Origin of the sequence: Sphingomonas sp. JC676, assembly GCF_014489075.1 — a bacterium.
Taxonomy (GTDB): domain Bacteria; phylum Pseudomonadota; class Alphaproteobacteria; order Sphingomonadales; family Sphingomonadaceae; genus Sphingomonas.
This window is the reverse complement of sequence record NZ_JACTGR010000001.1, coordinates 228,383-341,824: the sequence shown is the minus strand read 5'-3', so window position 1 is coordinate 341,824 and position 113,442 is coordinate 228,383. Positions and strand designations below refer to the sequence as shown.

108 protein-coding genes, 3 tRNA genes and 1 pseudogene (2 of these 112 only partly in view) are annotated in these 113,442 nt (G+C 66.3%); 52 read left to right on the top strand and 60 right to left on the bottom strand.

The window, feature by feature from the left end; genetic code table 11:
• From IAG41_RS01620 to IAG41_RS01600, 5 genes are all read right to left on the bottom strand, one after another.
• A protein-coding gene (locus tag IAG41_RS01620) for an efflux RND transporter permease subunit (protein ID WP_187726834.1) crosses the window boundary here: on the bottom strand, window positions 1-2,380 show its 5' portion. It extends 806 nt beyond the left edge of the window; the window shows 2,380 of its 3,186 coding nt (coding positions 1-2,380); the start codon lies at window positions 2,378-2,380; the stop codon falls past the left edge of the window.
• A 101-nt stretch (window positions 2,381-2,481) separates the two neighbouring features.
• Window positions 2,482-3,741, bottom strand: coding sequence for an efflux RND transporter periplasmic adaptor subunit (locus tag IAG41_RS01615; protein ID WP_187726833.1), 1,260 nt, complete (start codon window positions 3,739-3,741; stop codon window positions 2,482-2,484).
• Window positions 3,719-4,138, bottom strand: a complete 420-nt coding sequence (locus IAG41_RS01610; RefSeq protein WP_187726832.1) for a hypothetical protein — start codon at window positions 4,136-4,138, stop codon at window positions 3,719-3,721. The genes IAG41_RS01615 and IAG41_RS01610 overlap by 23 nt, the downstream gene beginning before the upstream one ends.
• A gap of 475 nt (window positions 4,139-4,613) precedes the next feature.
• Entirely contained in the window at window positions 4,614-5,225 is a 612-nt protein-coding gene (locus tag IAG41_RS01605; RefSeq protein WP_187726831.1) for a TetR/AcrR family transcriptional regulator, read from the bottom strand.
• A gap of 271 nt (window positions 5,226-5,496) precedes the next feature.
• Window positions 5,497-6,327: an alpha/beta fold hydrolase gene (locus IAG41_RS01600; RefSeq protein WP_187727823.1), complete on the bottom strand. Its 831-nt coding sequence runs from the start codon at window positions 6,325-6,327 to the stop codon at window positions 5,497-5,499.
• A gap of 424 nt (window positions 6,328-6,751) precedes the next feature.
• Here IAG41_RS01600 and IAG41_RS01595 point away from each other — a divergent pair, with 424 nt between their 5' ends.
• From IAG41_RS01595 to IAG41_RS01580, 4 genes are all read left to right on the top strand, one after another.
• Window positions 6,752-7,462 carry a response regulator transcription factor gene (locus tag IAG41_RS01595; protein WP_187726830.1) on the top strand — a complete coding sequence of 237 codons (711 nt, stop codon included), beginning with the start codon at window positions 6,752-6,754 and terminating at the stop codon, window positions 7,460-7,462.
• Window positions 7,459-8,772: an ATP-binding protein gene (locus IAG41_RS01590; RefSeq protein ID WP_262408420.1), complete on the top strand. Its 1,314-nt coding sequence runs from the start codon at window positions 7,459-7,461 to the stop codon at window positions 8,770-8,772. The genes IAG41_RS01595 and IAG41_RS01590 overlap by 4 nt, the downstream gene beginning before the upstream one ends.
• Before the next feature lie 111 nt (window positions 8,773-8,883).
• Window positions 8,884-9,582 (top strand): carbonic anhydrase, encoded by a 699-nt coding sequence (locus tag IAG41_RS01585; RefSeq protein WP_187726829.1) that lies wholly within the window; start codon window positions 8,884-8,886, stop codon window positions 9,580-9,582.
• Window positions 9,579-11,093: a SulP family inorganic anion transporter gene (locus IAG41_RS01580; RefSeq protein ID WP_187726828.1), complete on the top strand. Its 1,515-nt coding sequence runs from the start codon at window positions 9,579-9,581 to the stop codon at window positions 11,091-11,093. Before IAG41_RS01585 ends, IAG41_RS01580 begins: the two co-directional genes overlap by 4 nt.
• Window positions 11,094-11,338: 245 nt before the next feature.
• Here IAG41_RS01580 and IAG41_RS01575 read toward each other — a convergent pair whose 3' ends face one another.
• The 6 genes from IAG41_RS01575 to IAG41_RS01550 all read right to left on the bottom strand — a co-directional run bounded on the left by IAG41_RS01575 (window position 11,339) and on the right by IAG41_RS01550 (window position 14,779).
• Window positions 11,339-11,881 (bottom strand): hypothetical protein, encoded by a 543-nt coding sequence (locus IAG41_RS01575; protein ID WP_187726827.1) that lies wholly within the window; start codon window positions 11,879-11,881, stop codon window positions 11,339-11,341.
• Between the two features lie 506 nt (window positions 11,882-12,387).
• Window positions 12,388-12,464: transfer RNA gene (locus tag IAG41_RS01570), tRNA-Arg, on the bottom strand.
• Between the two features lie 34 nt (window positions 12,465-12,498).
• A complete protein-coding gene (locus tag IAG41_RS01565; RefSeq protein ID WP_187726826.1) occupies window positions 12,499-12,927 on the bottom strand; it encodes a DUF1178 family protein in 429 nt (142 codons plus the stop codon).
• On the bottom strand, window positions 12,924-13,748 hold the full coding sequence (locus tag IAG41_RS01560) for a carbon-nitrogen hydrolase family protein (protein ID WP_187726825.1): 825 nt from the start codon (window positions 13,746-13,748) through the stop codon (window positions 12,924-12,926). Before IAG41_RS01560 ends, IAG41_RS01565 begins: the two co-directional genes overlap by 4 nt.
• Window positions 13,745-14,002 (bottom strand): glutaredoxin 3, encoded by a 258-nt coding sequence (gene grxC / locus IAG41_RS01555; RefSeq protein ID WP_187726824.1) that lies wholly within the window; start codon window positions 14,000-14,002, stop codon window positions 13,745-13,747. The genes IAG41_RS01560 and grxC overlap by 4 nt, the downstream gene beginning before the upstream one ends.
• Window positions 14,003-14,047: 45 nt before the next feature.
• Entirely contained in the window at window positions 14,048-14,779 is a 732-nt protein-coding gene (locus IAG41_RS01550; RefSeq protein ID WP_187727821.1) for a ComF family protein, read from the bottom strand.
• Here IAG41_RS01550 and IAG41_RS01545 point away from each other — a divergent pair.
• Entirely contained in the window at window positions 14,774-15,661 is an 888-nt protein-coding gene (locus tag IAG41_RS01545; protein WP_187726823.1) for a class I SAM-dependent methyltransferase, read from the top strand. The two genes, IAG41_RS01550 and IAG41_RS01545, sit on opposite strands and share 6 nt — an antisense overlap.
• Here IAG41_RS01545 and IAG41_RS01540 read toward each other — a convergent pair.
• Entirely contained in the window at window positions 15,658-16,068 is a 411-nt protein-coding gene (locus IAG41_RS01540) for a (deoxy)nucleoside triphosphate pyrophosphohydrolase (protein WP_187726822.1), read from the bottom strand. The two genes, IAG41_RS01545 and IAG41_RS01540, sit on opposite strands and share 4 nt — an antisense overlap.
• A 55-nt stretch (window positions 16,069-16,123) precedes the next feature.
• Between IAG41_RS01540 and IAG41_RS01535 the strand changes: the two genes are divergently transcribed.
• The 4 genes from IAG41_RS01535 to IAG41_RS01520 all read left to right on the top strand — a co-directional run bounded on the left by IAG41_RS01535 (window position 16,124) and on the right by IAG41_RS01520 (window position 17,096).
• Window positions 16,124-16,306, top strand: coding sequence for a Flp family type IVb pilin (locus IAG41_RS01535; protein ID WP_187726821.1), 183 nt, complete (start codon window positions 16,124-16,126; stop codon window positions 16,304-16,306).
• 133 nt (window positions 16,307-16,439) lie between these two features.
• A complete protein-coding gene (locus tag IAG41_RS01530) occupies window positions 16,440-16,607 on the top strand; it encodes a Flp family type IVb pilin (RefSeq protein ID WP_187726820.1) in 168 nt (55 codons plus the stop codon).
• A 75-nt stretch (window positions 16,608-16,682) separates the two neighbouring features.
• On the top strand, window positions 16,683-16,853 hold the full coding sequence (locus IAG41_RS01525; protein ID WP_187726819.1) for a Flp family type IVb pilin: 171 nt from the start codon (window positions 16,683-16,685) through the stop codon (window positions 16,851-16,853).
• Between the two features lie 72 nt (window positions 16,854-16,925).
• Window positions 16,926-17,096: a Flp family type IVb pilin gene (locus tag IAG41_RS01520; protein ID WP_187726818.1), complete on the top strand. Its 171-nt coding sequence runs from the start codon at window positions 16,926-16,928 to the stop codon at window positions 17,094-17,096.
• 120 nt (window positions 17,097-17,216) lie between these two features.
• Here the strand turns inward: IAG41_RS01520 and IAG41_RS01515 are convergent, their stop codons facing one another.
• Window positions 17,217-17,552, bottom strand: coding sequence for a hypothetical protein (locus IAG41_RS01515; RefSeq protein WP_262408419.1), 336 nt, complete (start codon window positions 17,550-17,552; stop codon window positions 17,217-17,219).
• Window positions 17,553-17,750: 198 nt separating this feature from the next.
• Between IAG41_RS01515 and IAG41_RS01510 the strand changes: the two genes are divergently transcribed.
• Entirely contained in the window at window positions 17,751-18,413 is a 663-nt protein-coding gene (locus tag IAG41_RS01510; protein ID WP_187726817.1) for an HAD-IA family hydrolase, read from the top strand.
• 9 nt (window positions 18,414-18,422) lie between these two features.
• On the opposite strand, the gene IAG41_RS01505 is transcribed toward IAG41_RS01510, so the two are convergent.
• From IAG41_RS01505 to IAG41_RS01490, 4 genes are read right to left on the bottom strand one after another with little or no spacing between them, the layout of a single operon-like run.
• A complete protein-coding gene (locus tag IAG41_RS01505; RefSeq protein WP_187726816.1) occupies window positions 18,423-19,370 on the bottom strand; it encodes an acetyl-CoA carboxylase carboxyltransferase subunit alpha in 948 nt (315 codons plus the stop codon).
• An 11-nt stretch (window positions 19,371-19,381) separates the two neighbouring features.
• On the bottom strand, window positions 19,382-20,329 hold the full coding sequence (locus tag IAG41_RS01500) for a tyrosine-type recombinase/integrase (protein ID WP_262408418.1): 948 nt from the start codon (window positions 20,327-20,329) through the stop codon (window positions 19,382-19,384).
• The gene (locus tag IAG41_RS01495; RefSeq protein WP_262408417.1) at window positions 20,326-22,116 is read right to left on the bottom strand and encodes a hypothetical protein; all 1,791 of its coding nucleotides are present in this window, start codon (window positions 22,114-22,116) and stop codon (window positions 20,326-20,328) included. Before IAG41_RS01495 ends, IAG41_RS01500 begins: the two co-directional genes overlap by 4 nt.
• Complete coding sequence (locus IAG41_RS01490) at window positions 22,097-22,234, bottom strand: hypothetical protein (RefSeq protein ID WP_187726815.1); 138 nt, start codon at window positions 22,232-22,234, stop codon at window positions 22,097-22,099. The genes IAG41_RS01495 and IAG41_RS01490 overlap by 20 nt, the downstream gene beginning before the upstream one ends.
• A 74-nt stretch (window positions 22,235-22,308) precedes the next feature.
• Between IAG41_RS01490 and IAG41_RS01485 the strand changes: the two genes are divergently transcribed.
• Both IAG41_RS01485 and aroB read left to right on the top strand, forming a co-directional pair.
• Window positions 22,309-22,848 (top strand): shikimate kinase, encoded by a 540-nt coding sequence (locus IAG41_RS01485; RefSeq protein WP_187726814.1) that lies wholly within the window; start codon window positions 22,309-22,311, stop codon window positions 22,846-22,848.
• Window positions 22,845-23,942, top strand: a complete 1,098-nt coding sequence (aroB, locus tag IAG41_RS01480) for a 3-dehydroquinate synthase (RefSeq protein ID WP_187726813.1) — start codon at window positions 22,845-22,847, stop codon at window positions 23,940-23,942. Before IAG41_RS01485 ends, aroB begins: the two co-directional genes overlap by 4 nt.
• Window positions 23,943-23,949: 7 nt before the next feature.
• On the opposite strand, the gene IAG41_RS01475 is transcribed toward aroB, so the two are convergent.
• Window positions 23,950-24,621, bottom strand: coding sequence for a TonB family protein (locus IAG41_RS01475; RefSeq protein WP_187726812.1), 672 nt, complete (start codon window positions 24,619-24,621; stop codon window positions 23,950-23,952).
• Window positions 24,622-24,731: 110 nt separating this feature from the next.
• Between IAG41_RS01475 and IAG41_RS01470 the strand changes: the two genes are divergently transcribed.
• Window positions 24,732-26,606, top strand: a complete 1,875-nt coding sequence (locus IAG41_RS01470; protein ID WP_187726811.1) for a M1 family metallopeptidase — start codon at window positions 24,732-24,734, stop codon at window positions 26,604-26,606.
• A gap of 1 nt (window position 26,607) precedes the next feature.
• Here the strand turns inward: IAG41_RS01470 and IAG41_RS01465 are convergent, their stop codons facing one another.
• The 7 genes from IAG41_RS01465 to IAG41_RS01435 form a co-directional block, all read right to left on the bottom strand.
• Window positions 26,608-26,925, bottom strand: coding sequence for a hypothetical protein (locus tag IAG41_RS01465; RefSeq protein WP_187726810.1), 318 nt, complete (start codon window positions 26,923-26,925; stop codon window positions 26,608-26,610).
• Window positions 26,926-27,005: 80 nt separating this feature from the next.
• Window positions 27,006-28,256 (bottom strand): tyrosinase family protein, encoded by a 1,251-nt coding sequence (locus tag IAG41_RS01460; protein WP_187726809.1) that lies wholly within the window; start codon window positions 28,254-28,256, stop codon window positions 27,006-27,008.
• A 335-nt stretch (window positions 28,257-28,591) separates the two neighbouring features.
• A complete protein-coding gene (locus IAG41_RS01455) occupies window positions 28,592-28,924 on the bottom strand; it encodes a DUF423 domain-containing protein (RefSeq protein WP_187726808.1) in 333 nt (110 codons plus the stop codon).
• Window positions 28,924-29,304 carry a diacylglycerol kinase gene (locus IAG41_RS01450; protein ID WP_222950454.1) on the bottom strand — a complete coding sequence of 127 codons (381 nt, stop codon included), beginning with the start codon at window positions 29,302-29,304 and terminating at the stop codon, window positions 28,924-28,926. The genes IAG41_RS01455 and IAG41_RS01450 overlap by 1 nt, the downstream gene beginning before the upstream one ends.
• Window positions 29,301-31,091: a cation:proton antiporter gene (locus IAG41_RS01445; RefSeq protein WP_187726807.1), complete on the bottom strand. Its 1,791-nt coding sequence runs from the start codon at window positions 31,089-31,091 to the stop codon at window positions 29,301-29,303. Before IAG41_RS01445 ends, IAG41_RS01450 begins: the two co-directional genes overlap by 4 nt.
• Complete coding sequence (locus IAG41_RS01440; protein ID WP_187726806.1) at window positions 31,091-31,516, bottom strand: iron-sulfur cluster assembly scaffold protein; 426 nt, start codon at window positions 31,514-31,516, stop codon at window positions 31,091-31,093. The genes IAG41_RS01445 and IAG41_RS01440 overlap by 1 nt, the downstream gene beginning before the upstream one ends.
• Before the next feature lie 40 nt (window positions 31,517-31,556).
• The gene (locus tag IAG41_RS01435) at window positions 31,557-32,132 is read right to left on the bottom strand and encodes a CvpA family protein (RefSeq protein WP_187726805.1); all 576 of its coding nucleotides are present in this window, start codon (window positions 32,130-32,132) and stop codon (window positions 31,557-31,559) included.
• 191 nt (window positions 32,133-32,323) lie between these two features.
• Here IAG41_RS01435 and IAG41_RS01430 point away from each other — a divergent pair, with 191 nt between their 5' ends.
• Window positions 32,324-33,097, top strand: a complete 774-nt coding sequence (locus IAG41_RS01430; RefSeq protein ID WP_187727816.1) for a sulfite exporter TauE/SafE family protein — start codon at window positions 32,324-32,326, stop codon at window positions 33,095-33,097.
• 11 nt (window positions 33,098-33,108) lie between these two features.
• Here IAG41_RS01430 and radA read toward each other — a convergent pair whose 3' ends face one another.
• Window positions 33,109-34,479, bottom strand: a complete 1,371-nt coding sequence (gene radA, locus IAG41_RS01425) for a DNA repair protein RadA (protein WP_187726804.1) — start codon at window positions 34,477-34,479, stop codon at window positions 33,109-33,111.
• Window positions 34,480-34,574: 95 nt separating this feature from the next.
• On the opposite strand from radA, the gene IAG41_RS01420 reads away from it, so the two are divergent.
• From IAG41_RS01420 to IAG41_RS01410, 3 genes are all read left to right on the top strand, one after another.
• A complete protein-coding gene (locus tag IAG41_RS01420; protein WP_187726803.1) occupies window positions 34,575-35,729 on the top strand; it encodes a glycosyltransferase family 4 protein in 1,155 nt (384 codons plus the stop codon).
• 167 nt (window positions 35,730-35,896) lie between these two features.
• Window positions 35,897-36,544, top strand: coding sequence for a PEP-CTERM sorting domain-containing protein (locus tag IAG41_RS01415; protein WP_187726802.1), 648 nt, complete (start codon window positions 35,897-35,899; stop codon window positions 36,542-36,544).
• Window positions 36,545-37,044: 500 nt separating this feature from the next.
• Window positions 37,045-37,698 carry an OmpW/AlkL family protein gene (locus tag IAG41_RS01410; protein WP_187726801.1) on the top strand — a complete coding sequence of 218 codons (654 nt, stop codon included), beginning with the start codon at window positions 37,045-37,047 and terminating at the stop codon, window positions 37,696-37,698.
• Between the two features lie 30 nt (window positions 37,699-37,728).
• On the opposite strand, the gene IAG41_RS01405 is transcribed toward IAG41_RS01410, so the two are convergent.
• Window positions 37,729-38,052 (bottom strand): DUF2218 domain-containing protein, encoded by a 324-nt coding sequence (locus tag IAG41_RS01405; RefSeq protein WP_187726800.1) that lies wholly within the window; start codon window positions 38,050-38,052, stop codon window positions 37,729-37,731.
• A 76-nt stretch (window positions 38,053-38,128) separates the two neighbouring features.
• Entirely contained in the window at window positions 38,129-38,713 is a 585-nt protein-coding gene (locus tag IAG41_RS01400) for a PadR family transcriptional regulator (RefSeq protein WP_187726799.1), read from the bottom strand.
• Window positions 38,714-38,829: 116 nt separating this feature from the next.
• Between IAG41_RS01400 and IAG41_RS01395 the strand changes: the two genes are divergently transcribed.
• The 6 genes from IAG41_RS01395 to IAG41_RS01370 all read left to right on the top strand — a co-directional run bounded on the left by IAG41_RS01395 (window position 38,830) and on the right by IAG41_RS01370 (window position 43,757).
• A complete protein-coding gene (locus tag IAG41_RS01395) occupies window positions 38,830-40,149 on the top strand; it encodes a replication-associated recombination protein A (RefSeq protein WP_187726798.1) in 1,320 nt (439 codons plus the stop codon).
• On the top strand, window positions 40,142-40,501 hold the full coding sequence (locus tag IAG41_RS01390) for an MmcQ/YjbR family DNA-binding protein (protein WP_187726797.1): 360 nt from the start codon (window positions 40,142-40,144) through the stop codon (window positions 40,499-40,501). The genes IAG41_RS01395 and IAG41_RS01390 overlap by 8 nt, the downstream gene beginning before the upstream one ends.
• Window positions 40,498-41,364 carry a hypothetical protein gene (locus IAG41_RS01385; protein WP_187726796.1) on the top strand — a complete coding sequence of 289 codons (867 nt, stop codon included), beginning with the start codon at window positions 40,498-40,500 and terminating at the stop codon, window positions 41,362-41,364. Before IAG41_RS01390 ends, IAG41_RS01385 begins: the two co-directional genes overlap by 4 nt.
• A 17-nt stretch (window positions 41,365-41,381) precedes the next feature.
• A tRNA-Thr gene (locus IAG41_RS01380) sits at window positions 41,382-41,457 on the top strand.
• Between the two features lie 114 nt (window positions 41,458-41,571).
• Window positions 41,572-43,503: a TIR domain-containing protein gene (locus IAG41_RS01375; RefSeq protein WP_187726795.1), complete on the top strand. Its 1,932-nt coding sequence runs from the start codon at window positions 41,572-41,574 to the stop codon at window positions 43,501-43,503.
• Window positions 43,504-43,595: 92 nt separating this feature from the next.
• On the top strand, window positions 43,596-43,757 hold the full coding sequence (locus IAG41_RS01370) for a hypothetical protein (protein WP_222950453.1): 162 nt from the start codon (window positions 43,596-43,598) through the stop codon (window positions 43,755-43,757).
• Here IAG41_RS01370 and IAG41_RS01365 read toward each other — a convergent pair.
• Window positions 43,754-44,620 carry a S1 family serine peptidase gene (locus IAG41_RS01365; protein ID WP_187726793.1) on the bottom strand — a complete coding sequence of 289 codons (867 nt, stop codon included), beginning with the start codon at window positions 44,618-44,620 and terminating at the stop codon, window positions 43,754-43,756. The genes IAG41_RS01370 and IAG41_RS01365 overlap by 4 nt on opposite strands.
• A 256-nt stretch (window positions 44,621-44,876) precedes the next feature.
• Here IAG41_RS01365 and IAG41_RS01360 point away from each other — a divergent pair, with 256 nt between their 5' ends.
• Window positions 44,877-46,679: a hypothetical protein gene (locus IAG41_RS01360; RefSeq protein ID WP_187726792.1), complete on the top strand. Its 1,803-nt coding sequence runs from the start codon at window positions 44,877-44,879 to the stop codon at window positions 46,677-46,679.
• Window positions 46,680-46,688: 9 nt separating this feature from the next.
• On the opposite strand, the gene IAG41_RS01355 is transcribed toward IAG41_RS01360, so the two are convergent.
• From IAG41_RS01355 to IAG41_RS01310, 10 genes are all read right to left on the bottom strand, one after another.
• On the bottom strand, window positions 46,689-48,038 hold the full coding sequence (locus IAG41_RS01355; RefSeq protein WP_187726791.1) for a pectate lyase: 1,350 nt from the start codon (window positions 48,036-48,038) through the stop codon (window positions 46,689-46,691).
• Between the two features lie 75 nt (window positions 48,039-48,113).
• Window positions 48,114-51,464 carry a TonB-dependent receptor domain-containing protein gene (locus IAG41_RS01350; RefSeq protein WP_187726790.1) on the bottom strand — a complete coding sequence of 1,117 codons (3,351 nt, stop codon included), beginning with the start codon at window positions 51,462-51,464 and terminating at the stop codon, window positions 48,114-48,116.
• Window positions 51,465-51,973: 509 nt separating this feature from the next.
• Entirely contained in the window at window positions 51,974-53,005 is a 1,032-nt protein-coding gene (locus tag IAG41_RS01345) for a LacI family DNA-binding transcriptional regulator (protein WP_187726789.1), read from the bottom strand.
• 79 nt (window positions 53,006-53,084) lie between these two features.
• Entirely contained in the window at window positions 53,085-54,656 is a 1,572-nt protein-coding gene (locus IAG41_RS01340; RefSeq protein ID WP_187726788.1) for a carboxylesterase/lipase family protein, read from the bottom strand.
• Entirely contained in the window at window positions 54,643-55,647 is a 1,005-nt protein-coding gene (locus IAG41_RS01335) for a sugar kinase (protein WP_187726787.1), read from the bottom strand. The genes IAG41_RS01340 and IAG41_RS01335 overlap by 14 nt, the downstream gene beginning before the upstream one ends.
• Entirely contained in the window at window positions 55,644-56,396 is a 753-nt protein-coding gene (gene kduD, locus IAG41_RS01330; protein ID WP_187726786.1) for a 2-dehydro-3-deoxy-D-gluconate 5-dehydrogenase KduD, read from the bottom strand. The genes IAG41_RS01335 and kduD overlap by 4 nt, the downstream gene beginning before the upstream one ends.
• Before the next feature lie 5 nt (window positions 56,397-56,401).
• Window positions 56,402-57,244: a 5-dehydro-4-deoxy-D-glucuronate isomerase gene (kduI, locus tag IAG41_RS01325; protein WP_187726785.1), complete on the bottom strand. Its 843-nt coding sequence runs from the start codon at window positions 57,242-57,244 to the stop codon at window positions 56,402-56,404.
• Window positions 57,245-57,272: 28 nt separating this feature from the next.
• Window positions 57,273-58,721 (bottom strand): glucuronate isomerase, encoded by a 1,449-nt coding sequence (gene uxaC, locus IAG41_RS01320; protein WP_187726784.1) that lies wholly within the window; start codon window positions 58,719-58,721, stop codon window positions 57,273-57,275.
• 13 nt (window positions 58,722-58,734) lie between these two features.
• A complete protein-coding gene (locus tag IAG41_RS01315; RefSeq protein WP_187726783.1) occupies window positions 58,735-60,045 on the bottom strand; it encodes an MFS transporter in 1,311 nt (436 codons plus the stop codon).
• Between the two features lie 28 nt (window positions 60,046-60,073).
• Entirely contained in the window at window positions 60,074-60,880 is an 807-nt protein-coding gene (locus IAG41_RS01310) for a 2-keto-4-pentenoate hydratase (RefSeq protein ID WP_187727815.1), read from the bottom strand.
• Window positions 60,881-61,359: 479 nt separating this feature from the next.
• On the opposite strand from IAG41_RS01310, the gene IAG41_RS01305 reads away from it, so the two are divergent.
• Complete coding sequence (locus IAG41_RS01305) at window positions 61,360-64,323, top strand: TonB-dependent receptor (RefSeq protein WP_262408415.1); 2,964 nt, start codon at window positions 61,360-61,362, stop codon at window positions 64,321-64,323.
• A gap of 51 nt (window positions 64,324-64,374) precedes the next feature.
• On the opposite strand, the gene IAG41_RS01300 is transcribed toward IAG41_RS01305, so the two are convergent.
• Window positions 64,375-65,799 carry a glycoside hydrolase family 28 protein gene (locus IAG41_RS01300; protein WP_187726782.1) on the bottom strand — a complete coding sequence of 475 codons (1,425 nt, stop codon included), beginning with the start codon at window positions 65,797-65,799 and terminating at the stop codon, window positions 64,375-64,377.
• A gap of 191 nt (window positions 65,800-65,990) precedes the next feature.
• Here IAG41_RS01300 and IAG41_RS01295 point away from each other — a divergent pair, with 191 nt between their 5' ends.
• Entirely contained in the window at window positions 65,991-66,305 is a 315-nt protein-coding gene (locus IAG41_RS01295; RefSeq protein ID WP_187726781.1) for a PEPxxWA-CTERM sorting domain-containing protein, read from the top strand.
• Here the strand turns inward: IAG41_RS01295 and IAG41_RS01290 are convergent.
• The 3 genes from IAG41_RS01290 to IAG41_RS01280 are packed head-to-tail and all read right to left on the bottom strand — an operon-like array spanning window position 66,295 to window position 69,543.
• A complete protein-coding gene (locus IAG41_RS01290; protein ID WP_187726780.1) occupies window positions 66,295-67,314 on the bottom strand; it encodes a polysaccharide pyruvyl transferase family protein in 1,020 nt (339 codons plus the stop codon). The two genes, IAG41_RS01295 and IAG41_RS01290, sit on opposite strands and share 11 nt — an antisense overlap.
• Window positions 67,311-68,792: an oligosaccharide flippase family protein gene (locus tag IAG41_RS01285; protein WP_187726779.1), complete on the bottom strand. Its 1,482-nt coding sequence runs from the start codon at window positions 68,790-68,792 to the stop codon at window positions 67,311-67,313. The genes IAG41_RS01290 and IAG41_RS01285 overlap by 4 nt, the downstream gene beginning before the upstream one ends.
• The gene (locus IAG41_RS01280) at window positions 68,782-69,543 is read right to left on the bottom strand and encodes a glycosyltransferase family 25 protein (RefSeq protein WP_316251063.1); all 762 of its coding nucleotides are present in this window, start codon (window positions 69,541-69,543) and stop codon (window positions 68,782-68,784) included. Before IAG41_RS01280 ends, IAG41_RS01285 begins: the two co-directional genes overlap by 11 nt.
• Window positions 69,544-69,765: 222 nt before the next feature.
• Between IAG41_RS01280 and IAG41_RS01275 the strand changes: the two genes are divergently transcribed.
• The 4 genes from IAG41_RS01275 to IAG41_RS01260 are packed head-to-tail and all read left to right on the top strand — an operon-like array spanning window position 69,766 to window position 73,812.
• Window positions 69,766-70,635, top strand: a complete 870-nt coding sequence (locus IAG41_RS01275) for a glycosyltransferase (protein ID WP_187726778.1) — start codon at window positions 69,766-69,768, stop codon at window positions 70,633-70,635.
• Window positions 70,635-71,600, top strand: coding sequence for a glycosyltransferase family 2 protein (locus IAG41_RS01270; RefSeq protein WP_187726777.1), 966 nt, complete (start codon window positions 70,635-70,637; stop codon window positions 71,598-71,600). Before IAG41_RS01275 ends, IAG41_RS01270 begins: the two co-directional genes overlap by 1 nt.
• Window positions 71,597-72,517 (top strand): endonuclease/exonuclease/phosphatase family protein, encoded by a 921-nt coding sequence (locus IAG41_RS01265; protein ID WP_187726776.1) that lies wholly within the window; start codon window positions 71,597-71,599, stop codon window positions 72,515-72,517. The genes IAG41_RS01270 and IAG41_RS01265 overlap by 4 nt, the downstream gene beginning before the upstream one ends.
• Complete coding sequence (locus IAG41_RS01260) at window positions 72,514-73,812, top strand: outer membrane beta-barrel protein (protein WP_187726775.1); 1,299 nt, start codon at window positions 72,514-72,516, stop codon at window positions 73,810-73,812. The genes IAG41_RS01265 and IAG41_RS01260 overlap by 4 nt, the downstream gene beginning before the upstream one ends.
• A gap of 12 nt (window positions 73,813-73,824) precedes the next feature.
• On the opposite strand, the gene IAG41_RS01255 is transcribed toward IAG41_RS01260, so the two are convergent.
• Genes IAG41_RS01255 through IAG41_RS01245 form a run of 3 tightly spaced genes read right to left on the bottom strand, consistent with a single transcriptional unit; the run spans window position 73,825 to window position 76,318 of the window.
• Window positions 73,825-74,562: a serine acetyltransferase gene (locus IAG41_RS01255; RefSeq protein WP_187726774.1), complete on the bottom strand. Its 738-nt coding sequence runs from the start codon at window positions 74,560-74,562 to the stop codon at window positions 73,825-73,827.
• Entirely contained in the window at window positions 74,562-75,125 is a 564-nt protein-coding gene (locus IAG41_RS01250; protein WP_187726773.1) for a polysaccharide biosynthesis/export family protein, read from the bottom strand. The genes IAG41_RS01255 and IAG41_RS01250 overlap by 1 nt, the downstream gene beginning before the upstream one ends.
• Window positions 75,122-76,318 (bottom strand): glycosyltransferase, encoded by a 1,197-nt coding sequence (locus tag IAG41_RS01245; RefSeq protein WP_187726772.1) that lies wholly within the window; start codon window positions 76,316-76,318, stop codon window positions 75,122-75,124. The genes IAG41_RS01250 and IAG41_RS01245 overlap by 4 nt, the downstream gene beginning before the upstream one ends.
• A 256-nt stretch (window positions 76,319-76,574) precedes the next feature.
• Between IAG41_RS01245 and IAG41_RS01240 the strand changes: the two genes are divergently transcribed.
• Window positions 76,575-77,726, top strand: a complete 1,152-nt coding sequence (locus IAG41_RS01240) for an acyltransferase family protein (RefSeq protein WP_187726771.1) — start codon at window positions 76,575-76,577, stop codon at window positions 77,724-77,726.
• A 26-nt stretch (window positions 77,727-77,752) separates the two neighbouring features.
• On the opposite strand, the gene IAG41_RS01235 is transcribed toward IAG41_RS01240, so the two are convergent.
• Entirely contained in the window at window positions 77,753-79,255 is a 1,503-nt protein-coding gene (locus tag IAG41_RS01235; RefSeq protein ID WP_187726770.1) for a hypothetical protein, read from the bottom strand.
• 160 nt (window positions 79,256-79,415) lie between these two features.
• Between IAG41_RS01235 and IAG41_RS01230 the strand changes: the two genes are divergently transcribed.
• Complete coding sequence (locus IAG41_RS01230) at window positions 79,416-79,700, top strand: hypothetical protein (RefSeq protein WP_187726769.1); 285 nt, start codon at window positions 79,416-79,418, stop codon at window positions 79,698-79,700.
• Here IAG41_RS01230 and IAG41_RS01225 read toward each other — a convergent pair.
• Together IAG41_RS01225 and IAG41_RS01220 are read right to left on the bottom strand one after the other, a co-directional pair.
• The gene (locus tag IAG41_RS01225) at window positions 79,697-80,857 is read right to left on the bottom strand and encodes a glycosyltransferase family 4 protein (RefSeq protein WP_187726768.1); all 1,161 of its coding nucleotides are present in this window, start codon (window positions 80,855-80,857) and stop codon (window positions 79,697-79,699) included. The two genes, IAG41_RS01230 and IAG41_RS01225, sit on opposite strands and share 4 nt — an antisense overlap.
• Window positions 80,858-81,026: 169 nt before the next feature.
• On the bottom strand, window positions 81,027-82,379 hold the full coding sequence (locus tag IAG41_RS01220; RefSeq protein WP_187727812.1) for a UDP-glucose dehydrogenase family protein: 1,353 nt from the start codon (window positions 82,377-82,379) through the stop codon (window positions 81,027-81,029).
• A gap of 317 nt (window positions 82,380-82,696) precedes the next feature.
• On the opposite strand from IAG41_RS01220, the gene IAG41_RS01215 reads away from it, so the two are divergent.
• The 5 genes from IAG41_RS01215 to IAG41_RS01195 all read left to right on the top strand — a co-directional run bounded on the left by IAG41_RS01215 (window position 82,697) and on the right by IAG41_RS01195 (window position 89,682).
• Window positions 82,697-84,007, top strand: coding sequence for an aldehyde dehydrogenase family protein (locus IAG41_RS01215; RefSeq protein WP_187726767.1), 1,311 nt, complete (start codon window positions 82,697-82,699; stop codon window positions 84,005-84,007).
• A gap of 87 nt (window positions 84,008-84,094) precedes the next feature.
• Window positions 84,095-85,036, top strand: coding sequence for a hypothetical protein (locus IAG41_RS01210; protein ID WP_187726766.1), 942 nt, complete (start codon window positions 84,095-84,097; stop codon window positions 85,034-85,036).
• A gap of 229 nt (window positions 85,037-85,265) precedes the next feature.
• Window positions 85,266-86,123: a UTP--glucose-1-phosphate uridylyltransferase gene (locus IAG41_RS01205; protein ID WP_187726765.1), complete on the top strand. Its 858-nt coding sequence runs from the start codon at window positions 85,266-85,268 to the stop codon at window positions 86,121-86,123.
• Between the two features lie 4 nt (window positions 86,124-86,127).
• A complete protein-coding gene (locus IAG41_RS01200) occupies window positions 86,128-88,299 on the top strand; it encodes a GumC family protein (RefSeq protein WP_187726764.1) in 2,172 nt (723 codons plus the stop codon).
• 9 nt (window positions 88,300-88,308) lie between these two features.
• Window positions 88,309-89,682 carry an O-antigen ligase family protein gene (locus IAG41_RS01195; protein WP_187726763.1) on the top strand — a complete coding sequence of 458 codons (1,374 nt, stop codon included), beginning with the start codon at window positions 88,309-88,311 and terminating at the stop codon, window positions 89,680-89,682.
• Here the strand turns inward: IAG41_RS01195 and IAG41_RS01190 are convergent.
• From IAG41_RS01190 to IAG41_RS01180, 3 genes are all read right to left on the bottom strand, one after another.
• On the bottom strand, window positions 89,663-90,889 hold the full coding sequence (locus IAG41_RS01190; protein ID WP_187726762.1) for an NAD(P)/FAD-dependent oxidoreductase: 1,227 nt from the start codon (window positions 90,887-90,889) through the stop codon (window positions 89,663-89,665). The two genes, IAG41_RS01195 and IAG41_RS01190, sit on opposite strands and share 20 nt — an antisense overlap.
• Window positions 90,890-90,931: 42 nt before the next feature.
• Window positions 90,932-91,016, bottom strand: a tRNA-Leu gene (locus tag IAG41_RS01185).
• A gap of 198 nt (window positions 91,017-91,214) precedes the next feature.
• The gene (locus IAG41_RS01180; RefSeq protein WP_187726761.1) at window positions 91,215-92,723 is read right to left on the bottom strand and encodes a YifB family Mg chelatase-like AAA ATPase; all 1,509 of its coding nucleotides are present in this window, start codon (window positions 92,721-92,723) and stop codon (window positions 91,215-91,217) included.
• A 132-nt stretch (window positions 92,724-92,855) separates the two neighbouring features.
• On the opposite strand from IAG41_RS01180, the gene IAG41_RS01175 reads away from it, so the two are divergent.
• From IAG41_RS01175 to IAG41_RS01130, 10 genes and pseudogenes are all read left to right on the top strand, one after another.
• The gene (locus IAG41_RS01175; protein WP_187726760.1) at window positions 92,856-93,185 is read left to right on the top strand and encodes a hypothetical protein; all 330 of its coding nucleotides are present in this window, start codon (window positions 92,856-92,858) and stop codon (window positions 93,183-93,185) included.
• Between the two features lie 87 nt (window positions 93,186-93,272).
• A complete protein-coding gene (gene rpmH, locus IAG41_RS01170) occupies window positions 93,273-93,407 on the top strand; it encodes a 50S ribosomal protein L34 (RefSeq protein WP_187727811.1) in 135 nt (44 codons plus the stop codon).
• A gap of 29 nt (window positions 93,408-93,436) precedes the next feature.
• Window positions 93,437-93,745 (top strand): annotated as a pseudogene (gene rnpA / locus IAG41_RS01165) (ribonuclease P protein component); the annotation flags it as partial.
• Entirely contained in the window at window positions 93,742-93,954 is a 213-nt protein-coding gene (yidD, locus tag IAG41_RS01160) for a membrane protein insertion efficiency factor YidD (protein ID WP_187726759.1), read from the top strand. The pseudogene rnpA and the gene yidD, both read left to right, overlap by 4 nt.
• 22 nt (window positions 93,955-93,976) lie before the next feature.
• Window positions 93,977-95,701 carry a membrane protein insertase YidC gene (yidC, locus tag IAG41_RS01155; RefSeq protein ID WP_187726758.1) on the top strand — a complete coding sequence of 575 codons (1,725 nt, stop codon included), beginning with the start codon at window positions 93,977-93,979 and terminating at the stop codon, window positions 95,699-95,701.
• Window positions 95,698-96,336, top strand: coding sequence for a ribosome biogenesis GTP-binding protein YihA/YsxC (gene yihA, locus IAG41_RS01150; protein WP_316251062.1), 639 nt, complete (start codon window positions 95,698-95,700; stop codon window positions 96,334-96,336). Before yidC ends, yihA begins: the two co-directional genes overlap by 4 nt.
• 65 nt (window positions 96,337-96,401) lie before the next feature.
• A complete protein-coding gene (locus tag IAG41_RS01145; protein WP_187726756.1) occupies window positions 96,402-97,544 on the top strand; it encodes an acyltransferase family protein in 1,143 nt (380 codons plus the stop codon).
• 11 nt (window positions 97,545-97,555) lie between these two features.
• The gene (locus IAG41_RS01140; protein WP_316251061.1) at window positions 97,556-97,885 is read left to right on the top strand and encodes a gamma-glutamylcyclotransferase family protein; all 330 of its coding nucleotides are present in this window, start codon (window positions 97,556-97,558) and stop codon (window positions 97,883-97,885) included.
• Window positions 97,886-97,946: 61 nt separating this feature from the next.
• The gene (locus IAG41_RS01135; RefSeq protein ID WP_187726754.1) at window positions 97,947-99,548 is read left to right on the top strand and encodes a methyl-accepting chemotaxis protein; all 1,602 of its coding nucleotides are present in this window, start codon (window positions 97,947-97,949) and stop codon (window positions 99,546-99,548) included.
• A 40-nt stretch (window positions 99,549-99,588) separates the two neighbouring features.
• Entirely contained in the window at window positions 99,589-100,251 is a 663-nt protein-coding gene (locus tag IAG41_RS01130; protein ID WP_187726753.1) for a glutathione S-transferase family protein, read from the top strand.
• 115 nt (window positions 100,252-100,366) lie between these two features.
• Here the strand turns inward: IAG41_RS01130 and IAG41_RS01125 are convergent, their stop codons facing one another.
• Entirely contained in the window at window positions 100,367-100,813 is a 447-nt protein-coding gene (locus IAG41_RS01125; RefSeq protein ID WP_187726752.1) for a cupin domain-containing protein, read from the bottom strand.
• On the opposite strand from IAG41_RS01125, the gene dapE reads away from it, so the two are divergent.
• Entirely contained in the window at window positions 100,813-101,973 is a 1,161-nt protein-coding gene (gene dapE, locus IAG41_RS01120; protein WP_187726751.1) for a succinyl-diaminopimelate desuccinylase, read from the top strand. The genes IAG41_RS01125 and dapE overlap by 1 nt on opposite strands.
• On the opposite strand, the gene IAG41_RS01115 is transcribed toward dapE, so the two are convergent.
• From IAG41_RS01115 to IAG41_RS01100, 4 genes are all read right to left on the bottom strand, one after another.
• Entirely contained in the window at window positions 101,954-103,630 is a 1,677-nt protein-coding gene (locus tag IAG41_RS01115; RefSeq protein WP_187726750.1) for a putative bifunctional diguanylate cyclase/phosphodiesterase, read from the bottom strand. The genes dapE and IAG41_RS01115 overlap by 20 nt on opposite strands.
• A gap of 72 nt (window positions 103,631-103,702) precedes the next feature.
• Window positions 103,703-104,305, bottom strand: coding sequence for a Smr/MutS family protein (locus tag IAG41_RS01110; RefSeq protein ID WP_187726749.1), 603 nt, complete (start codon window positions 104,303-104,305; stop codon window positions 103,703-103,705).
• Window positions 104,302-105,630, bottom strand: a complete 1,329-nt coding sequence (locus tag IAG41_RS01105) for a murein transglycosylase A (protein WP_410468055.1) — start codon at window positions 105,628-105,630, stop codon at window positions 104,302-104,304. The genes IAG41_RS01110 and IAG41_RS01105 overlap by 4 nt, the downstream gene beginning before the upstream one ends.
• Window positions 105,631-105,638: 8 nt before the next feature.
• Window positions 105,639-106,283 (bottom strand): Tim44/TimA family putative adaptor protein, encoded by a 645-nt coding sequence (locus tag IAG41_RS01100; RefSeq protein ID WP_187726747.1) that lies wholly within the window; start codon window positions 106,281-106,283, stop codon window positions 105,639-105,641.
• Between the two features lie 164 nt (window positions 106,284-106,447).
• Between IAG41_RS01100 and secB the strand changes: the two genes are divergently transcribed.
• The 4 genes from secB (at window position 106,448) to IAG41_RS01080 (ending at window position 110,560) form a co-directional block, all read left to right on the top strand.
• Entirely contained in the window at window positions 106,448-106,951 is a 504-nt protein-coding gene (secB, locus tag IAG41_RS01095; protein ID WP_187726746.1) for a protein-export chaperone SecB, read from the top strand.
• A gap of 67 nt (window positions 106,952-107,018) precedes the next feature.
• The gene (gene murJ, locus IAG41_RS01090) at window positions 107,019-108,587 is read left to right on the top strand and encodes a murein biosynthesis integral membrane protein MurJ (RefSeq protein WP_187726745.1); all 1,569 of its coding nucleotides are present in this window, start codon (window positions 107,019-107,021) and stop codon (window positions 108,585-108,587) included.
• A gap of 106 nt (window positions 108,588-108,693) precedes the next feature.
• Window positions 108,694-109,683 carry a tryptophan--tRNA ligase gene (gene trpS, locus IAG41_RS01085; protein WP_187726744.1) on the top strand — a complete coding sequence of 330 codons (990 nt, stop codon included), beginning with the start codon at window positions 108,694-108,696 and terminating at the stop codon, window positions 109,681-109,683.
• 55 nt (window positions 109,684-109,738) lie between these two features.
• Window positions 109,739-110,560 carry a ThuA domain-containing protein gene (locus IAG41_RS01080; protein WP_187726743.1) on the top strand — a complete coding sequence of 274 codons (822 nt, stop codon included), beginning with the start codon at window positions 109,739-109,741 and terminating at the stop codon, window positions 110,558-110,560.
• A 103-nt stretch (window positions 110,561-110,663) separates the two neighbouring features.
• Here the strand turns inward: IAG41_RS01080 and dnaA are convergent, their stop codons facing one another.
• The 3 genes from dnaA to mutM all read right to left on the bottom strand — a co-directional run.
• The gene (gene dnaA, locus IAG41_RS01075) at window positions 110,664-111,998 is read right to left on the bottom strand and encodes a chromosomal replication initiator protein DnaA (protein WP_222950451.1); all 1,335 of its coding nucleotides are present in this window, start codon (window positions 111,996-111,998) and stop codon (window positions 110,664-110,666) included.
• Window positions 111,999-112,454: 456 nt separating this feature from the next.
• The gene (rpsT, locus tag IAG41_RS01070) at window positions 112,455-112,718 is read right to left on the bottom strand and encodes a 30S ribosomal protein S20 (RefSeq protein WP_187726741.1); all 264 of its coding nucleotides are present in this window, start codon (window positions 112,716-112,718) and stop codon (window positions 112,455-112,457) included.
• 98 nt (window positions 112,719-112,816) lie between these two features.
• On the bottom strand, window positions 112,817-113,442 hold the 3' portion of the coding sequence (gene mutM, locus IAG41_RS01065; RefSeq protein ID WP_187726740.1) for a bifunctional DNA-formamidopyrimidine glycosylase/DNA-(apurinic or apyrimidinic site) lyase. The gene runs 184 nt beyond the window's last position; 626 of the gene's 810 nt are visible here — the last part of the coding sequence; its start codon lies off the right edge, out of view; its stop codon occupies window positions 112,817-112,819.

The following is a 113,442-nucleotide window of genomic DNA, read 5'->3' as shown; positions in this document are numbered from 1 at the left end:
TGGCGATGTCGGCTTCGTTCAGGCGGAACGCCGGATCGGCCTGGGCGGTCACGTGATAGGTGCGGCCGAGCAGGTTGAAGTCGTTCACATAGGACGAGCCGAGATAGACGCTAAGCGCTTCGAACACGCGCTCGGGCGGCACGCCGAGCAGATCGGCCTTGGCCCGATCGATATCGGCGAAGATGCGCGGCGTCGCGGTGTTGTAGAAGGTATAGATCTGCTGCAGGCCCTTGGTCTGGTTCGCCTGGCCGATCAGGCCATATGCGACCTTGCCCAGATCCTCATAGCCATGGCCGCCGCGATCCTCGATCATCAGGCGATAGCCGCCGGCCGAACCGATGCCCTGGATGAGCGGCGGCGGCACCATCAGCAGCAGCGCCTCGTTGATGTCGGCGGTGCGCTTGCGTGCTTCGGCCATGATGCTCTGCAGCGTCACGCCCAGCTTCTTGCGCTCCTCGAAGGATTGCAGCGGCACATAGGCGGCGGCCGAATTGGGTGCGAGCGTCTGCGACGGGCCGTCGAAGCCGGCGAGCATCACCGAACCCTTCACGCCCGGGATGGGCAGCAGGCGCTGCACGACCTTGCGCATCACCTCATCGGTGCGTTCGAGCGACGAGCCCGGCGGCAGCTGGATGACCGTGAGGAAATAGCCCTGGTCCTGCGCCGGGATGAAGCCGGTGGGCGTCGCCCAGAGCAGGCCGACCGTCGCGGCGATCAGGCCGACATAGGCGACCATCATCCGCTTCGGCCGCGTTACCAGCGTGTGGGTGAGCCGGGCATAGCCATTGCTTGTCCGCTCGAAGCCGCGGTTGAAGACGTCCCCGGCCCGGCGCAGCGCGCGGAATACAGGGTTCGACGGATGATCCTTGTCGTGCGCACGCAGCAGGATCGCGGCGAGCGCGGGCGACAGGGTCAGCGACAGGATGAGCGAGATCACCGTCGCGGTCGAGATCGTCACCGCGAACTGCTTGTAGAAGGCGCCCGACAGCCCGTTGAGGAACAGGGTCGGCAGGAACACCGCGCAGAGCACGAGCACGATTGCGACCAGCGCCGTGGACACTTCGTCCATCGACTTGCGCGCCGCCTCAAGTGGAGACAGTCCGTGCTCCAGGTTGCGTTCGACATTCTCGACGACGACGATCGCGTCGTCGACGACCACGCCGATCGCCAGCACCAGGCCGAACAGCGAAAGGTTGTTGAGCGAATAGCCGATCATCGCCAGCACCGCGAAGGTGCCGATCAGCGACACGGGGATCGCAACCACCGGGATGATCGCCGCGCGCCATTTCTGGAGGAAGACGATGATCACGAGGACGACGAGAAGGATCGCTTCGCCCAGCGTGTGATAGACCGCGTCGATCGACTGGGCGATGAACTCGGTCGGGTTGTAGATGACCTTATATTCCAAGCCCTTGGGGAAGATCTTGGACATTTCCTTCATTTCGTGCTCGACGGCCTGGGCCGCTGCGAGCGCGTTCGAGCCCGGGCGCTGGAACACGGCGAGAATCACCGTCGGGTCGCCCGAGAGATAGGTGTTGGAATTATAGTCGGCGGCACCCAGCTCGACCCGGCCCACGTCGGACACGCGCACCTGGCGCCCATCGGCATCGGTCCGGATGATGACATCGGCGAACTGGCTGGGATCCTTCAACCGGCCCTGAGTCTCGATGTTGAGCTGGAAGGCCTGGCCGGTCGAGCCCGATCCGGGCTGGCCGAGCGAGCCCGCGGCGACCTGCACGTTCTGCGCGCGGAGCGCCGCGACGATCTCGCCCGCGGTCAGGTTGAGCGCTGCGGCGCGGGCCGGATCGATCCAGACCCGCATCGCATAGTCGCGGCTGCCGAACAGGCGAACGTCGCCCACGCCGTCGATACGCGCAAGGCGATCGCGGACCTGGGTCAGCGCATAGTTCGAGATATAGCCGCGATCGAGCGACTTGTCGGGCGAGATAAGGTTGACGACCAGCAGGAAGTCCGGCGACGTCTTGCGCGTAACCACGCCGGCGCGCTGCACATCCTCGGGCAGGCGCGGGATCGCGACCGCAACGCGGTTCTGGACCAGAACCTGCGCGGCATCGAGATTGGTGCCCTGCTTGAAGGTCACGGTGATCGTGACGAGGCCATCGCCGGTCGATTGCGACGACATGTAGAGCATGTCGTCGACGCCGTTGATTTCCTGTTCGATCGGCGCGGCAACCGTCTCGGCGACCGTTTCGGCCGACGCGCCAGGATAGGCCGCGGTGACCGTGACGGTCGGCGGAACGATGTCCGGATATTGCGATATCGGCAGCGTGACATAGGCAATCGCGCCGAGAATCGTGATGATCACTGCGATCACGGCCGCGAAGATCGGGCGCGTGATGAAGAAGCGTGAGAGGCGCATGGCCGTCTCCTCGTTAAAGGGGCTTCGAGAAGGCCGCTCGTCTGCGAGCAGCTAGGAGAGGTTCCTGCCGCCGAGCCTGGGGTTACTCGGCGGCAGGTCGATCAGCGGGCGAAAGTCGCCTCGCCCGTGACCGGAGCTGAAATCGTCGGTGTCGCGGCAGATGTTACGGGTGCGATCTTGCCGGATTTGACCTGCACCTTGCTGCCCGGGGGCGACATCTGCGCGCCGGCGAGCACCACGCGATCCTGCGGGGTCAGGCCGGAGCGGATGATCCGCAGGCCGTCGACCACCGGGCCCAGCACTACCGGCTTGGGGGCCAATGTGCCGTCGGGCGTGACGGTCATCACCAGCTTGCGCGCCTGGTCGGTCGCGATCGCCGAGTCGGGCACCATCAGCGCCTGTGCCGTTCCGCCGGCCGAGAGCCGCATGTTGCCGAACATGCCGGGGGTCAGGAACAACCCCGGATTAGTCAGCACCGCGCGGCCGCGGATCGTGCCCGACTTGGGATCGAGCCCGTTGTCGGTAAAGTCGATCCGGCCCTTCCAGCGATAATCGGTCTCGTCCTGCAGGCGGATCTCGACCGGGCTTTCCGTCGCACCGGCCTCACGCGCACGCTTGGCCTTGAGGAACAGCGCTTCCGAACCGTCGAAGGTGAAGTAGATCGGATCGAGTGCGTTGATCGTGGTCAGCAGCGAACCACCCTGCCCCTCGCCCGCCGCGACCAGGTTGCCGGCATCGACCTTGCGGTCCGAGATCCGGCCAGCGATCGGGGCGCGAACCTGGGTGAACTCGACGTCCAACGCCCGGCTGCGGACCCGCGCCTGCGCCGCGGCGACCGAGGCACCGCCGGCACGGACGCGCGCCTGGAGCCGCTCGACGTCGCTCTTCGACACTGCCTCGACCGAAACCAGACGCTCGGCGCGGCTAAGATCGGACTGCGCTAGCGCCAGGTCGCTCTGCGCGCTGGCCAGGCCGGCGCGGGCTTCGGCGAGCGCTGCGGTGAACGGGCGCGGATCGATCGTGAAGAGCAATTGGCCCTTCTGGACGATCGCGCCGTCGGTGAAGTGGATCGCCGTCACCGCACCCGAGACGCGCGGACGCACCTCGACCGAGCGGCTCGGCTCGAACCGGCCGACATAGTCGTCCCATTCGTTGATCTGGCGCACCAGCGGCGAGGCGACCGTCACGGTCGGCGGCGGCGGTGCGGCGATCGCGGGTGCGCCGCGGCTGTTGAGGCCCACGCCGCCCGCGACCAGCGCGATCGGCAGTGCGACCAGGCTTACCTTATGCCAGGTCTTGAGTCGCTTCTTGGCGCGCTGTGCGTCGGCGTCTTCGGACTCAATATGCGTAACCATGTTCATGTCGTGTCCCCTGATTCAGGGCCGCGCGGCCGCGGCTGATGCTGGCAAGCAGCGTTTCGAGTTGGTCGGCGGTGTAACCCGCCTCCTGGAAGGCGCGGATCTCGAACTGCGGCAGGCGGAAACCCTTGTGCCAGGCGAGCACCGAGATGCGCCGCAGCGCTTCGAGCTTGGAATCGGCGAGACGCGGGTTGGGCCGCTCGCCACCGAAGAGAACCCCCAGGGCGATCGCCATCCGGCTCGGCTTCTCGAGCGTCGAGAGCCGGTCATGCTGAGCGATCGCCACGACCTGCCATTCCAGCGCGGTAAGGCCGGTGGCGGTCTTGGGCTGCGTGACGGTGAAGTCGCGCGGCATGGCGATCAAGGTGCCCTGCATTTCGGCGAGGTTCAGATAGGCCATGGTTCGTCTCCTATGTCGGACCGGCCGGGCAAAGCCCTTCCCTGGCCGTGCGACCCCATGGCCGCCGGCTTGCCGGTCTTGCTGTCCTGTGATGCGTCAGGCGCGGCTCACCCTAAATCGTGCGTGCCGGCTTTCCGCCCATACATGCGTATGACCTACCTACCCACGGGACCATTTGTCCCGAAGCCAGTCATCCGCTCCTGTACTATTCGGGGTGTTTACCGCCCCCGTCGGTTCAGGGACTCGCCCTGCTTCGTTGCTCTGCAAGCTGGCGCATCGCCGCTTCCCTCATCGCCGATCCATCACCCCAGCGGCGTCGGATCATTTCCATACTGACTGGTATAGAAGTCGTGCTGCGTCGCGTCAAGAGGCTTTCTATACTGGCCGGTATTTTTTGTCCATATTCTGTTAATGGACCGGACAAGTTTTTGTTGGGCAACGCGACGAGTGCGACGAAAATGCGCCCAATCGCCCTTTAGCGCGTCGGCCAGACCGCGAGGCTGGTGTTCACCAGCCGCTCGAGATCGGAGCAGGTCGCCCCCGATCCGCCCTGCACGGCGATGCCCTGCATGATCGCCAGCAGATAATTGGCGAGTCCCTCGGGCTCGATATTGTCGGGCAGGTCGCCATCCGTCTTGGCGCGCTCGAATCGCTCTACCAGCGCGCGCAGTGATGAGGCGCGCCGCGAGATCACTTCGCTGCGGATACATTCGGCTTCGGCGCCGCACGCCACCGAGCTGATCACGCCCAGGCATCCCTTGGGATCCCATTCGTCAGTCTGCATCGCATAGGCGCCGCGCAGCAGCCGCTCGGCGACGCCGCGCGCGGTCGGCGCTTCCAGCGCCCGGCTCATATAATCGAGCTTCTCGCTCTCATAGAGATCGAGCGCCTTGCGGAACAAGGCTTCCTTGTTGCCGAACGCGGCATAGAGACTCGGCCGGGTGATCCCCATCGCTTCGGTGAGGTCGGTCAGCGAGGCGCCTTCATAGCCCTTGCTCCAGAACACGCGCAGCGCAGCCGTCAGCGCCTCGTCCATGTCGAACTCGCGGGGCCGGCCTTTGGTGGGGGAACAGAATGCGGTTTTCATAATGATCGGTACATAAGATGGCTTGACGAAAAAGTCCAATGCCATGTGGAGCTTGCGCCCTCCAACGAGCGCATCGACACATTTTTCCTACCCGAAATGCAACTGCAATCAGCCCCGAACCGGAAGTACCGTACGGGCGGGCGGCCCGATATATTTGCAATCGCTTCGATATTTGCCGGAGCCGGAAAAACGATAACCGGTGGAGGCGTACCTCCACCGGTTCGTCGTGACAGGGCCGGAGGGGGGTGCCGCCCTGTCTATCGGTGCTGGCTCAGCTCTTGATGAAGGCAAGCAGGTCGGGGTTGATGATGTCCGGATGGGTCCCGTGCATGCCGTGGGGGAAGCCCTCGTAGCTCTTCAGCGTCCCGTGCTTCAGCAGCTTGGCCGAGAGCGGGCCCGCATCGGCATAGGGCACGATCTGGTCGTCGGTGCCGTGCATGACGAGCACCGGAACGTCGATCTTTTTCAGGTCATCGGTGAAGTCGGTCTCGGAGAACGCTTTGATGCCGTCGTAATGGGCGATGGCACCGCCGATCATGCCCTGGCGCCACCAATTGTCGATCAGGCCCTGCGAGATCTTCGCGCCCGGGCGGTTGAAGCCGTAGAACGGGCCGGTCGGCAGATCGATGTAGAATTGCGCGCGATTGGCCGCGAGCGCCGCGCGCAGGCCGTCGAACACCGAGATGTCGAGGCCGCCCGGATTGGCTGCCGTCTTGAGCATGAGCGGCGGCACCGCGCTGACCAGCACTGCTTTGGCGACACGGCCGGGCTTGGCGCGCGCGACATAGTGCGCGACTTCGCCGCCACCGGTCGAATGCCCGATATGCACCGCGCCCTTCAGGTCGAGCGCATCGGTCACCGCAGCGGTATCGGCGGCGTAATGGTCCATGTCGTGACCCGACCAAACCTGAGTCGAACGACCATGGCCGCGGCGGTCATGCGCGATCACCCGATAGCCCTTCGACAGGAAGAACAGCATCTGGTTGTCCCAGTCGTCGGCGCTCAGCGGCCAGCCGTGATGGAACACGATCGGCTTGGCGTCCTTGGGACCCCAGTCCTTGTAGAAGATCTCGACGCCGTCGGTTGTCTTGACCGTACCCATGTTACGTTCTCCTGCGATTGTCCCGGCGAATGCCGGAAAGGCGGTGGGGATGGTTGCCAGGCCGGCAATTGCCGTCGCACCCGCGATGAACTCGCGCCGGTTGGCGCCCTGGAAGATGGTGAGGCCCTGTTCGCGCATTGCTTTCGCCCTCTATCGTTGTGGATGCGACTATCGGCTTGACCGTCCTCAGGTGAAATCCCGCGAGCGGGTTATCCACCCACCCTTTCGGATTAATGTGTGCGCGCTTCGGCCATGCTACACCATGCTGTCGGAGGGCATCGACTGGGCGCTGGGCTGTACTGGCACCCGAAAACGCGGCTTTCGTGACAAAGTATTGCTGCACCGCCGCAAATGCTCGCGCCGCGTTGACCGCCCGCCGGAGGGAACCTACCTCCACCCCCGCATGTATTTGACCGAACCTCCGATGATCCAGCCTTCCATCGTCCTGGTCGAAGACGACCCCGCGCTCCGCACCCTCACCACGCGCGCGTTGCAGGAGCACGGCTATACCGTGCGCCCCGCCTCGTCCGCGCCCGAGATGTGGCTCGCGCTCGAGCAGGGCCCGACCGATCTCGTCCTGCTCGACATCATGCTGCCCGGCACCAGCGGCATCGATCTGTGCCGCGCGATCCGCCAGAAGAGCGAGGTGCCAATCATCTTCGTCTCGGCCAAGGGCAGCGAGACCGATCGCGTCGTCGGGCTCGAGCTCGGCGCCGACGATTATATCGCCAAGCCGTTCGGCACGCGCGAGCTCGTCGCCCGCGTCCGCGCCGTGCTCCGCCGCGGCGGCGCCGAGCGCCAGCCGAGCGAGCGCCCGCGCGGCACGCTCCAGTTCGACGGCTGGACCGTCGTCCTGCCCCGCCGCGAACTGCTCTCCCCCACCGGGGCGGTGATCGAGCTGACCGGCGCCGAATTCGATCTGCTGGTGGCGCTGTGCGACCATGCCGGCCGCGTCATCGCCCGCGAACGGCTGATCGAGCTTTCGCGCACCCGGCTGGGCGACAGTTCGGACCGTAGCGTCGACGTCCTGGTCAGCCGTCTGCGCCGCAAGCTCTCCAATGGCGGCAAGGCGGCGCCGATCATCACGGTGCGCGGCGTCGGCTATATGCTCAACGTGCCGGTCACGCGCGATTGAGCGGTCTCTTCCGTGCGCCGCTCGGGCTGATCGGCCGGATCTTCGCGATCCTGCTGCTCACCATCCTGATCGAGTTCGCGGTCAGCACCGTCCTCTACGAGCGCGCCAGCCACTTCTCGGTCCGTGACGACGAGGCGCGACGCCTCGCCGAGCATCTCGTCATCTCGCGCAAGATCATGGCCGAGCAGCCGATCGAGCACAGGCCCGCCATGGCCGGTGAGCTCACCACCGATCGCTACGAGGTGCATTGGAAGGCCGCCCAGCCCCAGCTCCCCCCGATCGCGCCGTCGCTCGACCATATCTACCACCAGGTCGTCACCTGGGAGCCGCAGCTGGCGTCCACCGATCTGCGCCTGCGGCTCACATCGCCCGGGCGCCAGGCGGCGATCGTCGGCGGGCTGCGCCTGCCCGATCGCAGCTGGCTCTATTTCCGCACGCGCGAGCCGGTGCAGCAGCTCAACCTCGCAACCGAACGCGTCCTGCTCGCGCTGATCCCGGCGATGGGCCTGATCCTGATCGGCGGCCTGATGGTCCGCCAGATGCTGCTCCCCCTGCGCCGTCTCGCCGTCGCCGCCGATCATGTCGGCAGCGAGAATGCGGAGGAAGTGCCCGAGGCCGGGCCGGCCGAAGTCCGCCGCGTCGTCCACGCCTTCAACCGGATGCAGGGGCGCATCCGCCGCCTGATCGCGGATCGCACCCAGGCGCTCGCCGCCGTCGGCCACGACATGCGCACGCCCCTCGCCCGCCTGCGCCTGCGCGCCGATGCCATTGCCGATCCTGCGCTCCGCGCCGCGGTCGAGGCCGATGTCGCGGAGATGGAGGCGATGATCGCCTCGGTCCTCGCCTATCTCGGCGGCGAGGGCGATATCGAGAAGCCCGTCCCCGCCGATCTCGCCGTGCTCTGCGCCACCTTGTGCGACGAGCGCGCCGATCTCGGCGATTCGGTAGAATATGACGGCCCTCGCCACCTCGAGATGACGGTCCGCCCGATGGCGATGAAACGCGCGGTCGTGAACCTGGTCGAGAATGCGCTCCACCATGCCGAACATGTCTGCGTCCGCCTGATCGAGGAGGAGAAGCGCGTGCTGATCCGCGTCGAGGATGACGGCCCTGGCATCCCCGAGGAGTCGATGGAGCTGGTGCTCCAGCCCTTCGTCCGACTCGACTCCGCGCGGACGCGCGACACCGTCGGTTTCGGCCTCGGCCTCCCGATCGTCGCCCGCGTCGCGGAAGCCGAAGGCGGCGCGCTCACCCTTTCCAACCGCCCCGAGGGCGGTCTCCGCGCCGAAATCGCCCTGCCGCGCGGCTGAGCGCTCGCAATCATTCCTTACAAACCTGCTGCACTGCGGCAAAATCGCACCCCTAATTTGCTCGTCTAGGCCCCGCGCGTACTCGCGGTGCCGGACAAGGAGCAATTCCCGGTGAACGAACTCATTGGTCGCGTATTCCGCTTCGAAAAGCAGGTCTTCCAGGGCCAGAGCGCCCTTTACGGCAAGCTCGCCGCAGACGGGCAGAGCCCCAAGGCACTGATCATCTCTTGCGCCGATTCGCGTGTCGTGCCCGAGCACATCATGCAGGCCGCTCCGGGCGACCTGTTCGTCTGCCGTAACGCCGGCAACATCGTGCCTCCCTATTCGACCGCAAACGGCGGCGTCACCTCGACGGTGGAATATGCCGTGATGGCCTTGGGCATCCGCGACATCATCGTGTGCGGCCATTCGGACTGCGGCGCGATGAAGGGCCTGGCAGGCGACCCCGCCAAGCTCGCTTCGATGCCGAACGTGGCCGCCTGGCTGCGGCACGGCGTCGCCGCGCGCCAGGTGGTCGATGAGAGCTATCCCGAGCAGGACGAGAATGCACGAATCCGCTCGATCAGCCTTGAGAATGTCGTCGCCCAGCTCGCCCATCTGCGCACGCACCCGTCGGTCGCGGCAGGCATCGCGCGCGGCGAGATCGCCCTGCACGGCTGGTTCGTCGATATCGGCTTGGGCACCATGCTCGGCCTCGACGGCGTGACGGGGCGTTTCATGCCGATCCGCGAGGATCGTCCGCTTCCGGTCGCGCTTCCCGCCGGCCAGCGCCTCGCGACCGATTTCGAGCTTCTGGAGGCGGCGGAATGAGCCTCGCCAGCCTTCTCCCCTCCCCCAAGGTGATCGGACGCGACTTCACCGCGTCGATCGTCGTCTTCCTCGTCGCGATGCCGCTCTGCATGGGCATCGCCGTCGCCTCGGGCATGCCCCCCGAAAAGGGCTTGGTGACCGGCATCATCGGCGGCATCGTCGTCGGCGCGCTCGCAGGCTCGCCGCTCCAGGTCAGCGGCCCCGCCGCGGGCCTGGCGGTCATCGTGTTCGAGCTCGTCCGCGCCCAAGGCCTGTCGGCGCTGGGGCCGATTCTGATCCTCGCCGGGCTGATCCAGCTTGTCGCCGGCATCGCCCGGGTCGGCGGCTGGTTCCGCGCGATCTCGCCCGCCGTGGTCCACGGCATGCTCGCCGGCATCGGCATATTGATCGTCGTCGGCCAGTTCCACGTCCTGTTCGACGCCAAGCCGCTCCCCAGCGGCCTGGAGAATCTCGCCGCCATGCCCGGCCGCCTGCTCGGCATCTCGCCGACCAGCATCGCCGCGGCCGAAACCGCCTTGTTCATCGGCCTGCTCACCATCGGCGTGATGCTGGGCTGGGAGAAGTTCCGCCCGCAATCGCTTCGCCTCGTCCCCGGCGCGCTGCTCGGTGTCGTCTCAGCAACGCTCGTTGCCTGGAGCCTCGGCCTGAGCGTCGCCCATGTCGACGTGCCCGAATCGATCGCCTCGGCGATCACACTGCCGGGCGCCGACATGTTCGCCCGCTGGCTCGATCCTGCCGTGATCGGCGCCGCCATCGCCATCGCCTTCATCGCCAGCGCCGAGACCCTGCTCTCGGCCGCCGCGGTCGACCGCATGCACGACGGCGTGCGCACCAACTACAACAAGGAGCTCCGTGCCCAGGGCATCGGCAATCTGCTGTGCGGCGCGGTCGGCGCGCTGCCGATGACCGGCGTCATCGTCCGCAGCTCGGCCAACGTCCAGGCGGGCGCCACCACCCGTCTCTCGGCGATCCTCCACGGCGTCTGGATCCTCGGCTTCGTCGCTTTGCTGCCCTGGCTGTTGCGCGAGATCCCGATGGCCGCGCTCGGCGCGGTGCTCGTCGTCACCGGCTGGCGGCTGGTCAACATCCACCACGCCACCCACCTGTTCAAACATTACGGGCTGCTCCCCGCCGCGATCTGGGCAGTGACTCTGGTGCTGGTGGTGGCCGAGGACCTGCTCACCGGCGTGCTGGTCGGCATGGCATTGTCGCTCCTTGAGCTGATCCCCAATCTCAAGCGTCTGCGCCTCAAGGTCGATCATCCTACCGACGATGCGGTCCACACGATCCGCCTCGTCGGCACAGCAACCTTCGTCACTTTGCCCAAATTGTCGGACACGCTGGAGGCGGCCCCGCACGGCGCGCCCGTCCGTCTCGAAGTATCACGTCTGGCGTCGATCGATCACAGCTGCGCAGAGCTCATGAAGGACTGGGTCCAGCGCCGCCGCGCGGCAGGCAATGACGTCGAATTCAGCGGTGCCACCGGCAAGGTCGCGGCGCTGGCTGCCTGAGGCAACATTTCCTTACAGAGCCGCAACGCTGCGGCAGAGGCAACCGTCTAGAAAATTCCCAGTCCCGACCGATCGTCCCTTGCCGCGAATTGAGAAGCGCAGCGCCTGGGGGGCGACGGTCGGGACACCCTGTGCCGCCGGCACTCCCCCCGCCCGCGGCATCTTAAGCCACTGGACCTAAACTAAAGGCGCGGGATCTTCCGATCCCGCGCCTTCTTTACGTTGCACGCTTACAGTCGCTGGGCTCAGGCAAAGGCCTGGCCGCTCGCCCGCCGTCGCCGGGCCGCGCGGAGCACGCCGCCCGCAGCGCCGAAGCCGCCGATCATCATTGCCCAGGCCGAAGCCTCGGGCACGGCCGAAGCCGGCGAGACGGTGATGTTCGATGCGTGCCAGATCTTCCCGCCGCCGGTCGAATAGCCGAAACTATCGATGTTCGGATTGGTCGAAACATTCTTCAGGAAGAAGCCGAACCCAGCAGTTGCCGGGCTCAACGTATAGCTGCCGAAGCCGATATTGTTGCCCACGGTCAGCATGTCGTTCATCTTGTTGAACGAAAACAGCGCCGTACCGGCATAGGGGGCGTTGAAGCCGGTGAGGGTCACCGGCGCCGGCGGCGTCAGGAACGCGCCGCTGTTATAGGTGAACTCGAAAATGCCCTTCACCGTGCCGATCGGCGCGCCGCCTTCGAATCCCGATGCGACGATCTGGAGCTTCTTGGTGACGATCTGCGCGTTCGCCTGGGTTGCAGTGCCCGCCAGCAATGCGGCGGCGACCATAAGATACTTCATTGTGTCGTCCCTCAAATGCGGGGTCCCCACCCCTTGATTGGTCAAGCCTTCGATGACGGGCGCACAAGCAGCATCGTTCCGGAAACCGCGCCTCAACGGTCCGGAGGATGCGGGATCGCCGCCGCCCGATCAGAAGGTGAAGGCGCCTTTAAGCAGGTCCGGAATCGTGTCGCGGGCGTTTCGACCGGCCGGCGACGAAAGCGGACTCTGGCGCGACGAAGCTACGCCCCCCAGCCGTCACCCCGGGCTTGTGCCGGGGTCCACTCGTCCGCGAACGAGCCGTTAGCGCCTTGGGCGTCTCGCCAAGTTGCGCAGTGGCCCCGGCACAAGGCCGGGGTGACGGTGAGGGGAATGGCCGCTGACCACCAATCTCGGACGTTCGCGGTGCCGACCGCCTAAACGACCGCTAACGACCCACTTTCGGACATTCCGGCTACCCGCAGAATCCCGCCAAATGCCCAAAATACGAATAAGTTATTGAGATAAAGCAATTTTACTCGCGATTATGGTGACCCGGAGAGGATTCGAACCTCCGACCTCTCGATTAGGAATCGCTTGCTCTATCCTGCTGAGCTACCGGGCCACGCGGCTGCTGGTACCCAGCGTGGCGCGCGGAATCAATTGCAAGCCTCGGGCGGGACGATCGGCACGAGCAAAGGTGCCACCGGCACGCCTTCTTCGACCAGTTCCCTGGCTTCGTCCGCGGTGGCCTGGCCGTGGATCTGCGCCTGCGGTGCGTCCCCCAGATGCATCGCCCGCGCCGTGTCGGCAAAGGCGGTGCCCACCCATTGCGACTTTTCGAGCATCTTCGACTGGATCTCGGCCACCGCGGCCATTGCCGCCTTCAGCGCCGCGGGCGCGATCGCGGGCGACTGGTTGCCTTTCGCCCCCACGTTCGGCGCCATCACCGCCTTGGCCACATCGCCATCGCCGCACATCGGGCACTGGATCATCCCGCCAGCGCGCTGCGCCTCATAGGCATCGCTCGATCCGAACCACGCCTCGAACACATGGCCGGTACCGCATTTGAGATCGAAGACGATCACAAGATTTCTGCCGCGGGAATCGCGCGGCGATGCTTGAGCACCGGCACCCGCGCCCGCGCCGCCTCGACACGTGCCTGGTCGATCTCGGCAAAGCCCAGCCCGGTGGGCTCGCCCATGTCGAGCAGCACTTCGCCCCAGGGATCGACGACCAGCGAATGGCCATAGGTCGCGCGTCCGTCCTCGTGCTGGCCGGTCTGCGCCGCCGAGATCACGAACGCCGCCGCCTCGATCGCCCGCGCGCGCTGGAGCACATGCCAGTGCGCGGTGCCGGTCGGGCGGGTGAACGCCGCCGGCATCGTCAGGATCGTCGCACCCGCGTCGCTCAGCGTGCGGAACAGGTCCGGGAAGCGCAGATCGTAGCAGATCGCCAGTCCGAGCACCCCCAGCGGCGTCTGCACCGTCACCGCACGCTCGCCCGCGGTATAGCTGTTCGATTCGCGCCAGCTCTCGCCCGTCGGCAGATCGACATCGAACAGATGCATCTTGTCATAGGTCGCGCGGATCGCGCCGCCGTCATCGATCACATAGCCGCGATTGGCGAGCTTGCCGTCGTCGCGCAGCACCGCAAGGCTGCCGATATGCACCCAGATCCCGTGCCCGGCCGCCGCCGCGCGCACCGCGGCGAGCACCCGGTCGTCCTCCTCGCGCATCAGCGAGCCCGCGGCGCGGTTGCGGTCGCCATCGAGCAGCCCCGACATTTCCGGCGTGAACAGCATCGCCGCCCCGCCCGCCTTGGCCTCGGCCACACCCGCCACCAGCGTGCGCGCATTGGCGGCGGGATCGATCCCGCTGGTCATCTGGAGGAGGGCGGCGCGGGTCATGCGGCGAGCAATTCGTCCAGCCCGCCGCGCCGGTCGAGCGCCGCGAGGTCGTCCGATCCGCCGATATGCTGCCCGTCGATGAAGATCTGCGGCACCGTGGTGCGGCCGTTGGCGCGCTGGATCATCTCCTGGCGCTTGGGTCCGCCCATCGTGATGTCGAATTCCTCATAGGCCACGCTTTTGCTGTCGAGGAGATGCTTGGCGCGGCTGCAATAGGGACAGAACGCCTTGGTGTAGATTTCGATTTTAGCCATATCCTCCTCGACTTGTGGTGCGCCCATGCCGCTGTCAACCCGGGGCTAGTCCAGCGCCTCATCCCCAAGAACGCGCGCCCAGCATAGAAGGATCACCGAAGCCGCGCCGCCGCGCTTGAGCACCCGCGCGCAGGCCTCTCCCGTCGCGCCGCTGGTATGGACATCGTCGACCAGCACCACGGTCCTGCCTTTCAGCCTGTCCTTCGCCCCCGGCGCCAGTGCGAACGCCCCCGCGACCGCCTTGGCCCGCCCGCGCGCGTCCAGCCCCCGCAGCACCGGCGTCGCCTTCACGCGCCGCAGCAGTTCGGCATCGGCGGGCACGCCGCTCGCTCTGGACAATCCCTGCGCGATCAGCGCCGCCTGGTTGAAGCCGCGCGACCAGATCCGCCAGCGATGCAGCGGCACCGGCACCAGCAGATCGGCGTTTGTAGGCATCATCCTCGTCATCGCCCGCGCCATCGTCTCGGCGCATGCCAGTCGTCCCGAATATTTGAGCTTGAGCGCTACGCCGCGCGCGACATCGCCATAGGCCACCGCTGCGCGCACCCCGTCATGCACCGGGGGATGCTCCATGCACTGGACGCAGACGGCATCCGAGCCGCGGTCATAGTCGAACGGCGCATGGCATTTCGCGCACCAAGGCGGCCCCAGGAAGCGCAGACTCCCCCAGCACGCCACGCAGAAGCGGTGATCGGCCCCGGTGATCGTGCCGCACCCGGGACAGCGCGGCGGCAGCGCGAGATCGGCGAGCCGGGCAAGGGGTGCGAGCGCATGCATCGCCACCTTGTCCCCAATGCCGCGCCGCTGCACAAGCGCGCCGTGCCCGACCCCGATTCTCCGTCCGAGATCTTTGACCGCGCGCTTCGCCGCAAGCGCCGCGACCGCGCCGCCCGCGACTATGAGAGCTTCGTCCGCGATCATATGCTCGAGGGCATCTACGAACGGCTGGAAGGCGTGAAACGCGATTTCCGCGACGTGCTCGATCTCGGCAGCTTCGACGGCGTCTTCACCCTGCCCGGAGCGACCATCACCCGGCTCGAAGCCGGCACCGCCTTCGCCGCCGCCTCGGGCGCGATCCATGCCGACGAGGATCGCTATCCCTTGCCGGAAGCCAGCTTCGACCTGGTCGTGTCGATCGGCGTGCTCGATTCGATCAACGACGTCCCCGGCGTCCTCGCCCTCGCCCGCCGCGCGCTGCGCCCCGACGGCCTGTTCCTCGGCGCGTTTCTCGGCGCCGGCACGCTCGCGACGCTGCGCGCCGCCTTCCTCGCCGCCGAAGCCGATCGCCCCGCCGCGCGCTTCCATCCCCAGATCGACGTCCGCTCGGCCGGCGACCTGCTCAGCCGCGCCGGCTTCGCGCTGCCGGTCGCCGATGTCGAGACATTGGCAGTGCGCTATGCCGGCCTGCCCAACCTGATCCGCGACCTGCGCGGCATGGCCGCGACCAACCTGCTCCCCGGTGCCCGCCCGCTCACCCGCGCCACGCTGATCGCCGCCGCCCAGCAATTCGCCGAGCGCGCCGATCCCGACGGCCGTACCCCCGAGCGTTTCGAGATCGTCTATCTCACCGGCTGGGCGCCCGATCCCTCGCAGCCCAAGCCAGCCCGCCGCGGCAGCGCCACCGCCTCGCTCGCCGAAGCGCTCAAGCCCAAGTCCTAGACCAGCTTCTCGAGCAGCCCGATCAGCGGCTCGTCCGCCGGCGGCATCGCCAGCCCGCGCAGTTCAGCCGGCCGCAGCCATTGCAGCGCGGTCGCGTGCCGCGCCTCGGGCTCGCCCCGCCATTCGCACGCGAGATAGAGCAGCAGCAACAGGTGCCGGGCGCCCAGCCCTTCACTCGCGAAGATGGCCGGCGTCAGCGCGCCGCGCGCCAGCTCGACGCCCAGTTCCTCGCCGATCTCGCGGATCAGTGCCGCTTCAGGCAGTTCGCCGGGCTCGATCTTGCCGCCCGGGAATTCCCACAGGCCAGCCATCGGCTTGCCCTCGGGCCGTTGCTGGACCAGCACACGCCCTTCGCCGTCGATCAGCGCGACGGCGACAACGAGTAAAAGCGGGGAATCGCTAAGCACTCCGTAATCTCTTTCCTAATATGAAGGCATGTGTCCTGCAGGAGATGAGGCGTCGATGCGAGCCCCGATCCGTTTTTTCCGCACGCTGATCAGCGATCAGCGCGGCGCAACCGTGATCGAGTACGGGCTGATCCTGGCGCTGATCGTGCTCGCGCTGATGAGCGCGCTGATCGCGTTGGCCGGCGTCACCACGGACATGTGGATCAATGTCAGCGACAAGGTCCAGTCCGCACATTGATATCCATAACGTAATCGTAACGTATCGGTTTAGGCGTTTCTTTACTTCCCCTCCTTAGTGTCAGCGATGCCGATCTGGAGAATTCCGGGGTTGGCCGGTGAATGAAGCAATTTCTGGGACGATGGAGACCGGTATGAAGAAGATTCGCAACTTCCTTAAGAATTCCAAGGGCGCCACCGCGATCGAGTACGGCCTGATCGCCGCTCTGATCGCCGTCGCCGCCATCGCAGCGATGCAGGGTCTGGGCAACCAGCTCAACAAGACCTTCGGCAACGTGACGTCGAACATGAAGGCTTCGTAAGCTTTCAAACCTAAGTGACGAAAACGGGGCGGTGGACTTCGGTCTGCCGCCCTTTTTCTTTCGAAGGATACCGATATGGTTAGAAAGTTTCTGACGATGCTGCGCGACACCCGCGCTGCGACCGCAATCGAATATGGCCTGATCGCCGCGCTGATCGCCGTGGCCGCGATCGCCGCGATGCAGGGTCTGGGCAATCAGCTGACGAAGACGTTCACCAACGTGTCGTCGAACATGAAGGCCACCTAAGCCTTTATCAACCGAGTTTGAAAAGGGGTGGCGAGACACGAGTTTCGCCACCCCTTTTTTAAGGAACAAAAAATGGCTCGCAAGTTGTTGACGTTGCTCCGTCAGACGCGCGCGGCGACCGCGATCGAATATGGCCTGATTGCCGCGTTGATTGCCGTCGCCGCCATCGCCGCGATGCAGGGTCTGGGCAATCAGCTCAAAAAGACCTTCACCAACGTGTCGTCGAACATGAAGGCCACCTAAGCCTTTATCGGCTGAAATTCAGAGGGCGGCGGAACTCCGGTTCCGCCGCCCTTTCTATTGCTCAAGCCTTAAGGAGCCAGCGAGCGGCCTGCCCTCAGGCAGGCCATAGCCTGCGGCTTCTTACTTCTCGTCCTTCAGCCCCACACATTGCTTCCAGGCGCCGCCAATCGTGCCGAACGCCTTGCGATATTCGATACGGCTCCCGTCGCCGTCCTTGTAAACCGTGAAAGCGAGAGAAACCGCTCCATACCCATTCTTGAGCAGGACGGTCTTCGATCCGTCATCGCGATCCAATGGCGAAGTGTTGTTCTTGTTCGCCAGACAAAAAGCTACTTCGTTCTGGCTTTTGGCCGAATGGAACACTTCGGTAGGCTCCTTGGCGAGCACCTTCTGCGTCGATGCACAGCCCGCAAGCGCCTGCCCTGCCAATAAAACGAGAATTACCCCCTTCTTCATTCGACTTCCCCCTTCGATGCTTGGTGCATCCGCCTGCAACAAATCAGGGTCGGGTAATCGTGTCAACGCGCGCCGAAGCTAGATTCCAGGGGCTTATCGTCCAATATTGCGACGCCGGAACGCCCGCTCCGCCGGCCTTCTCTTCCTCAGGCCGTGGCGGGATTGTTCGCCGTCCGCGCCGGCCCTAAGCGGAGGCCGATGCCCGTACCTTTCGCAGAGCGCCGCTTCGCCGCCTTCCTGTTCGACATGGATGGGACGATCCTGAGTTCGATCGCCGCCGCCGAGCGCGTCTGGACCGCCTGGGCACTGCGCCACGGCCTCGATGTCGAAACCTTCCTGCCGACGATCCACGGCGTTCAGGCTGTGCAGACGATTCGCAGCCTCGCGCTGCCCGGTATCGACCCCGACACCGAAGCCGCCGCGCTGACCCTGGCCGAGATGGCCGACATGGACGGCGTCGATGCGATCGCCGGCGCCGCCGCCTTTCTCGGCGCGCTGCCCGCCGATCGCTGGGCGATCGTCACCTCGGCGCCGCGCTTGCTCGCGCTGCGCCGGATCGAGGCGGCTGGCCTCCCGACGCCCCATGTTCTGGTAACCGCGGAAGACGTCGCCCATGGCAAGCCCGCGCCGGACTGCTTCCTGCTTGCCGCCAGGCAACTTGGTCAGCCGATCGCAGATTGTCTGGTGTTCGAAGACTCGCCCGCCGGAATCGCCGCTGCGGAGGCTGCGGGCGCCAGCGTGGTCGTCGTCACCGCGACGCACCACAAGCCGCTCGAAACGCCGCATCCGCGCATCGCCGACTATGCCGGGCTCGGCATTGACGCTTCAAACGCCGAAGCGTTGCTGCTCAGTCAGCGGTAACGGGAGGGCTCAGGCCCGGCCCATCGCCAGGAACTTCGCCCGCCGTGCCTGGCGCAGCGATTCGGGCGACAGCCCCTTCAGCGCGTCCAGCGACTCCGCGATTGCATCGCCCAGCGCCTGCACCGCCACGCCCGGTGCGCGATGCGCCCCGCCCAACGGCTCAGGGACGATCCGATCGATCACGCCCAGTTCCTTCAGATGCTGCGCGGTCACCTTCATCGCCTCGGCGGCGTCGGCGGCCTTGTCGGCGGTGCGCCACAGGATCGAGGCGCAGCCCTCGGGCGAGATCACCGAATAGACCGCATGCTCCATCATCAGCACGGTATTGCCCGCCGCCAGCGCCACCGCGCCGCCCGAACCGCCCTCGCCCAGGATCGCCGCGACCAAGGGCACGCCCAAATTGAGGCACTGCTCGGTCGAGCGCGCGATCGCCTCGGCCTGGCCGCGCTCCTCGGCCTGAACGCCCGGGAACGCGCCCGACGTGTCAACCAGGGTGATCACCGGCAGCCCGAACCGGTCGGCGAGCTGCATCAGTCGGATCGCCTTGCGATATCCTTCCGGCTTGCCCATCCCGAAATTATGCTTGAGCCGGCTCGCAGTATCGTCGCCCTTCTCATGGCCGATCACCATCACCCGGCGTCCGCGGAAGCGCCCAAGCCCGCCGATGATCGCGGCGTCGTCGGCAAATGCGCGGTCGCCGCCCAGCGGCATGAAGTCTTCGATCAGCCCGGCGACATAATGCTTGAAATGCGGCCGCTCCGGGTGGCGCGCCACCTGGGTCTTTTGCCACGGCGTCAGCCGGGCATAGGTGTCGAGCAGCAGCTTGTCGGACTTGGCCTGGAGCGGTCCGATCTCCGCGTCGATATTCACTTCGCCGCCCTCGGCGGTGTTGCGCAGCTCGTCGATCCGGCTCTGCAGCTCGGCGATCGGCTTCTCGAAATCGAGGAAGGTCGTCATGGGGCTGCGGGCTACGCCGGGCCGCGCTTCACGTCAACGAGCGCCTCACCCAGAGGATGTCTCGCATTGACCAGCTCGACCAGCCTTTTGCTGTCGACATGAGTGTAGATCTCCGTCGTCGCGATGTCCGCATGGCCCAGCATCGCCTGCAGAGCACGCAGGTCCGCGCCGCCTTCGAGCAGGTGCGTGGCGAAGGCATGGCGCAGCACGTGCGGGCTCACCCGGTCGGGCGGAATCCCCGCCTCGGCGGCGAGCGCGCGGATCAGCTGATAGAGTCGCACCCGCGAGAGGTGTTTCTTGCCCGAGGGGAACAGCCAGGCCCGGTCCGCCGCGACATGGTCGCGCCACACTGCCACCGCCGCCCGGGCGCGGTCGGATATCGGCACCAGCCGCTCGCGCCCGCCCTTGCCCTTCAGGATCAGATAAGGCCGGTCGGGATGGATGGCGTTGCGCGGCAGCGATACCAGTTCGGTCGCGCGCAGCCCGGAACCATAGAGCAGTTCGACCAAAGCGAGCAGCCGCAGGTCGCGCGGATCGGGCGGCACCCGTGCCTGTCGCTCGGCGATCGCCGCGAACAATTGGTCGACATCGCCGGTGCTCAACACCTTGGGTAGCGCCCGTGCCGTCCCCGGCCGTGGCAGCGCGCCGCCCGGATCGTCGCTCCGGAAGCCTTCATCGGCCAGGAACGCGAAGAACCGTCGCAAGGCCGCCGATTTGCGCGCCACCGTCGATCGCGCCAGCGCCAGCCATTCGCCGCCCAGCCGTTCGAGCGCGTCGGCATCTGCCTCGCCCAGCCTGCCGCCCAGCGTCTCGGACGCGATCCTGAGGTCGGCCTCATAGGCTGCGATCGTATTGGCCGCGGCACCCGCCTCAGCCTGCATCATCTCGAGAAAGCGCTCGATCAGCGCGCGATCATCGGCCCCGGCGGCCCCAGGCGGAAAATCAACGGACTCGGTCAAGCCGTCCGCGTGACCGCCTCGATGGCGATCATCCGCGCATAATTGCCCATCCCCGCCGCGCGCATCGCCGCGACGATGTGGAATAGCGCCTCGGGCGTCACATAGTCCCAGTTGGGCGCCTGCATCCCCACAGCGGCGAGCAAGGCGACCGTGCCGGGCTCGCCCCGCCGCCCTGCCGCGTCGATCGCGCGCGTCCAGGCATTGGCGCCGCCGATCCGCACATCCACCGCCTGCGCGCCACTCTGGGCATCGGCGGCTTTCAGCCGGCCCAGCCCCGCCAGCCCGGCGAGCAGCATCTGTGCCTTGCGCGGCGTCGCTGCGCCCCGATAGGTGTCGAAATCGCCGATCGAGACCGGGCTCGTCGCCTGGTCCGCCAGCGCGAGCAGCGCCCAGCCTTCGCTGCCGGGCTTCACCATGCCGCGCCATTCCATCGCCGGGCCGTCATAGCCGGCTGACAGCATCGACGCGATCAGCCGCTCGGGGGTGGCGACATTGTTGTTCGCGGGGATCCACGATGCCGCGCGCGCGGTCAGGATCAGCCGCGCATATTGGGTGCGCGGCGTATTGGCCTGGTCCCACAGCGCCTGGATCGCCTTGACCCGTCCGCCGGCATCGCCATCGGTATAGGCGGTGCGCAGATCGCGCGCGATGCCGGCCTCGGGGCCGGGCGCATCGCTGTCCGCGTCGATATCGCCATAGAGATCGACCAGCCCGGCATTGGAGAAGACCCCCGACGTCGCCGCCAGTTCGGCCGCCTGCGCACGCGCCGCCGGCGCGACCGAAGGTGACAATGCCTGCCAATAGCGGACCTGCGGCCCCGCCGTCGCATAGAGTTCGGACGGCACCTCGACGCCCGTCGCCGTCGCCAGTCCCCAGCGCCACGCTGTCAGCTGGGTGACGCCTGCCCATTCGATCGTAACCGCGCGGCGGCCCTGCGCCCCGGTGCCGAGCACTTTCTCGGCGAGCAGATTGTCGATGTCGCTCGGGCTGGTCCCCTGGCGCGCCGCGCTCAGCAATTGTCCCGCCTCGGTCGGCTTGCCGGCCAGGCCCATGCACATCGCCTGGGCGAGCGCCCAGCTGCGCTGGTGGATAATCCCCGCCGCATCGTCCGCGAGCGGGCAGAAGGCGCCGGGATCGCCCGTCGCCAGCCCCGCCTGCATCGCCACCAGATAGAGCAGGGTCGTGTAATTGTCGGTGTCGACATCGTTGACCACGGCGCGCGCCGCGGTCGCCTCGCCCATCCGCAGCAACACCCAGGCACGCTCGGCGGCGAAGTCCGCGCCGTTGATGTTCGCCGGCGTGTCGAGCGGCGACATCAGCGCACGGCGCAGCACGATCGACGCCCAGCGCGACGCCACCGGCGCGTCGAGACGCCGCAACAAGGTCTTGAGCACCCGTCCGTCGCTCGCCCCGAACGCATTCGCCGGAAACCCAGCATTGCCCGAGGCGAACGCGCCGACCCGCGCCAGCGAGTGCTTGGCATAATCGGGCAGTTCATATTGCGAGAGGTCGATCGGCTCGGCGGCCGCTTCCTGCGCATTGCCCAGAGCGGCTGCGTTGCCCAGCGCCAGATAGTCGGGCAGCGGCTCGGCCGCGATCGGCGGCGGGGTCACGCCATCGGCCGGCCGCGAGGGCGCGGGGCTCGGAGCGGGCGTCGCGGGCTGGTCGAATCCCGGCGGCAGCAGCGATTCGGGCGAATCCTGCTGGCCCACCGCCGGCACCGCGACGCCGGCGAGCAACAATGCCGTCAGTGCGAGCCGCGAGGCTCTAGCGCGTGAGATTTTCAAGCGGGACCACCTTCTCCACGCGGACCGGTTCCTTCTCGGTGCTGCGCCCGGCAAGCAGGAACACGCCTCCCACCAGCACGACTATGACGACGATCAACGCAACGAGCGAACGGGACATGATATGGTCCGTGGAAGAGTGACTGCGCGGGCCTTTTGCCCGAGACCCGACCACGCTGTATAGCCCCCCGCACAATGTTACAAATGCATGCGAGCGCAAGTGGCTGGACGGGCAAGCCGATTGTCCTGATCGGACTGATGGGGGCGGGGAAGTCCACCGTTGGCCGCCGCCTCGCGCATCGCATGGATCTTCCCTTCGTCGATGCCGATACCGAGATCGAGACCGCGGCGGGCATGACGATCGCCGATATCTTCGAGCGTTTCGGCGAACCGCACTTCCGCGACGGCGAACGGAGAGTCATCGCCCGGCTGATCGACGGTACGCCCAAGGTGATCGCCACCGGCGGCGGCGCCTTCCTCAACGAAGCGACCCGCGCACTGATCCTCGACCATGCCATCGCGGTGTGGCTCGATGCCGAACCCGCAGTGCTCGCCGAGCGCGTCCGCAAGCGCGACACCCGTCCGTTGCTGCGCGGCAAGGATCCCGAAGCGGTGCTCGCCGAGCTCGCCCGCATCCGCAATCCCTTCTATGCGCTTGCGCCGATCCGCGTCGTCAGCATAGCAGCGCCGCACGACGCTACCGTCGATGCGATCCTGAAGGCCATTCACCCGTGACAATCGTCCCCGTCGCGCTCGGCGCGCGCAGCTATGACGTCCGCATCGAGGCCAGGCTGCTCGCCCGCGCCGGCGAGCATCTCGCTCCGCTGGCTAAAGGCCGCCGCTTCGTCATCGTCACCGACGAGAATCTCCGCCCCCATCTCGCCACGCTCCAGGCGGGCCTCGGCATCGAGAGCGAGGCGATCATCCTGCCCCCCGGCGAAGCCACCAAGAGCTGGGCGCAGCTCGAATCGCTCACCGACCGGCTGCTGGATCTCGGCGTCGAGCGCAGCGACCATGTCATCGCCTTGGGCGGCGGCGTGATCGGCGATCTGGTCGGCTTCGCGACCTCGATCCTCAAGCGCGGCTGCAACTTCGTCCAGGTGCCCACCACCCTGCTCGCCCAGGTCGACAGCTCGGTCGGCGGCAAGACCGCGATCAACAGCCGCGCCGGCAAGAATCTGGTCGGCGCCTTCCACCAGCCCGCGCTCGTCCTGATCGACCCGCAGGTGCTCGACACGCTCCCGGCCCGGGAGCTCCGCGCCGGCTATGCCGAGGTGGTCAAATACGGCCTGATCGACGATTTCGCCTTCTTCGAGTGGTGCGAGGCAGAAGCCACCGCGCTCCTCGCCGGCGACCCCAAGGCCCGCGAAACCGCCATCGCCCATTCGGTCGCCGCCAAGGCCCGCATCGTCGCGGAGGACGAACGCGAGACCACCGGCAAGCGCGCTTTGCTCAATCTCGGCCACACCTTCGGCCATGCGCTTGAGGCCGAGACCGGCTTCTCCTCGAAGCTCCTCCACGGCGAAGGCGTCGCAGCCGGCATGGCGCTCGCCTTCGCTTACTCCGCGCGACTGGGCCTCTGCCCCGGACAGGACGCGACCCGCGTCGCAACCCATCTCCGCGCCATCGGCCTCCCCGACGGCCTCGCGGCCGCCGGCATCACCGCCACCGGCGCGCGCCTGGTCGAGCATATGCTTCACGACAAGAAGATGGCCGCCGGCACTCTCCCCTTCCTGCTCGCCAAGGGCATCGGGCAGACCTTCCTCGACAAGACCGTCGACCTCGCGGACGTCGCCGCCTTCCTCGACGCCCAGCCCCGTCCCGCCTGAAGGCCGTTCAGGGGCCTATGTCGGGCTTCGGGCAATATTTGATGTTGGAATTGCTGCAATAGCGCCAGGCGACATTGAACCAGCCGGCGGTCCGCTTGGGGCGGCCATCGGGTCCCAGTGCCACCAGAAATGCAGCCCGCCTGAGGATCAGTGGACAAACCGCGTCTGCCAGCACGCTCGTCGTGTTCGAGCGTGTGATCGCGCAATTCTCGGCGCGGCCGAACGTGTTGATCTCGAAGCTGACGCGAACCTTGCCGTCCATCATCTGGTGCGATGCCGCGGCGGGGTAATCGGCATAGGTCACCCATAGCGGCCTCCCGACGGGTATCGCACCACCGAACTGGCTGTTGTCGGTCTTGTGGTTCCAGCGCACGACAAAGGCATAGTCGGAGGCGACTGCCACGCCCCTCTCGACTCGTGGCGGGAAATATCCGCGCTGGGCGACCAGCGCACAGCTCGCGCGCTTGAGCGGTCCGAGCGGGCCGCCAGGAGCCGCCGAACAGCGCAACTCGCCGGTTGGGCTCACCTGGACCTTGATCGGCACCTCGCCTTCCAGCCCCTGGGCTAGCGCATCGGCGGGATAAAGCTCGCGCCCCGCATCGATCGGCAGCGGCTCCGGTGTATCGCCTGCCACCGGCAGCATCGTCGCAGCCGCAAATATCAGACCATAGTGTGGCATCGCATCCCCCGAAACCGATCCTAGATCGGCGCGCCGTTCGAGGGAAGCGGACGCCGCGAAGATGGGCGGCGCCAGTTGCCGTTCAGCCGCGATCGGCTTAGCAACCCGCCATGCGTATCCTCCTCCCGGCCCTTGCCGCGCTCATGACCACCACTTCCGCCATTGCCCAGACCGCGCCCGTCGCCCCGATTCTTACCGCTCCTGAAGCGAAGGATGTCTGGACCCACGCCCAACCCGAAGTCGCCCGCGTCACCCATGTCGCGCTCGACCTCAAGGCCGACTTCGCGAGCAAGACCGTCTCCGGCACCGCGACGCTCGACGTGCTGGCAGCCAAGGGCGCCAAGGAGATCATACTCGATGTCGACGACATCGACGTGGAGAGCGTCACCTGCCCCAAGGGCAAGCCGCTCACCTTCACCGTGGGCCCGCGCGACGCTGACATCGGCTCGGCGCTGACCGTCCGGCTCGACGGCAATGACCGCATCGTCATCCGCTACAGGACCAAGCCCGGCGCCTCCGCGCTGCAATGGCTCGCGCCCGAGCTTACTGCCGGCAAGGCCAAGCCGTACCTTTTCAGCCAGGGCCAGCCGATCAACAACCGCAGCTGGATCCCGACGCAGGACAGTCCCGGCATCCGCCAGACCTGGTCGGCGGCGATCACCGTGCCTTCCGATCTCGTCGCGGTGATGAGCGGCGAGCGGATCGACGGCGCCAAGGGCACGCCTGCCGGCGCCGGCTGGCAGACCTTCCACTTCAAGATGGACAAGCCCGTCCCGCCCTATCTCATCGCGATGGCCGTCGGCGATCTCGCCTTCAAGGCCACCGGGGCCCGCTCGGGCGTGTGGACCGAGCCGTCACAGCTCGATGCCGCGGCGCACGAGGTCGGCGATGTCGAGAAGATGATCGACGCCGCCCAGGCGCTCTACGGCCCCTATCGCTGGGGCCGCTACGACATGCTCGTCCTGCCGCCCAGCTTCCCGTTCGGCGGCATGGAAAACCCCACCCTCACCTTCCTCACCCCCACCATCGTCACCGGCGATCGCTCGAACACCGATGTCGTCGCGCACGAGCTGGCGCATAGCTGGTCGGGCAACCTCGTCACCAACGCGACCTGGTCGGACTCGTGGCTCAACGAGGGCTTCACCACCTATTTCGAGAACCGCATCATGGAGGCGGTCTACGGTCCCGATCGCGCCGCCATCTATGCCGATCTCGACTGGGACGGCCTGAACAAGGACATCCGCGAGGCCGGCGGCCAGGACGCCCCCACCACCCGCCTCCACGGCGATCCCGGCGCCACCGCCGGCCAGCTCGACTATTTCAAGGGCTCGACCTTCCTGCGCACGATCGAGCACGCGGTCGGCCGCGCCAAGTGGGACGCCTATCTCAAATCCTATTTCGATCGCCACGCCTTCCAGCCCCAAACCAGCGCGGGCTTCCTGGCGGACCTGCGCAAGAACCTGATCAAGGGCGACAAGGCGCTCGAGGCGAAGCTTCAGCTCGATCGCTGGGTCTATCAGCCGGGCCTTCCCGACAATGCCGTCCATATCAGCTCGGCCACGCTCGCCGCGGTTGACGCCAAGCTCGCCGCAGTCAAGGCGGGCGGCCCGATCTCCGCCGTCCAGCCCCAGGGCTGGAGCACCCAGCAATGGCTGCGCTTCCTGAACGGCCTCCCCCGCCAGCAGACGCCCGCGCGCCTCAAGGAACTCGACGAGACCCTCGGCCTGTCCGCCTCCGCCAACGCCTATGTCCGCTCGGCCTGGGCCGAGCTGGCGATCGCCAACCGCTACGACCCCGCGCTCCCTTCGATCCGCGCTTTTGCCACCAGCGTCGGCCGGGGCCTGCTCATCTATCCGGTCTATCGCGGGCTGATGGCACAGGGCGACTGGGGCAAGCCGATCGCGCGCCAGCTCTTCGAGCAGGCCAAGGCGGGGTACCACCCGACCATCGCGGCGGGCGTCGCGAAGCTCGTCGCAGGAGAGTGATCTAGCGCGCGACCCGCAACTCGATGGACGCGGGCGTGTCGCCGGCCGCTTCCCCGAGACGGACGCGCAACCGGCGCGTGTCGCCCGGCACGCGCAGCGCAAAGCGAGCGGGCTGGTCAGGCGGGTAGAGCGCGAGCCGCGCGATCGGCTCGCCGCCGCCCTCCGGCGCGACGATCAGCGTCACCGGCTTTCGCGCGACATTGTCGATGTGCGTGATCTCCAGATAGACCACCGTCCGCTCCCCCGGCGGCACCTCCACCAGTGCCTCACGGACGCCCGGCGCGAGGCGCTGCACGGCCCCGGCACGCTCCTGGCGCATCGCCATCTCATTGCCTCCTCCCGGTCCCGTGCACGCCTGGAGCACCGCCATGGCGCATGCGAGACCCGGAGACGCCACTCTCATTTCAACGGCTGCGGCTTTGGCATGCGCGGGATCAGCACCGGCGTCACCGCACCAATCGACAAGGGGGGTATCTGTGCCGCGGCAAGCCGAGGCTTGCCCGCATTCGGCACCGTCACCAGCGTGATCGGCACATTGCCGTCGCCTTGGATCCGGCCTTCCGCCCGCAGGCGCGCAAGGGTCGGCGAGACATCGACGAGGAAGGTCGACCCCACGCCCTCGTGATGTCCCTGGTCGGCGAAGAAGGCGAAAGCGCCCGCATAATAAGGTGAATCGGGCGACGGATCCGTGCCTTCCGGCAGCCCGACGAACACGCGGACATAGAAATTCTCGTCCACCGGCTGCTTCACATCGTCGAGCCGCAGCAAGACGCGTTGCGGCGATTTTTCGTCAAAGCCGATCCGCGCGGCCTCCGCCGCAAGCGACAGCTGGACTCGGGGTGCTCGCGCGCCGCCCAGTTGCACCTCTTGCGCCGCCGGCGGGAACGCCCGCGTCGTCTGGAGCCGAACCCTCGCGCCCTGCTGGAGAAACTTCTTGAGCACCGCCTCGTCGACCTTGGTCGCGAGCTTGGGACAAGCGTGCGGTGCCTCGAAGCGATACGAGATCAGCGGCGCCAGGATCATCGCGCCGACATTATACTCGATCGGAGCGCCATTCTCGTCGCAGAACTGCCCGCTGATCTGCATCCCGGTATAGACGGGGTCGTTCGAGTTGGCGTTGCCGCGGCTGTTCCATTCGAGCCACAGATAATCGAGAATGTTGTGGTGGAGCCAGAAGATCGGGTCGAGCGGCGACATGTAGCTCGCCATCGTTCCGCCCACGAAGCTGCCGTGAATATAGTTGTGCGGTCCCCCTTCCAGCCGCCCCGTGCTCCCGCCCGCGCCGCGCAATGCGGTGGCGAAGCCGCTCGCAAACAGCTCGAAATCGGTTTCGTTCAGGATCGCGGCGATGTTGGCCGGTCCCACGATGCTGGCGTCCGCCTGGTCGCTCGGACCGATCCAACGCGGGGAATGGTTGAGCGGGCTCCCCGCCTGCCAGAACGGCGCGGGGATCGCCCGGTTGCACGACCAGTTCCAGTAAGGCAGCGCGAAGTCTGCCACGCCGGTGAGCTTGCGGATGATCCGCTCGAACGAGAGCAGATATCCCCGATGCCATGGCAGGAAAAACCAGTTGCCGTGCGGGCAGAAATTCTGGTGGATGGATGCCTGCTTGTTCCAATTGCGCGCATCGCCTGCGGGCAGTGCCTGCATCAGGCTTACGCCGTCGCGATACGCCTGCAAGATCGGGTCGTTGGGTCCCAGGGTAGAAACATCGCGCCGTACTGGCCTGTTTTCTATTTTCTTCTTTAACCATTCACACCCGCCCAACGAAACATACATTGCGATGCTGGTGCCACCTGTAAGGATTTCGCGCCTGCTGATGTACATGAGAATCCGCTCCACTGTCGCGACTCGCACGATCGTAGGTTTATTTTCCCACTTCTCTCTGACTACTGCAACAATGCGCAACCATTCTGGTTGCTTACTTACGGGCGCGGGGAATTCCCAAGTGACGTGCCGCGCGAGTCAGGCTCCCGCTCGGTCGCTCATTTCCGAGTTGCGTGCCATGCCAGCCACAGCCAGCCCGCGATCAGCGCCGCGCCGCCCAGCGGGGTCACCGCGCCCAGCCAGCGCGGACATCCCAGCGCCATCAGGTACAGCGTCCCGGCGAACAACGCGCCGCCGACGAGGAACAGCCAGGCCGGCCCCTTCGCTTCCATCCGCACCGCGACCAAAGCCGCCACGGCATGGACGAGCTGGTAATGCCCACCGGTCTTCAGCCACTCGACTGCCTCGCCGCTCGCGCCATGCGCGCCGAACGCGCCTGCCGCTACCGCCAAAGCGCCCGAAAGCGCCGCGAGGATCGTCACTAGCCGCATTAATATACTCCGATCTCGCCTAGGAACGCTGGCCCCGCATCCACCACCATCGCCACGCCGACCAGCAGCGAGGCGAAGCTCATCACCAGCACCGCGCCGGCCAGCATGTCCTTGGCGAGCCCGATCGAAGGATGGATCTCCGGATGCAGCCGGTCGATCACCGCTTCCACCGCCGAATTGACCAGTTCGAGCGCCAGCACCATCGCGCAGCAGAGCGCGATCGCCGCCCACCACACCGACGCCGGGCGCAGCACCAGAAGCGCCGCCAGCGCCAGCCCCGCGAGCCGCACCTGTGCGCGGAAGCTCGCCTCGCCGTGCCAGCACGCGCGGATCCCTGTCACCGCGAAGCCCATCCGCACCCGGAAGGGCCGATTCTTCACTTCGGTTTCCGGCCTGCCAACGCCGCGGCATCCTCCAATGCTTCCTGCCTGAAGATGCGGTCGCGCGCGGCGTAAAGGTCGCCCGTATCCTCCTGGGCCCGGAGGCGGGCGGAATCGCGGCGGCGATATTCGTTCTCGGTCTTGTCGACCTCGGTGCTGTCGACACCCACCGCTTCCATCGCCAGCCGTGCCATCACGATCGCGCTTTCCAGCATCTCGCGGACAATGCCCGCCACCGGCGCGCCCTTCATCTTGATCACCGATCGCCGGTCATAGGCGCGCACGAAGATCGTCGCCTGGGGAAAGGTGTGGTGGATCGCCTCGATCGCCTCGGTATCGAGCTTGTTGCCGTCCTGGCAGAACAGCAGCAGCTCGGCATCGGCGGCGCCGGCCTGGCGCAATATGTCGGTGCGCGTGCCGTCGCCATAATAGACCTTCATGCCGAAATCGCCGGCGGTCTCGATCATCTCGACATCGGTATCCACCAGCGTCACCGAAATGCCCTGCCCGATTAGCATCTGCGCCACCGTCTGGCCGAACCGGCCATAGCCGACGACGACCGCGTTGCTCCCCTCCTGCTGCGGCGCCTCCAGGTGATCACTGCTCCGCTCGGGTTCGGCGCGCAGTTTCTTGGTCGCCATCATCAGGAACGGCGTGGTCGCCATCGACAGCGTCACGATCGCGCCGAACAGGCTCGCCGCGCGGCCTTCGATTAGCATCGCATTCTGCGCCTGGGCGAACAGCACGAAGCCGAACTCACCGCCCTGGCTCAGCAGTACGCCCAGCGCGAAGGCCCCGCGCAGCTTGGCGCCGAACAGCATCGCCATCCCCATGATCAGCGCCGCCTTGATAACGATCAACGCAAACGCCATCCCGGCGACGAACAGCGGGTTCGCGGCGATCGCGTGCAGGTCGAGCGTCATCCCCACTGCGAGGAAGAACAGTCCGAGCAGAATCGAGCGGAACGGGTCGACGTCCGCCTCCAGCTCGTGCCGATAGGGCGAATCCGCCAACATCACGCCCGCAATGAACGCCCCCAACGCCGCGGAAAGGCCGAGCGCCTCCATCAGCGCCGCGCTGGCGATCACCGCGAACAGCCCGGCGAACACGAACATCTCGCGCTCGCCGAGATTGCCGATCAGCCGGAACAGCGGGCTGAGCAGGAAGCGCCCGGCGAGCACCAGCCCCAGGATCGCCGCGACGGTGTAGAGCGCCAGCATCCATCCCGGCGGGCCGCCCATGTCTGCCGGGTTGCGCGAGAGCGCCGCGACGATCGTGATCAGCGGCACGATCGACAGATCCTGGAACAGCAGGATCGCGAAGGCACGCTCGCCGAATGGAGTACGCAGCCGCCCCGCCGATTGCAGCAGCGGCAGCACCTGCGCGGTGGAGGACAAAGCCAGCGGCAGGCCGAGCGCCAGCGCTGCGCCCACCGTCGACTGCGTCGCCAGCCACACCAGCCCCGCCAGCGCCAGCCCGCACAGCGATACCTGCATCAGGCCGAGTCCGAATATGTCGCGCCGCATCCGCCACAGGCGGCTCGGGCTCAGCTCGAGCCCGACCAGGAACAGCAGCAGCGCAATGCCGAGCTCGGCAAAGCCCATCTTGGCCTCGGCCCCGCCGACCAGTCCGAGCACCTGCGGCCCCACCACCGCGCCCGCGACCAGGAAACCCAGCGTCTGGCCCAGTCCGAGCCGTCGAAACAGCAGCACGAAGACGAGCGCGAAGCCCAGCATCGGCACGGCATCTCTCAGCAGCGAGAGTCCGCCATCGCCATGCGCCTCCATCAGCGCGCTCCCGCTTCGGCAGCGGCCTCGGCCGCCGCCTCGAACGCCAGCCGGATCGAGGGATGCCGCGCGCGGTGCGGCAGCGCGGGAATGAAGATGTCGAGCCCGGGCCATTCGGGCGGCGCCGCGCGTTCGCCGGCCAGCCATGCGGTCAGCTGGTTGCGCGCGGTCGCCAGTTCCTCGGCGGTCCGCCCCACGGCGTGCGCCGCCATCAGCGACGCCGAAGCCTGGCCCAGCGCGCACGCCCGCACCAGCATCCCGACGCCGGAGACGTGTCCGTCCACCATGTCGATATCGACTGTCACCCGGCTCCCGCACACCGGCGAGCGTTTCTCGGATGTCGCTGCAGGATCCGGCAGCCGGTCCTGGAACGGAATCGAAGCGGCCAGCCGCAGGATTTGCGTGTTGTAGAGCGGCGCATTCATCCTTCCCGACTTAAGGGAGCGAGCGCCGAGATGCGAGGGGCTAAGTGCCCTGCATCGAATTAGCATGGCTGCTCTTGTTGCCGGTGTCGTCGGCCGGCTTTTCCCCGCCGAACACCGGTTCGCCCTTGCGCCGCCGGTCGACGAAGTCGGCGATCCCCGCGCTGGTCGCGTCGAGCATCGGATAGGTCACCGACTTGGTGATCCAGTCGGGCCGCTGCGAAGGGCCGCCGCCCACCGTGTCGAACACCAGGACGAGCAGCAGGAACGCGATGCTCGCCAGGATCAGCCCCTTGAGTGCCCCGAAGCCCAGCCCCAGCGCGCGGTCGATCGGGCCGAGGAAGCTGTCGCGCATCCGCGATCCTAGGTCGTTGGCGAGCAGCCGCCCGGCGAAATAGGTCACCCCGCCCAGCATCGCGAAGGCGAGCACCGCGCCGCCCTGCGTCGTGCCCACGATCCCGGACAGGAATTGGGCCACCGGCGTGTGGAAGAATTTGAGCGCCACGACGACCAGGATCCAGGCGAGCAGCGCCAGCACCTCGGTCACGAACCCGCGCAGAAAGCCCAATATGGCCGCGCCGCCGATCACGATCAGCACGATGATGTCCAGCCCGGTCAATCCATGTCCTCCCCGCGCTCACATACCATCTCATCCACTTGGCGAAAGCCGCGATTTCCGTCTCGCACGCGGGTCGGAGGCTATCCGCGCCTATTCTTCTGCATGTGCCCCCAGAAGTTTCCGTTTGTTGTTCAGGGCGCGCCTTCGGATCAAGTTCGCGCCCCTGGCGAAGAGAGGCGATCCATGTGAGCATCCTCAGTCCGATATATTCGCTCGCCGGGTTCGCCGTCGGCACGCTGGTCGGGCTCACCGGTGTCGGTGGCGGATCGCTGATGACGCCGCTGCTGGTCCTCGCCTTCAACTTTCATCCGGCAACCGCGGTGGGAACCGATCTGCTCTACGCCTCCGCGACCAAGACCGTGGGCACCGCCGTCCACGGCTTCAGCGGCACCGTCGACTGGAAGGTGGTGCGGCGCCTGGCGACAGGAAGCGTGCCCGCCGCGGCGCTGACACTCCTGCTCCTCTCCTTTTCGGGCCAGCGGCTCGAGGGCGCCACCCACCTGATCACGATCGCCCTGGGGATCGCGCTGATCCTGACTGCAGTCTCGATGACATTCCGGGCCCGCATCGTCGCCCGCTTCGCCGGCCGTTTCGAAGCGGTCTCGCCGCTGCGTGTGGCACGCCTGACGATCGTTTTGGGCGCCATTCTAGGCGTCCTGGTCTCGCTTTCGTCGGTCGGCGCCGGCGCGATCGGCATGACCGCGCTGCTCGTCCTCTATCCCAAGCTCCCGACCAACCGCCTCGTCGGCTCCGACATCGCGCACGCAGTGCCGCTGACCTTCGTGGCGGGCGCGGCGCACTGGTTCATGGGATCGGTCGATGTCGGACTGCTGCTTTCGCTCCTGCTGGGCTCGATCCCCGGCATCATCCTCGGCAGCCTGATCGCGACCCGCGTCTCCGATCGCGCCCTGCAGCCGATCCTCGCGGTGACGCTGGCGATCGTCGGCGGCAAGCTGTTGTTCTAGGACCGTCGCCGCTACCGCCCGAGCAGATGGTCCACGAACGCACCCAGCGTCTTGAACCCGGCGATCTCCAGCCCGCCTTTGTCCTTGGCCTGGGTCACCGGCGCCAGCGCCCGCGCGAAGCCCAGCTTGCCCGCCTCGCGGCACCGCAAGGCCCCATGCGCCACCGGCCGCACCTCGCCCGATAGCGCGATCTCGCCGAACGCCACCGCATCCGCCGGCATCGGCCGCTCGGCCAGCGCCGACACCAAAGCCGCCGCCACCGCCAGGTCGGCCGCCGGATCCTGCACCCGGTATCCGCCGGCGATGTTCAGATAGACCTCGCACGACGAGAAGCTCAGCCCGCACCGCGCCTCGAGCACCGCCAGCACCATCGACAGCCGCGCCGAATCCCAGCCCACCACCGCGCGCCTCGGCGTCGCCCCGCTCGCCAGCCGCACGGTCAGCGCCTGCACCTCGACCAGCACCGGCCGCGTCCCCTCCAGCGCGGGGAATACGATCGTGCCCGTAACGCTCTCGTCGCGCTGCGTGAGGAACAGCGAGGAGGGGTTGGCAACCTCCGAAAGCCCCTCGGTCTCCATCGCGAACACGCCGATCTCGTCGGTCCCGCCAAAGCGGTTCTTCACCGCCCGCAGGATGCGATATTGGTGGCTGCGCTCGCCCTCGAACGCCAGCACGGTATCGACCATATGCTCAAGCACGCGCGGCCCGGCGATGCTGCCGTCCTTGGTGACGTGCCCGACCAGCACCACCGCCGTGCCGCGCTCCTTGGCGAAGCGGATCAGCTCGCCTGCGCTCGCGCGCACCTGGCTCACCGTCCCCGGCGCGCCCTCGATCAGGTCCGAATGCATCGTCTGGATGGAGTCGATCACCAGCAATGCCGGCGGCGCACCTTCTCCCAGCGTGGTCAGGATATCGCGCACCGAAGTCGCCGCGGCGAGCTGCACCGGCGCGCTCCCCAGCCCCAGCCGTCGCGCGCGTAATCTGACCTGGTCCGCAGCCTCCTCGCCCGAGACATAGGCAACCTGAAGCCCGCGCGAGGCGATCTTCGCCGCCGCCTGGAGCAGCAGGGTCGACTTGCCGATCCCCGGATCGCCGCCGATCAGCGTCGCGGACCCTTCGACGAACCCGCCGCCCAGCGCCCGGTCGAGCTCGGCGATCCCGGTCGCCATCCGCTCGGGCAGCGCGATGTCGCTGTTGAGCCCGCTGAGCACGATCGCCCGCCCGCCCGACTGGAGATTGTGCCGCGCCTGGAACGGCGTCACGACCCCGCCGGCATCCTCGACCAAAGTGTTCCAGTCCCCGCAATCGGCGCACTGCCCTGCCCATTTGGACGATACCGACCCGCAGGCCTGGCAGACATAACGCTTCTGGGGTTTCGCCATGCGCGCGGTGATAGCGCGAGAACAGGAAGGGAACAACCCCGATCCGGACCCCCAAAGGTTGCTCCACCTCCCCCTGACCGCTATCGCCGCGGCCAATGCAACCGTCCGACCTTCGCGTCGCCCTCTTCAGCGGCAATTACAACTATGTTCGCGACGGCGCGAACCAGGCGCTGAATCTGCTCGTCGATTATCTGCTGCGCCAGGGCGTGCAGGTCCGCGTCTATTCGCCGACCACCAGCACGCCGGCGTTCGAGCCCATGGGCGACTTGGTCAGCGTGCCTGCGCTTCCTGTCCCGGGCGGTCGCGCCGAATATAAGTTCGCGGTCAATCTGCCCGCGGTGATCCGCCGGGACCTGGAGGCCTTCGCCCCCAACCTCGTCCATGTCTCGGCGCCCGAAATACTCGGTCATCGCGCCGTCGCCTGGGCGCGCAAGCGCGACATCGCCACGGTAGCCTCGCTCCACACCCGGTTCGAGACCTATCCGCGCTATTATCATCTCGGCTTTCTCGAGCCGCTGGTGATCAAGGGCCTCACCCGCTTCTACAATCGCGTCGACCAGGTCGTGACCCCCGGCAACTCCACCGCCGAGATCATCCAGTCCTGGGGCGTGACGACGCCGGTCCGCATCTGGTCGCGCGGCGTCAACCATGACCGCTTCAATCCCCAGATGCGCAGCAACGAATGGCGTCGTTCGCTCGGCATCGACGATGAGGAGTTCGCGATCGGCTTTCTCGGCCGGCTCGTGCTGGAAAAGGGCCTCGATATCTTCGCCGACGTCTGCAACGCGCTCACCGCGCGCGGCGTGCCGCACCGCGTGCTCGTGATCGGCGACGGCCCGGCGCGCGGCTGGTTCGCCGATCGCGTGCCCGAAGCGGCGTTCGCCGGCTTCCAGCGCGGCGAGGCGCTGGGCCAGGCCGTCGCTTCGATGGACGTGCTGTTCAATCCGTCGGTCACCGAGACGTTCGGCAACGTCACGCTGGAGGCGATGGCCTGCGGCGTCCCTGTCGTCGCCGCTAATGCCACCGGCGCGATGGACCTGGTCGAGGACGGCGTGAACGGATTTCTCGTCCCGCCGCGCGACGTGAATGCCTATGCCGATGCGATCGCCCGCCTCGTCCAGGATCCGGGCCTGCGCAAGTCGGCCGGCGCCGCGGGGCACGCCAAGGCCCGGGCGTATAAATGGGACGTGATCAACCAGGCCGTGCTCGACACCTATCTCGAAGTGATGGCGCGCCGCGGCGCCCACTGAGATCCTCCCCAAAAAACGCGTTAACCAGTTTTGAACCTCGCCCTCCCGCCGCGTCACTAACGTTGCGGGTGTCCTGGCAGCGGTCATCCCCCTTTCTCGCTGTCGGGCCACCTGTTGCGGCGTCGCTCGGGGTGACGCCGCGCATCGCAACCCGACGGGAGACACACATGCGTAAGATACTCTACACGCTGACGCTTGCCCCCCTTGCCCTCGCCGCATCGCCCGCCGTCGCCCAGACGGCCAGCGTGACCGACGCAACCGGTGATTTCCTGGCCACCTATGCCGGACCGCACGCAGCCGATCTCGATGTCACCAGCTTCTCGGTCAGTTACGATTCCGTCGCCCAACTCTTCACGCTTGGTGCAACCTTCGCCGGAGCGATCCATGCCGAAACCGGCGGTACCTACATCATCGGTGTCAACACCGGCACCGGAACGATCCATCCCTTCGCTGCGCTGGGCCAGCCCAACGTCCTCTTCAACCAGGCGATCGCCGTCCGCGAGGACGGCACCGGAAACATCGGTGCCACGCCGCTCAATCCCAGCTGGATCGCGATCGCCGGCAATATCCTGACGGTGAAGGTGCCGCTTTCGCTGCTGCCGAGCACCGGCTTCGTGCCAGGGCAATATGGCTTCAACCTGTGGCCGCGCCTGGGCACCGGCAACAACAACCAGATCAGCGATTTCGCACCTGAGAACGCGACGCTGGCGGCTGGCGTGCCCGAGCCAGCGAGTTGGGGCCTGCTCATTCTCGGCATCGGCGCCGGCGGTGCGATGCTGCGCCGGCGCCGCAGTACCCGGGTCGCCTTCGGTTAACCCCCCAGGCACCGCCGCACCTCGGCCTTGTCCCCAAGGAGAGGGCGGCGGATGCCGGTGGGCCGGGCGGTGCAGAGCAAGAGCTGGCCGTCCGGTCCACCCCCCCCCCCCGCGCTGCACCCAAGCCTGACATTCGACATGCGAACTCCCCTCCCTGCTTGCAGGGAGGGAAATCAATGTCGTCCCGTTCCGGCGTGCATGCGCGTCCTCGCGCAAGGAAATGCACTGAATTGCACAGGATCGCGCAAGCGGCCGCACATCCGTCCTAACGCTCGCGCGGATGCCCAAGGCAAAACCGTCGCGAGGTTCGGCTGCCGTCGAACCCGTTTCCCGATGGGCCTCGCAGCGGGCCGCATCGGGATACGGAGGTGAACGTCGCGATGGGCGCTTGTGCAGGAATTGTCGCGAACCCCTTGGCGGCCGACGATCCGGCATCGCTCAGCATGGCGTATCCGGAAGCCTGAGCGATGCGATCGAGCCGACCGCGTTTTATATGTGCCATGCTGGTGTTCGGCGTGCTGGGCCTGTCCCCGGCAGCGGCGCAATCGGTTTCCGAACCGGGACCGAACGAGCGCGCGGACGACGACACGGGCCCCTATGTCCATGTCGGGCCCGGCGCGCTCATCTTCGATGGGAACGCCCAGGTCAAAAGCAGCGGCGCGTTGCTCCCCGGCGCAACGGTAAGCGTCGATTCGAACGTCACGGTCATCACCGAGTTCGGCTATCGCTGGCGGCATTTCGGCGTGTCGCTGACCGGTGGCATCCCGCCCCTCGCGACGGTGAAGGGCGCCGGCACCCTCACGCCGCTCGGGACCCTTGGTCGGATCCGCTATGGCCCGACGGTCCTCACCGCGCATTACCACTTCACCGGCCTCGGGCGCCTCCAGCCCTATATCGGCGGCGGCGCGGTGCTGCTGCTTATCTTCGACAACCAGGACGGAGCGGTGAACCGGCTGAGGGTCAGCAATCACTGGGGCGCGGCGGTGCAGGCCGGCGTGGAATATAAGATCGCGCCCCGCCTCTCGCTCTATCTCGACGTCAAGAAAGCGGCGCTGAAGACCTATGCGACCGGGCTGCTCAGCGGTGCGCCGATCACGGCGAATATCCGGCTGAACCCGACGGTGGTCGGCGGCGGCCTGTCCGTCCGCTTTTAGCCGCGCAGCGCGGAGCCGAGCGATAGCGCCCTAGCGCCAGTCGTATGCCAGCGCGCCCTCGCGGAACGCGAAGCGGTCGACATGGCGCGAGACCGCGCCTTTCAGCCGCTCCAGCTGCTCCTCGGATGAGGCGTCGATCCGCACGTCCAGCCCGTCCTCCACCGCGTTGAACGTCACCACCGCGTCGCCGGGATGGTCCGCGCCGCGCGCGTCCTTGGGAAAGATCACCGTCCCGTTCTCGGGGGTGAATTCCACCTGGAGGTTGTGCTCCCAATGCTTGCAGAGCTGCTGGAGATACCGGCTTGCCTGCGAAGTTTGCACATGCGCCGAAGCGGTCACGGTGGCGATCGTCATGGCCTTCTTCTCCTTGTGGGGCGCCGGCACGATCCCGAGCCGGCGCCGCAAAACCTCGATCCTTGGCACGGCGGCGTCAGAGCCGCTCGATCTTCTGCGCGGCCTCGTCGAGGATCGCCGCGACCTCGTGCAGAGTGTCGCTGTCAACTTCCGAGGATGAAAGACGCTCCTGCAACACCGACCGTAAATTGTGCATCGCCCGTCGAATCGGGCCGCCGCTGGTGCGTGCCTGGCGATCGCCCATCTCGGCGAGCCGCGCGAACAGCGCCTCCACTTCGGCCTCGCGCTCGGTCAGGTGGGCCTGGCCGGCAGTGGTGATGCCGAACTGCTTCTTGGCGCCCTCGGTCTTCTGCTCCTCGATCAGCTCCATGTCGTCGAGCATCGTCAGCGTCGGGTAGATCACGCCGGGGCTCGGCGCATAGGCGCCGCCCGAGCGCTCCTCGATCTCGCGGATCAGGTCATAGCCGTGGCGCGGCTGCTCCTCGATCAGCTTGAGGAGGATGAGCCGCAGCTCGCCCCCGTCGAACATGCGCCGTCCGCGGCCGCCTTCGCGTCCGTAGGTCCATTCGACTTCGAACGGTCCCCAGCTGCGGCGCCCGTGATGGCGCGGACCACAATGCCGCTCGTTGGCGCCGTGGTGATTGTGAAAATGAAAACGCATGTGCGTCTGCTCCTGTCTGAGTCGTGATGCGTCTAAGATATATCTTGAAACAACTTATGCAACCCCGTTCCGCGCAACCTTTGTGAACATGGCCGTAAACTCCTATCTTGCCCCCGATGGCCGACCTCTTCGCCGCAGACCCCCAACCCGTAGCCGTCGAGGCGCCCGCCGGCGGCCCCCTCGCCGATCGCCTGCGCCCCCGCGCGCTGGCCGATGTCGTCGGCCAGGAGCACCTCACCGGCCCCGAGGGCGCGATCGGCCGCATGGTAGCGGCGGGCAAGCTCAGCTCGATCATCCTCTGGGGTCCGCCCGGCACCGGCAAGACCACGATTGCCCGCCTCCTTGCAGACGCGGTGGGCCTGCGCTTCGTCGCGATTTCCGCGGTTTTCTCGGGGGTTGCGGACCTCAAGAAGGTCTTTGCCGAGTCCCGAGAATACGCCCGGCTGGGCCGCAAGACCCTGTTGTTCGTGGACGAGATCCACCGCTTCAACCGCGCCCAGCAGGACGGCTTCCTGCCTTATGTCGAGGACGGCACCGTCACCCTGGTCGGCGCCACGACCGAGAATCCCTCGTTCGAGCTTAACGCCGCTTTGCTCAGCCGCGCCCAGGTCCTCATCCTCCACCGTCTCGACCACAAGGCGCTGAGCAAGCTGCTCGACCGCGCCCAGGAGCTCGAGGAACGCCCCCTCCCCCTGACGCCCGAGGCCCGCGACGCTCTGGTCGCCAGCGCCGACGGCGACGGTCGCTTCCTCCTGAACCAGGCTGAAACGCTGTTCTCGGTCAGCTTCGAGGAGCCCCTCGATCCCGCCGCCTTGGGCGACTTCCTCCAGCGCCGCGTGGCGGTCTATGACAAGGATCGCGAGGGCCATTACAACCTCATCTCCGCGCTCCATAAGTCGATCCGCGGTAGCGATCCCCAGGCCGCACTCTACTATCTCGCCCGCATGCTCACCGCCGGCGAGGAACCCCTGTTCCTGCTCCGCCGCCTGGTCCGCGCCGCGGTCGAGGATGTGGGCCTCGCCGACCCCAATGCGCTGGTCCAGTGCATCGCCGCCAAGGACACCTACGACTTCCTCGGCAGTCCCGAGGGCGAGCTGGCGATCGTCCAGGCCTGCCTCTATCTCGCCACCGCCCCCAAATCGAACGCCGCCTACAAGGCCCAGGGCGCCGCCTGGCGCTCGGCCAAGGAAACCGGCTCGCTGATGCCGCCGCAGAACATCCTCAACGCCCCCACCAAGCTCATGAAGCAGATCGGCTATGGCAAGGGCTATCAGTACGACCATGATGCCGAGGGCGGCTTTTCCGGCGACAATTACTGGCCCGACGAACTCTCGCCCCAGACCTTCTACACCCCCACCGATCGCGGCCATGAGAAGCGCATCGCCGAGCGCATGGCCTGGTGGGACGAGATGCGAGGGAAGCGCCGCGATGAATGATGCGATCCGGAGCTGGGAGGATGCGGTGGCCTATGCGCTGACGCTCCCCGATACCATTCTTTCGACGAGCTACGGCAAGCCCGCGGTCAAGGTCGGCTCGAACGGGCAGACGTTCCTCTACACGGGGCATGAGGACAAGTCCTCGTTCGGCATCGCGATCGACCTCGACACCGTCGAGATCCTCAAGGAAACCGATCCCGATACCTTCTGGCAGACCCCGCATTACGAAGGCTGGCCCGCGGTGCTGATCCGGTTCGACAGCCCCGACCCGGAGCGCGTCCGGGCGATGATCGAGCGGTCGCGCGACTGGTCTGCAGCCAAGAAGCCGGTTCGGCCCCGCAAGAAGAAGTGACCACGCATTTCCGGCATTTCGCCGCAATCGACTGGTCGGGCGCGGCCGGGCCCCGCCAGCGCGGCATCGCGGTGGCCCTTTGCGAACGAGGTTCCGCGGCACCCGTGCTGGTGCGCGCCGGCCATGTCTGGTCGCGCGTCGAGATACGCGAATGGCTGCGCGACGAACTGCCCAGCGACACGGTTGTCGGCCTCGACCTGACCCCCGCCTTCCCATTTCACGACGAGGGCGCCTATTTCCCCGGCTGGCAGGCCTCACCGCCCGACGGTTACGCCCTGTGGCAGATGGTCGACGAGATATGCGCCGAGGATCCCTATCTCTCCGCGACCAGCTTCGTCGCCGATCCCGATGCGCGGCGCCATTTCCGCCAGCAGGGCGATTGCGGCGACCTGTTCCCGCCCGGACGCGGCCGCTTCCGAGTCTGCGAGCATGGCCAGGCGGCGATGCGGCTGGCGCCCTACAGCAATTTCAACCTGGTCGGCGCGAGCCAGGTCGGCAAATCGAGCCTCACCGGCATGCGCGTCCTCAACCGCCTGCGCGGCAAGCTCGGCCTCTGGCCGTTTGATCCGCTGCCGCCCGAGGGTCCGATGCTCGTCGAGATCTACACCTCGCTCGCCGCGCGCCTTGCAGGGATGCGCAAGGGCACCTCCAAGATCCGCGACGCCGTGACGCTCGACGCGATGCTCGCCGCCTTCGGCTCGGAGCCGCACGCGCCGCTCGCCCGCTACGACGATCACGCCACCGACGCGATGCTGAGCGCCGCCTGGCTGCGCGTCGCGGCCGACCGGCCCGAACTATGGTCGCCCGCCGGCCTTACGCCCGAACTTGCCCGCACCGAGGGCTGGACCTTCGGCGTTCCCTGAGCCATGGGAACCGCCACGCCGGTTTAGCTCAGCTGGTAGAGCAGCGGTTTTGTAAACCGAAGGTCGCGGGTTCGATTCCTGCAACCGGCACCATTTCCCCAATTCGGCGCCGGCGCGATCCTCGCTACGGCATCGAAGCTGCGCCGCCTATGGTGAGAGCGCGCAATAAGCGCTAGCTTCTGCCCGGGCGCCTGGGGGCAATCGGCGATGGCGAGCGACTCAACAGCATCCGGCAGCAGGGAACGGCGCCCCACCATATTCCTGAGCTATGCCCGCGCCGATCGCCGGCGCGCGGAAAAACTTGCACAGGCCCTTGGCGCCGCCGGCTTCGAAATTTGGTGGGATGCGCTGATTGAGGGTGGCGCGTCGTTCGCAACCTCGATCCGCGAAGCCCTGGACTCGGCCGACGCGGTGATCGTCCTATGGTCGCAAGCCTCGGTCGCTTCGGATTGGGTGCGAGACGAAGCTTCGCAGGGGCGCGATCGCCACCGCCTGGTACCGGTTTCGCTCGACGGCACCGCGCCGCCGCTCGGCTTTGGCCAATATCATGTCATCGATCTCGCCAAATGGCGCGGCAGGCCGGACGCCCCCCAGATCGCCGCCATCGCCCGCGCGGTTTCGGCAGCGATCGACCAGCCGTTTTCAGCACCTGCCCCGTCCCGACCGGTCTCGCGCCGAACCGCCCTTCGGATCGGCGCTGGCGCGGCGGTGGTCGTAGCAGCGGGCGGCGGCGGGCTCTATGCCTGGCGGCGCGGCCTGTTCGACGCGCGCGATGTCGCGGCCGACAGCATCGTCGTGCTCGCGTTCAAGAATCTCAGCGGCGATCCCGCCCAGGCATTTCTCGCCGACGGGCTGACCGAGGAAGTCCGCGCCGCGCTGGCCCGCAACGACGCGCTGAAGGTACTGGCGGCGACATCGTCCAAGGCGGCGCGAGACGCGGGGGAAGACGCCACCACCGTCGCGCGCAAGCTCGGCGTCGCCTATCTGCTCGAAGGCTCGGTGCAGCGATCGAACGACATCGTCCGCATCTCGACCGATCTGATCGACGGGCGGACCGGCTTCAGCAAATGGTCGAACAGCGTCGATCGCAAGCTGTCCGACATCTTCGCAGTGCAGACCGAAATCGCCGGCACCGTGGCGGAGGCGCTCTCGGTGCAGATTGCGACGTCCAAGCCTGCACCCGGCGGCACACGCAACGTGGCTGCCTATGAGGCCTTTCTGCGCGGCGGTTCGCTGTTCAATGCGGCCACGGACGAAGCGAGCGACCGCGCCGCCCTCGCGCAATATGACATTGCCATCGCGGCTGATGGCGATTTCGCTCTGGCACACGCCGCGCGCTCGCGCTCGCTCGCGGCGATTGCCGCCGAATATGCCAAGGCAAGCGAACTGCGCGGGCTCTACGACGCGGCGATCGCGGCAGCCAGGCGGGCGATCGAGATCGCCCCGGACCTCGCGGAAGCGCATCTCGCGTTGGGCTATGCGCTGTTCACCGGTCGCCTCGACGTGGCCGGCGCCGGTCCGGCCTATGACAAGGCCTATGCGCTCGGGCATGGCGACGCCGATATCCTGCTGCTCTTCGCCCTATATTGTGCCCGCGCCAGGCGTGGCGACGATGCGCGGGCGGCGATCCTGCGCGCGCTGGCGCTCGATCCGCTCAATCCGCGCACGCACCGCGCGGCGGGGTCGATCGACTATTCCGCGCGCCGCTACGACACAGCGATTCCGCCACTCAATCGGGCCCTGGAGCTCAATCCCAAGATATCGAACGCGCGCGGGCTGATCGGCCATTGCCTCTATCAACTCGGCAAGCTTAAGGAGGCGCGCGCCGCCTTTGTCGCCGAGCCACACGCCCTGTTCCGGCTTTCGGGCCTGGCGGTAGTGGAGAACCGCTTGGGCAATACAGCGGCTGCCAAGCAGGCGATGCAGCAACTCGTCACCGAACTGGGCGACAGCGCGCTGTATCAACAGGCCGAAGTGCAGGCCCAATGGGGACAGGCGGACGCGGCGCTGGCAACGCTCGAAAAGGCGCGTGCGGTCGGCGATTCCGGATTGATCTACCTCACCACCGATCCGCTGCTCGACCCGCTCCGCACGCGACCCGAATTCGCCCGCTTGCTCAAGGAATTGAAGCTCGGCTGAGCCACCGCGCTTCGCACTATCCAGCAGGGTGCGTCTGTGAGATGCTCATCGTTCCATTCAAGGAGGACGATATGGTTATCGGTGGACGCCCCGTGACCGACGCCACGGAAGATGAGCCCGAGGAAGAAATCGTCGATGAGCAGGAAGACGGCGACGAAGAGGAAGAAGGCGATGATCGCGGCAGCGGTGATTCACGCGGCAGTGGGGACTCGCGTGGCAGCGGCGATTCACGCGGCAGTGGGGATTCGCGTTAGTTCAGCCGATTGATCGACGGATCGGCGGCCATCGCGCGGTCGATCCAGTCGAGATAGTGCTCGCGGTCGATGCGGACATAGACGCCGGGGCGGGTTTCGTCCGCGCAGCCGTCTCCCCAGCTGACGATCCCGACCAGCACCGGCTCGCCATAGGTCAGCACCAACGGACCCCCGCTGTCGCCCTGACAGGTATCCGCGCCCGGTGCGCTCGCGCAAAGCATGTCGCCGGTGACGCGACCGCGATAGGCCGGGGCGGAATCGCAGTCTCGCGTCGTCAGGTCGACCTGCATCAGCGCCACCGACGAACGGCCATCGGCGCCGGGCTCGGTCTTGCCCCAGCCTGTGGCGGTCACCGCCACATCCGCTTCGACATCGGTGTCGTTGTCCTCGGAGCCGTTGAGCCGGATCATGTCCATATGGCCACCGGCATATGGGTCGCTCTCGTTGTCGCCGACGATGTGCACCAGCGCGATGTCGTTCAGATGCCGCTTCGCGTCATAGCCGGCGTGCTGCACCATGCGATCGATGCGGAAGGTCACGCCGTCCTGTAGCTCGAGGTTGCGCGCGCCCAGCCGCACCCGATAGCCCTTGTTGACCTTGTCCTGATCGATGCAGTGCGCGGCGGTGAGCACCCATTCGTCGGCGATCAGCGCGCCGCCACAGCGATGCGCGAGCTCCCATTGCTCCTTCTTCGCGCGCTCTTCCGGAGTATAGTCCTGGAAGTTCGAATAGATCTCGGCCTGCCAAGGCGCGCCGTTCACCAGCGCACGCTCGGAGTCCTGCGCCCGATAGTTGCCCAGCGCGGACGCCCCCGAAGCACTTGCCGCGAGCGCGATTGTCAGAATCAGGGCCCCGATCCGCATTGCCACTTCCAAGATCGCCATGCTCGAGCGGCAAGAATAGCTGCCGTAACCGCGATTTGGCAAAATAAATGGCGCCCATCCTTTTACCGCAGATATCGCGACAAACATCCTGAGATTAATGTCTTATATTTACGATATCCATCAAATCGGGCGGTTCGTCGTCATGAGCGACGCCATTCCGGTGAACATAGTGCCTTGAGGCCGATGCGCGGCATGCTAGCCATTGCGCGACAGGGGCAGAAGCGAGCGTGCCTGCGTGAATGATGAAACGGGTACCCCGCGGGGGGACGACGCCGAAGCCTGGCTGCCGCAAAGAACCTTGCGGATCGGCGTAACCGGGCATCGGCCGGCGCGGCTCGGATCGTCCGATCTCGACAAATTGCACGTCGAGGTATCGCGCATCCTTGCCGAGATTTGCAGCCTGGTCTCGCTCCATGGACCGACCGAAATCCGGCTGGTAAGCCCATTGGCCGAGGGAGCGGACAGCATCGTCGCCGATGCGGCGCTCGAACGCGGCTGGGCGCTGGACGCCGTGCTGCCCTTCTTCCGCGACGATTACGCCCAGGATTTCGCCCCCGGCCAGGCGCGCGACGCGCATCTGCGCCGCCTGGCGCAAGCCGCGGCGGTGTTCGAGCTGCCGGGCGAGCGAAGCGGCGAAGGCGGGGAAGCCGCTGCCTATGAGCGTGCCGGACGCATCACGTTGGCGCAGAGCGACCTGCTGCTCGCAATCTGGGACAGCGAGCCGATGCGCGGCCGCGGCGGCGCCGCCCAGATCGTTGCCGAGGCGGTGCTCCAGGGAATTCCGGTGATCCATGTCGATCCGGCGGACAAGCACCCGCCGGTGCTGTTATGGGACGGGCTCGAGGAAATTGATCTCGGCCAGCAGACGATCGATACCGTCGCGCGGGGCGATGTGGACAAGCTCGGCGCCCTGCTCGGCCAGTTGCTCGATCTGCCCGTAGAGAAACAGGAAGCCGCGATGCTGGAGCGATTCCGTTCTGGCGCGACCGGCTGGCAGAGGCTTGCGCTGGCCTATCCGCTGCTCCTGGCGGTCGCCGGCGTGCGGCGCCTGCGACGCACCGATTTTGGATGGACCAAACCCGGCGATACCGGCGCGGCCATCCCGACCTGCACGGGCACCCAGGATTTCGCGGATCGGCTGGATCGGGCCGCGCGTCCCAGCTTCGCGCGAGCCGATGCCGCCGCCACACGCTTCGCCCAGCTCTTCCGCAGCGGCTATGTGACCAATTTCATGCTCGCGGCGTTCGCCGTGCTCCTGTCGATGCTGGGGCTGGCGATGCCCGCTTGGGCGAAGCCCGAGCTGATCGTCCTCGAGGTGCTGACCATCGCCACGATCCTGCTGGTGACGCGCATGGGCAATAAGGCGGGCTGGCACCGGCTGTGGCTCGACAATCGCGCACTGGCGGAACGGCTGCGTTGCGTCGCGCTCTCCGCACAGCTCGGTGATCTCGATCTGCGCGGCGCGGGCGAACAAGCGGCCCTCTGGGTCGCGTGGTACACCCGCGCGTCCGCACGCCTTCTCGGGCTGCCGAGCATCCGTGCCGACCGGGCCTATCTCGAATGCGTGCGCAGCGAGTTGCGTCAGTTGATCCAGGGCCAGATCGCCTATCTGAACGCCGAGGCCCGGCGGATGCACCTTCTCGATCACCGGCTGCATCTCACCGGCACGATCCTGTTCGCGATCACTGCCCTGGCCTGTGTCAGCATGCTGATCTTCAAGGGCGCGTACGAGCTGGTCCCCGCGCTGTACGCAATCCAGTATCCCTTCTCGATCGGCGTGACGATCGTCAGCGCCGCATTGCCCGCGATCGGAGCGGCCATCTACGGCATCCGCATGCAGGGGGATTTCGCCGGGATCGCCGCCCGAGGAGAGGCGCTCAGGCACGATCTCGAAACGCTCGCCGGCGTCATCGATGCCGATACGCTGAGCTTCGACACCCTGCTCCGCCGCGCCCGTCGCGTCACGGATCTGCTGGCCGGGGACCTGGCAAGCTGGCTAAGGGCCTATCACGCCCGCCCGCTCACGCTGCCGGGCTAGGTCTGCCAGTCACTTCACCAGATCGGCGAGCCATTCCTCGAGATTGGTCCAGCCGTCGCCGTTGCGATCCTTGCCGCCGTCGCCGACGTCGTTCGGGTTCAGCCCATGCGCCTTCTCCCAGGCATCGGGCATGCCGTCCTGATCGCTGTCCCTGGGCGTGGGCAGGCTCTTGAGCTCGGGCCAGCCGCCGACGTCGCGCTGGCTGTCGATCTGCCGGCCCGTCCGGTCCCGAACGCCAGCTATCACGCGCGCATCGACCGGATCGCGCGCCTTGGACGCCCCCGCCTGCGCCAGCACGCTTGCATAGGCCGATGCTGCCGCTTCGGGCTTCACCCGGGCGACATCCACCGGTGCCGCCAGCCGATAGCCTTCGGGCTGCACACCGGTTACCAGGCTCCACGGATCGGTCGGGATCGCGCCATTCATGCTGTTGCCCGCGAACCAGGCCTTGGCCAGCATGTCGGATTCGTCGAACGCGATCGCCTTCTCGGACTGCGGTCCGGCGACATAGGCATTGTCGACGAAATTGTAGCGCGAGAGCGTTGCCTTGTCGGCATTGTAGCCCGAATGGCCCTTGCCCCAATTGTAGAAGACGTTGGAGCGGAAATCGAAGAATGCGCCCAGCGGATCGACCTCCGGCCCGCTGTAATTGCCGGGCCGCGGCATCCGCGCCTCGTGGTTCGCCCAGAGATTGTGGTGGAAGCTTACCTTCGCGCCCCGCCCGGCACGGATCAGGCTGCCATAGCCATGCTCGCCTTTGGCGTGGAGCGAATGGGTGAGCGATTCTGAGATGATCGACCATTGGACGGTCAGGTCGTAGTATCCCTCATCGGGGCTCGTATAATTGGCCGATGCCGACAGCGTCTCGTCCACCGACCAGCTCGCCGAGACATGATCGAGAATGATCCGCCGTCCCTTACTGACCCAGATCGCATCGGATTCGGTCTTCGATTCATCGCCCAGCCGCGAGCGGATGTAGCGGATCACGACATCGTCGGCCGACACCTGGAGCCGCTGGTCGCGCAGCGTGATGCCGTCGCCCGGCGCAGATTGGCCGGCGATCGTCACCCGGCCCTCGCGGACTACCAGCGGCTTCAGCAGCCGGATCGTGCCGGAGATGCGGAACAGGATCGTCCGCGGCCCCTTGGTCTCCACCGCCGCGCGCAGGCTGCCCGGCCCCGAATCCTCGAGATTGGTGACGAACAGCACCGCCCCGCCGCGCCCGCCTCGCGCAACCGCCCCCGCCCCTTCGGCGCCGGGAAAGGCAGTGACCGGCACGGGCGTCCGGTCGCCCGCATGCGCCGGCCACGCGCCGCCGAGCAACAGCCCGGCGGCAAGGATCCCGCGAACCTTCGTCATCTCGTTCCTCACCAAAATGCCCGGACAAGAAAATGCGACGGCGAGAGCCTCGCCGCCGCACCCTCCCCCCAGAAACTAGAAGCTGAGCCGCAGCCCCGCGGTGACGATCCGCCCGGTGCCGGCATAGGTCTGGCTCACCGGGTTCGCCGCATACATGGTGCGGTATTGCGGCTCGTTGGTCATGTTGCGGCCCTCGAGCGATAGCTTGGCGAAGTCGGTCACCGCATAGGAGATCGCGAAGTCGATGTTCAGCTGGTCCTCGTTATAGCCGAAGTCCGCGAACACCGGCGAGTTGCAGGGGCCGCCGCCCACGGTGGTGGTACCCACCGAACAGGTGCCGGTCGCCAGCGGGAAGCGGTTCACATAGCGGGTGCGATAGGCTCCCGAGACGCGCGCCGAGAATTTGCTGTCCTCGTAATAAAGCGTCGCGTTGAACGCGTCGGGCGAGGTGTTGAGGAACGGCCCCTCGGCATAGGTGTTCGCCGCGGTGCCCGAGATAGTCTGGCTGGTGTTGAGCACCGTGCCGGTCAGGTAGCTCAGGCTCGAGTCGATGTGCGTATAGTTTGCGGTCACACCGAAATGCTTGAGGAAGCCGGGCAGGAAGAAGAAGTCGGTCTGCAGATTGATTTCGATGCCCTTGATGTCGCCACCCGGTGCATCCTTGAACTGGCGAATACCCCAGGTACCGCCCGCCCGGGTGTAGTTGAGCAGCGCGGCGTTGGTGATGAAGCTCAGCACCTGCTGGTACACATCGGGCTCGAACACCGCGGAAAGCGGCGCCTCGAGCGCCACCTGCTGCGGGAACGTGTCGATGTTCTTCTTGAACAAATTGACCGCGATCAGGCCGTTGTGCGCGAAATATTTCTCGAAGCTCAGGTCGAGATTGGTCGCACGGAACGGGTTGAGATACGGGTTGCCCACCGTCAGCGTCGGCGCCGTGCCGTTCGAATTCAGGCTGGTCGTGAACGCGGTGGTGCCCGGCGTCAGGCTGGAGAGCTGCGGCCGCGACATCACCTTCGACGCGGCGAAGCGGATCAGGAGGCCGTCCATGACTTCCCAGTTCGCGTTCATCGAGGGCAGCCAGTCCCAATATTCGTTCTGGGCGGTCACCGCGAGACCCGCGACGCCGTCCGCGCCGCCGACATTGCCCGAACCCGAAACGCGGGTGTTGGCGACGCGCATGCCGACATTGCCGCGCAGCGGACGTCCGAGCAGGTCGAAATTATAGTCGACCTGGAAATAGCCCGACACGTCACGCTCGGTCACGCCCGAGCGCTGGCGGCCGTCGACCACGGCACGGAAATCGCCCCACTTGTTCACGCAGTTGCAGTTGATGCCGAACTGATTGATGAACTTGTTGATGTCGGGCGCAAAATAGCTGGTTGGCGTGCCCTGCGACACGGTCAGGCCCTGGCCGAAGCCGATGGTCTGGCCGAGATCGGTGATGTTGAGATGCGATTCCGCGAGCGTCGGGTTGATCGCTTCGATCGACTGGTTGCGGCGGCCCTGGTCGCCCTCATAGGCGAACTCCTTGGCCGTCGCGCCGAACTTGATCGACATCTCGGGCAGCGCTTCATAGGTGAAGTTGACCCGCGCCACCTTGAACTCGTTGTCCACGGTGTTGGTGAAATAGCGGATCGTCGACAGGCCCTTCACCAGCGTCCAGTTGGCCGGGTTCGCCACGTCGAAGCCCGGGTTGAACACCGGCATCTTGCCGTCGCCGCGCTCGTCGAAGACATAGCCGTCCTTGTCGATCGCATTGACCTCGGCGAGCAGGCCATAAGCGCGGAATTCCGATTTGGACCAGCCGCCGGTCGCATCGGCGTAGAAGTTCGGCGCGAACTCCTGATGGACGTTCAGCGTCACCTGCTTGAAGTCGGTCCGGCCGAACTGGGTGTCGGCGAAGCTGCGCCAATCGACATCGTCGAGCACCATGTAGTCGGCCTGGCCGGCGCCGTTGACATGGGCCTCTCGGATCTTGGTGTTCGGGCGGCCGAGCAACTCGTTGTAATAGCCGATCTGGTTCGCCGTCGCGACATAACCCGGCGAGGCCGGATTGTTGTAATAGTCGAACGGGTTGAGGTTGTTCGGATTGAGGCTGTTGAAATAACCCGCCAGCGGCGTCTGGCCGACGCCATTGCCCGCCTGATCGCCATTGCAGTCGATGATCGCGCTCGGCACGCAGTTCGCATAGAGCGCGACGCGGTCGGCATAGCCGTTCGCAGTCCCGATCGCGCGCAGGCCGGCGCTGCCGGTGGAGATCACGCGTGCATTGGTGCCGTTGCGGTTGAGGCCGATCGGCGTGATGCCGGTATTGTTGCTGTTCTGGTCGTAGCGCGAGAAGACGCCGTCGAGCGTGATCTCGGTGCCCGGATTGGGCTTCCATTGCATCGTCGCGGTGGCGCCGATCCGCTCATAATCCAGATATTGGCGGCCGACCGAGGGCAGGCCCGGGATGATGGTGGTCGGCGTCACTGCGGCATAGGCGGCCGGGTCCGAACCGAAGGTCGCGCCGGTGCCCGCCGTGCTGGGACGCGCGAAGCCGAAGGCGTTCGGCGTGACGCCGGCGATCTGCGAGTTGCGATAGGTATATTCGAACACGCCGATGTTGCGGCGATAGGCGTCGATCTGCTGGTCCTGCTTCTGGTACGCGCCGGAGACGAGGATGCCGAAATTGTCGGTCACATGCACCGACGCGAGGCCGGTGAAGCGCGGATTGAAGCTCTTGCCGTTCTCGCGATACTCGGCCTCGCCGCCCAGCGCGAAGCGATTGCCCTTATAGGCAAGCGGGCGACCCGTGGTGAGATCGATGATCGCGCCGAGCGAGCCTTCGTCATTCTCCGCCGCGGTCGATTTAGTCACCTTGATCCCGCCGAACAGCTCGGAAGCGAAGGTGTTGAAGTCGAAGCCGCGCGAGCGGTTCGCGCCGGAGTCGGAGTTGTTGCCGCCTGCGATGTTCTGCGCGTCGGCGCCGTTCAGACGCACCATTTGGAAATCGCCGCCCAGGCCGCGCACGGTGATCGTGCGGCCCTCGCCATTGTCGCGGTCTATCGAGACACCCGGCAGGCGCTGGATCGACTCGGCCAGGTTGGCATCAGGGAACTCAGCGATGTCCTCGGCCGTGATCGCGTCGACGATCTGGTTCGAGTTGCGCTTGATGTTGAGCGAGTTCTGCAGCGAGGCGCGGAAACCGGTCACCACGATGTCGTTCCCGGTCTGGGCGTCCACACCCGAGGCAACCTCGTCCTGAGGCGCCGTCTCTTGTTGGATGCCCTTGTCGCCCGCCACAGTCTGCGTCGGCACGTCGCTCTGCGCAAAGGCAGGCGCCGCCATCAGCATCGCAACACCTAGCGCGCCCAAAGAAGCGCCGCGCAGCGCCAAGCCAATGTTGCGCCGCGAAATACGCGTATCCACAGTATAAGGCATTTGATCCTCCCCCAGCCCAAGTCTCGCAAGCGTCTTCCCGCTTTGCGCCATCGAGCTGGTTTGGGACGCGACAGGTCGTCCGGAATCGCGCGCTTCCGCACGTCCGGTCATTACTGTTCCTGTCGCGACTCGCCTCCCCTACGCCCCGATACGGATCTTTGCGTCCGTCTTGGCGCAAGCGTTGTCGTCACGCTTGTTCGCAGCCTTTCTGTTCCACTCGCGCGGCTCATGTCAACCGGTGTCATAACCACGCCGGACAAATTCGTCAGATGCTGAGACAAAGCTGCAACAGGCCGGGATCCAGGCCCGGCCGACCTCCCAACACGTACCCAGCCTTGCAATGTAGGATTTCAAAGGCGATCGAAGGACCGGCTCTTTCTCATCGTCGAGGTCCCGAAAACTGCATTTTTCGGGAAGGAAGGTTTTTCCGCATACTGGGTGTCAGCTTTCAGCTTCGCGAAGCCGAATCCGCGGGAAGGTGCGGATTCAAGCGGATTTTTCGCCTTCACCTATTCCTCGCGCGGCGGAGCAACCGATGCGCGGTGAATCAGCGTGGACGGGAAAAGCGAAGGCTCCTCTACCGCCAGCTCGTCGCCGAAGAATTCGGTGAGCAGCTTGAGCGCGGCCGAGCGGCCCATCGAGATGATCGGCCAGTGCACCGTCGTCAGCGGCGGCCAGATATGCGAGGCGATCGCGGTATCGTCGAAACCGATGATCGAAAGGTCCTTGGGGATTTCCATCCCCCGCCGCCGCGCCGCATGCATCGCCGCCGCCGCCATCTCGTCGTTCGAGGCGAAGATCGCAGTCGGACGCGGCGAGAGGTCGAGCAGTCGGTCGGCCGCGGCCTGCCCGCTCTCGAAAGTATAATTTCCATCGGCGATGAGGCTGCGCGGCAGCTTGATGTCCGCCGCCGCCAGCGCATTCTCGAAGCCCTTGCGGCGTTCGCGCGCCGAGCGGAAACCGTGCGGCCCCGCGATCAGGCCGATGCGGCGATGCCCCAGCGAAATCAAATGGTTGACTGCTTCGGTCACCACGTCGCAATCGTTCGACGCGACGGTGTGCTCGGGCGTATCGAGCGCGGTCGAGCCCATGCGGACATAGCGGATGTCGAGCTCGCGGCAGAGATCGGCGAGCATCTCGTTCTCGGAAACCGGCGGCAGGATCAGCACGCCGTAGAGCCGCTGGCGCTCGAGGAAATTGCGCACGTCCGCCAGCATGGTGGAGGAACCGCGGTCGATCGGGCGAACGATCAGCTCGAACTCGGTGTCGCGGATCGCCTCCAGGATGCCCGCCTGCACGTTCATCACCATCTGCGCGTTGGGATTGTCGTGGATCAGCCCGAGCAGGAAGTTGCGCCGCAGCGCCAGCGCCCGCGCCTGGACATTGGGGACATAACCCAGGTCCGCGATCACCGCCTCCACCTTGGCACGGGTATCGCTGTTGAGCAGCGGCGATCGGTTGATCACCCGGCTGACGGTCTTCTTGGAAACGCCGGCGAGCCGCGCGACGTCGTTGATGGTTGGCTTGCCCGTATTCTGCATGAGACAAGCTATACCGGCTTACGGGACATAGCGATACTGTCCCGTGGACAGTATCACGGTAACCGGTGGACAGGCGCGATCAGCTGCCCGGCTGGATATAGGGCACCCGGGCGAACAGCTCGCGTTCCCATTTGCGCGGATCGTTCACCACCCGGCTGGTCTTGTCGAACACCATCGTCGCGCGGTTGGGCAAGGTATAGGGCGCCCAGCCTGGCAATCCCTTCGCTGCAGGCTTGCCGGTGCGGGCGAGCGCGGCGAAGGCGCCCATCACCTGCCGGCTGAGCCGCTGGGCCTCCGGGCCGGTACCGGTAAACGACCCCTCCGCCCCGAGCGTCCCGAACGCCAGCGCAATGTCCATCGTATGCGGCGCACCGCGATCGGGCTTAACCGGCGACTGGAAATCGACCTGATAGACCCAGGTCGCTCTGGCCCCCGCTGCGGCCCGGGCATCGGCCTCCAGCACCTGTCCCGGCCAGCTCCGCCCCGCCGTCGTGGCGCGGTAGAAAATCCGCTCGGGCGCATCGTCCGGGAAATGGGCCCGGTATTCGGCCACCACCCATTCGGGAAGGATGTCCATCCGTAGCTCGGGGGCCATGCGCCCGGCGATATTGTCCCAGGTCAGCCCCTTCACCTTGTCCGAATCTGGCGAGATGAACGCCCGCGTCTCGTCATGCGTGTTGCCCAGGATCATCGTGATCGCGTTCGACTGCGGATTGGCGTCGGGCCAGAAGGGATGGCGCACGAGCCATTTCATGTCGAGCACGGGACCGAAATAGACGCTGCCGCCCAAGATCGGATCGGTCGCCTCGGTCGCCTCGATCAGCTTCTCCATCGGCATGTCGAGCAGCGGCTGGAGATTGTCCTCCTTGACGCCCAGCTTCGCCAGATAGGCCTGGGCCCGCTTGGTGGCGTTGAGCGGGCCGGATGCGGTGACCTGCTGGCCGCTCATGGTCGCAGCCGAGTGGAACAGCCCCTTGGCGGCGGGCATCCCCATCAGCGTGGCGATCTTGGCCCCGCCGCCCGACTGGCCGAACACGAACACCCGGCCCGGATCGCCGCCGAACGCCGCAATGTTCGCCTTGATCCAGTGCAGCGCCAGGATCAGGTCGAGCTGCCCGGCATTGCCGCTATCGGCAAAGCGCGGATCGAAGCGCGCGAGATAGAGATAGCCGAATGCGTTGAGCCGGTGGTTGACCGTGACGACCACGACATCCTCGGTCGCCGCCAACGTTGCGCCGTCATTCTGTGGATCGGTGACGCTGCCGTTCGAATAGGCACCGCCGTGGAAATAGACCATCACCGGGCGCTTCCCTGCCTCAGCGCCCGTGGTCCAAATATTGAGGTAGAGGCAGTCCTCGGACTGGGGTTGGCCCAGCCCGCGTTGGGGCGCAACGGGCCCAAACTCGTCCGCATCCATGATCACGCGCGGAACGGGGAACGACGCCGAAAAACGCTCGGCTAGGCCATAGCGAATACCCTTGAACGCCCATGCATCGGAGCCGCTCTCGACATGCCGCGTGCTGGTGAATCGTCCGGAAGGACATTCGATGACGAGACGCGAGGGCCGGGCCAGCGCGGCGGCCGGCACCAGCATGAGCGCCGTACCCGCTCCGATCAGCGCCCTTCGCGAGATCCCGTCATCGGCGGACATCCAGTTCTCCCTCGAGGAACGCATCGATATCGGCCTGGCCGAACAGGCTGGCATCGCCGGGGAGCGAATGCTTGAGCGCGGTCAGCGCCAGCCCGGCCTCCGCCGCGTCCACCGCGTCGCCACCCTGGATGAGGCCGTGCAGTACGCCCGCCGCGAAGGCATCGCCCGCGCCGATCCGGTCGACGATGCCGGCGATCACCACCTCGTCGGTCTGGTGGCCGCCCGCGCGCGTGTCGATCCGCGCGGCGATGCGGTGGCTGTCGGCATCGACGACATGCCGCGCCGTCGATGCGATCAGCTCGAGCTTGGGGAAAGCCTCGAATGCAGCCTCGGCCGCCTCGCGGCGCCGATCCGGCCCGTCTCCCGAGAATTCGCGGCCGAGCAGCAGCGAGATGTCGCGGTGGTTGCCGAACAGGATGTCGGCCTGGCCGATCAGCCTGGTGAGAACTTCGCGGGGATTGCTGTCCCACGCCTCCCACAGCTTCGCCCGGTAATTGCCGTCGAACGAGACCGGGATGCCCTTCGCGGTAGCCGCATCGGCTGCGGCGATCGCGGCGGTGGCGGTGTTGTGCCCCAGCGCGGGCGTGATGCCCGACAGATGCAGCCGCGTTGCGCCCGCCAGCGCCTTGTCCCAGTCCCAGGCATGGGCTGCACGATCCGCGAACACCGAATGGGCGCGATCATAGACGACCTCGGAGGCGCGCAGGCCCGCGCCCGGCGTCAGGAAATACAGTCCCAGCCGGCCCGGTTCGGAGACGATCGTCGAGGTATCGACACCACGCCGCCGGAGCTCGCCGATCGTGGCCGCGCCCAGCGGATTGTCCGCCACCGCGCTCACCATCCGGACGCTGTGCCCCAGACAGGCGAGGCCGGTCGCGACATTGGCTTCGGCGCCGCCGACATTGACTTCGAACTTCGGCGTCTGAAGCAGCAGCTCGCGTCCGGGCGGCGAGAGCCGCAGCATCAGCTCGCCGAAGAAAGCGATCGTCATCGCGCCAGCCACCCGCCGTCGACCGCCAGGATATGGCCCTGGACATAGTCCGAAGCCGAGGAGGCAAGGAACACCGCGGCGCCGCCCATGTCGTCGGGCGAACCCCAGCGTCCCGCCGGAATGCGCTCCATGATCGAGCGGTTGCGGTTCTCGTCGGCCTGGAGCGCCGCGGTGTTGTTGGTCGCGATATAGCCGGGGGCGATCGCGTTGACGTTGATGCCCTTGGCCGCCCATTCATTGGCGAGCAGCTTGGTCAGCCCGCCGATGCCCGATTTGGATGCGGTGTAGCTCGGCACGCGGATGCCGCCCTGGAAGGTCAGCATCGAGGCGATGTTGATGATCTTGCCCCTGCCCTGCCCCACCATGTGCCGAGCCGCCGCCTGGCACAGGAAGAACACCGACTTCAGGTTGGTGTCGACCACCGCGTCCCAATCCTCCTCGGTGAAGTCGAGGCTGTCGGCGCGGCGGATGATGCCGGCATTGTTGACCAGGATGTCGAGCCCGCCGAGCTTTTCCACAGCTTCGTCCACAACCCTGTTCACAGGCTCGATGGTCGAGAGATCGGCAGAGATGATCTCGGCCTTGCGGCCCAGCGCGCGCGCTTTCTCGACGGTCTCCGCGGCAGGCGTGCGGCCCACCGCGGCGATGTCGGCGCCCGCCGCGGCGAGCGCCAGGGCGATGCCCTGGCCGATGCCGGTATTGGCGCCGGTGACGACGGCCACGCGGCCGGTGAGGTCGAACGGGTTCATCGCGCTCACGCCAGCTGGCAGATGTCGAGCACGTTCATGTCGGTATAGTCCTGGTTCTCGCCGGCCATTGCCCAGATAAAGGCATAAGCCTTGGTGCCGGCACCCATATGGATCGACCAGGGCGGTGAGATCACCGCTTCCTCGTTCTGCATCACGATATGCCGGGTGGCCTCGCCTTCGCCCATATAGTGAAAGACGCGGTCCTTGTCGGTGTCGTCGAGCTCGAAGTAGAAATAAATCTCGCTGCGGCGCTCATGAATGTGCGGCGGCATCGTGTTCCACACGCTGCCCGGCTTGAGCACGGTCAGGCCCATGACGAGCTGCGCGCTGTCGCACACGCCGGGGATCACCAGCTGGAAGATCGTCCGCTCGTTCGATTCCGCCAGGCTGCCGCGCTCGAGCGCATTGGCGTCGGCGATCGAAAGCTTGCGGGTCGTGAAGCCCTTATGCGCCGGGCATGAGGCGAGGTAGAAACGCGCGCCGGCGCCCGAGAACTGCACGTCCTTGGCGCCCATCGTCACGTACAGGCAATCCTTGTTGCCCAGCGTGAAGCTCTCGCCATCGACGGTGACAATGCCCTCGGTCCTGCCGACATTGACGACCGCCAGTTCGCGGCGCTCGAGGAACGGATGCCCGGCCGCCGAAGCCGGCTCGGTCTGGTCGGGAAGCTTGACCGGTGCCGAAGTCACCGCAACCCCGCCGATGACGAAGCGATCGGCATGGGTGTAGTTGAGCACGCATTCGCCGTCCCGGAACAGCTCCGAGATTAGATAGCGGTCGCGCAGCTCGTCGTTCGATACGCACTCCATCATGTCAGGGTGCGTGGCGTAATAAGTGCGATCGAACATTACATGCTCCGTGGTTTGAATGTGTTTTTCAGGCCGCCGCGGCGACCGGGGTCGGTGCTTTCGCGTCGAGCTTGTAGGCGCGCCGCACAAGGCCGTTGGTCAGCTCATAAGCCAGCTCAGCCGCTTCCCAGTCGAGCAGGCGCCCTTCGGCGACCAGCTGCGCGAGGAAGCCGCAATCGATGCGCCGGGCAACGTCGTGCCGCGCCGGGATCGAGAGGAACGCGCGCGTATCGTCGTTGAAACCGACGGTGTTGTAGAAGCCCGCCGTCTCGGTGGTCATCTCGCGGAAGCGGCGCATGCCCTCCGGCGAGTCATGGAACCACCAACTCGGGCCCAGCTTCAGGCACGGATAATGGCCCGCCAGCGGCGCCAGCTCGCGCGCATAAACGGTTTCATCCAGCGTGAAGAGGATAATCGACAAGTCGGTATTGGTGCCGAACCGGTCGAGCAGCGGCTTCAACGCATGGACATAGTCGGTCCGCGTCGGGATGTCGGCACCCTTGTCGCGGCCATGGCTCGCGAACAGGCCGCCATTATGGTTGCGGAAAGATCCCGGGTGGATTTGCATGACCATTCCATCGTCCGCCGACATCGCCGCCATTTCGGTCAGCATCTGCGCGCGGAACAGCTCGGCGTCCTGGGGGGTCCAGCTATCCGACAGGATCGTGCGGAACAGTCGCTCGGCCTCGTCATAGGAGAGGTTGGCAGTAGCTGCCGTCGGATGGCCATGATCGGTCGCAGTGGCGCCCGCCGCGCGGAAATCTGCGCGGCGCTTGCGGTGCGCGGCGAGATAGCCGTCCCACGACCAGACATCCTCGCCGGTCTTCTCGGCAAAGATCTTCATCGCGCCGGCGAATTGCTCGTGCTCGACATCGATCACCGCATCGGGGCGATAGGTGGTGACCACCCGGCCCTTCCAGCCCGAGGCGTGGATTTCGTGGTGCGGCGACAGATCGTCCTGCGGCCCCTCGGTGGTCGCGAGGAACTCGATCCCGAAGCGATCGAACAGCGCGCGCGGCTTGAACGCTTCGGTCGCGAGCTTCTCGTTGATCGAGTCGTAGTAGAGATCGGCGGTCGAGGCATCGAGCGCCACGTCGATCCCGAACACCTCGCCGAATACGTGCCCCAGCCACATGCTCGAAGGCGTGCCGCGGAACAGGTAGGTGTGCTCGGCGAAGGTGCGCCATGCGGTGCGCGGGTCGGTCCCCGGTACGCCCGCTTTGCTGGGCACGCAGAGGTCGTCGAGCGAGACGCCCTGCGAGTAGAGCATGCGGTAGAGATAGTGATCAGGCGCCAGCAGCAGCTCGGTGGCGTTCGACCAATTGGCGTTGGTCGAGAACCAGGTCGGATCGGTATGGCCGTGCGGGCTGATGATCGGCAGCCCGGCCACCTGGCCGTACAGCTCCCGCGCGATGGCGCGCGAGCGCTCCTCGGCGGGAAACAGACGATCGGGATCGAGCTTCAGGGGCTTAGGCACGCAAATCTACTCCTCAGACGACTTCGGCGCGCGCGAGGCGCGGTGAAAGCAGCTGCACCGACAACAGGGCCAGGAAATAGGCCGCACCCGCGGCGACGAACAAGGGCGTGTAACTGCCGAGTGCGTCCAGAACGTATCCGACATAGGTGGTGAAAACCATGCCGCCGATTGCGCCAAGCGTGCCGCCGATGCCGATCACCGAGCCCACCGCGTAGCGCGGGACAAGGTCAGACGGCAGCGCATAAAGCGTCGCCGAGAACGCCTGGTGCGCCGCAGCCGCCACGCCGATCACGAACACGCTGAGCCACAGATTGTCGAACTGCGTGGCGAACATCACCGGCAGCACGAAGCAGGCCGCGATCAGCATGGTGAGCTTGCGCGCCTTGTTGACGCTCATGCCCGCGTTCATGAACCGGCCCGACAGCCAGCCGCCAGCGATGCTGCCAACGTCCGAGATCAGGTAGATCGCGGCCAGCGCCAGCGCCGCGGTCGGCGTGTCCCACGAGGTGAGGTTCAGGCCATATTGCTTGCCGATATAGCTGGGCAGCCAGAACAGATAGAACCACCAGATCGGGTCGATGAAAAACTTGCCGAGCGCGAACGCCCAGGTTTCCTTGCGCAGCACCAGCTTGCCCCACAGGTTCTTCACCTTGACGGCGGGGTCTGCAGGGTCCTGGCTGATATGCGCGAGTTCGGTTTCGCTGACCTTGGCATGACCGTGCGGGCTGTCGCGGAAGATCGCGAGCCAGGCGATCAGCCAGGCCACGCCGAACACACCGGTGACGACGAAGGTCATGCGCCATCCGATCGCGGGCACCATCGCCCAGATCAGCAGCGGCGTGCAGATCGCGCCGACATTCGATCCGGCGTTGAACAGCCCGATCGCGAACGCGCGCTCCTTGGCGGGGAACCAGTCGGCCACCGCCTTCACGCCCGCCGGAAAGTTGCCCGATTCGCCGATGCCCAGGCCGAAGCGGGCCATCGCGAACTGGGTGACGCTATGGACGCCGCCATGCGCGACGTGCGCGATCGTCCAGATCACTACCGCTATCGCATAGCCGAAGCGTGCACCGATCGCGTCGACGATCTTGCCGAACCCGAGATAGCCGATCGCGTAGGCAGCCTGGAAATAGAAGACGATGTGCGCATAGTCCGTCTCGGACCAATGCAGCTCCTTGGCGAGATCGGGCTTGAGCACCGCGATCATCTGGCGGTCGATATAGTTGATCGCGGTCGCCGCGAAGAGCAGCCACACGACGACCCAGCGATATCGCCCTACGCGATCCGTCGCCTTGGCGATGATCGCCTCACCAGATGCCGCCATCAACCTCTCCCTATCCCTTTTATCCGGCTCAACCCTGGCGATTGCCGCCGATCGTGCACCGTACCCGCATATCCCGCCCGAACCGAGCCTCGATCGCGGCGCCCGGACGCACTTGATGGACGCCGGTGACAGCGCCTGTCGAGATCCACTGACCGGGAGCCAGCGGCAGATGCCGGCTGGCGGCAAGTTCGAACAGGAAACGGACCGATCCGAACGGACCATCGAGCATCTCGCCCGCGGTGCCCGTGCCGGCCACTTCCCCGTCAATTGTTAGCGCTACCGGCCACTCAAGGAAATCCATATTCGCTGGCACCGCGGCACCGATCACTAGCCCGTTGTTGTTGCCGAAATCGGACACGGTGATCGCCGGGCCATGATCGTTGATCCCCGGGAAGGGCGAGCTGGCGACTTCGATGCCGACATGGATCGCGTCGACGAAACGCGCCGCTTCCTCGTTGGTCCAGGCACGGTCGAAGCTTGTCGGCAGGCTGCCGATACGCAGCAGGAACTCGGCCTCCGCGGCGCCGAAGCCGTCCGCGAAGATCGGCATGACCGGGACGCCGTCCGGAGAATCGATCACGCTGTCCGCGAAGATCGGGCCGGTCAGCCGATTGGTGCCGAAGCGACCGATCAGCGGATCGGGGATACGGCCGACCTTCCATCCGGCGATGCGTCCGCCGAACAGGCCGATCGCGCGCTCCTGGATGCCATAGGCCTGGTCCAGCGTCTCGGGCAGCTCGCCCGGATAATCGGGAAGCGCATTGCCGGCCTGGCGCGCTTCCACGAACGCGTGCGCAATGGCGTCAGCCGGTTCACGTCCTTCGTTCAATTCGATTTCCCTCTATGCACGCTTCGAAATGAGTCTCTCGGCACGCCCGCGAACAAGCGGGTATCCGAACCCCTGCGCTACGCGAGGGGACGATGCGCCCGCCTCCAGGCTGCCATCCCGTCATGCCGCGCACGGAAGTCCGTCTGCCATGTGTCGATTGCCGAGCGGTCTCCATCTCCCTTTGCCTCATCCCCGTCTGATGCGGGCTATGCGGCGTGACGCTGATGCTACCGGTGTCAAGCATTTACGTCAACGCGCCTTGTCTCCGGTTGACAGCGAATTACTGCGGCTATAGCGTCGTGACACCGGTTACCCGTAACTGGCGAGCGAGACCATCGAAGAATGGCCGCTCTACGAGAGGATGGCGATAGTCACAGCTGAAAAGGGCCACACCCTCCTCTCGATTCGAGTCGATCGCGTCGGCACGCCGATGTGGATCGCATCATGATCGGCGTCGCGAAAAGCGGCGTCCTGGGAGGCGTAGGATGAAGATTCAGGTTTCGAAAGCACCCCAATGGGGATTGAAGGCGCTTAGCGGCGCGTCGCTGGGCGCCCTTGCGCTCGGGCTGATGCTCCCGGCGACCGCCTTTGCCGGTGCGGATCCCGACGACAAGGTCGCGGGGAAAGCGGAGAGCGCGGCGGCCGCGCCGCAGGACGTGCCGCCTGCTCCGGAAGCCGCGCCGCAGGAGCAAGCCGGGGACGAGATCGTCGTCACCGGCTTCCGCCAGTCGCTGGGCGCGGCGATCGCAGTGAAGCGCCAGTCCGTCTCCTCGGTCGACGCGATCGTCGCGGAGGACATCGCGAAGTTTCCCGACCAGAACCTGGCGGAATCGCTCCAGCGCATCCCCGGCGTCTCGATCCAGCGCGACGCGGGCGAAGGCCGCTCGATCACCGTCCGCGGCCTCGGCGCGCAGTTCACGCGGGTACGCCTGAACGGCCTCGAGACCGTCGCCACCTCGACTGACGGCGCCAGCGCCAATCGGGACCGCGCCTTCGATTTCAACGTCTTCGCGTCGGAGCTCTTCAGCAGCCTGGTCGTCCACAAGACCGCCGAACCCTCGCTCGACGAAGGATCGCTGGGCGCCGTCGTGGATCTCAACACGGGCAATCCGCTGGGCGGCAAATCGGGCCTGACCGCGGTCGCCAACATCCAGGGCAGCTACAACGATCTCAGCAAGAAGGTCGGGCCGCGCCTCGCCGGCCTGCTCTCGTGGCGCAACGCGGACGGCAGCTTCGGCGTCGCCGTCTCCGCCGCCTATCAGAAGACCAACAATCTCGAGCTGGGCAACAACAGCGTGCGCTGGGCGCAGGCCCGCTTCGACTCGGTCAACGGCACGCCCTGTTTCTACACCACCCAGGCGGGCGCTACCGCGGCACCCAATAGCGGCGGCTTCTACCGCCCCAGCGCGATCTGCGACCAGGCCGCGCTGGCGTTCCACCCGCGCATCCCGCGCTATGGCGAGGTCCGCCACGACCGTGAGCGCCTGGGCATCACCGGCAGCGTCCAATGGGCGCCGACCGAGGCCACCAAGATTTCGCTCGACGGACTCTATTCGCGGTTCAAGGAGACGCGTGAGGAGAAATGGGGCGAGGTGCTGCTCCGCTCCAACGAACGCTCGATCGACCTTAGCAATTTCACCGTTGATTCGAATAACACCATGGTCACCGGCACGCTGAACGATGCCTGGGTCCGCACCGAACATTATCTGCGCAAGTCGAACACCGAATTCTACCAGTTCGGCGGCAGCTGGGATCAGGATCTCGGCGAGGATTTCCGCTTCACCGTGCTTGGCGGCTTCTCGAAATCGAATGCGGACATCCCGGTCGAGACGACCTTCGTGTTCGACGATCGCGATGCGCAGGGATATAGTTTCGACTATACCGACATGCACTTCCCGAAGCTCACCTTCGGGACCAGCGTGACCGATCCGGCCAACTTCCAGCTCGCCGAAATCCGTGACCGCCCGTCGAACGTCACCAACAAGTTCCAGACCGCGCAGGCGCGCTTCGAATGGGACGCGAACGAGATGTTCACGGTCAAGGCGGGCGGCGTCTATCGCAAGTTCACCTTCGATTCCGTCGCCTTCACCCGCGACGCGGTGGTGTGCGGCAATGGCGGGCTCGACGTGGTGCTCAAGCAGATCACCTGCTCGCCCTCGTCCGCCTTCGGGCCGACCGCAGTCTATGGCTTTGCGGCCACCGGCCTCAGCGAGTCCTTCAACATGGGCGATGCCGGCCAGCCGGACGGCAACACCAATAGCTGGATCGTCCCGGATATCGCCAAGTCGGCTGCCTATACCGGCCTCTATAGCCGCACGCCGGCGATCGACGCGGGCAACACCCGCAGCGTCAGCGAGAAGGTGACGGGCGGCTATCTCCAGTTCGACATCAAGACCGACGCGCTGGGCTTCGACGTCGCGTTCAACGGCGGCGTGCGTTACGCCCATACCGATCAGACCTCGAGCGGCCTCAACAGCGGCGTGCTGGTCACGGTCGATCGCAGCTATGACGATTGGCTGCCCTCGATGAACCTCGCGCTCTACCCGACCAAGGACATCATCGTCCGCGCGGCCGTAGCCAAGGTCCTCACCCGGCCGACGCTGGGCAATCTAACCCCCGGCGGCTCGGTCGACGGGTTCAACTACCGGGTCACCTTCGGCAATCCCTTCCTCGATCCGTTCCGCGCGACGGCCTATGACTTCGCGCTCGAATGGTATTTCGCGCCGCAATCGATCGCCTCGATCGCGGTGTTCAAGAAGGATATCGAGAGCTTCCCGGTCACCGCGGTCACCAGCGGCACCTTCGCGTCGACCGGCCTGCCGCTATCCGTGCTGCCGCCGAGTTCCCCGGCCTTCATCAACCCCGAGGGCCAGCTCTGGTCGATCACGGGCAACGTCAACGGCAAGGGCGCAAAGCTGAAGGGCATCGAATTGTCGGTGCAGGCGCCCTTCACCTTCCTGCCGGGCTTCCTGAGCCATTTCGGCGGGATCGTGAACGCGACCTTTGTCGACTCCTCGGCCAATTATACGGTTGCGGGGCCGACGGTCGCGACCTGCGTTCCGCCCGCAAATCCGGCTGCGGCCTGCACCTTCGGGCCCAATGTCGGCGCGTCGCGCACCTCGACGCTGTTCGGTCTCTCCAAGACCGCGCTGAACGGCACGCTCTATTATGAGGATTCGAAGTTCAGCGCCCGCGCCTCGGTCAGCTATCGCGGACCCTATGTCGACGCCAATTCGGGCACCGGCAACGTGTTCGAGGGCTATAACGAGGCGGTGAACGTCGACGCATCGGTCCGCTACAAGCTCACCGATTGGGTCGAGCTCTCGGTCGAGGGCGTGAACCTCACCGACGCCTATCGCGATCGCTACACGGATCTCGATGCGAACCGGAACTATGAGTATAATCACTTCGGCCGCACGATCCTGTTCGGCGCGCGCCTGAAGCTCTGAACTTTTCGGAAATGAGGGGCCGCCGCATCCGATCGGACGCGGCGGCCCTTGCTATTGCAGCTTGTCGACGAGCGCGCCGTTGACCCGGACATTCTCCAGGCGCAGCCGCTCGGTGTGGCGGATCACGCTCGGCTCACGCACGCCCTCGAAGCTGCAGTCGCGCAGGGTGATGTTGGTGACGGGCGCCCCCGGCAACCCCTGGCTGTCGATCACCCGCACCGCGTTCCTGGCGCGCAACCGCTCGATCACGACATTGCGCAGCTTGGGGACGAACGGCCCGTTCGCGCCCTCCTCATAGTTGAAGTCGCACGTCACCGCCGCCTTGCCGACCTGGCCGACATCCAAGTCGCGATAATAGAAATTCTCGAGCAGGCCGCCGCGCAGCGCATTGTTCTTGAAGCGGATCGCATACCAGAGATCGGGGCTGTCCATCACGCAGCGCTCAGCGAATATCCAGCGCGCGCCGCCCGAGATCTGCGATCCGACCACGACGCCGCCATGCCCCTGCTTCATCCGGCAGTCGCGGATCAGGATGTTCTGCGACGGCATGGCCAGCCGCCGTCCGTCGGCGTTGCGCCCCGAATTGACCGCGATGCAATCGTCGCCGGTGTCGAACACGCAATGCTCGATCAGTGCGCCGTCGACCGATTCAGGATCACATCCGTCATTGTTCGGCCCGTGTCCCAGGATGTCGACACCGCGCACGGTCAGGTTGCGGCACAGCACCGGGTGGATCTGCCAGAAGGGCGCGCCGCGCAGCTTGACGCCCTCGATCAGGACATTTTCGCAATCATAAGGCTGGACGAACGCCGGCCGCAGATAGGAGCCGTCGCCGAACACGCGCTTCTCCACCGGCACGCCAGCCTCGGCCATCTCGAACAGCCGCGCGCGCGCCGGGCGCTGATCGGGCATGCCTTCGCGCCAGCCATGGTCGGTCGTGCCGCCCCACGGGCCCTTCCATGCCCACCAATGCTCGGCGCTGCCCTGGCCGTCGAGCGTCCCCTCGCCGGTGATCGCGATGTTCTTCTGGCGACGCGCATAAACGAGGGGGGAATAGTTCATGCACTCCATCCCCTCCCAGCGCGTGAAGACGATCGGATACTGCGCCGGGTCGGTCGAGAAGAGCAGGGTCGCTCCGGCCTTCAGGTGCAGGTTGACGTTCGACTTCAGATGCACTGCTCCGGTGAGGAAGCGTCCCGCGGGCACCAATACCCTGCCCCCGCCCGCCGCATTGCAGGCCGCTATCGCTTTGGCGATGGCGTCGGTGTTGAGCGTCGTCCCGTCGCCCTTCGCGCCGAACTGCGTCACGTCGAAATCGCGCGCCGGAAACACCGGCGGCTTGACGCTGCGCGCGATGTCCGCCGCGCGCGCCCAGGGATCGGCGGGTGCGGCTGAAGCGATGCCAGGCAGCATCGAGCAGACGGCGCCCGCTCCTGCATGAAGCAACAGGTCGCGGCGCGACGGGGTGATCAGCATGCGGCAGCTCTCCAGGACTCGGTCTTTTTGACACCGGTTCCCACGAGACTGTCCGGGGCCGGGTGCCAGGTCAAGCGCCGATGCGCGCTCGTCGCATCCCCGTCGTCAGGCCGCCGATCCGTCGCACAAGGGGATGTAGCGCGACCGCCAGGCGCTAATCGCACCGCAACCACCAAACTGGGCCAGAACCGATGCGATACTTGCCAACCCTGCTGCTGCTCGCCGCCACTCCCGTCATCGCGGGCGCCGCTCCCGCCAAGACGCCAGCGCCCCGTACGCACGGCACCTCGGAGATATTCGATCACGTGGCCGCGCAGCGTGCCGCTGGCAACGCCAACGCATCCCGCGCCACGGGACCAGCCCGGCTCGCGCCGGTTCCCGAGCCCGCGATCTGGTCGATGATGATCGCCGGCATCGGCTTCGCCGGCGCCGCGCTCCGGCGCACGGCAAGGCGCCCGCGCACCCTCGCTGCGGGGATAGACGGTCCTTGCCGGCCTAGGCGTTGACGATCTGACGCAACTTCCCGGCGCGCTGGCGGGTGAACGCCAGATCGAATGCCTGGGCCCGGCCGGTCGCGCGCAGGAGCCCGGCATAGTCGCCGGTCCATTGGTCCGCGAACCCCGTCACCTTGCCATAGCTGTTGTCGAGCAGCACGTGCGGGATATCGAGCAGCAGGGACAGGATATGCGCGTGAAGCCGGTCGGTGACCACGACCTCGCCCTGGCTCAGCATCGCCAGCCCCCGGCGAAACCGCCATTCCGCCAGCCGGCGCTGACGCAGCGCGCGCATCGCCATCGGATCGCGAAGGAACAACCGGTGGAGCTTCAGCGACAGGCGCAGATAGCGCTTCTGGGCCGGATCCTCCTCCAGCCAATCGTCCGCGACTGCACTGGGCGGTAGCGGCTCCTCGTCCCCGTCCGCGCGCTCGTGGTCGGTGCGCAGCAGCGCGAAGATCGGATGTCGGGCGATTCCCCGCACCTGGCGGCCGAGCATGAGCGCGGCATCCGGGCACAGTTCGATCCGGCAATCGAAATGCTCGCGGGCAAAGGCAAGCGAGCGCGCGTCGCGGACGAGCAGCGTGAACTTGCCGTGGCGCTTGATCGCCTCGGCCATCTCCGCGGCCGATTCCGGATTCGCATAATGGATCGATTGCGGCATCTGGATGATCGGCCGCCCGCGGTGCCGCCGCAGCAGATGCAGGCGGAACGCTTCGTGCTTGGGCCAGAGCGTGCCCAGATTGCCACCGCCATGGATCAGGATCGGCCCGTCGCCGATCGCATTCCCGCAGGCCTGGTCGTCGAAATCGGCGATCGCCGAGTAATAGGCCGGCAGGCGCCCACGCTCGCGCAGATAGGCCATCTCGCCGAGCCAGATCGCCGAATCGCCGACATTGCTGTGGTCGGGGAAATCGACCAGCGCGAGCTTGCCGGGCGGCAGCACTGAATCGAGCACCTGCGCAAAGTGCTGCGCGAGTTCGCCGACAATCTGATCGGCGGTTTTGCCGTCGCTGTTCATGATCGGCCCTTTCGAAGACGTTTGAGGATGGATTTGCTGCGACCGCGCCATTCGCGCGAGATTGCGAGCAGCACGGCGGCGTAGAAGAGCGAGCCCAGCACGGTGAGGAGCAGGATCGTCCACCAGCCGCCAAGCTCGGGCGAGAGCAGGCGCATCGCCAGCGCGAGGAATATCCCCATCGCGGTGGATGCGAACAACGGAGCCGCGATCGCCCGGAACGTGTCCGACGGACGGATGCCCGATGCGCGCTGGAGCAGCACGATCTGCATCGGCACCGTCACATAGGCGCGCACGACATAGGAGATCGCCACCGCGAATATGCCGAAGGGCAAAGCCGCGAGCGTGAGAATGAATCCGAGCACGAACTGGGTCGTCGACAGAAGAATCAGGCTCCGCGACGCTCCGAGCACGCTGAGCGAAGGCGATGCGAAGAAATTGAGCGTGAAAGGCAGCGCCATGAACGCAAATATCTGCGCCAGATTCCCCGCATCGTGCCACTTCGCGCCGAACAGCCCGGGTACCAGGACCGGCGCCAGCGCACCGAATCCGACAAGCGCCGGGAAGGAAATCGCCGAGGATTGCGAAATCATCCACTGATAGGCGCGGCGGAGCTCAGGCAGCTCGTCCTTGACGCGCGCCAGGGTTTGCACCGCCACCTGGGTAAAGGGCTGGATAGCCCCGCGGCCGATCAGTTCGACGACGCGCCAGGCGGTGCGGTAGACGCCGACCGCGGCGAGCCCGATCCCGGCGCCGATCGCGATCTCCTGCACGCGCACCGTGGCGAGGAAGACGAGCTGGACGTAGATCAGGCTGCCGTTGAGCGCCAGATTGCCACGCAGGATCGCCCATTCGAATGCCCAGCCCGGCTTCCAGTCATAGGAGCCGCGCGACAGGACCACGCCCGCCACTTCGGTGACAATCCGCTGGATCACCATGCTCCACAGGCCCAGCCCGCAAAACGCGGCGACGATCGCGCAGGTGCCGCCGATCAGCCCGCCGACCACCGAGCGCAGCGCGGTGGTGCGGTGGCCGAACTCGCGCAGCCTGAGCGCCATGTGCGTCCCGCCGAACGAGGAGATCGGCAGCACCAGGCTCATCACCGCCAGGGGCAGCGCGATATTCGGCGCGTGCATCGAATCCGCGATCGGCTGGGCAAGCAGCATAATCGTGAAGGCGGAGACAAAGGAGAATGCCTGTTGCGAGCGATAGATGGTGTCGAGAAAGGCCGGCGTAATCTCGCGCCGCCGTGCGATCGTCTGGACTAGCCCCGCGGTCGCGACGATGCGAAACGCCTCAGCGGTGAATGCCATCACCGAAAAGGCGCCGATATCGGCGCGGGTCAGCAGCCGCGCCAGCGCGACGAAGACGATGAAGGAGAATAATTGGTCCGACAGGAACCGCGTCACGGTCCAGCCGATCGAACTGCGGCTGCGCTTGCGCAGATTCGCGTCGAAGCTTCCGGGCGCTTCAGCGTTCAAGGAGCCGCCTCGCCTTCAGCAGGCGCATCCGGGTGCGTTCCAGGCGCCGCCAGGCCTTCTGACGAAGGCTGTGAAAGGCGGGATCGGCTTTCGGCGCGAAGCGCGAAGCACCGATATCGGACGCTACCGTCGCTTCGAGGATCGGCGCCGGAAATAGAGCGAGGTTGCGCACGCCATGCGCCCAGGATCGATCCATCTCGTCGTCGATCGGCCGCTGGACCGTCCGGCAATGCGCGACGAAGCGCTGCGCAGCGTCCAGCGTGATCGCATAGCCCTGCGTGCCGTAGGCGAGCCCGATCAGCTCCACCACGGTGCGCGAATGCTGGAGGAAATCGCCGCGAACCACGCGCTGATAGGTCGGGCGCTTCGCATATAGACGCAGATAATCGATACCGGTCGCGTGGAGATCGGCACGCGCCAGCCGATCGAGATACGCCCAGTCGACCAGCGTATCGTCCTCGAGAATGATCGCCTGGCGCACGCCGCGCGCGACCATGTCGCGCCAGATCGAATAGTGGCTGGCATAACAGCCGATCTCGCCGCGGGTGAGCCCGCGCCCCTTGTTCCGGCTTATGGCAAGCTCATCGAGTTCCATGCCCTCGGCCAGTCCGGTACAGGCATCGAAGAATCGCCAGGGAAGCGCGGCACTACCGGCCCGCGCGGCAAAGGCACTGCGCCGCGCCTCAGCTGTCGCGAGCGAAACCACCCATATCTCGGCGGGGTCGCCCAATTCCGGCACATCTCGTAACACTATTACACGCCTCCTGCTCCCGATCGCGTGTTGCATTTCGCAGTGCAACACGATCGAGGTGGCCGACGCCATTCGTAGCGGCCCCTGCGGCCCGCGCGAACCCGTCTCTAGCTCGGATCGTCGCCCCAACAGGGCGGCTCGCCTTCGCAATCGCAGCATGATGTTGACCTTGCCGCCCAGCAGCCGATGCTAGGACCGGCAACAAGCGAGAAAAGGCGTTCCATGTATCAAATCGCTGTCGTCGTGCCGGTATGGAATGGCCGGGCGATCCTGCGACGTTGCCTGGAGGCAATCGAGCGGCAGACTCTCCCGCGCGAAGCCTTTCAGGTCATCGTCGTCGACAATGCGTCGACGGACGGCACGCCGGAAATAGCCCGCGCCTTCCCGGGCACCCTAGTTCTGGAAGAACCGACGCCCGGCTCCTACGCCGCGCGCAACCGCGCGCTCGCGCATGTCGAGGCGCCGATCACGGCCTTCACCGACGCGGATTGCGTCCCAGATCCCGACTGGCTCGAACGCGTCCTGGCGGCTGCGAGCGCGAACCCGGGCTTCGGCGTGCTGGCCGGCAAGATCGACCTGTTTGACGAAGGCGAGCAGGAGGGAATCGTGTTCGGCGACTATGAGCGCCTGTTCAGCTTTCCCCAGGCCCATGCGGCGCGCGGCAATTGCGCGACGGCCAATTGGGCAAGCGAGACGGAGCTGCTGCGCAGCCTCGGCGGCTTCGATGCGAGCCTCAAGTCGGGCGGCGACCGCCAGATGGCGCTGCGGATCAAGCAGGCGGGACGGCCGCTTGTCTATGTGCCGGCGATGGTCGTGCGCCATCCGGTGCGCGCCAGCCGCGCCGAACTGGTCCGCAAGCGCCAGCGGCTGAGCGGCGGACGCTGGGATCGAACCAGGCGCAGCCTGCGGCTTCCGCGCGTCCTCGCGGTCACCGCGGTCGATACCGTGAGACGGTTGCGGCGCGCGGCGATCTCGCCCGGGCTGTCGCTGAGGCGAAAACTGGCGGTGATGATGCTCACGCTCGAGCTTGCCGGCGTCGCTATCGCTGAATTCCTCCACCTGGCCGTCGGCCGCAAGGCGGCGCGCGACTGATGACCGAACCCCGCTTCTCCCCCCGCTTCTCCGTCGTGATGCCGTTGTTCAACAAGGCATCGCATGTCCGCGCGGCCATCGAGAGCGTGCGTGCCCAGAGCATCGCCGCGCACGAGATCATCGTGGTCGATAATCGCTCGACCGATGGCAGCCGCGCCATCGTCGCGGCAATCGATGATCAGCGTATCCGGCTGCTCGAGCTGATGAAGCCCGGCCCGGGCGGCTATGCGGGCCGCAATCTCGGCGTCCGCGCGGCGGAAGGAAACTGGATTGCCTTCCTCGACGCCGACGACCTCTGGGGGCCCGATCATCTCGCGCTGCTTGCCGAGGCGATCGCGGCCGATCCCGACGTGCACGCGGTAGCCACGCGGTTCGACCATGTGTTCGAGAACCACCGCAAGCCCCAGCGGATCGCGCCCGCACTGGAACAGCCGGTCACGCTCGATCTTGCCGGTTTCCTGCGGGCCTGGCTCGCGGTCCGCGAGTGTCCGATGTGGACCGGCGCTATCGCGATCCGCCGGGACACGCTGATCGGTGCAGGGCTGTTTCCAGAGGACCGCGCCGTGCGCGGCGGCGACAAGGATCTGTGGCTCCGTGTGCTGGCGCATGGCGCGCTCCGCTATGTCCCGCAGGTCAGCGCGGACTTCCATCGCGATTCGGAAAACAAGGTCAGCAAAACGACCACTACGCTCGGCGTGCCCTGCCTCGTCGAGACCGCGCATCGGCTGATGCAGACCGCCACTCCCGAGGAGGTCGTGCTGCTGCGGCGGCTCGTGAACCAGGAGATCGCGCATTATGCGCGCTATTCGATGAAGCATCCGGGGCGCACGGCGATCCGCATGCGCGACATCTGCCTGCCCGAAGGCTTCGGCACGGCGGCACTGGTGCTCGCGGCCCGGATCATCCCCGGAAGTCTGCGGCAGAGCGGCTATGCATTGCGAAACCGGTTAATTGCCCGCGCGTGAAGCCCCTTTCGATCTTTGGATGCCTGCTCATCGCGGCCGGCATAATTGCTGCCTGGGCGGCGGCGCTCGGCATTTTCATGCCGAGCCTGGATGCCTATGCCACGTTCATGCCGCTCTATGCGGTGCCGATCCTGCTCGGCGCGGTGCTTGCCTGGCCCAGCCGGCCCTGGCCGCTGATCGCGGCGGCGATCGCATTGCTCCCGATCGCCGGAACCGTCGCGCCGGAGCTGCTGCGGACGATCCCGAGCGCGCCGCGAGGGGCGCCGCAGGTCCGCATCGTCACCCACAATGTCTGGAAGCGGAACCTCGATCCAGCCCAGACGGCGCAGACGATCCTCGATGCGCATCCCGATATCGTCCTGCTCCAGGAGGCCAGCGGCAATTTCCGGCCGATGCTGGCGGCGCTTCGCCAGCATTTTCCCTATTCCACCGATTGCCCGACACGCTGCGACCTGGCGATCTTCTCGCGCTGGCCGATCGGCGCGCGCGACTATCATTTCCGCGACGCCGAAGGGCGCAGCTTCGGTCCGCCGCTCGTCTGGGCGCGGATCACGCCGCCCGGCATGGCACCCTTCACGGTAGCGACGCTTCACTATGGCCACCCGTCGCCGCCCGGTCCCCAGGCGCGCATGCGCTGGGAGCTCGCCGCCGCAGTCCGTCGGATCGATCCGGCTAGCCTCGTCGTTGCAGGCGACATGAATCTTACCCCCTGGGCCTCCGCGATGCGCGAACAGGACAAGGCTTTGTCTCCGCTGACGCGGATGACTCGCGCGCTGGCGAGCTGGCGCCGATCGGTCCCGCTGCTGCCGATCGATCACCTCTATGCCGGACCCGGCTGGGGACTGGTCGAGGCACGGCGACTGTCGGCCACCGGATCCGATCACTATCCTCTGCTCGTGACCCTGGGGCGCCGATGAAACCTTTATTGGCCTCCGCCTGCATGGCGAGCCTCACGCTCGCATTTCCCGCCCGGGCCCAGCAATCGGACGCGACCGATTCGCTTGGCTCGGTCTCTTCGGAGAACAGCTTCGGCCGCGACCGCAACGTCAGCGTGCTCGAGCGGCCGCGCCCCGACTACACGCCCGAACCCCTCGAGTTCGGTTCGATCGAAGTCATGCCGCGGATCGCCATCGGGGCGGGGTATGACGACAATCTCTACGCGCAGCGGACCGATCGGATCGGCGACGGCTATGTCCGTATCCGCCCGCGCATCTCGATCACGCGCCCCTCGCCCAATCTTCGCCTGTCGCTGAATGGGGAGCTCGACCTGCTGCGCTATTTCGACCGCGCGAGCGAGAACGCCACCCAGTATAATTTCGACGGGCACGCGCTCTACACGATCAGCCGCGACACCAGCCTTTCGCTGGCCGCCTCGCACGGGCGCTACAGCCAGGAACGCGTCTCACCCGATTCGCCCACCAATTCGGTCCGCCCGACCCTGTTCACGATCACCGACGGCAGCGCGACGCTGTCGCACACCTTCAACCGGCTCCGGCTGCGCGGCGTGATCGACATCGAGAATCGCGACTATCGCGACGGCCGCACGCCGACGGATACCGTGGTGGACCAGGACTTTCGCGACCACACGACCGTAACCGCCACCGGGATCAGCGAATATGCGCTCAATCCCAGCATCGCCCTGTTCCTCGCCGGCTCCTACAACGCGCGCGACTACCGTACCCGGATCGGGCCGGTGCCGGCGCGCGATTCGACCGGCTTCGAGCTCGCCGCCGGATCGAGCTTCGAGCTGGGCCGGATGATGCGCGGGTCGCTGCGCCTGGGCTATCTGCAGCAGAATTATAAAGACCCGACGTTCCGCAATATCTCGGGCCTCCTGGTTCGCGGCGAAGTCGCCTATTTCATGACGCCGCTGATCACCGTGACCGGCACGATCGACCGGAGCGTGAGCGAGACGGGCATCCTCGGGGCGACCGGTTATCTCAAGACCACCACGACGCTGCGCGCCGATTACGAGCTGCTGCGCAATCTGATCCTGGGCGCGAGCGCCGAGCTGGAAAAGCGCGACTTCCAGAATCTCGACCGCAAGGACGACCGCTGGACCCTGCGCGCGAGCGCGAGCTATCTGATGAGCAAGCGCATCGCGCTGCGCGGCGACTTCCAGCGCCGCAGCCAGTCGAGCACGGGGGCGCTGCCCGGGCGCGAATTCATCGACAACCGGATCTCGGTCGGCGTCACCTTCTCCGGGTTGTGACGGCCGGGGCGATCAGGCCGATTGCCCGTTTCGGCGCTCGTGCCAGCCATATAGCGCGCCCTCGCATGCGGCGAGCATCTCGGGCGGCACCATCCGGTTGATATAGCCCTCCGAACCCTGGTCCGACAGGAGTTTGGCGGGAATGCCGCCGACCACGCCGCGCGGCGGCACGTCCCTGGTGACCACCGCATTGGCGCCCACCGCCGAGTCTGCGCCGATGTCGATCCCGCCGATCACCTTGGCGCCCGATCCCAGGAAGGTGCGGTCACCGATCACCGGCGCGCCGCGCCGCGCGCCGCGATTCATGAAGCCGAGCACGACGCCGTGGGTGACGTTCACATTGGCGCCGAGCACGGTGTCGCCGTGAAAGTAGAAGCCGCCGAAGCGATTGAGGAACAGGCCGGGCCCGATCTCGGTATATTCAGGGATCGCGAAGCCGTATTTGTAGCGCGCGCGCAGCAGCATCAGCTTGACGATCGGGAACAGCCCGAAGCCCTTCAGCGGCTTGAGCTTCAGCCAGCCGCAAGTGCGCATCAGCACGGTGTATTTATATCCAGGCGTGAAGGCATAATGGCGCACGAAAGCGCCGAAGCTCACCCGCCCGGCATAGCGATAGAGATCGGCCGCCAGCAACGCCTTCAGCTTGGCGAAGCTCACCGGGCAGCCGCGCCGATGCGGCTTGCCGGTCTCGTTGCTGTCCTGATCCGACGCGGACGGTTCGTGCCCCAGCGTTCCGACCACCGCGTCCATCAGAAATATCGCTCGGCAAAGCGGATGGTGTCACCCGGAAGCACCGCGAAGTCGGCGGTCAGCGGATATTCCGTCTCTCCGGCCTCGCCCGCCCGCTTCACAAAGACGCGCTTCTCGTTGGCGCGATAGGTGAACCCGTCGGCCTTGGCCACCGCGCCGCGGATCGTCAGCCCCTGGACATAGGGATATTCGCCCGGCTTGTTGACCTCGCCCAGGATGTAGATCGGGCGGAAATTGGCCACCTGGATCGAGACCTTGGGCTCGAGCAGATAGCCTTCCTTGAGCTTCGCCTCGATCGCGCGGGAGACTTCTTCGGGCTGAAGCCCAGCCGCCTGTATCTCGCCGATCAGGGGGAACGAGATCAGCCCGGCCGGGGTGATCTCGAAGTCGCCGGTCAGCGACGCCTCGCCAAAGGTGGTGACTTTGACCTTGTCGCCCGGGGATAGCTTGAACGCGGCGGCGGGCGGCGGTGTCGAGCCGGCGCCGGCTACCGGGCTCTGGCCTGAACATGCGGTAAGCAGCGTCAGCGACGCTGCCAATGCGATCTGCATTCGCCACTTCATTGCGATACTCCAGAACTCAACACGATTTCTCCATTTCGAACGTCTCCGGTCGCCCACGAGCGGTGCTCGAGCGCCCTTTCGATCCTTGCCCAGTAATTCTCTGCTGCCTGTTCGACGCCATAAGCGAGCGAGCGCTGCCGCGCCGCGACTCCTGCAGTCGTGCGCCGGGGTTCGGCATGTACGGCCCGAAGGGCGGCCGCGAAACGCTTGGGATCGTCGGTCGGTACCAGCGCACCCGCATCCACGTCCATCGGGCCGGCGACCGCTTCGCGCGCCATGTCGGCCAGGATCTCCGACGGACCGGACGCGCAATTGGTCGCCACGACCGGCAGTCCGCATGCCATCGCCTCGACCAGGCCGTTGGGGAAACCCTCGGCATTGGATGGCATGGCGAACAGCTCGGCGCGCGCGAGCAGCGCATAGGGGTTGTCGATAAATCCAGGCATGTCGACCCGGTCGGCAATGCCGAGCGCGCGCGCTCGGGCTTCGAGCGCACCGCGCTCCGGCCCCTCGCCGAGAATGACCAACCGCGCCGGCAGCTGCGCTTCCGCATAGGCGCCGAGCAGCATGGAAAAATTCTTGTTCGGAACGAGCCGCCCGGCCGCGATCACATAGGCGCCCCGCGGCCGGAACGACGGCATTTCGCGCGCCAGCTCGGCAATGCGTCGATGATCGACCGGATTGGCAATCGCAGACACCCGATCCCGGCGAACGCCGAAATTGACGACCAGATCCTCGACAACGCCCTCGGACACCGCGATCACATGGCTTGCGCGCGGATAGCTTGCCCGAACCATTGCTTTGGCAAATTTCGCGCCCGTGCCCGAGCCGAGATGCGCGGAGGTGTTGACGCGCTCGCTGATCAGCCAGGGCTTGCCGCGCCCCGCCATCGCCACCGCATTGGCGACATTCGCGCGGGTGAGGAAGCTGAGAGTCACATCGGGCGCGAGCCGGGCGACAAGGCTGCGGAGCTGGAACAGGCCGGAGACGGGCTTGTGCCGTGCGTCGAGCTGATGGATCTCGATCCAGTCGGGAACCGCATAGACGCGGGGCTCCTGGTCGAGCAGGGCCAGATGCAGCGCATAGCGCTCGCGCCACGGCTCCGACGCCGCCAGCAAGGTGGTGAGTACACGTTCGGCTCCGCCCCCCGCCAGCGAATTGATCGCGAAGAGGACTTTCTTCTTCTTCGGCATCGTCCCTCGCTTACGCCACTATCGGAACTGCTCCCTGACTCCTGACTACCACGGGTTATTGCTGCGACGCACCACATCGAGCCCGCCCCGCCGCCCGGGAAGGGCAGTTCATCGTATGGTGGCGGGATCACGGGATAGCGCCAGGTTCCACGCCGCGCGAAGGGCACGATTGACCGCTTAGGCGGGCGCGCGCGCTTAGCGAATTGCTGCGGTGCAGATACAGCTCCGTCGTCACCAAGGCAAAAAAGGGCCTCCCATGAAGCGAGTCGAATGCCTGGACGGACTACGCGGCCTAGCGGCGCTCTGGGTGCTGCTCGGCCATGCGATGATCCTGACGGGATTTCGCCTGCCTCTGGTGAGCCAGCCCGATCTCGGGGTGGACCTGTTCATCCTGCTCTCGGGCTTCCTGATGGTATTTCAATACCGGCTGCGCACCGAGTTCGAGGATTGGCAGCGGCCCTCGATCTGGGGCGCCTTCTGGGTGCGCCGCTTCTTCCGAATCGCGCCCTTATTCTATGTGCTGCTCGCCGCGGCGCTCATCGCCGGGCCGGCGATCTACGCCGATCGCGTCGCGATCGATACCTTTCTGGGGCAATCGCTACAGCCGCCCGAACGCTATCTCGATCATGGTCCCGCCAATATCGCGGCACATCTCAGCTTCGTCTTCGGACTTCTGCCCAGCTATGCCTATCGCACCGCCCTGCCCGATTGGAGCCTGGGGCTCGAGATGCAATTCTATGCGACCTTCCCCTTCCTCGTCCTGCTCTGCCGCCGGATCGGCTGGGGCTGGGGTGCGCTCGCCATCGGCGCGTGCGGGGCGCTGATCGCAATAGCGGCGAATCGCGCCGGGCTCGCCTATCCTATGCCCGCCTTCCTGCCGTTGAAGCTTCATCTGTTCCTCTGCGGCATGCTGATCGCCGCCGACCATGAGGGACGGCGCGCGCGGCTGCTGCTGCATCTCGTCGTGGCAATGCTGCTCGCGCTTCTCCCCATCGGCGGCGCGCGGGACATGCTGCACCTCGCGGTGCGCGAACTGATCGTCGTCGCGTTCTTCGGCCTTGTCCATCTGCGTGCCGCGGGTCCCGTCGGCGCGGTCTCCCGATTGCTGGGCAGCGCGCCCTTCCATTGGCTGGGAGAGCTTTCCTACGGTACCTACCTCATCCACCTGCTGATCCTGCAGCCGGTCGCGGCCTGGGCGATCGGGGAATTCGGGCGCGGCATCGGGGCTCCCGCGCGCTTCGTGCTGGTCGCCGGAATCACCCTGCCACTCACCTATGGCCTCGCGTTCGTGACGTACAAGCTGGTCGAACTGCCCGGCCAGGCACTGGGCAAGGCACTACTCAGGCGCGCCACCCACAATCGGCAGCGCGCGCGGCAGGTCGTCGCCGAGGAACTGGCCGCGCCCTGATGGGCGCTACCACGGCGGCTGGTCGCTCAGCCGAACGCCCAATCATAGTTCGCGAACGCTTGAACATTCCGGACGTAAAAGGCGCCGGCGTCCATTGGCATCTTGATGCCATCCTCGACGCGATTGAGAGACAATTGACCATAGGCCGCACATAAAGCGCCAAGATAGGATGTCGCGTCCGGACCGAATGTACTGGTGATCGGGCCGAAAGCCGACTGGGGTTCGAACAAGGGCAAGGCCGCTCCACCATTGCCAGATCGAATGGCGTTACCCACCAGGCTGCTATCGCTGCCCCGGTTTCCCGCAAGCATGAGAGCCACCGAACCGGCGGCCGTGGTCACGGGCACATAGGTTTCCGCGCCCGACGAGGAGGCCCCTTGGCCGACCACGATCGTCTCGCTCAACGTGTCGAGACCGGAAAGGCCGGGCAGCGAACTCGATGTATAAAGCAGCGCCTGTTCGGCATGGGTGATCTTGACGCCGTCCAGCACCAGCCTGCCCTCCGACGAAATCACCTTGGTCCGCGTGCCCGCGTCCTCGAAGACGCTGTCGATAACGGTGACATTGGCCGCGCTGTCGAGCCAGAGCTGGTTCTGCTCGGACGAGCCCCCTCGATAGACCGGGTTGCGCCCAACCGCGTCGATAAGCGTCGACGAGCCCCATAGGCGGTAATTGCGTGCATTCTCTTCGCTGAGCGTCCGCAGCAGCGTGGTGTTCTCCGACTTCAGGTCATAGCCGCCATCGCTGTTGCCGCGGGCGACCGTGTCGATGAAGGAGACGTTGTATACGCCGCGCTCGGTCGCGAATCCGTCGCCGTTGAGATAGCCGCCCGAGACGCTCTGCACATTCTCCACCGTCGCGCGCTGGATGGTGACGTCGTGTACCGTGCCGTCGAGATGCACGCCGATCGGAAGATCGTCGCCCACCTGCCCACCCATATCGGCGTGGAGATCCTCGATCACCACGTTGCTTGTGTCATATTGCAGCCGGATCGCATCGCGGGAGAAGCCCTGGACCGCGACGTCGCTGATCCGCAGACCCTTTACTGTGGCGGTCGCACCCGTGGCGCTGGCGAGATCCTCGAAGAAGCGCCGGACATTGTTCGCGTCGACATGCGCGATCGTGAGATCGCTGATATCCGCGGTGGCGCGAAACGCCGCCTGGACGTTGTCGATCTGCAGATTCTCGAACGCCAGGTGATCGGCGCCCGTGCCGAGCTTGAACAGTTCGTTGCCCGCCGCGTCGCCCGCCTTCCAGTCGGCGGGGCGCGTGCCGACGATGTGCGCGTCCATGGCATTGCCGAATGAATCGACCCCGCGGATCGTTACCGGAGCCCCCGCCGCGCCGCCGCGGGTGATTCCGAGAATGCCCGAGACGTTATAGTCGCCCCTATCGGCGAGCATCAGCACTTGCCCGCCGGCGCCGGCCTTTCCGATCAGCGTGTTCAGCGAACCGATCGGCGCTGCATTGTTGATGTCCTTGCCGCTTTTGTCGCCTGCTCCTGTCGGAGAGATGAAGTAGCTACCCATAGTGAAACGCCCCCATACAGATGCACGGTGCCACCTCACCAGCGCACGCGACTCTCTTAGGGAATACGATATTTCCAAGTAGTTACTGATACATAAGTGAAACAACTTAGATGACAATCGGCGATTGAACACCGCGGGCCGATCAATTGGGAGATAATCGATGGATCGTCGGGCTTTTGTCGGCAACGCGCTCGGATCCGTGGCGCTTGGCCTCTCACCGACAGCAGCTGCTGCCGCCGACGCCGGTGGCGACCGCCCTTCTTTCGCCGTCACGCCCGACGGGCTCGATCGCTGGCGGGTCCGCAGCTGGGACTGGCGCGATGGCGCCTGGCGACCCCGCATTGCCCGCCTGATCCGGACGGACAGCCGCTTTCGGCTCGAAGGCCGCGTCGCCGCGGCGGACCGCCCCGCTCTTGCCGAGTGGATCGGGGCGCAATCCGCCTAGTCGAGGGCTTCGGCAGGCTGCGAGGTCGCGGCCGAGGGCGCACGCATGTTCAGCGCGGCCTGATAGACCTTGATCGTGTCGCAAGCCGCCTGATCCCAGGAGAAGCGGCTGCGCATAAGCTCGGCATTGACCGCCAGATCCTCGTAATCCTCGTCGAGACGGCGCGCGAGCGCGTCCACATCTCCGACGGGAAAATAATTGTGCGGGTCGAGGCCGATGTCGCGATTCGCCGCGATATCGCTGAGCAGCATCCGCGCACCGCAACTCCCCGCCTCGAGCGCCGCGATCGGCAATCCTTCATGATGCGACGGCATCACGAACAGTTCGCACCGCTCGTACAGACATTTGAGCGTTGCACGCGACTGGACCCCCGCGAAGATCACCCGATCGCCCGCGCGTGCCATCAGCTCGCGCGCATATTCGCTCTGATGGTCGGCGCCGCCGACAATGACGAGTTGCGCCTCATAATCGCTGCGCTCGAACGCGGCGATCAGATCGTGAAGCCCCTTTTCAGGCACGAGCCTGCCCACCGCGAGCAGGAAGGGTTCTGAAATCCCCAGGCGTTCGAGCACCAGCTCGGGATCGGCCCCGTCGGGAAGCAAGGGGGCGCCATTGGGAATATAGCTGATGTCTTTGGCGCGCTTGGGAAAGTTCTCGCGCAGTTGCGCCGCGAGCGAGGGCGATACTGCGATGATGCGGTGGGCGAAGGTGAGCGCGAGCCATTCGCCGGCGCGCAGCGCGGCGCGCGCGACGCGGCCCCATTTGGCCCGGTTATAGTCGGTGCCATGGTGAGTCACCACGACCTGCATTCCGAGCAGATAGGCCAGTGGCGCCATCAATCCCGGCCCGATCGCATGGATATGGATCACCGCCGCGCCACGCCACCAGGCGGCAAGCACCGCCATGAAGGTCGAGACGATTGCCTCCAGATGCTTCGAGCGCGGGCACGGCACGCCGACGATCTCGACGCCCTTATATTCGCTTTCGCGTTCGGGCAGATAAGGCGCCCTGCCCAGCACGACCGAGCGGTGCTCGGGCCAGATCGCCTTGATCCGTGGCAACAGTTCCTCGCAATGGCTTTCGATGCCACCCATCACGTTAGGGAAACCGCGTAAACCCGTCACGCAAATGGTGGTCGGTTCGCCCGGATTACTCATAAGCCCACTCGTCCGTTGCAGCATTTTTGACTCCAGTCCCCCCGACAGGACCGTTCCCCGATTTTTCAGGCTATCGCTGCCCCAGGCTCTCTCCCGCGTTTCTCGAATGCATTCAGGTATCCGTCGTGAAAGGCCCCGGCGCCCGCCAGGAGAATGGGACCTATCGCGTTCACGCCGCTCGCCTCGACGTGGAAACATCTCCTGTGAGGTCGGCATCGCTCGGCCGGCCGACGCTCACATAGCGGAAGCCCTCCGCCTCCACTTTCTTCGGTGGATAGACGTTGCGTAGATCGACCAGCACGGGCTGCGCCATCACGCCCCTCAGCCGCGGCAGATCGAGGGCGCGGAACGCATCCCACTCGGTCACGATGACCGCGGCATGCGCGCCCTCGGCGGCGTCATAGGCCGAACCGGCATAGTGCACGTCCTTCAGCAGCGGGCGCGCCGCCTCCATGCCCTCGGGATCATAGGCGCGGATCTTGGCGCCGGCGTCCTGCAGCGCCTGGATGATCGCGATCGACGGCGCATCGCGCATGTCGTCGGTGTTGGGCTTGAAGGTCAGACCCAGCACGGCGACTGTCTTGCCGCGCACAGATCCGCCCATCGCAGCGAGGACCTTGCGGCCCATCGCGCGCTTGCGTTGGTCGTTCACGGCAACGGTCGCTTCGATCAGCCGGATCGGCGAGTCATGGTCCTGCGCGGTCTTCATCAGCGCCAGCGTATCCTTGGGGAAGCACGAGCCGCCATAGCCGGGGCCGGCATGGAGGAACTTGGAGCCGATGCGATTGTCGAGGCCGATGCCGCGCGACACCTCCTGCACGTCCGCGCCCACCTTTTCGCACAGGTCCGCGATCTCGTTGATGAAGGTGATCTTCATCGCGAGGAAGGCGTTCGCGGCATATTTGGTCAGCTCGCTGGTGCGTCGACGCGTGAAGAGCAACGGAGCCTTGTTCAGATAGAGCGGGCGATACACCTCCTCCATCGGCGCGCGTGCGCGCTCGTCCTCGATGCCGATCACGATGCGATCGGGGTGCTTGAAGTCCTCGATCGCGGCGCCCTCGCGCAGGAATTCGGGATTCGACGCAACCGCGAACTCGGCGGCGGGATTGGTTTCGCGGATGATCCGCTCAACCTCGTCGCCCGTACCGACCGGCACCGTCGACTTGGTGACGATCACGGTAAAGCCATCGAGCGCAGCCGCGATCTCGCGGGCCGCGCCATACACATAAGAAAGGTCGGCATGGCCATCGCCGCGACGGCTGGGGGTGCCGACGCCGATGAACACCACATCCGCCTTGGAAACCGGTCCGGCTAGATCGGTCGTGAAGGAAAGCCGCCCCGCGGCGGCGTTCTTCGCAACCAACTCGTCAAGCCCCGGCTCATAGATGGGGATGCCCCCCGCCTTCAGCTTGGCGATCTTCTCCGCGTCCTTGTCGACGCAAATCACATCATGCCCGAAATCCGCGAAACAAGCACCGGAGACCAGGCCAACATAGCCCGATCCGATCATCACGATCCGCATACGAAATACTCCCTTTTGCGGCACGCGGCCGCCGATTTTCGTGTTGCGCATGCGAACACTCTATCGCCATCGCCCAAGCGTCAACGCGGGAGCTTCGAGGTGAGGGAAATCGACGGCGAAATGAAATTTTAAGCATTGTTCGCCGCTTGCGTGCCGCATTCGCGAACAAATTCACGCTTCATGGATTATGCATATGATCCGGCAATTTTCGGGTCTCCGACGGGCCGATATCGCGCTCGCAAGTGTCCCAAAAACGGCTCATCGCAAGGTTGCCACGCATCGCCGTTTCGATAGATAGCCGTACCCGGGAGATCTGGATGCTTGAGATACTCGAGCAGCAACGCGCGGCTCATTTTTCTGAACTGCCTGTGCCGCTGGCGATTCGCCAGGATCGGCTTCGCCGCGCCGTGGCGATGATCGAGGAGAATAGCGGCGCTCTGTGTGCGGCGCTCTGCCGGGACCACGCGCATCAAGACCAAGCGGCGGCGATGCGGATGGAGATCACCCCCGCGCTTGCGGATCTGCGCAATTCACTTCGAAACGCTGCGATCTGGATGCGCCCGGAATATGGGCACGGGCTCTGGGGCAGGCTGGCACGTCGCGGCGACTATACCGAGTATCAACCGGTTGGAGTCGTCGGGCTTGCGGCACCCGCGACTCTTGCGCTCCGCCAGACGGTGAGCCTGCTAGCCAACGCGCTGACCGCTGGCGATCGCATAATGGTGCAGTTCGACTCGGCCACGCCGCATCTGGCGCGATTGTTTGCAGAGCTGTCTCCGCGCTATTTCAGTTCGCTCGAACTCCACATTCTCGATGGCCAGGCCGCGGATGCCGGAGCCTTTGCGAAACTGCCATTCGATATGTTCGTAACGGGCGTCCCCGCCGAGGCCGATCTCGCCAACGGTGGAGCCCCGAATACCGGGCTTTCCGGCGCGACAATCCAGCCTTCCGGCAAATCGCCCGTGATCATCGGCCGTTCGGCCGATTTGGCGAAAGCTGCCGAGCAGGTGATCGCAAGCAAGCTCGTAAAGTCGGGCCACATATCCCTGACTCCCGATTACCTTCTTGTGCCGGCCGAGCAGGAGGAAGCCATGGCGTCCTGGCTCTGGCGTGCGGCGATGCATCTCCGTCCGCGCATGGCGGGCCACACCGAGATCGATCTGCCGCTGTCGGATGCCAAGCTTGCCCGCTTCAACCGCTTTATAGAAGACGCGCGCGCGCGCGGAGCCGAGATACTGGTTGCAGAGCCTCCTGATCGTCGCGGTCAGACCGGCGTGCAGCGCATGCCGCTCCACATCGTACGGCATGCCACCGAAGACATGCTCGTCATGCGGGAGGAGATTTGCGGGCCGATTCTGCCGCTGCTCGGCTATGGCGATATCGACGAGGCGATCAGCGCGATCCACCGGCACAAGCCGCCGTTCGCCATCTATTATTTCGGCCGTGACGGCGCTGAACGCAGCCATATCCTTGCGCGGACCATTTCCTCGGCAATCGCCCTCGACGGCCGCTCGCTCGCAATCGCCCAGGCGGGCATTCCACAGCCAGCCGCGGGACTGAATCTCGCCACCGCGCATGGCGAAGCGGGATTTCACGGCTTCAGCCGCGCCCGCCGCATCTATCGTTAGCCCGCGATTCACGCGCTCGCCGCGTGCGTTTCACGGTCCGGCGCAGCGCGCTGGCGCGACGCGCCGGGGGACGCCTAGCCTGATCGGGTGTCCGGTTTAGCTCCACGCCTGTTCCCTCCGGCTTCCCGCATCGCCGCCGACGGCGAGCCGGTCTATGTCGTCCGTTCCGGTGCTGCCTATCGCGGCGTGCACGCCCACGACGTCGGCAACGGGCTTTTCGTCATTCGCAACGACATTGCCGGCCTCCAGCTCGACGACATCGAGGTGACGCGCGGCTATCGCGTGATCGAGAACAAGGCCGACGCGCCAGGCCAGACCGCAAGCTGTGTCGGCCTGCGTCTGCGCGGCGCGCGGGCGACTGAGCTCCGCCGCAGCTTCGGCCGATTCGGTTATGCGAGCCATGACGGGTTGATCCAGGACGTGACGGCAAGCGGCGTGCTGACGACCGGTCCACACGACCTGCCTGTCGGCATCGCCTTCAAGGACGAGGCCCATGATTTTCGGCTGGAGCGCTGCACGATGCGGGGCTTCCGCTGGCAGCGCGAGCCCAAACAATATTGGAACGGCGACGGCTTCTCCGCCGAACGGGGAAATGCACGCCTCACATTCCACCAATGCGCCGCCTGGGACAACAGCGACGGCGGTTTCGACCTCAAATCCACCGAGACGCTGCTCGACGACTGCACCAGCGGGCGCAACGCCCGCAACTACCGGCTTTGGTCGAACATCCGCGCTACGCGACTCACCAGCGTGGATCCCCAGAAGACCGGCGGCATCGGCGATACGGTCCATTTCGCGTTGATGGGTCCGAAAGCACCCGACGCCGAGCCGCTTGTGATCCATATCGAGCACCTGGTCGTCCGCAGCAGCCGGCAATGGCCACTCTTCGACGTCCATGACGGGCGGGTCCGACTCATCATCGATTCGCACGACATCCAGGTACCCGCCGGCACGCCGCTCGTCCGATCGCGCAGCGGCGGCTCGATTCCGGGCGGAATTCAATTCGGTACCGCGCCGCCGCGGCTGTGATCCGGCTACCGGGCGCAGTTTGCACACGTCTTGACGCCATGACGTTGCTGCGACGCAGCGCGATGGCGCACGAGTCCACCGTCAGGCAAGGGAATCGCGTTGTTGCAGTGCCGCGACTGACCAGTTCAAAGCGTAGTGTGCGCGTCAGTGGCGGTGCGGTGGTGCGGATTTCCAGCCTGGCTTTGGCCGGTGGCTCCTTCTTGGGGGCTCACCAAAGAAAGGGCGGAACATGCGAAAGATACGCAAGGCGGTTTTCCCCATCGGGGGACTAGGGACCCGTTTCCTCCCAGCGACCAAGTCGATGCCGAAGGAAATGCTCACGGTAGTCGATCGGCCGCTCATCCAATATGCGGTCGACGAGGCACGCGAGGCCGGGATCGAACAATTCATCTTCGTCACGAGCCGCGGCAAGGGACTGATCGACGATCATTTCGATCACGCCTTCGAACTCGAGGAGACGATGGCGCGCCGCGGCAAGTCGCTCGCGATCCTCGACAGCACGCGCAGCTCGCCGGGCGACATCACCATCGTCCGCCAGCAGGAGCCGCTGGGCCTGGGCCATGCCGTATGGTGCGCGCGGCGCATCGTCGGGGACGAGCCCTTTGCGGTATTGCTTCCGGATGATCTGATGGTGGGCCGACCGGGCTGTCTCAAGCAGATGGTCGACGCCTATGCGGAACTTGGCGGCAATCTGATCTGCGCCGAGGAAGTCGCCCCCGAGGACACCAGCAAATACGGCATCATCACGCCGGGCGGGAGCATGGGGCAGGTGACCGAAGTGCTCGGCCTTGTCGAAAAGCCCGCCCCCGATGTCGCGCCGTCCAATCTCGGCGTGATCGGCCGCTACATCCTGCAGCCGGAAGTGATGGGCATTCTCGCAAGCCAGGAAGAAGGCGCCGGGGGCGAGATCCAGCTCACCGACGCGCTGGCGCAACTGATCGGCCAGCAGCGCTTCCACGGCATCACCTTCGCCGGCAAGCGCTATGACTGCGGCGACAAGAGCGGCTTCGTCACGGCGACGCTCGCGCTCGCGCTCGAGCGGCCCGAGCTTGCCCCGGCGGTCCGCGCATTCATGGCGACGGCCTGATCTTATGGATGCCCTCGCTCAGCGATCCTTCGCCAAGCCCGACCCGTCCGACCCGCAGGTCGATCGCGGCGCGCTGATCGATTTGCGCCGGATCGCCGCCGTCATCCGGCGCAGATGGCTGATCATCTGCGTCGCGCTGGCGACGGCGATCCTGGTTGCGGCGGTGGCCTATTTCGCCGTTCCGCCGCGCTATACGGCGACGGCGCAGGTCGCGCTCGAGCGTTCCGCGGAGAAGGTGGTCAATGTCGACCAGGTTACCCCCACGGTCGATCCGGATTCGGCCGCGGTGGACACCGAGGTCGAGATTCTCCAATCGCCCGAACTGATCGGGCGGGTGGTCGATAAGCTGCGGCTCGATCTCGATCCCGAATTCAACAAGGCAGCGGTTCCCGGCCCGGCCAATGCCAAGCAAGATCCGGTCGGCCGTCAGCGCGCGATCGGTACGGTGCTGGGCGATCTGACGGTCAAGCGCGACGGGCTGTCTTACGCGATCAGCGTCAACGTTGTGGCAGGATCTGCGCCGAAATCGGCGCAGATCGCCAACATGATCATCGACCAATATGTCGCCGGCCAGACCGGCACGAAGTCCGAAGCGACGCAGCGCGCGCGAGTGTTCCTCGATCAGCGGCTGCAGCAGCTCCGCGGACAGGTGCTCGATGCGGAAAAGGCGACTGCCGATTATCGGGCGCAGCATGGCCTGTTCGCGGTCTCCAATTCGAGCACCGTCTCCCAGGAGGAGCTGTCGAACCTCTCGACCCAATTCGCCCAGGCGCAGGCGGAGAATGCCGCGGCGCAGGCGCGTCTCGCCACTGCGCGCGCGCAATTGGCGCGCGGCCGCAGCGGCGAGGAACTCGGCGAATCGCTCGATTCTCCCGTGGTCAGCGCGCTGCGTGGCCAGCGCGCCGAGGCCGCGCGCGAAGTCGCGTCGCTCGAGAAGCGCTATGGACCGCGCTATCCCGATCTGGTCCGTGCCCAGAACGCACTGAAATCCACCGACGCGCAGATCGCTGGCGAAGTGCAGCGCGTCGTCGCCAATGTTTCGAATCAGGCGAACATCGCCAGCCAGCGGGCGGCCTCGCTCGCAGGCTCGATCGCGCAGGCGCGCGGCCGCCTGTCGACCGACACCCAGGCTTCGGTCCGGCTGAACGAGCTCGAGCGCAATGCCGAATCGGCGCGGACGCTCTATCAGACCTTTCTCGATCGCTATCGTCAGACGGTGGCACAGGCCGGTCTCGAGCGCAGCGATTCCTATGTCGTGAGCCGGGCGCGCGTGCCTGGAGCGCCCAGCTCGCCCAACCCATTGGTGTTCGGCGCGCTTGCGATCGTGGGTGGCCTGGGCATGGCGGCGATGCTGGTACTGCTCCTCCAATTGCTCGAGCGCGGGCTGGAGAGCAGTGATTCGATCGAGCGTTCGCTGGCGTTGCCCATGCTCGCCGCGATCCCCGATGCGCGGACCCTGTCCGGTTATCGCAAGTCCGGCCTGCCCGCGCCTCCGGCAGAACTGCCGCTCAAGCGGCCGCAATCGGCGTTTGCCGAAGCATTCCGCTCGCTTCGCACCTCGATCCAATATGCAGGCGGCGGCGCGGTGCGGGTGGTGGCGATCACCTCGGCGGTTCCCGGCGAGGGCAAGACCACCATCGTCCTCGGCCTGGCGCGTGCAGCGGCAATGACGGGCGCACGCGTGCTGCTGATCGATTGCGACGCGCGTCGCCGCGCCTTGACGCGCGAATTTGCCGACCGGGTCCCTATCGGCCTGGACGAAGTGCTGCTGGGCAAGGCCCCGTTCGAGCGGGCTCTCCTGGCGGATAGCCTTTCGACGGCCGTCCTGTTGCCGCAGCGGCTCGATGGCGCGGATATCGGCCGTGCCGACAGCGCGAAGCTCGCCGAGCTGATCGAAGCGGTGCGCGGCCATTACGACCTGGTGCTCCTCGATACCCCGCCGCTGCTGGCGGTGGACGAGGCCCGCGTGCTCGCAAGCGTCGCCGACGGCGTCGTGCTGCTGGTCCGCTGGCGCAAGACCGCAGTCAAGGCCGCGGAGATCGCGCTTCGCCAGCTCTACGATGTCCACGCCAACGTCATCGGTGCCGTGCTGACCCTCGTCGATGTCCGCGAGCAGCAACGGTCCGGCGAAGCCGGCTACCATCTGCGCGAGTATAAGAGCTACCATGCAGGCTGAGCCGCGGCGATGAACGAAGCCGCCCTCCCCTACGGCCCCTCCTTCGGGCTGGGGGTGCTGGTTCCGGTGACCCTGGTGCTGCTGGTGCCGCTGGTCGTCGCCGCGCGCCGGGCCGGGAGCCTGGCGGCGGCCTTCGTCATCGTCGCGCTCTGGTTGCGCTACATCGCCGGCGCGTATCACATCTACATGTTCAAGCCCCTGGCCGCGGGCTTTTCGGGCAACGCCCTGCTTTCGATCGGCCTCACTTTGTTCGGGCTCGTCTTTGTCGTGCGGCCGGCCAATTTTGGCATCAAATGGGTGCTGCCCATCTATCTGGTGGCAGCGCTCGTCCTGTTGAGCGCCGGGCTGAACGGCGACATCGCCGGCGGGATCAACGTCGCGGTCAAATATGCCTATCTGCTGGTGATCACGATCTCGGTATTCCAGGCAATGCGCTGCGATTCCGAAGGGCGCTGGATCGGCTGGGCGATGGTCGCCTTCCTGCCGCTGCTGGTCTTCCAGGTTCTGTCGCTGGCGCTCAACCTGCCCAAGGGTTCGGAGGATGGCAGCGGCATCGTCTGGATCGGGGGCTACAACCATGAAGGCGCCTTCTCGGTCGCGCTCGTCGCCGGGTTCACCGTGGGCTGCTTCGCGCGCACGGCACCCACCGCGGTGCGCGTCCTGTTCCTGCTGGCGACGCTGATCGGCATCCAGCTGGCAGGCTATCGCACCTCTATCCTCGCGCTGACGCCGCTCGCCTTGGCGACCTTCCTCATCGGACTGACGGTGAGCGTGCGGCGCGACCAGCGCGCGCTGATGGCTACCGCCGCGGTGGTGGGCGGCCTGATCATCGTCGCGACCGCCGCCGTCTTCTACAGCGACAAGTTCAGCGACCTCGCCACCTTCCTCTCGGATCCCAGCCAGCTCATCAAGCCGCCGCGCGAATTCAACTATGCCGATCGCCAGGTCATGTCGGCCCGCCCGCTGATCTGGAGCAGCTATCTCTATGCCTGGGTCGACGGCAGCCCGGCCCGGCACCTGTTCGGCTTCGGACCCGAAAGCTGGGAGGGGCTGTTCAAGGTCTATCCGCACAATACGCTCGTCGCGACGCTCTATGAGCTTGGCGTTTTCGGCGTGGCGGCGATGCTGCTGCTCTGGGCGGTGATGTTCTCCGCGGCGCTTTCCAGCCGCACCGAGCGGTTCAAGCTGATCGCCGCGCATTTCGCATTCTTCCTGCTCAACATGGCGACGATGCCCTTCTGGCAGGTGGAGGGGCTGGGGCTCTACGGCTTCCTGTGCGGCTATACGATCTATCAGGCGCGGGCGCACAAAAGGCCGTCACTTGGCGGGATCCCGCGTGGCGCCCCTCTGCGGCTGACGGCGGCTACGCAGCCAGTTCCTTGAGCGGAACCGCGGGATCGGCGAGGCGCGCAGCGTCCACCGCAGTGCCTTCGAGCACGAGCTTGCGGCCCTGGACATAGTCCTTGACCGCGTTGACGCAGTCGAGCGCGATCACCCGCCCCTGCTTCAGATAGGCGACGCTGAAGCTGCGGGTGAGCGGATCGCCACGCACCACGGCCTGGTCAAAGCCGATAGCGAGGCCGACCGTCTGAAGCTTGATGTCGTATTGGTTCGACCAGAACCACGGCACCGCCTCATATTCGGCCGGCTGCCCCAGGATCGCCTTGGCTACGACCGCCGCCTGGTCACTGGCGTTCTGCACCGATTCGACGCGGATTCGCGCGCCCTCGGCGAAGCGATTGGCGTGGAGCGCGCAGTCGCCGATCGCAAAGATATCGGGCAGCGTGGTCCGGCACTGACCGTCCACCGCCACGCCGTTCCCGCCTTCGGCACCCGCCGCCAGCAGTGGTTCTACGGCAGGGATGATGCCGATGCCGACGATCGCCATCTCTGCCTTCAGCACTTCGCCATCGACCAGCCGGACGCCGGTCACGCGATCCTCGCCCAGGATGGAGGCGACCGCCACGCCGAGCCGTACATCGACCCCGTGCGCGCGGTGCTCGGCCTCGAAGAAGCGCGAAAGCGGCTCGCCGGCGACGCGGGCCAGGACACGGTCGAGCGCTTCCAGCAGCACCACCTTCTTGCCGAACTTGGCGAGCACCGCTGCCGCCTCGAGCCCGATATAGCCGCCGCCGATCACGACCACATGCTCGACGTCTGGCAGCTCGGCCATCATCCGGTCGGCATCGGCCCGGGTGCGGACGGTGTGCACACCGGCGAGGTCATGCCCGCCGCAGTCGAGCAGCCGCGGCGCGCCGCCGGTCGCCCAGACGAGGTGGCGATAGCGGATCGTATCGCCCGCATCGGTGGTCACGGCGTGCCCGGCGGCATCGACCGAGACGACCACCGTGCCCAGCCGGAACGCCACCTCGCGATCGGCCCAGAAGGACTCGGGCCGGATCAGCAGGCGCTCGAACGGCTTGTCGCCGGCCAGATATTCCTTGGAGAGCGGCGGGCGTTCGTAGGGAAGCTCGGGTTCGCCGCCGATGACGAGGATGCTGCCCTCGAACTTGCCCTGGCGGAGCGCGATCGCACAGGCCGCGCCGGCATGGCCGCCACCGACGATCAGCACATCCACTTCATCAGGCATCACGACACCCTCAAAGTGGGTGGACCCAGTCGTAACCGGAAATGGTGCCCCTGGCCGGACTCGAACCAGCATGCCTTGCGGCAACCGATTTTGAGTCGGTCGCGTCTACCAATTTCGCCACAGGGGCAGCGGAGGGCGTGGCTAGACGATGGCGGCGGCGGGGGCAAGCCGGGGATGCCGGCGGACCGATCGGTTGACACGGTTGACACCTGCTATGTCGAAAAAGCTTCTTCCCCAGAAAATGGTTTTTCCAGACCTCGACAACGCGAAGCGGCGAGCGCGAGGGTTGCAGACGAAATCCTACATCGCCAGCGATTCGTTTCGCTCAGCTCCGCGGTGCCTGCCGGCGATAGCTCAGCGCCTCGGCGACGTGGATACGCCCCACGCCCTCCGCACCCGACAGATCGGCGATCGTGCGGGCGACACGAAGCACGCGGGTATAGCCGCGCGCCGAAAGCCGCATCGCCTCGGCGGCCTGCGCCAGCAGCTTGCGGCCGGGCTCGTCGGGGGTCGAATGCGCGGTGAGCAGGTCGCCCTCCGCCTCGGCATTGGTGCGGGCCGGTGCATCCCGGTAGCGCGCCGCCTGCACCGCACGCGCTTCGGCCACCCGCGCCGCGACCTGGGGCGACCCTTCCGCGGTCGGCGGCAGTACGAGATCGGCGGCGGTGACCGGCTGGACCTCGACATGCAGGTCGATGCGGTCGAGCAGCGGTCCCGAGACCTTTGCCTGATAGTCCACCGCGCAGCGGGGCGCCCGCGCACAGGCCAAAGCCGGATCGCCGAGATGGCCGCAGCGGCACGGGTTCATCGCCGCGACGAGCTGGACGCGCGCCGGGAAGGTGACATGCGCATTGGCGCGGGCGACACTGACCACCCCTGCCTCGAGCGGCTGGCGTAGCGAATCGAGCACGGCGCGCTGGAATTCGGGCAGTTCGTCGAGGAACAGCACGCCGAGATGCGCCAGGCTGACCTCGCCGGGCTTCACCTTGAGCCCACCGCCGGTGAGCGCAGCCATCGAGGCCGAGTGGTGCGGCGAGCGGAAGGGCCGGGTCCGGGTCAGCCGCCCGCCCATCAAGGTTCCCGCAACCGAGGCCACCATCGAGACCTCGAGCGCCTCGGCGGCGTCGAGCGGCGGCAATATGCCGGGCAGGCATGAGGCGAGCAGCGACTTGCCCGCGCCCGGCGGCCCAACCATCAGCATGTTATGCCCACCCGCCGCCGCAATCTCGAGCGCGCGCTTGGCGGTCTCCTGCCCCTTCACCTGGGCGAGATCGGAAACGCTCACCGCCGCATCGGCCTCTCCCGGCGGTGGCGCTGCGAGCAGTTGGTTGCCCTTGAAGTGATTGAGCAGCGCAATCAGGTCCGGCGCGGCGATGACTTCGGCCTGCCCCGCCCAGGCCGCCTCGGGCCCCTGCGCCACCGGACAGACGAGCCCTTTGCCGATCTCGCCCGCATGCAGCGCCGCGAGCAGCACGCCCGGCGAAGGCGCGACGCGGCCATCCAGCGCCAGTTCCCCCACCACGACATACCCCGCCAGCGTCTCGGCATCGACCACACCCATCGCCCCGAGCAGCGCCAGCGCGATCGGCAGGTCGAAATGCGAGCCTTCCTTGGGAAGATCCGCCGGCGAGAGATTGAGGACGATATGCTTGGGCGGCAGCGCCAGCCCGATCGCGGCCATCGCGGCGCGAACGCGCTCGCGGCTCTCACCCACCGCCTTGTCCGGCAGGCCGACGATGACGAACTTGGGCAGGCCGGCGACGAGGTTGCACTGCACCTCCACCGCACGCGCCTCGAGCCCCAGATACGCAACCGTCGATACGCTCGCGACCAAGTCCGCCTCCCCCAGAGGCCGCGACCATAGCCGCATTTCTCCGTTGCGGAATGCAACGCCTCCGTATTGGAGGCATTCGAGCCGCTGCCTCCCTGTCTTGCACGACCAACACACAAACCCCACATCCTGGACATGACGCGTGCCCGCCCCCGCAGCCCGCTCGTCCGCACGATCCTGTTCGTGACCGGACTGGTGGTGATGGCGGTATCGCCTCTGGTGGGCGTGATCCCCGGGCCGGGTGGAATCTTCGTGTTTGCCGCAGGGCTGGTGCTCGTTCTGCAGAACTCGGTCTGGGCCCGCGGCCGCTTCGTGCGGCTCAAGCGTCGCTTCCCCCGATTCGGCCATTATGCCGACATGGCACTGCGCCGCCGCAGCTTCCGCCGGCGCCAGCAACGCACCAGGGAGCTGGTGCTCGCGCGCGCAGAGGCCGCGACGCTCGGTTTTGGGCAGGACGAGCGTTGACTTTGGCGGCCGACGTCCGTAAGGGCACCCCACACACGGCCGCCCTAGTGGTGGCCATTTTACGTTCTAGATACTCGAGGATGAGCGATGAAGCGGACCTTTCAGCCGAGCAATCTGGTGCGTGCGCGCCGGCACGGCTTCCGCACGCGGATGGCGACCCCCGGCGGTCGCACCGTGATCCGCAACCGCCGCGCCCGCGGCCGCAACAAGCTGTCGGCCTAAAGCCCGTCAGCCTCGTTCGGCTTACCGAGCGCAAGCATTATCTCGCCGCGAACGCGGGGAAACGGGCACCCATGCCCGGTTTCGTCCTGATCGTTCGCGACCGCGAGGATGCCGATTCGACCATGCGTATCGGCATTACGGTTTCCAAGAAAGTCGGCAACGCCGTCATCCGCAACCGCATGAAGCGTCGCTTCCGTGCGCTGGCGCGCGAAGTGCTGCCCGAAGCCGGCCTGCCCGGCGCCGACCATGTCCTGATCGGGCGGAACAGCGGCATCGAGCGCGACTATGCCGATCTAAAGATCGAGCTCGCCAAGGCCCTGGCCAAGGTGAAAAGGTGATCGCCAAGCTCCTCATTCTGATCGCGCGCGGCTGGCAGCTTGGGCCTTCGCTCCTCCTGCCGCCGAGCTGCCGCTACAATCCAAGCTGTTCGGCCTATGCAATCGAGGCGCTTCGCCGCTATGGCGCGCTCAAGGGCGGCTGGCTCGCAACCAAGCGAATCGCACGCTGCCATCCATGGGGCGGGCACGGCTACGATCCCGTGCCATGACGGACCTTCCGGGGAATAATCGGTGAAAGACGACCAAAAGAATTTCGTGCTCTTCGCAGTGCTGGCCGCGCTGATCCTGTTCGGCTGGCCGTCGATCATGCACTTCATCTTCCCCCAGCAGCAGCCCGCACCGACCAAGATGGTCGATGGCAAGCCGAAGCCGGTGCCCAATCCGTCCGCCGATCCGACCGCCGATTCGTCGAAGGCGCTGCGCGACCGCCAGGTCGTGCTGGCCGAGACGCCGCGCGTCCAGATCGAGACACCCGCGCTGCGGGGGTCGATCAACCTCAAGGGCGTTCGGCTCGACGACCTTGTGCTCGCCAAATATGACGAGACTGTCGCGAAGAAATCGCCGCCGATCCGCCTGCTCTCGCCCAGCGGCGCGGCGGGTTCCTATTATGCCCAGTTCGGCTGGCAGGCCTCGGGCGTCGAGGTTCCCGGCCCCGATACGGTGTGGCAGACAAGCGCGCCCAAGCTGACCCCGACGTCGCCGGTGACGCTCACCGCGACCAATTCCACCGGGCAGGTCTTCCGTATCGAGCTGTCGGTCGACCAGAACTACATGTTCACCATCAAGCAGACGGTCGCGAATACCGGCTCGGCACCGGTTTCGGTGACGCCCTATGCTTTGGTCTCGCGGTCCAGCCGCTCGCTCGATGTCGACCAATGGGCCGCGCATGTCGGCCCAATCGCGGTCTATAACGGCGCAGCCGATTATATTAACTGGAAGGACACCGAGGCGGGTCCGAAGCAGTTCGGCACGACCGGAGGCTGGGTCGGCTATTCCGACCATTACTGGCTCACAGCGCTCGTCCCCGATCAGCGCGTGCCTGTCCAGCTCCAGCAGCGCGGCACCGCGGCCCAGGCCTATCAGGCGGACTATCAGCTCGCCGAGCCGCTCGCGCTCGCGCCGGGCAAAAAGAGCAGCTATTCGAGCCGCTTCTTCGCCGGCGCGAAGGAAGTGAAGCTGCTCGACAATTACCAGGACAAGCTCGGCATCGTGCAGTTCGATCGCGCGATCGACTGGGGCTGGTTCGGCATGATCGAACAGCCGATCTTCTATTATCTCGACTGGCTGTTCCGCATGGTCGGAAACTTCGGCGTCGCGATCATCCTGCTGACGATCACGATCCGCGGCCTGCTGTTTCCGATCGCTCAGAAGCAGTTCGCGTCGATGGCGAACATGCGCGCGATCCAGCCTAAGATGAAGGCGCTGCAGGAACGTCACAAGGACGACAAGCAGAAGCAGCAGCAGGAGATCATGAAGCTCTACAAGGAGGAGAAGGTCAATCCGCTCGCGGGCTGCCTGCCACTCCTGCTCCAGATCCCGATCATGTTCGCGCTCTACAAGGTGCTGCTGCTGACGATCGAAATGCGGCACCAGCCGTTCGTGCTATGGATCCGCGATCTCTCGGCGCCCGATCCCGCGAACTTCATCGCCCTGGTGAACTATCTCTTCCACTTCACCCCGCCCGCCTTCCTGGCGATCGGCGTGATCCCGGTGCTGCTCGGCATCTCGATGTACTTCCAGATGAAGCTCAACCCGGCGCCGATGGACGAGATGCAGAAGCAGATCTTCGCGATCATGCCGTGGATGCTGATGTTCCTGATGGCGCCGTTCGCGGTGGGCCTGCAGATTTACTGGATCACCTCCAACTGCATCACCATCCTGCAGCAGCAATGGCTCTATTCGAAGCACCCGGCGCTCAAGGAACCGGTGAAGAAGAAGGAAGTGGCGGCGAAGTGACCAGCTTCGACCCCGAAGCGATCGAGGCCGCGCGGAAGATCTTCGCGGGGCCCGTCGCCTTCCTGAAATCGGCGCCATCGCTCGAATATCTGCCCGATCCCGACGTGCCCGAGGTGACGTTCGCGGGCCGTTCGAACGTCGGCAAGTCGTCGCTGCTCAACGCGCTGACCGGGCGCAACAGCCTGGCGCGCACCTCGGTGACGCCCGGCCGGACGCAGGAGCTCAACTTCTTCGACGTGGGCGAGCCGCTCCGCTTCCGGCTGGTCGACATGCCGGGATATGGCTTCGCCAAGGCGCCCAAGGACATGGTCCGCACGTGGCGCTATCTGGTGAACGACTTCCTGCGCGGGCGACAGGTATTGAAGCGCGCACTGGTGCTGATCGACGCGCGCCACGGCATCAAGGATGTCGACCGCGAGATCCTCGACATGCTCGATGCCGCGGCGGTGAGCTATCGCATCGTCCTGACCAAGGCCGACAAGATCAAGGCCAGCGTGCTTGCCGAAATCACGCTGCAGACCGCCGAAGAAGCGCGCAAGCGGGCCGCGGCGCACCCCGACATCCTCGTCACGTCGAGCGAGAAGGGCATGGGCATCCCCGAGCTGCGCGCCGCCGTGCTGGAAGCGATCGGCTGAGCCCTTACGGTCCGGCGATTGCCCTCCCGCGCGGACCGTTCCATGTTCGGCGCCGGGGAGGATCCATGGCAGACGAACAGACCAAACAGCGCCTCACGGGCCTCGACATCTTCCGCGGCCTCGCCGTTGCGGGGATGATCATCGTCAATACGCCGGGCAGCTGGGACTATGTGTGGTGGCCGCTCGATCATGCCGAATGGCACGGTTTCACGCCGACCGATCTGGTGTTTCCCGCCTTCCTGTTCGCGGTCGGCGTGGCGCTGGGGCTCTCCTTTCCCAAGCGGATCGACGGCGCGGTGTGGCTCAGGATCGCGCGGCGGACGCTGGCGCTGATCGCGATCGGCTGGGCGTTCCAGTTCCTGGTGCATCCGGACATCGCCAATTTCCGCGTGTTCGGCGTGCTCGAGCGGATCGGGCTCTGCTATGCGCTGACCGCGACGCTCGCGATCCTGACCGCCAGACGCGATACTGCTAATCGTTCGCATCTGAATGCCGCCGCGATCCTGGGCATCGCGAGCGCCGGGCTCGCACTCTATTGGGCGCTGATGATGCTGGTGCCGGTGCCCGGCTTCGGTGCGGGGCAGCTCAGCCCCGAGGGCAACCTGGCGGGCTATGTCGACCGCGCGCTGGTCACCACCGCGCATATGTGGCGGGGCGGCACCGATGCGGCGGGGAATGTGGTCTATGATCCAGAGGGCCTGCTCTCGACGATCCCGGCGCTCGCCAATGTGCTGTTCGGGATGCTCGCGGCGATGCTGTGGAAAGCCGCACCCGAGCGCTCGGTCGCGCGCATCGCGCTGGCGGGCCTTGCGCTGACGCTGATCGGCCTCGCCTTCAGCCACGTCTTCCCGCTCAACAAGAAGCTGTGGACCAGCAGCTTCGCGCTATTCACCTCGGGGCTTTCGGCACTGCTGCTCGCGCTGGCGATGGTCGCGACGCGAAGCCCGGCGGTTCGCAAGGCGCTGTTCCCGCTCCACATGTTGGGGATGAACGCGATCCTTGGCTACATCCTGTCGCTGCTGCTCGGCATCGCCGGGTTCAAGCTGTTCGTCGGCAAGGACACGCTCCAGGGCTGGTGCTTCGCGCATCTCCAGCAAGTGATTCCGGACCCCTATCTCGCCTCGTTCGCTTACGCGGTGATCATATTGCTAATCATTATCACGGCCTTGCTGCCGCTGCATCGTCGCGGCATCCATCTGCGCCTATGACACCTGGGCCCGTGACCGAACTGCTCTTCTCCTACGGCACGCTCCAGCTCGAGAGCGTCCAACTTTCCTCGTTCGGGCGGCTGCTCGATGGCGAGGATGATGCGCTCCACGGCTTCGTGGCGATCGAGATCCAGATCCGCGACCCCGCGGTGCTCGACGCCAGCGGCATCGAGACGCACCTCGCGCTGGTCCCCGGTGACGGCCCGCCGATCGCCGGCAAGGTATTCCGCCTGACCGCGGACGAACTCGCCGCCGCCGACATCTATGAGAGCGAGAATTACCGGCGGATCGAAGCGCCGCTGGCCTCGGGCACGCGCGCCTGGGTCTATGTGAAGGCCTGAGCGCTATTCTTGGTAAACGGCTTGTAAACCCTATCGCGCTAAGTAGCGGCGGGGGATTTTCATGACGCGCTCCGCCATTCTGCGGCCTTCAGGCCTAGTCCACGCCTTGTATGGTCGGTGGGTCAGCTTGCCTGTCGAGCTTACGCGCGCGCAGATACTGTCGATCTCCGGCGCCTATCCCATAATTTATGCCGTCACCGTGTTCGTAAGCGTCGCGCTGATGTTCATGATCGACGACACCGTCTATTTGACTTGGCGGATCGGGATGCTCACGCTGCATCTCACCATCGGGACGGTGATGCTGTGGCGCTGGAAGCAGCAACGCGACCGCGACTGGGCGATCACCGATTCGCGCGAGGCGATCAACGCCATCACGTTCCAGGGCGCTCTCAACGCGCTGGGCTGGCTCGGCTTTCTGGGCGCTGCCGGACTGGGGGCGCCCGACAAGGAACTGATTTTCACCACCACGATCATGGCGGGGGTGATCGCCATCGGCGCGCTTCGCTATGCCGCGTCGCCGCCGGCCAGCCTCGCCTTTCTCGGCACCGCGGTGATGGTGTGCATGGTCTATGCGGTGGTCTCGTCGATCCCGCTCGGCGTGTTCGTCTTCCTTGCGGTGTTCGTGGCGTTGCTGGGCCGCACCGTGCTCCAACAGGCCCGACTGGTGACCGACCAGTTCGAATCGGGCCAGGAACTTGCGCGTGCCGCTGCGGAGCGCGACCTGCTGCGCACCAAGGCGCAGCGCGAGGATTGGCAGCGCCAGGCGGCCTCTGCCGAGCAGCGTATCCGGCTGCAGGCCGAAAGCGAGAATACCCGGCGCGGCGAAGTGAAGCGCATCGCCGGTCAGTTCGAGAATGCCTTTGTCCGCAACATCACCGAGCTCGCCGCCGCCGCGAACCAGACGCGCCAATCCGCCGAGATGCTGCTGCTCGGCACGCGCGCCACGCAAGACCAGGTGCGCGGCGTGGTGGGCGCGGTGCACAAGGCGGACACCGGCGCTGCGACGATGCTGGGCGAATCGGAGAATCTCGGCCAGTCGCTCGCCACGGTCGAATCGCGCCTGGCCGAGCAGCAGCAGACCACTGCCTGGCTGCACACGCTTTCCCGCGATGCCGACGAGCGGTTCACCCGCCTCGTGGGCTATGCCAACAGCGCGAGCACGATCACCGATCTGATCGCCGAGGTGGCGGCGCGCACCAATTTGCTGGCGCTCAACGCCTCGATCGAGGCGGCGCGCGCGGGCGAGGCGGGACGCGGCTTCGCGATCGTCGCCTCCGAGGTGAAGGCGCTGGCCGCCCAGACTTCCGATGCGACCAAGGATATCCGCGCGCAGCTCGAACAGATCACCGAAGCGGTGACCTCCACCGCTTCGATCGTCGGCGACATGCGCGGGAGCTTCGACCGGATCAATTCGGTTGCCGCCGCGGTGGAACAGGCGATGGTGCGGCAGGGCGACGTGATCCGGTCGATCCAGCATTATGCCGGCACTGCCGCAGCGCTGACCGCCGATCTGCACGCCAGCGCAGGCAGCGCGGAGAATTCAAGCGAGGCAGCCGCCGAGGTCACCGCCGAACTGGGCGCCGTGACCGATGACCTGGTGAGCCGGACGCAGGACCTGATGCGCGAGATGCGCAGCTTCGTCGCAAGCCTCGAGGCCGCCTGAGCGGTTGCCGGGACCCTGCCCCACCGCTATCCCGCCTGCCATGAAACTGATCATCGGCAACAAGGCCTATTCGTCCTGGTCGCTGCGCGGCTGGCTGGCGTGCAAGCAGTCCGGCATTCCGTTCGAGGAAGTCGTCGTGCCGCTCTACGATCAAGAATGGGAGAAGCGCCGCGAAGGCGACGAGTTCGCGCCCTCGTCTGGCAAGGTACCGATCCTGTGGGATGGCGAGGCGGTCGTGTGGGACAGCCTGGCGATCGTCGAATATCTCAACGACAAGACCGGCAATACCAAGTTCTGGCCCAAGGACGATGCAGCGCGCGCGATGGCGCGATCGATGGCGGCCGAAATGCATTCGAGCTTCGCGGCGCTGCGCCGCAAGCACAGCATGAACATCCGCCAGGTCTATCCGCCGCAGAAGCCCGACGACGACGTGCTCGCCGATCTCTCGCGGATCATGGAGCTATGGGCTCAGGCCCGCGCCCGCTTCGGCGGCGAAGGCGAATTCCTGTTCTGCGAGTTCGGCGCGGTGGACATCATGTTCGCGCCGGTGGTGACGCGCATCGTCACCTATTCGCTCCCCGTCCCGCGCTTCGCCGAAGCCTATATGATGGCGGTGCTCCAGCACCCCTTCATGCAGGACTGGATCGCCGCTGCGCAGGAAGAGGACTGGGTGATCGAGCAGTTCGAGATGGCGCCGGCCTGAGGGTGAGAGCACCCTGCTCCTCCAACCGTCATCCCGGCGAAAGCCGGGATCCAGAGCCCCAAACGACATCGCCCGCGACCCTGGGCCCCGGCTTTCGCCGGGGTGACGATGTAGCTTAGAACTCCGTCCCGTCCTTGCGGCGGAAGCCCGTTCCGGGAACCAGGTGCATGTCGATATCCGGATAGTAGCAGGCCGTGTCCGCCATCCGCCCCACCGCGACATAGACGCAGTCCGCGTCGCCGCGGTTCTGCAGGACATGACCGTTGCCGTCATTCTTGGGAAACGCCGCAACGTCGCCGACGCGCATCACCGTCTCGCCCGAATCATCGACCAGCACCGCCTCGCCGGCGAGCATCACGACGAACTCGTCCTCGCCCTCGTGCCAGTGGCGCTGCGAGGACCAGGCGCCCGGATTCAGCGTCACATGGCTGAAGCCGAAATCGGTGATGCCGCTTGCGGGCGCCAGCCGGCGATACCAGCGTCCCTGCACTTCCCCGGCATATTGCGGCGGATAGCTGGTCGCATTGGTCTGCGGGATTGTATCGAGATCGAGCTTGGGCAATGCCCCCTCCATTAGTTGATGGAGATACTGTGCCCGACGTCGTCGAACTCACCAAGGCGCTGATTGCCGCCGAGAGCGTAACTCCCGCACGGGGCGCCGTATTCGACGTGCTGGAGGCCGCGCTGGTGCCGCTGGGCTTCCAGGTCGAGCGCTTCGTCGAGGGCGAGGCGCCCGAGGGGCCGGTCGAGAATCTACTCGCGGTGCGCGGGACAAGCGGCACGCATTTCGCCTTTGCCGGACATCTCGACGTCGTGCCGCCGGGCGCCGGCTGGACGAGCGGCGCTTTCATGCCCGAGATCCGCGGCGAGCTGCTCTACGGCCGCGGCGCGGTCGACATGAAGGGATCGATCGCGGCTTTCGTCGCCGCCGTGGCGGGCGTCGAGAGCGGCGGCACGATCAGCCTGCTCATCACCGGCGACGAGGAAGGTCCGGCCACCTATGGCACGCCGCGCCTGATCGAGCGGATGGCCGAGCGCGGGGTCAGGCCCGATCTGTGCGTGGTCGGCGAGCCCAGCTCGGCGCATCGCCTGGGCGATACGATCAAGATCGGGCGCCGCGGCTCGACGGTGATCGACATCGAGGTGCCGGGGCAGCAAGGCCATGTCGCCTACCCCCACCTCTCCGACAATCCGGTGCCGCGCCTGATCCGCGCGCTCGCCGAGATCGACGCGATCCAGCTCGATGCCGGCAATGCCTGGTTCCAGCCTTCGAACATCGAGGTGATCGACATTTCGGTCGGCAATCCGGCGACCAACGTCATCCCGGGGCGGGCCGGCGCGCGGATCAGCATCCGCTTCAATGACCTGCAGCGCGGCCCCGATCTGGTCGCGCGGGTCGAGGAGATCGTGCTCCGCCATGCGCCGCGCGCGCAAGTGAAAGGCCGCATCTATGGCGAGGCGTTCCTTACCGAGCCCGGCGCACTTTCGACGCTGGTTTCAGGAGCAGTCGAGGCAGTGCTCGGCGTCACCCCAGAGCTCTCCACCACCGGCGGCACGTCCGACGCGCGCTTTCTCTCGCGGATCTGCCCGGTGGTCGAGTTCGGATTGGTCAATGCGACGATGCACAAGCTTGACGAAGCCGTCGCACTGTCAGACCTGCATGCTCTTACAGAGGTTTATGCCGAAGTCCTGAAGCGCGCGCTCAGGATACCGCGCGCCTAGGCTCAATGGTGCGTGCCCAGGCGAGGAAATCCTCCTCGGCCATCGGCTGCGCGATCGCATAGCCCTGGAGCACGTCGCACCCGATGACGCGGAGCACCGCCGCCTGGGCATCGCTCTCGATGCCTTCGGCGACCGCTTCGCAGCCCAAGCCATGGATCAGCCCGATCACCGCCTGGGCGATCGTGCGTGCCTCCGAATTGACCGCGACATTCTCGATCAGGCTGCGATCGAGCTTGACCCGATCCACGGGCAAGTCGCGTAGGCGCGCCAGGTTCGAATAGCCGGTGCCGAAATCGTCGATCGCCACACTCGCGCCGTCCGCCCGCAAGGTGGCGATGGCATCGATGACTTCCTCGGAACAGTGCATCGCCAGCGTCTCGCTGATCTCGAGCTCGAGCAGATTGGCCGGCGCTCTGGCCGCGAGCATCGCTTCGCGCAGGCGGCGGAAGAAGGTGGCGTGGTCGATCTCGCGCGGGCTGATGTTGACCGCCAGCCGCTGCTCGATGCCGAGCCGTCCCCAGCGCGAGATGGTTTCGGCGACATTCGTCACCACCCATTCGCCGATCTCGACGATCAGCCCGGTCTCCTCGGCGCGCTGCATGAACGCGGCGGGCAGCTTGAGGCCATCCGGGTGGCGCCAGCGCAGCAGCGCTTCCGCAGCGACGATCCGGCCGTCGCTTGCCGCAACCTGCGGCTGGAAGACCAGAGCGAACTGATCCTTTTCGAGCCCAACGCGCAAATCGCTTTCGAGCTGCGCGCGATCGGCCATCTCGGCGGCGAGCATTTCGGTGAAATGCTCGACGCGGCCGCGGCCCTGCGCCTTGGCATGGTACATCGCGGCGTCGGCGGCGCGCATCAGATCGTGGAGCGTCGTGCCGTGCTCTGGCCGCTTGGCGATGCCCACCGACGCGCCGATCGAGACTTCCTGATCGGCCAGGTCGAACGATTCGGAGAGCGCGAACAGGATGCCGCGCCCGATCCGATCGGACTCGCGCGGATCGCGCAGATCGGGGAAGAACATCGTGAACTCGTCGCCGGCCAGGCGCCCGATCAGCGGCGGGCGTGTGTCGCTCTCGGCAGCGAAGCGGTCGGCGACCGCGCGCAGGCGATTGGCAACCATCCCGAGCAGCACGTCGCCCGTGGCATGGCCCAGCGTGTCGTTGACCGCCTTGAACCGGTCGAGATCGATGAAATAGAGCACCGCGACCACACCCTGGGGCAATTCGGCGAGCAGGCGTTCGGCGGTACGGCGGAAATTGGTCCGATTGGCGAGCCCCGTTACGGGATCGAACATGGCAAGGCGCTGGACGCTCTCCATGTTGGCGTGGAGCTGGCGGAACAGCCCGTCCATCGCATTGGCGAGCGGCGGCACGCACTGGCGCACCTCCTCGGGAACTTCACTCTGCAGATCACCATTGGCTGCCGTTGCCAGTCGCGTGATGGCCGCGTCGATCGCGCCCGCGGTGGAAGCGATGGTGCGCTCGGCCGAGGCCCAGCACATGACTCCGCAGACGATCGATGCGATCAGCGCCCGCCCGGCGGTCTCTACGGTGATTTGTGCCGGTTCGGACGCAGCCGCGAGCGCGAGGATGAACGCAACCGCCCCGGCGCATATCGCAAAGGCGATTGCGCGACTCTTGAGCGAAAAGCCTTCCACCTGCCGACTCTATCCCCACACCGTGCCGGGGCCCCGCCCGGGATCAGAAGGAGGGATGCTCGCAGAGAGAGGTTAAGAATTTCGCTGTGCTGCAGGTTTTGGGCGCCGCAGCACGATGTAGAGCGCACCCGTTCCGCCATGGCGCGGATGCGCGGCGCGGACCGCCGCGATCCGATCGGCGTGGCGCGAGGAGGCGAGCCAATCGCCCACCGCCGCGCGAATCGCGCCGCGCGCGTGCGGCCGCTCCGATTCGGGGCGCGGCGGCTTGCCGGTGATCAGCAGCAGCACGCGGTCGCCCCGCGCGACCGCCTGGGCGAGGCCGAAATCGAGCCGGTCATAGGCGGAGGCGAGGTTGTGGCCGTGCAGGTCGATCGAGCTTTCGGGCGAGACGAGCCCGCGCGACAGGCGGCGGTCCCACGATCCGTCGAGGGTATTCTCGCTCGCCTCCTTGCGGACCGGCGCGGGTGGGATGCGCTGAACGGGATGCTTCGGAAGACGCGGCGCGGCTGGCTTTGCCGGCGGCGGAACCGGGGCGGCCTGTTCTTCGACTTGTGCCGCCACCGCGGGCTTGCCGACGGGTGCCGCCTTGGCGCGCACCAAAGGCGTCACCGTCGCGATGACGCGTTGCCAAAGCGCCGCTTCCTCGGGCGCCAATTTGCGCCCGCGCCCCGTCACGGGTTTGCCGGAACCGGCGTAGCCACCGGCGCCAGGCGGGCCAGCGTGCCCTTGGGCAGCAGCAGCCAGGCCGTGCCCCGCGCGGACATGCCCCCCGCGATCGCGCGCGCATCCTCGCCCGCGCCCCAGAAGGTATCGATGCGATTGGGTCCCTTGATCGCGCCGCCGGTATCCTGGGCGACCCAGAGCCCCGTCGCGTCGGTGCGGTCCATCGAGAGGAAGACCGGGGCGCCCAGCGGCACGAACTTCGGGTCCGCCGCGGCGCTGACCCAGCCGGTCACCGGATGCCCCATCGCACCGAGCGGGCCGGCACCTGTCAGTTCCTTGAAGAACACGAAGCTCTTATTCTCGCGCATGATCGCGGCGCCCTCTTCGGGGTGTGCGCGCAGGTAACCCATGATGCCCTGCATCGATGCCTGGCCGGGGCCAAGCAACCCGCGGTCGCGCATCAGCTTGCCGATGCCAGTATAGTCGCGGCCGTTCTGCCCGGCATAGCCGATCCGCATCACGCCGCCGTCGGGCAGATGCAGCCGGCCCGAGCCCTGGACCTGGAGGAAGAAGATTTCGACCGGGTCCGCTGCATAAGCGATCACCGGGGCATGCCCCTGCAGCGCGCCGGCCTCGATTTCGCCACGGTCATAATAGGGCACGAAATTCTTGCCCTTCACACGGCCGCGGATGTGCTTGCCCTTCATGTCGTCGGAGAAAAGACCGAGATCGACATCGACCAGATCGTCGGGAATGCCGTAGACCGGCACTTCATAGCCGTGCCTTTTGTCGCGCGAGCCAGAGATCTCGGGATCGTAATAGCCGGTGGCGAACGCCTTGCCGTCGGCGATCTGCACCGTCTCGAACCAGCGCGCGAAGAAGGCGGGCGCGTCGCGAGAAGACCAGGTTGCCGCCGAAGCGCAGGCATCGGCCCAGTCCGCGCCGCGCGTCAGCCCAGTCGCGTCGGTGCGGCGCTGGAGCGTCGGGCAGGAGATGCGGAAGGCGGCCAGCGCGCGCTCGGCGCCGTCCTGGGTGATCGGCAGCGTATCGACGGCAGGACCGGGCAGGAGCCCGGCGCCGGCGGCGGTCGTCACCCCCGCGGGCACGGCGGACGCCGGAGCGGGCGACAGCGGGATCGCCGGAGTCGGCTGGCGCGCCGGAAGGTTTGCCGGGGTTTCGGGAAGTATTGCGGGCCTGGTCTCCCGGGGCGGGGCGGCTTCGCGCGGCGCTGAGGGACCAGCAGCAGGCGCGGGGCGTTGCCCGGCCGAAGAAGGAACGATGCCGCCCGAACACGCGCCCAGCAGCGCCGCGAGCGCCAATCCCCCCCAGATCCGCATCATGCCTCTCAGGCTTCGTCGGTTTCGACGAGCTTCCAGTTGGGATCGTCGCTGCGCAGGTTGCGCGCGAAGGTCCACACGTCGTGCGTCTCGACGGCGTCGGTCATCGAGCCGGCGACGAGATTGCCATCCTGATCGAGCGTCACGGCAGCGATATCGGCATCGAAGCGCACCGCAATCCGGGCCACCCGGCCCTCGACCGAAGCCTCGGCGATAACGGCGCGCTCGATCGCGATCAGCCGGTTCTCGAGCACATGCCCCGCCGCCTTGCGGTCGGCGATCGCCTGGGTGAAGCCGGCGCGGACATCCTCTTCGACGAGCCAGCTCAGCGTGTCCTCGTCACCCTTCCAATAGGATTCGAGGATCATCTTGTACGCGGACTTGGCGCCTTCGATGAACTGCGCGACGTCGAAGCTCGAATCGGCGCTGACCACGGCGCGAAGCCCGGTCTCGGCACCGGCCTCGATCGTGCGATTGCCGCTTTCACGGACTTCGGGCACGGCATCGATGGTGCGCGGGAGCGGCGCCGCGATGACGCGCTCCTCCGCCGGCTTGGGCAGCGCCTGCTCATGGCCGGTGCGTTTGCCGAGCACCGAATAGAGCCGAAGCGCCAGGAAGCCTGCCACCATCGCGAAAAGAATAACGTAAAACACCGCGCCTCCAAGAGCCTGTACAGGCCTACATAAGCCGTCCCGCCTCGGGATTCAAATCATCGACTAATACCCACCGATTGCACGGCCCGCGCCTGCCTGCTAGGCGCGCGGCTGCGTAACGCGCCGAGCGCGCGAAACTTTCCGGAAAAAAGAGGAAACTTCGAATGGCCGAGAACGACACCGCCGAATTCGGCGAGCCCCAGGCGAACGGCGAAGACACCGCGCCGCAGGTGGGCGTGCTGTCGCAATATGTGAAGGACTTCTCGTTCGAGAATCCCAACGCGCCCGCCATCTATCAGGCACAGACCCCGCCCGCGATCGACGTCCAGTTCAACATCGGCTCGGGCAAGGTTCTCGACGACGTCTATGAGGTCGTGCTCAAGATCGAAGTCCGCGCCCAGGCCGAGAGCCAGGTCGCGTTCCTCGTCGACCTTTCCTATGCAGGCCTGTTCGGGCTGCGCAACATCCCGGCGGACCAGATCGATCCGTTCCTGCTCGGCGAAGCGCCGCGCATTCTGTTCCCCTTCGCTCGCCGCGTGCTCGCCGATGCGGTCCGCGACGGCGGCTTCCCGCCGCTGATGCTCGAGCCGATCGATTTCGGCGGCATCTACATGGCGCAGCGCGCGCAGCAGGCGCTCGAAGCCGGTCAGGAAGCCGGTCAGGCCTGAACGGACTGGAATGGGGAGCAGATGTGCGCCGCGCTGCTCCCCGCCCTTCTGACGCACTGACGCCGCAATGAAACTCGCCCGCGCTCTGGGTTCGGTCGGCGGGCTGACGCTCGCGAGCCGCATCCTCGCACTCGTCCGCGATTCGCTCCAGGCGCGCTATGTCGGCGCCAATTTCGCGTCCGACGCCTTTCTGGTCGCCTTCCGCCTGCCGAACATGTTCCGCGCCTTCTTCGCCGAGGGTGCCTTCTCGGCAGCGTTCATCCCGATGTTCAACCGCAAGCTCGCCGAAGGGGGCGAGCGCGGCCCGGCCCTGGATTTCGCCGAGCGCACGCTGGCGGTGCTGTTCGCCTTCCTGGCCCTGATGACCGTGGTGATGCTTGCCGCCGCCTGGCCACTCACCGCTGCGCTGTCCGGGGGTTTCGCCAAGCAGCATCCGACGCACGACCAGTTCGCCTTCGCGGTCGAGCTGTCGCGGATCACCATCCCCTATCTGATGCTGATCTGCCTCGCCTCGTTGCTCGGCGGCATCCTCAACTCGCTCGACAAATTCTGGGTCAACGCCGCCGCTCCGATCCTGCTCAACATCGCGATGGTCTCGGCGCTGTTCTTCTTCAACGGCACCCCTTACGAGACCGCCCGCGCGCAGGCGATCGCGGTGCCGGTGGGCGGCCTGCTCCAATTGGGCTGGCTGGCGCTCGCCTGCCGCGCCTCGGGGGTATCGCTGCGGCCGCGCCTGCCGCGGCTCGATCCTGAAGTGAAGCGCCTGATGAAGCTGATCCTCCCCGCCGCGCTGGGCGCCGGCGCGGTCCAGCTCAACCTGGTCATCTCCACCGCGCTCTCGGGCTATCTGCTCGGCGCGGGCTCGATCTCGTACATTTATTATGCCGATCGGCTGAACCAGCTTCCGCTCGGGATGATCGGCATCGGCCTGGGCACCATCCTGCTCCCCACCATCTCGCGCCTGCTCGGCGCCGGCAAGGATGTGGAAGCGATGGAGACGCAGAATCGTGGGATGGAGCTGGCGCTCTTCCTGACGCTGCCGGCAATGGTCGCGCTGATCGTCGCCGCCGAACCGATCGTGCGCGGCCTGTTCCAGTACGGCCATTTCACTGCCGTCGACACGGTGAAGTGTGCCTGGGCGCTCGCCGGCTTCTCGATCGGCCTGCCCTCCTATGTCCTCGTGAAGGTGCTGACGCCCGGCTATTATGCACGGCAGGACACCAAAACGCCGGTCCGCTACGCGATGATCTCGGTCGCGGTGAACATCGCCGCCAACCTCGCCTTGATCCCGCTGATCGGCCATGTCGGCCCGCCACTCGCCACAGCGCTGTCGTCCACGGTCAATGTCTGGATGCTCTATCACACGCTGGTGAAGCGCGGGCATTTCGCCGCCGACGCGCAACTCCGTCGCCGCCTGCCCCGGCTCGCGCTCGCCGCGCTGCTGATGGGCGCGGCACTGTACGGGTGCGACCGGCTGCTCGATCCCTGGCTGAACGGCCACGCGGTCGCCCGCTACACTGCGCTGGTGGCGCTCGTCGGCGCCGGCTGTGCGATCTATGCGATCGCCTGTTTCGTCACCCGCGCCTTCCTGATCTCGGACATCAAGGCGCTGGTCGGCCGCCGCCAGCCACGCTAGGGAGCGGCCGTCCCGGACATTGATAGTGCGGCAGCGCCCCCGCCGTCCCGGATCCGCGGCCCGTCCAACGGCCGAACGGTAACCCGGGTGCGCGGAGTGAATAGTCATGCGCGTCGTTTCCGGCATCCAGACCACCGGCAATCTCCACCTCGGCAACTATCTCGGTGCGATCAAGCAATGGGTGACGATGCAGGACCAAGGCGAATGCCTGTTCTTCCTCGCCGATCTCCATGCGCTGACGGGCAATGTGAGCCCGCAGGAGCTCGCTAATTCGACGATCGAGATGGCCGCGACGCTGCTCGCCTCGGGCATCGACGATCGCGCGATCCTGTTCAACCAGGCGCGCGTCCCCGCGCATGCCGAATTGTGCTGGATCCTCCAGGGCACGGCGCGGATGGGCTGGCTGAACCGCATGACCCAGTGGAAGGACAAGGCCGGCAAGAACCGCGAAGGCGCCAGCGTCGGCCTGTTCACCTATCCGGTGCTCCAGGCGGCGGACGTGCTCGTCTACAAGGCGACGCACGTGCCGGTGGGCGAGGACCAGAAGCAGCATCTAGAACTGGCCCGCGACATCGCGGCCAAGTTCAACACCGATTTCGGCGTGGAGCTGTTCCCGCTGCCCGAACCCTTCATCTCGAAGGCGGCGCCGCGGATCATGAGCCTGCGCGACGGCGGCGCGAAGATGTCCAAGTCCGATCCGTCGGACCTGTCGCGGATCAACCTGATCGACGATGACGACACGATCGCCGCCAAGTTCCGCAAGGCCAAGACCGATCCCGAACCGCTGCCCGATTCGTTCGACGCGCTGGCCGAACGGCCCGAGGCGAAGAATCTGGTGACGATCTATGCCGCGCTTGCGGACATCGAACCCCAAGCCGTGGTCGCGCAGTTCGCGGGCCAGGGCTTCGGCGCCTTCAAGCCCGCGCTCGCTGATCTCGCCATCTCGGTGCTCGCGCCGATCCGCGACCGGCTGACACGGCTGCTCGACGACCGCGCCGAAGTCGGAGCCCAGCTCGCCAAGGGTGCCGACCGCGCCAATGCGCTGGCCGCGCCGACGCTGAAAGCGGCACAGCAGGCGGTGGGATTACAGGTCTGAGGTGACGTCGGCCGGGGCACCGGTTAGCCTCGCGACATAACAGTTGGAGGGAAGCATGATGGGATGGAAGCTCGGCGCGGCGCTGGTTGCGCTCGCCACGACCGCAACTGCGCAAAACGCGCCGGATCCGCGCCGTCCCCAGCCGACCTTCGACAGCGTCGCGCCCGCGCTGCCCAAGCTGCGCCATCCGGCGGTGCTGATCTTCAGCAAGACCAACAGCTATCGACACGACAGCATCCCCGACGCGGTGAAGGCGGTCTCGACGCTGGCGCGCAAGCGGAGCTGGAGCGTCTTCGCGACCGAGAATGCCGCGGTGTTCAACCCGCAGCAGCTCGCCCGCTTCGATCTGATCGTCTTCGCCAGCGCGACCGGGGACCCGTTCACGCCGGCGCAGCGCGACGCCTTTCAGGACTATATCGCCAGCGGCCGCGGGTTCGTCGGGCTGCACGGCGCGGGCGACGGCAGCCATCCCGACTGGTACCAGCACCTGCTCGGCTATGGAGGCTATACCGGCCACCCCGGCGGTGCCGACCAGTTCCAGACCAGCGACATTATCGTGCTCGACCGCACCCACCCCGCCACGCGCAAGCTACCCCCGCGCTGGCGCTGGACCGAAGAATATTACGCCTATTCCGAACCCCTGCGCGCCGACACGCACGTCCTCGCGCGACTCGACGAGACCGGCATGCGGCTCGAGCCCCGCCACACCATGGGGGACAAGCACGCGCTGATCTGGTGGCGCTGCGAAGGCCGCGCGCGCATCTTCTACTCAGCGCTGGGCCACAAGCCTCAGGCCTATTCAGACCCGCAGCATCTGAAGCTGATCGATGGCGCCATCGCCTGGGCGGCGCGGAAGGAAGGCCGCGGCTGCGGTTGATCGTCTGTCGGCTGGTCGGGGTGGAGGCGTGACCTGAAAGCGTTGCCCCCGCTCTCGTCTCCTCCACCCCGCCCCTCACCTCTTGGGGTGAGGAATTACCTTGTCAGCCCTCCAGCGTCCGCATCAACGTGCGCACCGCGCCGTCGATCTCGCTGTCCTTGCCGCGCAGATCCTCGATCCGCTTGACCGCGTGGATCACGGTCGAATGGTCGCGATTGCCGAACTTGCGGCCGATCTCGGGCAGCGAGCGCGTGGTCAGGCGCTTGGCGAGGTACATCGCGATCTGACGCGGCCGCGCGATCGCCACCGCGCGGCGCTCCGAGATCAGGTCGATCTGCTTGACCTCGAAATGGGTCGAGACCGCGCGCTGGATCTCGTCGATCGTGATGCGGCGCTGGCTGTTGCGCAGCACTTCGCCCAGCACGGTGGTCGCGAAGTCGATCGTGATCGTCTCGTTCGAGAGATTGGCATAAGCGAGCAGGCGATTGAGCGCGCCTTCGAGCTCCCGGACGTTCGAGGTGATTCGCGCCGCCAGCAGGTCCGCGACTTCGTCGGGCATCGCGACCGCCGGCATGTCGTCGAGCTTGCGCACGATGATCGCGCGGCGAAGCTCGAGCTCGGCAGGCTTGATGTCCGCCACCAGCCCCGAAGCGAGGCGCCCGGCCAGGCGAGTCTCGAAGCCCTCGAGCGCCTGGGGAGCGCGATCGGCGGCGATCACCAGCCGCTTACCGGCACCCATGAACTCGTTGACCGTGTGGAAGAACTCTTCCTGCGTCGCGTCCTTGCCGCCGATGAACTGCAGATCGTCGATCATCAGCAGATCGACCGAGCGCAGCCGCGTCTTGAACGCGTGGGTATCCTTGTTGCGCAGCGCTTGGACGAACTCGAACATGAAGCGCTCGCCGGTCGAATAGATCGCGGTGGCTTCTGGATTCGCCTCAAGGAACGCGTGGCCAATCGCGTGCATCAGGTGCGTCTTGCCCTGCCCGGTGCCCGCATGGAGGTAGAGCGGGTTGAAGCGCGGGCTGCCCGGCTCGGCGACCGTCATCGCCGCGTTGAACGCGACTCGGTTGCTCGCATCAACGACGAATCGATCGAAGGTGAAGCGCGGATCGAAACTGGGACGCTCGGCGGGCGCGGCGTGATTCGCGATCGGGGGCGGATCGACCCTGAGCACCGCCGGTGCCTCGGTCAGCGTCTCGATCGAAACGGTGCGGACGGCGGGCAGCACGGCACGGAACTCGAGCAGCAGGCGCTCGGCATAGTGATTCTTCACCCACTGCGTCATGAACGCAGACGGCAGGCCCAGGCGGACGGCGCTCGTATCGCTTTCCTCGATGAGGACGACAGGCTTCAGCCACTGATCGAACAGGCGCTGGCCCGCAGAGCGGCGCAGATTGCCCCGCACATGCGTCCATGCCTTTGTGACTGCCTCCATATCATCCCGCTCCAAGGCTTTTGCTTGAGTCACAACGACGCACCCCTCCCTCGCGGGAAGCGCATTCCTCCCGCGCGCTCATTCGTTCCGACCTGAGGCTCCATGCAGCCGGACATTGCCCCCGGGCTGGCGATCGAGCTTCGCTAAACCCGGCAAACGAACGTGGCCGGGGGAGTTGTTTTAGGAACCGAAATCCGAGTCGATCAAGTCCTCGGCATGTAAAGATTCTGAAATAGTTTAGTTGACACGCCACAACCCCCGGAATTCCGCCATTTGCGGATTTCACCCCTTAGAAATCAATCGCTTAACGTCCCAAAGCGGATCGAATCGACGCGACTCGTTGAGTTTCCGCGTGTTGCAGGATTCGCGAAGGTGTCTTTGTTCGAGAACGTTTCGCGCACGCGAAAAACCCCGCCGGAGTGTACCGACGGGGCAATCGTTACGGAAAAGTGACGATTATGCGAGAGTTGCGAGACGCTTTGTCAGGCGCGAAAACTTGCGCGAGGCGGTGTTCTTGTGGAGCACGCCCTTAGCCACGCCGCGCGCCATTTCCGGCTGCATCGCAGCCAGTGCGGCGGTCGCTGCGACCTTGTCGCCGGCTTCGAGCGCCGACTCGGCCTTCTTCACGAAGGTGCGAATGCGGCTGACGCGCGCACCGTTGATCTCGGCCCGGCGGTCGTTGCGACGGATGCGCTTCTTCGCTTGCGGCGTATTCGCCATTACGTCTCGTTCCTAGCTCTAATGTAGAAGGGCGCGGGACCACCGCCCACGCCCGGAAAGACGGGCCCCTTACCGCCTGATGCGAGTCGGGTCAACCTTCAGCGCTGGCACTTCGGGCACCAGAAGGTCGATCGGCCGCTGTCCACCCGCCGCTCCACCGTGCCCCCGCACGCGCAGGGTTCGCCTTCGCGGCCATAGACGCGCCATTGCTTGGCGAAATATCCGAGTTCGCCCGAGGGTCGGGCATAGTCCCTGAGCGTCGATCCCCCTGCCTCGATCGCGGCGGCCAGCACTTCGCGAATCGCCGTGACAAGCTTTTCGAGCCGCGGCCTGGTGATCGTGCCCGCCGGGCGCGTGGGCGCTATCCCCGCGAGGTACAGCGCCTCGCAGACATAGATATTGCCGAGGCCCGCCACGACTCGCTGGTCGAGCAGCAGCGCCTTTACCGGCGCGATTCGGTCCTCGAAGACAGCCTTCAGATGTGCGGCGGTGAAATCGGGGCCGAGCGGCTCGGGACCGAGCGCGGCGAAGGCGGGCCAAGCGTCCAGCGAATCGGTCGGCACTAGATCGAGCGAGCCGAATCGCCGCGGGTCGTTGAGCGCGAGGCGGTGCTTCGCCGTCTCGATCACGAAATGGTCGTGCTTGCCCAGCTCCTCGGGATCGATTCGCCAGCGGCCGGACATGCCGAGATGGAAGACCAAAGTGTCGCCGCGATCGGTATCGA

Bases quoted from the DNA above. Each gene is read 5' to 3' on its own strand.
- IAG41_RS01200 (WP_187726764.1), top strand. From the start codon at position 86,128: ATGGATGCCCTCGCTCAGCGATCCTTCGCCAAGCCCGACCCGTCCGAC.
- IAG41_RS01390 (WP_187726797.1), top strand. From the start codon at position 40,142: ATGAATGATGCGATCCGGAGCTGGGAGGATGCGGTGGCCTATGCGCTG.
- dnaA (WP_222950451.1), bottom strand. From the start codon at position 111,998: ATGGAGGCAGTCACAAAGGCATGGACGCATGTGCGGGGCAATCTGCGC.
- IAG41_RS01255 (WP_187726774.1), bottom strand. From the start codon at position 74,562: ATGGACGCGGTGGTCGGAACGCTGGGGCACGAACCGTCCGCGTCGGAT.
- IAG41_RS01535 (WP_187726821.1), top strand. From the start codon at position 16,124: ATGCGAGCCCCGATCCGTTTTTTCCGCACGCTGATCAGCGATCAGCGC.
- IAG41_RS01335 (WP_187726787.1), bottom strand. From the start codon at position 55,647: ATGACGATCGCTTTCTTCGGCGAGCTGATGCTGCGGCTCTCGCCGCCC.
- IAG41_RS01510 (WP_187726817.1), top strand. From the start codon at position 17,751: ATGCCCGTACCTTTCGCAGAGCGCCGCTTCGCCGCCTTCCTGTTCGAC.
- IAG41_RS01455 (WP_187726808.1), bottom strand. From the start codon at position 28,924: ATGCGGCTAGTGACGATCCTCGCGGCGCTTTCGGGCGCTTTGGCGGTA.
- IAG41_RS01195 (WP_187726763.1), top strand. From the start codon at position 88,309: ATGAACGAAGCCGCCCTCCCCTACGGCCCCTCCTTCGGGCTGGGGGTG.
- IAG41_RS01240 (WP_187726771.1), top strand. From the start codon at position 76,575: ATGAAGCGAGTCGAATGCCTGGACGGACTACGCGGCCTAGCGGCGCTC.
- rpsT (WP_187726741.1), bottom strand. From the start codon at position 112,718: ATGGCGAATACGCCGCAAGCGAAGAAGCGCATCCGTCGCAACGACCGC.
- IAG41_RS01270 (WP_187726777.1), top strand. From the start codon at position 70,635: ATGACCGAACCCCGCTTCTCCCCCCGCTTCTCCGTCGTGATGCCGTTG.
- IAG41_RS01460 (WP_187726809.1), bottom strand. From the start codon at position 28,256: ATGCAGGCACTGCCCGCAGGCGATGCGCGCAATTGGAACAAGCAGGCA.
- IAG41_RS01350 (WP_187726790.1), bottom strand. From the start codon at position 51,464: ATGCCTTATACTGTGGATACGCGTATTTCGCGGCGCAACATTGGCTTG.
- IAG41_RS01215 (WP_187726767.1), top strand. From the start codon at position 82,697: ATGCTTGAGATACTCGAGCAGCAACGCGCGGCTCATTTTTCTGAACTG.
- IAG41_RS01365 (WP_187726793.1), bottom strand. From the start codon at position 44,620: ATGCGGATCGGGGCCCTGATTCTGACAATCGCGCTCGCGGCAAGTGCT.
- IAG41_RS01575 (WP_187726827.1), bottom strand. From the start codon at position 11,881: ATGAAGTATCTTATGGTCGCCGCCGCATTGCTGGCGGGCACTGCAACC.
- IAG41_RS01600 (WP_187727823.1), bottom strand. From the start codon at position 6,327: ATGGGTACGGTCAAGACAACCGACGGCGTCGAGATCTTCTACAAGGAC.
- IAG41_RS01400 (WP_187726799.1), bottom strand. From the start codon at position 38,713: ATGCGTTTTCATTTTCACAATCACCACGGCGCCAACGAGCGGCATTGT.
- IAG41_RS01485 (WP_187726814.1), top strand. From the start codon at position 22,309: ATGTTACAAATGCATGCGAGCGCAAGTGGCTGGACGGGCAAGCCGATT.
- IAG41_RS01260 (WP_187726775.1), top strand. From the start codon at position 72,514: ATGAAACCTTTATTGGCCTCCGCCTGCATGGCGAGCCTCACGCTCGCA.
- IAG41_RS01295 (WP_187726781.1), top strand. From the start codon at position 65,991: ATGCGATACTTGCCAACCCTGCTGCTGCTCGCCGCCACTCCCGTCATC.
- IAG41_RS01420 (WP_187726803.1), top strand. From the start codon at position 34,575: ATGCAACCGTCCGACCTTCGCGTCGCCCTCTTCAGCGGCAATTACAAC.
- IAG41_RS01340 (WP_187726788.1), bottom strand. From the start codon at position 54,656: ATGTCCGCCGATGACGGGATCTCGCGAAGGGCGCTGATCGGAGCGGGT.
- IAG41_RS01605 (WP_187726831.1), bottom strand. From the start codon at position 5,225: ATGAAAACCGCATTCTGTTCCCCCACCAAAGGCCGGCCCCGCGAGTTC.
- dapE (WP_187726751.1), top strand. From the start codon at position 100,813: ATGCCCCCTCCATTAGTTGATGGAGATACTGTGCCCGACGTCGTCGAA.
- IAG41_RS01315 (WP_187726783.1), bottom strand. From the start codon at position 60,045: ATGGCGGCATCTGGTGAGGCGATCATCGCCAAGGCGACGGATCGCGTA.
- IAG41_RS01415 (WP_187726802.1), top strand. From the start codon at position 35,897: ATGCGTAAGATACTCTACACGCTGACGCTTGCCCCCCTTGCCCTCGCC.
- IAG41_RS01525 (WP_187726819.1), top strand. From the start codon at position 16,683: ATGGTTAGAAAGTTTCTGACGATGCTGCGCGACACCCGCGCTGCGACC.
- IAG41_RS01175 (WP_187726760.1), top strand. From the start codon at position 92,856: ATGACGCGTGCCCGCCCCCGCAGCCCGCTCGTCCGCACGATCCTGTTC.
- IAG41_RS01550 (WP_187727821.1), bottom strand. From the start codon at position 14,779: ATGCATGCGCTCGCACCCCTTGCCCGGCTCGCCGATCTCGCGCTGCCG.
- IAG41_RS01405 (WP_187726800.1), bottom strand. From the start codon at position 38,052: ATGACGATCGCCACCGTGACCGCTTCGGCGCATGTGCAAACTTCGCAG.
- IAG41_RS01560 (WP_187726825.1), bottom strand. From the start codon at position 13,748: ATGACCCGCGCCGCCCTCCTCCAGATGACCAGCGGGATCGATCCCGCC.
- IAG41_RS01275 (WP_187726778.1), top strand. From the start codon at position 69,766: ATGTATCAAATCGCTGTCGTCGTGCCGGTATGGAATGGCCGGGCGATC.
- kduD (WP_187726786.1), bottom strand. From the start codon at position 56,396: ATGAACCCGTTCGACCTCACCGGCCGCGTGGCCGTCGTCACCGGCGCC.
- IAG41_RS01515 (WP_262408419.1), bottom strand. From the start codon at position 17,552: ATGAAGAAGGGGGTAATTCTCGTTTTATTGGCAGGGCAGGCGCTTGCG.
- IAG41_RS01520 (WP_187726818.1), top strand. From the start codon at position 16,926: ATGGCTCGCAAGTTGTTGACGTTGCTCCGTCAGACGCGCGCGGCGACC.
- IAG41_RS01445 (WP_187726807.1), bottom strand. From the start codon at position 31,091: ATGGAGGCGCATGGCGATGGCGGACTCTCGCTGCTGAGAGATGCCGTG.
- IAG41_RS01595 (WP_187726830.1), top strand. From the start codon at position 6,752: ATGATCCAGCCTTCCATCGTCCTGGTCGAAGACGACCCCGCGCTCCGC.
- IAG41_RS01145 (WP_187726756.1), top strand. From the start codon at position 96,402: ATGGCAGACGAACAGACCAAACAGCGCCTCACGGGCCTCGACATCTTC.
- IAG41_RS01290 (WP_187726780.1), bottom strand. From the start codon at position 67,314: ATGAACAGCGACGGCAAAACCGCCGATCAGATTGTCGGCGAACTCGCG.
- IAG41_RS01470 (WP_187726811.1), top strand. From the start codon at position 24,732: ATGCGTATCCTCCTCCCGGCCCTTGCCGCGCTCATGACCACCACTTCC.
- IAG41_RS01245 (WP_187726772.1), bottom strand. From the start codon at position 76,318: ATGCCGAAGAAGAAGAAAGTCCTCTTCGCGATCAATTCGCTGGCGGGG.
- IAG41_RS01345 (WP_187726789.1), bottom strand. From the start codon at position 53,005: ATGCAGAATACGGGCAAGCCAACCATCAACGACGTCGCGCGGCTCGCC.
- IAG41_RS01225 (WP_187726768.1), bottom strand. From the start codon at position 80,857: ATGAGTAATCCGGGCGAACCGACCACCATTTGCGTGACGGGTTTACGC.
- IAG41_RS01135 (WP_187726754.1), top strand. From the start codon at position 97,947: ATGACGCGCTCCGCCATTCTGCGGCCTTCAGGCCTAGTCCACGCCTTG.
- IAG41_RS01080 (WP_187726743.1), top strand. From the start codon at position 109,739: ATGATGGGATGGAAGCTCGGCGCGGCGCTGGTTGCGCTCGCCACGACC.
- IAG41_RS01440 (WP_187726806.1), bottom strand. From the start codon at position 31,516: ATGAATGCGCCGCTCTACAACACGCAAATCCTGCGGCTGGCCGCTTCG.
- IAG41_RS01545 (WP_187726823.1), top strand. From the start codon at position 14,774: ATGCATCGCCACCTTGTCCCCAATGCCGCGCCGCTGCACAAGCGCGCC.
- IAG41_RS01375 (WP_187726795.1), top strand. From the start codon at position 41,572: ATGGCGAGCGACTCAACAGCATCCGGCAGCAGGGAACGGCGCCCCACC.
- IAG41_RS01250 (WP_187726773.1), bottom strand. From the start codon at position 75,125: ATGAAGTGGCGAATGCAGATCGCATTGGCAGCGTCGCTGACGCTGCTT.
- IAG41_RS01610 (WP_187726832.1), bottom strand. From the start codon at position 4,138: ATGGCCTATCTGAACCTCGCCGAAATGCAGGGCACCTTGATCGCCATG.
- IAG41_RS01490 (WP_187726815.1), bottom strand. From the start codon at position 22,234: ATGTCCCGTTCGCTCGTTGCGTTGATCGTCGTCATAGTCGTGCTGGTG.
- IAG41_RS01355 (WP_187726791.1), bottom strand. From the start codon at position 48,038: ATGACGAAGGTTCGCGGGATCCTTGCCGCCGGGCTGTTGCTCGGCGGC.
- kduI (WP_187726785.1), bottom strand. From the start codon at position 57,244: ATGTTCGATCGCACTTATTACGCCACGCACCCTGACATGATGGAGTGC.
- IAG41_RS01475 (WP_187726812.1), bottom strand. From the start codon at position 24,621: ATGCCACACTATGGTCTGATATTTGCGGCTGCGACGATGCTGCCGGTG.
- IAG41_RS01190 (WP_187726762.1), bottom strand. From the start codon at position 90,889: ATGCCTGATGAAGTGGATGTGCTGATCGTCGGTGGCGGCCATGCCGGC.
- IAG41_RS01615 (WP_187726833.1), bottom strand. From the start codon at position 3,741: ATGAACATGGTTACGCATATTGAGTCCGAAGACGCCGACGCACAGCGC.
- radA (WP_187726804.1), bottom strand. From the start codon at position 34,479: ATGGCGAAACCCCAGAAGCGTTATGTCTGCCAGGCCTGCGGGTCGGTA.
- IAG41_RS01465 (WP_187726810.1), bottom strand. From the start codon at position 26,925: ATGCGCCAGGAGCGTGCCGGGGCCGTGCAGCGCCTCGCGCCGGGCGTC.
- IAG41_RS01505 (WP_187726816.1), bottom strand. From the start codon at position 19,370: ATGACGACCTTCCTCGATTTCGAGAAGCCGATCGCCGAGCTGCAGAGC.
- IAG41_RS01305 (WP_262408415.1), top strand. From the start codon at position 61,360: ATGAAGATTCAGGTTTCGAAAGCACCCCAATGGGGATTGAAGGCGCTT.
- murJ (WP_187726745.1), top strand. From the start codon at position 107,019: ATGAAACTCGCCCGCGCTCTGGGTTCGGTCGGCGGGCTGACGCTCGCG.
- IAG41_RS01530 (WP_187726820.1), top strand. From the start codon at position 16,440: ATGAAGAAGATTCGCAACTTCCTTAAGAATTCCAAGGGCGCCACCGCG.
- rpmH (WP_187727811.1), top strand. From the start codon at position 93,273: ATGAAGCGGACCTTTCAGCCGAGCAATCTGGTGCGTGCGCGCCGGCAC.
- trpS (WP_187726744.1), top strand. From the start codon at position 108,694: ATGCGCGTCGTTTCCGGCATCCAGACCACCGGCAATCTCCACCTCGGC.
- IAG41_RS01410 (WP_187726801.1), top strand. From the start codon at position 37,045: ATGCTGGTGTTCGGCGTGCTGGGCCTGTCCCCGGCAGCGGCGCAATCG.
- IAG41_RS01395 (WP_187726798.1), top strand. From the start codon at position 38,830: ATGGCCGACCTCTTCGCCGCAGACCCCCAACCCGTAGCCGTCGAGGCG.
- grxC (WP_187726824.1), bottom strand. From the start codon at position 14,002: ATGGCTAAAATCGAAATCTACACCAAGGCGTTCTGTCCCTATTGCAGC.
- IAG41_RS01230 (WP_187726769.1), top strand. From the start codon at position 79,416: ATGGATCGTCGGGCTTTTGTCGGCAACGCGCTCGGATCCGTGGCGCTT.
- IAG41_RS01235 (WP_187726770.1), bottom strand. From the start codon at position 79,255: ATGGGTAGCTACTTCATCTCTCCGACAGGAGCAGGCGACAAAAGCGGC.
- IAG41_RS01130 (WP_187726753.1), top strand. From the start codon at position 99,589: ATGAAACTGATCATCGGCAACAAGGCCTATTCGTCCTGGTCGCTGCGC.
- IAG41_RS01220 (WP_187727812.1), bottom strand. From the start codon at position 82,379: ATGCGGATCGTGATGATCGGATCGGGCTATGTTGGCCTGGTCTCCGGT.
- IAG41_RS01300 (WP_187726782.1), bottom strand. From the start codon at position 65,799: ATGCTGATCACCCCGTCGCGCCGCGACCTGTTGCTTCATGCAGGAGCG.
- IAG41_RS01580 (WP_187726828.1), top strand. From the start codon at position 9,579: ATGAGCCTCGCCAGCCTTCTCCCCTCCCCCAAGGTGATCGGACGCGAC.
- secB (WP_187726746.1), top strand. From the start codon at position 106,448: ATGGCCGAGAACGACACCGCCGAATTCGGCGAGCCCCAGGCGAACGGC.
- IAG41_RS01105 (WP_410468055.1), bottom strand. From the start codon at position 105,630: ATGCGGATCTGGGGGGGATTGGCGCTCGCGGCGCTGCTGGGCGCGTGT.
- IAG41_RS01205 (WP_187726765.1), top strand. From the start codon at position 85,266: ATGCGAAAGATACGCAAGGCGGTTTTCCCCATCGGGGGACTAGGGACC.